This window comes from Pseudoxanthomonas daejeonensis (genome assembly GCF_010093205.1).
GTDB classification, from domain to species: Bacteria; Pseudomonadota; Gammaproteobacteria; order Xanthomonadales; family Xanthomonadaceae; genus Pseudoxanthomonas; species Pseudoxanthomonas daejeonensis.
The window spans coordinates 113,327-226,510 of sequence record NZ_PDWN01000003.1; the positions used below are offsets into that span (position 1 = coordinate 113,327).

The following is a 113,184-nucleotide window of genomic DNA, read 5'->3' on the forward strand; positions in this document are numbered from 1 at the left end:
CGAGACCTTCCGCCGCTGGGAAGTGGTGGCCGACGACGTGGTCATGGAATCCCCCGACCGGCAGATCCGCCTGATGGACGCGATCGACGAGGCCGACGGCGTCGAGGTCGGCGACTGGATCGAGGAGCCGATCGAGAACCCCGAGTTCGGGCGCATCTCGGCGCAGGCCGCCAAGCAGGTGATCGTGCAGCGCGTGCGCGAGGCCGAGCGCCAGCAGGTCGTCGATGCATGGAAGGATCGCGTCGGCGAACTGGTCACCGGCGTGGTCAAGCGCGCCGAGCGCGGCAACATCTTCGTGGACCTGGGCGGCAACGCCGAAGCCTTCATCCCGAAGGACAAGGGCATCCCGCGTGACGTCCTGCGCACCGGCGACCGCGTGCGCGGCTACCTGTTCGAGGTCCGCAGCGAACCCCGCGGCCCGCAGCTGTTCATCAGCCGCGGCGCGCCGGAATTCATGATCGAGCTGTTCAAGCTCGAAGTGCCGGAAGTGGGCCAGGGCCTGGTCGAGATCAAGGCCTGCGCCCGCGACCCGGGCGATCGCGCCAAGATCGCCGTCGTCGCCCACGACAACCGCACCGATCCGATCGGCGCGTGCATCGGCATGCGCGGTTCGCGCGTCCAGGCCGTATCCAACGAGCTCAACGGCGAGCGCGTGGACATCGTGCTGTGGAACGAGAACCCGGCCAACTTCGTCATCAATGCGATGGCGCCGGCCGAGGTCCAGTCGATCATCGTCGACGAAGAGAAGCATTCGATGGACCTGGCCGTCGCCGAGGACCGCCTGGCCCAGGCGATCGGCAAGGGCGGCCAGAACGTGCGCCTGGCCAGCCGCCTGACCGGCTGGCAGCTCAACGTCATGACCCAGGACCAGGTGGCGGCCAAGTCGGAGGCCGAACAGGCCATCGCCCGCCAGCTGTTCATGGACAAGCTGGAAGTGGACGAGGAGATCGCCGGCATCCTGGTGTCGGAAGGCTTCGGTACGGTCGAGGAGATCGCCTACGTCCCGGTCGGCGAGCTGCTGGCGGTGGAGGGCTTCGACGAGGACATCGTCGAGGAACTGCGCTCCCGCGCCCGCGACGCCCTGCTCAACGAGGCGCTGGCGGTGGAGGAGGAGCTGGACGAGCACCAGCCCGCCGACGACCTGCTGGCCCTGGAAGGCATGGACGAGGAAACCGCCTTCGCCCTGGCCGCCCACGGCGTGCGCACCAGCGAGGACCTGTCCGACCTGGCCGCCGACGAAGTGGTCGAGTTCGGCATCGAGGGCCTGGACGAAGTCCGCGCCGCGGCGCTGATCCTGGCCGCCCGCGCCGAGGAAATCGCCCGTCTGGAGCGTGGCGCGTGAGCGCCCAGGTCCGCCTGGAGCGTGGCGCGTGAGCGCCACAGGGGTCCGTACGGGGTACCGGCGATGAGCCGGCGATGAACACCGCCCTGCACCCGCCAGGGCTTAGAATCCGCGCTTCCCTTGCTCTTGGCGAGGGGGCGCCAAACAGAGCATAGGATCCGAATGTCGCAGCAAACCACCATTCGCAAGCTCGCCGAGCTGGTCAGCACCCCGGTCGAGAAGCTGCTCGAGCAGCTGGCCGAGGCTGGCATGCCCTTCAGCGACCCCGACCAGGTCGTGACCAGCGCCGAGAAACTCAAGCTGCTCGGCTTCCTCAAGCGCGCGCACGGCAAGAACGATGCGCCGGCCGAAGAAGTCGCCGCGCCGAAGAAGATCACCCTGGCACGACGCAAGGTCCAGGAGCTGACCGTCGGCGGTGGCCGCAGCAAGACCACCGTCAATGTCGAGGTCCGGCAGAAGCGCACTTACGTCAAGGGCGCCGAGAATCCGACCGATGGCGAACGCGCGCCGATCGTTCCGTTGAACGACGAGCATGCCGAGGTCCTGCGCAAGCTCGAGGAATCGCGCCAGCGCAACCTCGCCGAGCAGCAGCACCTGGCCGAAGTGGACCGGGTGCGCGCCGAGGAGCTTGATCGCAAGCGCCAGGTCGAGGATGCGCAGCGCCTCGCAGAGGAAACGCAGCGCAAGGCCGACGAGGAGCGGGAGAAGCCCGCCGCGACGCGTACCCCGATCGACGAGAGCGCGCCGCGCCCTCCACGCGCCGCCACCCCGGTCCATCGCCCGGCACCCGATCGCGGCGCCGACGATGGCCGCGGCCACAAGCACAAGACCCGCGGTTCGCACGTCATGGTCGCCGGCATCGAGGACGATTCGGCCGCCAGCCGCTTCGCCGGCCAGCTGCACCTGTCGGCCGCCGACCGCGCGCGCCGGACCAGCACGCGCCCGGGCAGCAAGCCCAAGCCGCGTCGCCAGGAAATGCGTGGCGGGTCGTCCTCCGGTGGTGCCGGTGGCTTCGAACGCCCGACCGCGCCGGTCGTGCGCGAAGTGGCGATCGGCGATGCGATCACCGTGGCCGACCTGGCGCAGAAGCTCGCGCTCAAGGGCGGCGACGTGGTCAAGGCGATGTTCAAGATGGGCGTGATGGCCACCATCACCCAGACCATCGACCACGACACCGCGGCGCTGATCGTCGAAGAGCTCGGCCACAAGGTGGTCCGTGCCGACAGCGACGATGCCGAGAGCGAACTGCTGGCCCACGTCGAGGAGACCCAGGGCGACCGGGCCTCGCGTCCGCCGGTGGTCACCATCATGGGCCACGTCGACCACGGCAAGACCTCGCTGCTGGACTACATCCGTCGCACCAAGGTCGCCACCGGCGAAGCGGGCGGCATCACCCAGCACATCGGTGCGTACCACGTCGAAACGCCCAAGGGTGTCATCAGCTTCCTCGATACCCCCGGCCATGCGGCCTTTACCTCGATGCGCGCGCGTGGCGCCAAGCTGACCGACATCGTGGTGCTGGTGGTGGCGGCCGACGACGGCGTCATGCCGCAGACCAAGGAAGCGATCCAGCACGCGAAGGCGGCCGGCGTGCCGCTGATCGTGGCGATCAACAAGATCGACAAGTCCGACGCCGACCCGATGCGGGTCAAGAACGAACTGCTCGCCGAGGAGATCGTGGCCGAGGACTTCGGTGGCGATACGCAGATGGTCGAGCTGTCGGCCAAGACTGGCGACGGCGTGGACGACCTGCTCGACGCGATTTCCCTGCAGGCCGAAGTGCTCGAACTGAAGGCCGTCCCCGATGGCCGCGCCAGCGGCGTGGTGATCGAGTCGGCGCTGGACAAGGGCCGCGGCCCGATCGCCACCGTGCTGGTCCAGCAGGGCCAGTTGCGCAAGGGCGACTACCTGGTCTGCGGCGTGCAGTACGGCCGCGTGCGCGCGCTGTTCGACGAGACCGGCGGCCAGCCGGAGTCGGCCGGCCCGTCGATCCCGGTGCAGGTGCTGGGGCTGTCGGGCGTGCCCGACGCGGGCGACGACTTCGTCGTGGTCAAGGACGAGCGGCTGGCCAAGGACGTGGCGCAGCAGCGTGACGCCAAGCGCCGCGAGTCGCGCCTGGTCCAGGCCGCGGGCAACCGCATGGAAGACATCCTGGCCCAGATGGGCAAGGGCGAGGGCCAGCAGGTCCTCAACCTGGTGGTGAAGGCCGACGTGCAGGGTTCGGTGGAAGCGCTGAAGCAGGCGCTGACCGCGCTGTCCAACGACCAGATCCGGATCAACGTGATCAGCTCGGGCGTGGGCGGCATCACCGAGTCCGACGCCAGCGTGGCGATGACGGCCAAGGCCACGATGATCGGCTTCAACGTCCGCGCCGATGCGTCGGCGCGCCGGGTCATCGAGTCCAACGGTGTCGACCTGCGCTACTTCTCGATCATCTACGACGTGATCGACCAGGTGAAGCAGGTCGCTTCGGGCCTGCTGGGCGTGGAGATCCGCGAGGAGATCATCGGTATCGCCCAGGTCCGCGACGTGTTCCGCAGCTCCAAGTTCGGCGCGGTCGCCGGCTGCATGGTCATCGAGGGCGTGGTCCGGCGGAACAAGCCGATCCGCGTGCTTCGCGACAGCGTGGTCGTCTTCGAGGGCGAGCTGGAATCGCTGCGCCGCTTCAAGGAAAACGTGGACGAAGTGCGCAACGGCACCGAGTGCGGCATCGGCGTGAAGGAGTACAACGACGTCAAGCCGGGCGACCAGATCGAGTGCTTCGAGCGCATCGAGGTCCAGCGCACGCTGTAACCGCGCACGCGCCGGGCGATGCGTCCGGCACAGGCGCGACGACGGGACGGCCCATGCGGCCGTCCCGCTGTTTCCGGCCCGCGTTCCGCCGGCCCGCATCGCGCGGCGGCGCGCTGCCGTTCCATCGGGCCCGGGGCCCGGCAAGGAGTCGAACATGCCCACCAAATCCTTCCACCGCACCGACCGTGTTTCCGCGCAGCTCCGCCGCGAGGTGGGGACCCTGGTCCACGAGGCCGTGCGCGAGTACGGCCTGCCGTCGGTCAGCGTTTCCGACGTCGAAGTCAGCCGCGACCTGGCCCACGCCAAGGTGTTCGTCACCGCGCTTCAGGCCGAACGCTCGGTCGAAGCGGTCAAGGCGCTGAAGGAGCTGTCGCGCGAGCTGCGGACCGAGCTGGCGCGGCGGGTCAAGATGCGCCACGTCCCCGAACTGCATTTCCACTACGACGATTCGGTCGACAAGGGCGAGCGGATCGAGATCCTGCTCAGGGACAACCCGCCCGCCGGTTCGGATCCCGAATAAGCCGGCCGGCCGCTATCGGGGCCCTGCCGCGCATGCCGGCGCCGCCTTTCGCCGGCCTTGCGCGCGGCTCCTGCCCGACACACGCCCTCCGCATCCCTTGATGACCTCTCCACGACGTTTCCGTCCGCTCGACGGCATCCTGCTGCTCGACAAGCCGGCGGGCATGAGCTCCAACGCCGCGCTGCAGGTGGCCCGCCGCCTGTTCCGCGCCGAGAAGGGCGGCCATACCGGCAGCCTGGATCCGCTCGCCACCGGCCTGCTGCCGCTGTGCTTCGGCGAGGCGACCAAGCTGGCCGGGCTGCTGCTGGGCTCGGACAAGGCCTACGAGGCCGGCATTGTGCTGGGCGCCACCACCGATACCGATGACGCCGACGGCCAGGTGCTGCTCCAGCGTCCGGTTCCGCCGCTGGACCGCGCGAAGCTGGAAGCGGCCCTGGCGCCACTGACCGGCATCCTCCAGCAGCGCGCTCCGGTCTACTCGGCGCTCAAGCAGGGAGGCGAACCGCTGTACGCACGCGCCCGCCGCGGCGAGTCGATCGAGGCACCGGTGCGCCAGGTGACCGTGCACGCCATCGAGTTGCTGGAGGCCGGCAGCGACCATCTGCGCCTTCACGTGACCTGCGGCAGCGGCACCTACATCCGCAGCCTGGCCCGCGACCTGGGCGAGGCGCTGGGCTGCGGCGCGCATATCGCCAGCCTGCGCCGGCTGTGGGTCGATCCGTTCAGGCAGCCGCACATGTACACCCTGGATGAACTGGCAGCGCTGGCTGGGACGGGAGGCGAGGCCGCGCTGGAGGCCTGCCTGCTGCCGCTGGCGGCCGGCCTGGCCGGCTTCCCCCGGGTCGAACTGGCGTCGGCCGAGGCCGCGCGCTTCGGCCAGGGCCAGAGGCTGCGCGGTCCTTGGGGCCCGGCCGATCCGGCGGGTGTCTTCACGCAGGACGGGGTTCCGCTCGGGCTGGCGCGGGTCGAGCCCGACGGTCGCCTGTCGCCCCAGCGCCTGTTCCGCAATCCGCCCGCGCCGGGCTGATCCAGGGGCCGCCTTGTCCGCAAAGGCTGCCGCAGGTACAATTTGCGCGCCTTTTTACGGCAAATTTTTCCGTCCCGTTCCTGCCCACCTGGCGGGAGGGCGGCCATCCGCAAGCGGCGGGTCAGGCGGTGCGCTCACGCGTTCCTGCAGGCCTCGCATCTCAAGAGAAAACACATGTCCATCGACACCCAGAAAGTCATCGCCGACAACGCGCGCGGCACCAACGACACCGGTTCGCCGGAAGTCCAGGTCGCCCTGCTGACCGCCCGCATCGAGCAGCTGACCGAGCACTTCAAGACCCACAAGAAGGACCACCACAGCCGCCGTGGCCTGCTGCAGCTGGTCAACCGCCGCCGCAGCCTGCTGGACTACCTGAAGCGCAAGGACAACGCGCGCTACAAGGGCCTGATCGAGAAGCTCGGCCTGCGTCGCTAAGCAAGACCCCGCCGCGGCGCAGAGATGCGCCGCGGTTTGCGTTTGGGGCCTCGCCGCCGGACGCGACTGATCCACTCCGAAATCCACGCCCGGGCCCGCAGCCCGGAGCAGCACCATCGCCAGAGGCCGGGATCTCCGGCCACCCGCATGCGGCAGGGGTCGCATACGGTCTATCCGAAGCAGCATCCTCCAAGGAATCAACGTGGCAAAAATCACCAAAACCTTCCAGTACGGCAAGCACCAGGTCACCCTGGAAACCGGCGAGATCGCCCGCCAGGCCGGCGGTGCCGTCATCGTCAAGTTCGATGACACCGTGCTGCTGGTTTCCGCCGTTGCAGCGAAGTCGGCCCGCGAAGGGCAGGACTTCTTCCCGCTGACGGTCGACTACCAGGAGAAGTTCTACGCCGGCGGCCGCATCCCGGGTGGCTTCTTCAAGCGCGAAGGTCGCGCGACCGAGAAGGAGACGCTGATCTCGCGCCTGATCGATCGCCCGCTGCGTCCGCTGTTCCCGGAAGAGTTCCGCAATGAAGTGCAGGTCATCGCCACGGTGATGTCGCTGAACCCGGAAATCGACGGTGACATCCCGGCGCTGATCGGTGCCTCCGCTGCCGTCGCCCTGACCGGCGCGCCGTTCAACGGCCCGATCGGTGCCGCCAAGGTCGGTTACATCAACGGCGAGTACGTGCTGAACCCGACCGTCAGCGAGCTGAAGACCTCCAAGCTCGAGCTCGTCGTCGCCGGCACCTCCAATGCCGTGCTGATGGTCGAGTCCGAAGCGGCCGAGCTGTCGGAAGAAGTGATGCTGGGCGCGGTCATGTTCGGCCATCGCGAGATGCAGAAGGTCATCGCCGTCATCAACGAGCTGGTTGCCGAAGCCGGCAAGCCGAAGTGGGACTGGCAGCCGCCGGCCAAGAACGAAGGCCTGATCGCCGCGCTTCGCCATGCCGTGGGCGACAGCCTGGCCGGCGCGTTCCAGGTGCGCGACAAGCTCGAGCGCCGCGACACGATCTCCAGCCTGAAGAAGGCCATCCTTGGCACGCTGGCGCCGCAGGCCGAGACCCATTCGTGGTCCGCCGGCGACCTGTCCAAGGAGTTCAGCGAGCAGGAATACCAGACCATGCGCAACTCGGTCCTCAAGACCAAGGTCCGCATCGACGGTCGCGCGCTGGACCAGGTCCGTCCGATCAATTCGCAGGTCAGCGTCCTGCCGCGCGTGCACGGCTCCTCGCTGTTCACCCGTGGCGAGACCCAGGCCATCGTCGCGGTCACCCTGGGCACCGCGCGTGATGGCCAGGTCATCGACGCAGTGTCGGGCGAGTACAAGGACCACTTCCTGTTCCATTACAACTTCCCCCCGTACTCGGTGGGCGAAGCCGGCCGCATGATGGGCCCGAAGCGTCGCGAAATCGGCCACGGCCGCCTCGCCAAGCGCGGCGTGCTCGCCGTGATGCCGACCATGGAAGCGTTCCCCTACACCATCCGCGTGGTCTCGGAGATCACCGAGTCCAACGGCTCCTCCTCGATGGCATCGGTCTGCGGCAGCTCGCTGGCGCTGATGGATGCCGGCGTGCCGATCAAGGCGCCGGTGGCGGGCATCGCGATGGGTCTGGTCAAGGAAGGCGACGACTTCGTCGTGCTGTCGGACATCCTCGGTGACGAAGACCACCTGGGCGACATGGACTTCAAGGTGGCCGGTACCGAGAACGGCGTGTCCGCGCTGCAGATGGACATCAAGATCGAAGGCATCACCGAAGAGATCATGAAGCAGGCGCTGTCGCAGGCGAAGGCCGGCCGCCTGCACATCCTGGGTGAAATGGCCCGCGCGATGACCTCGCCGCGCCAGGAGCTCAGCGAGTTCGCGCCGCGCCTGATCACCATCAAGATCCACCCCGACAAGATCCGCGAAGTGATCGGCAAGGGCGGTTCGGTGATCCAGGCGATCACCAAGGAAACCGGCACGCAGATCGACATCCAGGACGACGGCACCATCACCATCGCTTCGGTGAATGGCGCTGCTGGCCAGGCCGCCAAGGCCCGCATCGAGCAGATCACCTCGGACGTCGAGCCGGGACGGATCTACGAGGGCAAGGTCGCCAAGATCATGGACTTCGGCGCGTTCGTCACCATCCTGCCGGGCAAGGACGGCCTGGTCCACGTGTCGCAGATCTCCAACGATCGCGTGGAGAAGGTCGGCGATGCGTTGAAGGAAGGCGACCTGGTCAAGGTCAAGGTGCTGGAAGTCGACAAGCAGGGCCGCATCCGCCTGTCGATCAAGGCCGTCGAGGAAGGCGAGGGCGTGACGGAGTAATTCCGCCAGCCTTGCGAGACGAAAAGAGCGGGCTTCGGCCCGCTCTTTTTTTGTCCAGCCGAAGCGTCAGCGGCCGTCGATTCCGCGGGCGGCACCCTGTCGCCGGACCGACAGGTTCACCGGGCGCCCGTGATGGCCGCCGGGCTGCGACGTGACGGATCGCGGGAGCGCGCGGCAACGGATGCGCGCCGCGGGCCATTGCGGCCACCCGGTCCTTTCAGGACGTACCGTATGTGTCCCGCCATGCCGTGGGACGCTTGCGCCAGGCTCAGGCGGCCTTGAGCGTTTCCAGACCGCGCCGATCGAGGATGTCGACCCGGTAGGTACCCGGCAATGCGATCAGCCCGCGCGTGCGCAGTGCGGTCAGGCAGCGGCTGACCGTTTCCACGGTAAGGCCGAGATGGTCGGCGATGTCGGCGCGCGGCATTGGCAGTACCAGGGACGGCCCGGGCATGCCGGCGCGCGCCTGGCGGGCGGCGAGGGTCAGCAGGAAGTCGGCCATGCGCTCGGTAGGGTTCATCCGGGCCAGCGACATCATCCGTTCGTGCGCCGAATCCAGCTCGTCGCAGGCCCGCTCCAGCAGCTTCCCCCGCAGGTGCGGGAACTGCTCGCCCAGTCGCTGCATGGCGTCCAGGCCGAAGCGGCACAACTCGGTCTCGCCCAGCGCCTCGATATCGTTCTGGTGCGCCGCCGCCCCGCTGAGGCCGACGAAGTCGCCCGGGAGGGCGAAGCCGGCGACCTGGCGCCGGCCATCCGCGGACAGCCGCACCAGCCGCAGCGCGCCACGGGTGACGGTGAAGACATGCCGGCGCTGTTCGCCCTGGCGCGCGAGCACCGCCCCGGGAGCCAGGACCTGCAGGCTCGCCGCCGTATCCAGGGCATTTATCTCTTCGTGCGACAGCACGGCGCATACCGACAGGTGGCGGACCTGGCAGTGCAGGCACGGGCCGAGCGGGGCCGCGGCTTCCGGCGGGGGGGTCAGGCAGAGATTGTCGAACGGAGGCCAGGACATGCGTCACGCCGCGGGGTCGTTGCGCCAATGATACCGGTGTGACGGTCCATGCGCCGTCCAGTGCGATACCCCGCCAAGGTAGAATTGCGCTCCCAGCGCGTTCCGCAGGAGTTTTCAGCTTGATCAGGCCTCGCACACCGCCCGGCGTCATGGAACTGCTGCCGCGCGAGCAGATCGCGTTCCAGCGCATGCTCGACGTGATCCGCCGCAACTACGAGCGGTTCGGCTTCCTGCCGGTGGAAACACCGGTGTTCGAACTGTCCGACGTGCTGCTGACCAAGTCGGGCGGCGAGACCGAGCGCCAGGTGTATTTCGTCCAGTCCACCGGTGCGCTGGCCAATGCGGCGGCGGACGGTGAGAAGGGAGACGGCGGGTCGACCGCCACGCTGCCCGAACTGGCCCTGCGCTTCGACCTGACCGTGCCGCTGGCCCGTTACGTGGCAGAGCACGAACACGAACTGAGCTTTCCGTTCCGTCGCTACCAGATGCAGCGCGTGTACCGCGGCGAGCGCGCCCAGCGTGGCCGCTTCCGGGAGTTCTACCAGTGCGACATCGACGTGATCGGCAAGGATGCGCTGAATATCCGCTACGACGCCGAGGTGATGGCGGTGATCCACGCGGTGTTCTCCGAACTGGGGATCGGCGCGTTCAAGGTGCAGTTGAACAACCGCAAGCTGATGCGCGGTTTCTTCGAGGCGCAGGGCGTCACCGATCCGCAGAAGCAGGCGCTGGTCCTGCGCGAGGTCGACAAGATCGACAAGCGCGGCGCCGACTACGTGCGCGAGACGCTGGCGGGCCCGGACTTCGGCCTGCCCGTCGCTGCGGTCGAGCGGATCCTGGCGTTCGTCGAGGTACGCTCGGCTTCGCACGAGGACGCGCTGGACCAGATCGGACAGGTGCTGGCGCAGGCCGGCGACCAGGCCAGCGAAACGCTGCGCGCCGGTGCCGGCGAGCTGCGCGAGGTACTGGAGCTGGTGAAGGCGCTGGGCGTCCCCGAGTCGGCCTATTGCCTGAACTTCTCGATCGCGCGCGGCCTGGACTATTACACCGGCACGGTCTACGAGACCCAGCTGGTCGACCATCCGGGCATCGGCTCGATCTGCTCGGGCGGTCGCTACGAAGACCTGGCCAGCCACTACACCAAGTCGAAGCTGCCGGGCGTGGGCATCTCCATCGGCCTGACCCGGCTGTTCTGGCAGCTGCGCGAGGCCGGACTGGTCGAGGGCATCGCCGAGAGCAGCGTGCAGGCGATGGTCGCCCTGATGGACGAGGCGCAGCTGCCCGAAGCGCTGGACATCGCCCGCCACCTGCGCGCCGGCGGCATCAATACCGAAGTGCAGATGGAAGCACGCAAGGTCGGCAAGCAGTTCCAGTACGCCTCGCGCGCGGGCATCCGCTTCGTCGTGCTGGCCGGCGACGACGAACTGGCCCGCGGCGTGGTCGCGGTCAAGGACCTGGTCCGCGAGCAGCAGTTCGAAGTGGCGCGCTCCGAGTTGGCCGGCACGCTGCGGGTGGAACTCGAACAGACCCGCGCACTCGCCGGCCGCTGAGCCGCACGCAACGCATTACGGAACACGCACGATGCAGACGATCCGCCTCGACGGACAATCCCTGACCCGCGACCGTCTGGTCGCGGTGGCCCATGGCGCGCCAGTCGAACTGGCCCCCGGCGCGCTGGTCGCGGTGCAGCGCGCCGCCGATTTCCTCGCCGAACAGGTCCGGCGCGAGGAACCGATCTACGGCGTCTCCACCGGCTTCGGCAGCAACGCCGACAAGCTGCTCGGCGCGCATCCGCTGCGCGACGCGCTGCCAGGCGCCGCGCCGTCCGGTCGTTCGCTGCACGAGGAACTGCAACGCAACCTGATCGTGACCCATGCGGTGTGCGTGGGTGAACCCATGTCCGCCGACGTGGTGCGGGCGATGCTGTGCATCCGCATCAACACCCTGCTCAAGGGGCACTCCGGTATCCGCGTGCAGACGCTGCAGGCGCTCGCCGCGCTGCTCAACGCCGGGATCGTGCCGGTGGTGCCGCAGCTGGGTTCGGTCGGCGCCTCCGGCGACCTGGCGCCGCTGTCGCACCTGGCGATCGTGCTGCTGGGCGGTGGCGAAGCCTTCTTCGAAGGGCAGCGGATGCCGGGTGGCGAAGCATTGCAGCGGGCAGGCCTGGAGCCGGTGTCGCTTTCCTACAAGGAAGGCCTGGCGCTGAACAACGGCACTGCGCAGATGCTCGCGATGGGTGTGCTCGCACTGCACCGGCTGGAAATGATGCTGGACACGGCCGACCTCGCCGCGGCGATGACCCTGGACGCGTTTGCCGGCCGCCTGGGTGCGTTCGCGCCGGAAGTGCACGCGCTGCGCCCGCACCCGGGCCAGGTGCAGGTGGCTGGAAACCTGCGCCGGTTGCTGTCCGGTTCGACCCTGGCCGACATCGCCTACCACTTGGTGCCGAAGTTCCGCCCGTGGCTGCCGGCCAGCTGGGATACGCCCGAATCGCAGGCTTTACGCTTCGACATCGGCTGGGACTGGGTGCCGGCCGACCAGCGTCATGGACGCGAGAAGTTCTACCTGCGCTTCCTGCCGTTCCGTGGTGGCAAGAAGCACCAACCGCAGGACAGCTATTCGCTGCGCTGCATCCCGCAGGTGCACGGCGCGGTGCGCGACGCCGCCGCGCAGGCCGCGCGCGTGCTCGACATCGAGCTCAACGCGGTCACCGACAATCCGCTGGTGTTCCCGGAAAAGACGGACTCGACCCACGTCGAGGAACAGGTGATCTCCGCCGGCCACTTCCACGGCATGCCGCTGGCACTGGTGCTGAGCTACCTGAAGGCCGCGATCCCGACCCTGGCCTCGATCTCCGAGCGCCGCCTCAACAAGCTGGTCGATCCCGCCACCAATGATGGACTGCCCGCGTTCCTGATCGGCAACGAGGACGGCACCGAGTCGGGCCACATGATCGTGCAGTACACCGCCGCGGCGATCGTCAACGACCTGGCCAGCCGCGCGCATCCGGCCAGCGTGTTCTCGGTGCCGACCAGCGCCAATGCCGAGGATCACGTGTCGATGGGCGCCAACGAGGCGCGCCACGTGCTGTCGATGGTCGAGGACCTGGGCAAGGTGCTCGCGCTGGAGCTGTACACGGCCGCACAGGCGCTGGACCTGCGCCGCGACATGATCAACGCGGCACGCGAGCTGGCCCGTCGTGCCGATGCGGTCGCGCTGGCAGGCAAGGTGCAGGGCGGACCGGCGTCGGACGCGCCGGGGCGCGAAGGCTTCCTCGCCGAAGTCGAATCGCTGCGCGCGCAGCTGGCGCAGGCCGATGCGTTCCATCCGGGCACGGCCGTCGCCGCGGCGCATGCGCGCATCCGCGCGACGGTGCCGTTCCTCGCGCGTGATCGCGCGCTGGACGGTGAAGTCGCCGCGATGGTGGGCCTGGTCGCTTCCGGCGCTCTGCTTCCGGCCGCGGTCGCCGCCGGCTAGCTAGGATCCGGCGACCCGGACCTGGTCGCGACCGCCGGACTTGGCCGCATACAGGGCGTTGTCGACCACCTGCAGCGCCATGTCGGTCGCCGCGTCTTCGTGTTCGACCCCGGTATCGACCGCGTGCACGCCGATGCTGGCGGTCACCGTCACAGTCGGGCCGCGGGTGCGGATCGGTTCCTCGCGCAGGCGCGTGCACACTTCCTCGGCCAGCTCGCGCGCATGGAAGATGTCGATGCCGGGCAGGGCGGCGATGAATTCCTCGCCGCCGTAGCGCGCCACCAGCGCGCCGTGCGGCCGCAGGATGCTCTCGACGACGCGGGCGCAACGGCGCAGGCAATCGTCACCGACCAGGTGGCCGTGGCGGTCGTTGATCGCCTTGAAGTGGTCCAGGTCGACCATCAGCAGCGACAGCGGCTGGCCCTGGGTGCGCGCGGCCTCGAGCAGCGACTCGAAGCGTTCGCGGAACCAGCCGCGGTTGTACAGGCCGGTCAGCGCGTCGTGGCGGCTGGCCTCGCGCAGGCGCGAGTGCGCCGTCTCCAGTTGTTCCAGTGCGGTGCGCAGTTCGCTGGTGCGCTCCAGCACCTGCGATTCCAGCTGCAGCTTGGCCCGGCGAACGATCCGTTCGTTCTCGTTGCGCAGCGCTGCGTAGCGGTAGCTCAGCGCGATGGAAAGCAGCAGCATTTCCAGCGCCGAGCCGATCTGCACGCCGTACACGGTCAGGAACGACTTGGGCAGCAGGCCGAAAGCCAGCGCGGTGAACATGCCGGTACCGAGCAGGAACATGCTCCAGGCCGCCAGGAACAGCCGCGCCGAACGGTCGCCCCGACGCACCGACACGAAGGTCACGGTCAGGATCCAGGCGATGCTGAGGAATACCGATGCGGCGGCCACGGGCGTGGCGATGCGGTATGGCAGCCAGAACGAAGCCACGCCCAGCACGACGTAGAAGGCGATGCACGCCAGCGAGACGATGTTGCCCACCGGCCACATCGTGGGCAGGCGCAGGAATACGCGGGCGAACTGCTGCATGCCGATCTGCGCCAGGCAGATCGACAACGGCACCGACAGGTCGGCCAGCCACGGTGAATCGGGCCACAGGTATTCGAAGCCCAGGCCGTTGAGCGTCATCAGCACCAGGCCGAACGCGCTCAGGTGGAACAGGTACCAGAAGTAGCTCGAATCACGCAGTGCCAGCCACAGCACCAGGTTGTAGAAGAACAGCGCGATCAGGATGCCGTAATACAGGCCGATGCCGAACTGCGCGTCGCGGGAGATCTCGATGAAAGCCGCGGGGGTATGCAGGGTCAGCGGCACCTGCATCGAGCTCTGGCTCTGCACCCGCAGCAGCACGTCCACGCGATCGCCGGGCGGCAGGTCGAGCATGAAGTTCGGGTAGCGGTAGCTGACGCTGCGCACATCGAACGGCAGGTGGTCGCCGCCGGCGTGATGGACCACCCGCCCATCCGCGTAGCGCAGGTAGAGGTCCAGGCGGTCGCTGAGCGGATAGTCCTGCACCAGCAGCCACTGTGGCTGCGTCGCGTCGCGGTTCTCCAGCCCCACATGGAACCAGTAGGCGCCCTGCTGGAAGCCGAAGGCAGCGCCGCTGCCGGGGAGGGCGGCGAAGCCCCCGTTTTCCACGCTTGCCCATGCCTGGGCGGAGTCCATCTCGCCCGATTCGTCGTGCAGGTAGCGGGTGTGCGCTCCGAGGTCCAACTGCGGCTGGCTGGCGTCCAGGCGCAACGGCGCCTGCCCGTATGCCGGCAGGCCCTGGGCAAAGCATAGGGCCAGGCCCAGGAGCACCCGACCCCAGCATCTGGCGAATGTCCGCAACTCCATGCGTCCCCCGGGAAGGCCCGCCCCAGCCGCCGGTCTGGCGGTGAGGCAGTGTAACGGCGGCGGGCTTGACCGGGCACGGGGCAGGCTGGTCTAATGTATTAACGCATTAATACATTGATTCCCATGAAGCGGCGAACACAGGAACACGGTGACGACACCGAGGGAAGGCTCGGGGCCTTGGCGCGGGCGCTGGCCGGGCTGGACGACGCGGAGGCGGTCAGTGCTTTCCTGCAGGACCTGTGCACTCCGGCCGAGCTCGAAGCGATGACCGATCGCTGGCGGGTGGTGCCCCTCCTGCAGCAGGGCATGCCGTACCGCGAAATCCACGACCTGACCCAGGTCAGCGTCACCACCATCGGCCGGGTCGCGCGCACGCTGGAGCGCGGCGCCGGCGGCTATTCCCTGGCTTCGATGCCCCAAGCCCGCGCCGCCTGCGCGAAGGACACGCCATGACTCCCCCCCTGGCCACCGCTCCACGCGACCGGCTGCGCATCGCGATCCAGAAGAGCGGCCGCCTGGCCGAGCCGGCGCGTTCGCTGTTGGCAGCCTGCGGTCTTAGCTGGCGCGAGAGCCGCGACAAGCTGTTCTGCTACGGCGAGTCGCTGCCGGTGGACCTGCTCCTGGTGCGCGACGACGACATCCCCGGCCTGATCGCCGACGGCGTCTGCGACCTGGGCGTGGTCGGGCGCAACGAACTGGAGGAGCAGGCGGGCGAACGTGCCCGCAACGGCCTCGCGCCGGCCTACCGCGCATTGCGCGGGCTGGGTTTCGGCCAGTGCCGGTTGATGCTGGCGGTGCCGGAGGAATGGGAATGGACCGGTCCGGCCCAGCTGCAGGGCCTGCGCATCGCCACCAGCTATCCGGCGATCCTTGCCGGCTGGCTGGAACGGCAGGGCATCGACGCCCAGGTGGTGGAGCTGTCCGGTTCGGTCGAGATCGCGCCGCGGCTGGGAACGGCCGACCTGATCTGCGACCTGGTGTCCAGCGGCGGCACGCTCGCCGCCAACCACCTGAAGCCGGTCGAGAACCTGCTCGACAGCGAGGCGGTACTGGCCGGTCCGGCCTCGGGTTTCGACGATGCCCGCGTCGGCCTGGCGCAGATGCTGCTGCGCCGTGTCGACGGGGTGCTCCAGCTCAAGGACCGCAAGCTGCTGATGTTCAGCGCCGAACGCGATTCGCTGCCGGCGCTGGAGCGCCTGCTGCAGGACGCGGGGCCCCTGGTACAGCTGCCCGGCGGCAACGGCGTGCTGTCGTTGCAGACGATGTGCGAAGGCGCGGTCAGCTGGCAGCAGATGGAAGAACTCGAGCGCGCAGGCGCGCGTGGCCTGATGGTGCTGGCGGTGGAGAGGTCGCTGGCATGAGCGCCACCGCTTCCACGGATTCCATCGGGACCGGCAGCGCTCCTGCCTGGAATCGGCTGCAGTGGTCGACGCTGGACGCGTCGCAGCGCGATCGCGCGCTGACCCGTCCGGCGCAGGTCGTGGCCGAGGCCACGCGCGGTGCCGTATCCGAAGTGCTCGACGCCGTGCGCCAGCGTGGCGATGGGGCGCTGCGCGAATTCACCGCGCGCTTCGACAGGGTCGAACTGGATCGCTTCGAGGTTTCGGCCGGGGAGTTCGCTGCCGCCGAAGCGGTGGTGCCGGTGGAGCTGCGCCAGGCCATGCTCGACGCCAAGTCGCGGATCGAGGCCTTCCACCGCGCCGGCATGGCCTCGGCTTATGCGATCGAAACCGCGCCCGGCGTGGTCTGCGAACGCATGATCAGGCCGGTGCCACGGGTAGGTCTGTACGTGCCCGCCGGCAGCGCACCCTTGCCCTCGACGGCGCTGATGCTGTGCGTGCCGGCCGCATTGGCGGGTTGCCGGCAGGTGGTGCTGTGCACGCCGCCGCGGACGGACGGGACGGCCGATCCGGCGGTGCTGGTGGCGGCGAAACTGTGCGGCGTCGGTTCCGTGTTCAAGCTCGGCGGCGCCCAGGCGATCGCCGCGCTGGCCTTCGGTACCGAAAGCGTGCCAAGGGTCGACAAGATCTTCGGACCGGGCAACAGTTACGTGGACGAAGCCAAGCGCCAGGTCGCGCAGTCCGGCGCGGCGGCGATCGACATGCCAGCCGGCCCATCGGAAGTGCTGGTGATCGCCGATGCAGGCGCCGATGCGGGTTTCGTTGCCGCGGACCTGCTGTCGCAGGCCGAGCACGGGCCCGATTCGCAGGTGCTGCTGCTGTCCGACAGTGCCGCTTTCATCGACCAGGTGGAGGCCAGGCTGGTGGAGCAGCTGGCGGCGTTGCCGCGTGCGGCGATCGCGGCCAGGGCGTTGTCGGCTTCGCGCCTGGTGCTGGTGGATTCGCTGGAGGAAGCTTTCTCGATCAGCAACACCTACGCGCCCGAGCACCTGATCCTGGCCCTGCGCGAACCGCGCGCGTGGCTGGAGCGGGTCGAGGCCGCCGGTTCGGTGTTCCTGGGCGACTGGACCCCCGAGGCGCTGGGCGACTACTGCAGCGGTACCAACCACGTGCTGCCGACGAGCGGCGCGGCGCGTGCATGGAGCGGGGTCAGCGTGGCCAGCTTCCAGAATTTCGTCAGCGTGCAGGCGGCCACGCCCGAAGGAATCGCCGGGATCGGCAATTGCGCGGTCACGATGGCGCGCGCCGAGCAGCTCGATGCGCACGCCAATGCGGTCGTCCTGCGCCTGAAGGCGGTGGCCGCATGAGCGCCGATGACAACAGCTTGTTGCAGCTGGTCCGCGAGGACCTGCGTGGCTTCGGCGGCTACGCTTCGGCGCGCACGCACGACCTGCGCGGCGAGGTCTGGCTCAACGCCAACGAAAGCCCTTGGGCCAATCCCGCCGACGCGGGCGGCGGCAGCCGTCGCTATCCCGATCCGCAACCGCCGGCGCTGCGTGATGCGCTGGCTCGCCTTTACGCCTGCGATCCGTCACGGCTGCTGATCGGCCGTGGCAGCGACGAGGCGATCGACCTGCTCGTGCGCGTGCTGTGCGTGCCGGGTCGTGATGCGGTCGTGGTGACGCCGCCGGTGTTCGGCATGTATGCGGTGAGCGCACGCCTGCAGGGCGCGCCGCTGCTGGAAGTGCCGCTGGTCGAGGGCGAATCCGGCTTCGGCGTGGATCTGGAGGCGGTCGCGCGCGCGGCGGAGCAGGGCGCGGCAAAGCTGGTGTTCCTGTGCTCGCCTTCCAACCCGACCGGCGCCAGCGTGCCGCTCGACGGCATCGCCGCACTGGCTCGGCGCCTGCATGGCCGTGCGCTGGTGGTGGTGGACGAGGCCTACGGCGAGTTCTCCGACCAGCCTTCTGCGACGACGCTGATGGCCACGCATCCGAACGTGGCGGTGCTGCGCACCCTGTCCAAGGCGCACGCGCTGGCGGCCGCACGGATCGGCGTGCTGATCGCCCACCCAGCACTGGTCCGCGTCCTGCGCGCCTGCCAGGCGCCGTATCCGGTGCCGGCGCCGTGCGCCGAGCTCGCCGCAGCCGCCCTGTCGGAAGAAGCGCTGGCGCGCACCGCCGCGCGCGTGGATCAGGTCCGCAGCGAGCGCGTGCGCCTGCAACGCGCGCTGGCCACCCTGGCCGGCGTGGTCCGCGTGCATCCCTCTGACGGCAACTACCTGCTGGTCCGCTTCGCCGATGCCGATGCGGCCTTCGCCCGCCTGCTGGCGGCCGGCGTGGTCGTGCGCGACCAGCGCGCCGCGCCGCAACTGCCCGATGCGCTGCGCATCACCATCGGTACCCCCGAACAGAACGACCGCGTGCTGGCCGCGCTGGATGCCAAGGAAGCCGCTGCATGACCCCGATCCTGTTCATCGACCGTGACGGCACCCTGATCGAGGAACCGGCGGATTTCCAGATCGATGCCTACGAGAAGCTGCGCTTCGTGCAGGGAGTGATCCCCGCGCTGCTGAAGCTGCGCGACGCCGGCTGGCGGTTCGTGATGGTGTCCAACCAGGATGGCCTGGGCAGCGAGGGGTATCCGCAGTCCAGCTTCGACGGTCCGCACAACCTGATGATGCAGGTGTTCGAAAGCCAGGGCATCGTGTTCCGCGACGTGCTGATCGACGCCAGCTGGCCGCACGAGAACAAGCCCACCCGCAAGCCGGGCATCGGCCTGGTCCTGCCATACATCCAGGATCGCGGCATCGACTGGAAGCGTTCGGCCATGGTCGGCGACCGCCCCACCGACAACCAGTTCGCGGAAAACCTCGGCATCCGTGCCTTCCAGCTGCGGACCACGCAGTTCGGCGGTGAGTGGGACTGGGCCGGGATCGCGCACGAGCTGGCCGACGCGCCGCGCCGCGCGGTCGTGCAGCGGAATACGAAGGAGACCCGGATCCGGGTCGAGGTCGACCTGGACCGCGTCGCCGAACCGGAAATCCACACCGGGCTGCCGTTCTACGACCACATGCTCGAACAGATCGGCAAGCACGGAGGTTTCGAACTGAAGATCCGGGCCGAAGGCGACCTGCACATCGATGAGCACCACACCATCGAGGACACCGCCCTGGCCCTGGGCCAGGCGCTGCGCGAGGCGCTGGGCGACAAGCGCGGCATCGGCCGCTATGGCTTCACCCTGCCGATGGACGAGACCCATGCCAGCGCGGCACTGGATTTCAGCGGGCGGCCGTACCTGGTCTACGAAGGCCAGTTCAAGCGCGAGCGGGTGGGCGACATGCCGACCGAGCTGGTGCCGCACTTCTTCCGCTCGCTGTGCGATGCCTCGGGCATGAACCTGCACATCGCCGTGACCGGCGACAACGACCACCACAAGGTCGAAGCCAGCTTCAAGGCGCTGGCGCGCGCGCTGCGGCAAGCCATCCGCCGCGAGGGCGCCGAGCTGCCCTCGACCAAGGGAGCGCTGTGATGCGCGTGGCCCTGGTCGATGCCGGCGGTGCGAACCTGGGCTCGGTCCGTTATGCGTTGAACCGGCTGGGAATCGAACCCGAGGTCACCGTCGATGCCGAGGCGATCCGCGCCGCCGACCGGGTGGTGCTGCCCGGCGTGAGCACCGCGGCGCAGGTGATGGGGCGGTTGCATGCGCTGGACCTGGTGCAGGTGCTGCGCGGCCTGGAGGCACCGCTGCTGGGCGTATGCGTGGGCATGCAGCTGCTGTACGAGCGTTCGGAGGAAGGTGGGGTCGAGTGCCTGGGCCTGCTGCCGGGCGTGGTCCGCAAGCTGCCGCTGGCGCCGGGTATCCGGGTGCCGCACATGGGCTGGAACGGGCTGCGCACGATGCGCGGGTCGGCGCTGCTGGACGGCGTCGCCGAAGGCGCCAGCGCCTATTTCGTCCACAGTTATGCGGCACCGATCACAGCCGACACCGTGGCGGCCACCGATCATGGGAGCCTGTTCTCGTCAGTGGTCCAGCGCGGCCGCCTGTGCGGCGCGCAGTTCCACCCTGAACGCTCGGCCGCGACCGGCGCGCGCATCCTCCGCAACTTCGTCGAGATGGATTTCTGATGGGCGGATTCACGGTTTACCCCGCGCTGGACCTGCGCGGCGGCCGCGTGGTGCGGCTGGCGCAGGGCGACTACGCGCGCGAAACCACCTACGGCGACGACCCGCTGCCGCGCGCATCGGCATTCGTGTCCGCCGGCGCGCGCTGGATGCACCTGGTGGACCTGGATGCCGCCAAGGCCGGCGGCTACACGCTGCTGCCGCTGCTCGACGCGATCGCCCGCGAGACCGGCCTGCAGGTGCAGACCGGAGGCGGCGTGCGTTCGCGCGAAGACGTGGCGAAGATCCTCGACGCCGGCGCTGCGCGCGTCGTCGTGGGCTCACTGGCCGTGCGCGAGCCCGATACGGTCGCCGCGTGGCTGGCCGAGTTCGGAGGCGAGCGCATCACCGTCGCCCTGGATACCCGGCAGGATGCCGACGGAACCTGGACGTTGCCGGTGCATGGCTGGACCGAGACCGCCGGCGCCACGCTCGATGGACTGCTGCCGCATTACCTGCGTGCCGGCCTGCGCCACCTGCTGTGCACCGACATCGCCCGCGACGGCATGCTGTCCGGACCCAACCTGGACCTGTACCTGCACCTGCGCGCGCTGGCGCCCGGCGTGGCGGTGCAGGCCTCTGGGGGCGTGCGCGACGCGGCCGACGTGCGCAATGCGCGCCTGGCCGGCTGCGCGGGCGCCGTGCTCGGCCGGGCCCTGCTCGAGGGGCGGCTGGAACTGGGTGATGCCCTGGCCGAGGAGGCGGCGCCGTCATGCTGAGCCGTCGGATCATTCCCTGCCTGGACGTGCGCGACGGTCGCGTGGTCAAGGGCGTGCGCTTCCGCGACCACGTCGACATGGGCGACATCGTGGAACTGGCCCTGCGCTACCGCGACGAGGGCGCCGATGAACTGGTGTTCTACGACATCGGCGCCAGCCCGGAAGGGCGCTCGGTCGACCATGCCTGGGTCGAGCGGGTGGCACGGCTGATCGACATTCCGTTCTGTGTCGCCGGCGGCATCCGTGATGTCGAGACTGCGCGGCGGGTGCTGCACGCGGGCGCCGACAAGGTCTCGATCAACTCGCCGGCACTGGAGCGCCCGGCGCTGATCGCCGAACTGGCCGATGCCTTCGGCGTGCAGTGCGTGGTGGTGGGCATCGATTCGATCCGCGAGGCGGACGGCCAGTGGCGCGTGCGCACCAATACCGGCGATCCGGACCGCACTCGTGCGCTGCCGGTGCGCACCCTGGACTGGATCGTCGAGGCGCAGCACCTGGGCGCCGGCGAGATCGTGCTCAACTGCATGGACAGCGACGGCGTGCGCCGCGGCTACGACATCGCGCAGCTGCGCCAGGCACGCGACCTGTGCCACGTGCCGCTGGTGGCCTCGGGCGGGGCGGGCGAACCGGTCCATTTCGCCGAAGCGTTCGAACAGGCCGACGTCGATGGCGCGCTGGCGGCCAGCGTGTTCCACAGCGGCGCCATTCCCATCCCCGGACTCAAGCGATTCCTGCGCGAGCGGGACATCGAGGTGCGCAATGCCTGATCCCTCCATCGAACCTTCGCGCGTGCCGCGCAGTCCGAACCTGTTGCCCGAGGCGATGGACTGGGACAAGGGCGATGGCCTGCTGCCGGCCATCGTCCAGGATGCCGACAGCCTGCGCGTGCTGATGCTCGGCTACATGGACCGCAACGCGCTGCGCGCCACCCTGGTCAACCGCCTGGTCACCTTCTACAGCCGCAGCAGGCAACGCCTGTGGACCAAGGGCGAAACGTCGGGCCATGTACTGGAGCTCGTCGACGTGAGCGCCGATTGCGATTCGGACACGCTGCTGGTGCTGGCCCGGCCACGTGGCCCGACCTGCCACCTGCAACGGCAGAGCTGCTTCGAGAACGCGCCGGCGCTTGCCGCGCCCGCGGCGGATGCCATGGCGGCGCCTGATGTCGGCTTCCTCGGCGAACTCGACGCGCTGGTCGCCACGCGCGCGCGCGAACGGCCCGAAGGCAGCTACACCACGCGCCTGTTCGAGGCCGGCGTGCGCCGGATCGCGCAGAAGGTCGGCGAGGAAGGCGTGGAGACCGCGCTGGCCGGCGTGTCCCAGAACGACGAGCACCTGCTCGGCGAATCGGCGGACCTGATCTATCACCTGACCGTGCTCCTGCATTCGCGGGGCCTCTCGCTGGCCGATGCGGTCGAGGTGCTGGAGCAGCGCCACAAGACCTGAGGCATCCGGCGCGGACGTGCACAGGTGCGGTGGTCGCCAGCGGGGGCGGCTCCTACAATCCCGGGGTCTTCCCCGAGTGCGACCTTGCCGATGCGTTCCGTCTCCACCCTGTTGCTGGCCTGTGCGTTTGCCGCGCCGGTTGCCGCCGTGCCCGCCGCGATGGCGTCGACCGTATCGGGCCACGTCTATCTCGAGCGCGACGGGCGGGCCGGGCGTGGTCCCGGTGATCCGGGCGTGGCGGCCGTGGCGGTCTCCAATGGCAGCGACATCGTGCGCACCGATGCGCAGGGCCGCTACACGATCCCGTTCGAGCCCGGACAGGCGGTGTTCGTGGTCAAGCCGGCCGCGCATCGCTTCATCGCCGGTGCCGATGGATTGCCGGCGTTCTGGCGGCGCATCCCGGCGACGGTGCAGGCGAGCGAGCGGGCAGGCGTCGACTTCGGTTTGCTCGAAGGAGCACTGCCCGCCGCGCCGGCGAAGTCCATGGATGGGTTCCAGGTGCTGCTGTTCACCGATACCCAGGTCAAGGGCGCGCGCGACATCGACTATTACCGGCGCGACATCGTCGAGCCGATCATCGGCCGGCATGACGCAGCGCTGGGCATGACCCTGGGCGACCTGGTCGACGACGAGATCCAGCTCTATCCCGCGCTCAACGCGGTGACCGCACGGCTGGGCGTTCCCTGGTTCCACGTGCCGGGCAACCATGACGTCGATCCGGGCGCGACCGGCGACGCCGCGTCGCTCGCCAGCTGGAAAGCGGTCTACGGGCCGGACACCTACGCGGTGGAGGAGGGCAATGCGGCGTTCGTTTTCCTGGACAACGTGGTCGTGCAGCCGGGCACGGGCCCCGGCTACATCGGTGGCCTGAGGGAGGACCAGTTCCGCTTCATCGAGAACTACCTGGCGCAGCTGCCGCCCGGGCGACTGCTGGTGCTCGGCATGCATATCCCGGTGTTCGATACCGGTGGCCGCGAAACCTTCCGTGCCGCCGACCGCGCCCGCCTGTTCGCTCTGCTCAAGGACCATCCGCGCCTGCTGCTGCTGAGCGGGCATAGCCACCACCAGCAGCACTACTGGCACACGGCCCGGGACGGCTGGCAGGGCGCCGCGCCACTGCACGAGTACAACGTCGGCGCCGCGTGCGGTGCCTTCTGGTCCGGCGCGCCGGACGCGGCGGGGATTCCGGACGCGACCATGGCCGACGGCACGCCGAACGGGTATGGGCTGCTGTCGGTGCACGACGATGGCGGTTACGCGCTCGCCTTCCATCCGGCACGGATGCCTGCGGCTGCGCCGGCGTTCAACCAGTCGATGGCGCTGCATGCGCCGCGCGTGTTGCGACGGGGCGCCTATCCGGCCTGGGGCGTGTTCGCGAACGTGTTCATGGGCGACGCCGATACGCGGGTCGAGTACCGGATCGATGGCGGTCAATGGAAGCCGATGCGCCGGGTGGAACGCGCCGACCCGCGCCTGCTGGTCGAGAACGTGGCCGACGACCTGGCCACCCCCTTGCGCGGGTTCGATCGCTCGCCCGAGGCGGTGGACTCCACCCATCTGTGGCGGGGTGCGCTGGCGACCGACCTGGCGACGGGCGGGCATCGGGTCGAGGTACGTGCGTTCGATCGCTGGCAGGGCGAAGCGACGGCCACCACCAGCTACACCTTGCAGGACGCTGGCGCGGACTAGAACGCGGGCAATGCCGGATCGCATGAAGCCAACCCCCCGGTGGCTGGCTGGCGTGGATTGCGCGAAGTGGCGCGCGATCGGATACGGGTTGTTGCGTGGCGTGCAGTCCAGCCAGGCTCGCCGGCCCGGGTGAAAGCGCGGCGCGTTCTCAGGCTGCGCCGCGCGAGCGGGTGCTCAACCACGCGCCGGCCAGCAGCAGGACCAGGGCGAGCGCCTGTACCGGCTGCGCCTGCGCCTGTCCGGACAGCACCAGCAGCACGGTCGACAGCAGCGGTGCCAGGTACGACAGGCTGCCGAGCAGGGCGATGTCGCCGCGCTTGGTCCCGGTATCCCACAGCCAGAAAGCCGCGCCGGTGGGTCCTGCACCCATCGCCAGCAATGCCAGCCACTGCCCCGGCGTGGGCGCCACGCTGCGCTCGAACAGCAGGTGCACGCCTGCGCCCAGCAGGGCGACCAGCAGGCAGGCCACGGTGATCGCGGCACTGGGCACCTGCGCATGGCGCGGTTGAGCACCGAATAGCCGGCCCAGATCACCGCGGCCGTCAGGGCGGCCAGGTAGCCGGGCAGGTGGCTGGCGCTGACGTCCAGGCTGTTTCCACCGGTGACCAGCAGCACCGCGGCGGCCAGCCCCATGAGCGTGCCGACCCATTGCAGGGGGCGGATGCGCACGCCCGGCAGGAAACCGGCGAAGACCACGATCAGCAATGGCCACATGTAGTTGAGCAGGTTCGCTTCCACCGCCGGCGCACGCTTGAGCGCGATGAAGTACAACGCGTGGTAGCCGAACAGTGCGGTCGTCGACAGCGCCAGCGCCGAGGCCGGCTGGCGCAGCTCGGCCCAGCCTGCGCGACCGCGCGCACCAGCGCGCAGCAGGCCGAGCACGCCGGCGACGGCGAACGCGGTTGCCAGCACCTGGAACGGCGGCAGGCCGGCCGTGGCGACGGTGAGCAGGGCCAGCGAGGACCACAGCAGGATCGCCAGCAGGCCGGCCAGCGTGGCGTTGCGGGGAGCCTGCATCGTCTAGAGCGGCAGCTCGATGTCGAGGAAGCTGGCCACGCGTGCGTGCCCGTGCGCGGTGTCGCCATGGCGCGGCTGCGGATAGTCCTCGATACGGTCGACCAGCACCGTGTGCAGGCCGGCGCTGCGCGCGGCATCCAGTTCTTCGACCACGTCCGACAGGAACAGGATCTCGTGCGCGGGCTCGCCTATCGCGGCGGCGATGCGCACATAGCTTTCCGGTTCGCGCTTGCCGCCGATCTCGGTGTCGTACCAGCCCGAGAACAGCCCGGTGAGGTCGCCGGCGTCGCTGTGGCCGAAGAACAGCTTCTGCGCGGGGACCGAGCCGGACGAGTAGACGTAAAGCGGCAGGCCCAGCGCGTGCCAGCGCCGCAGCGTCGGGGCGGCGTCGGCATAGACCGGTGCGGTGAAGTCGGCATTGCGGTAACCGGCTTCCCATACCAGCCCCTGCAAGGCCTTGAGCGCGGTGTGCTTGCGGTCCTGGTCGATCCAGCCCTGCAGCGTCTCCACGATCATGTCGTCCTGGCACAGGCCGCCGGCCTCGGTGGCCACGGCGTCCAGCCAGCGTCGCACCTCCGGCTCGCGGCCATGTTCGGCGACGAAGGCGGGCAGGGCGCGGCGCGCGTAGGGGAACAGCACGTCGCGCACGAACGAGATGCTGCTGGTGGTGCCTTCGATGTCGGTGAGGATGGCGCGGGTCATGGTGGCCTGCCGGGACTGCAAAGAGAGCGCCCCTCCGGGGAGGGGTGACGGACGAGGGCTGCGGCTCAGTTCGTTGCGGGAGCGTAGCGCGGGAACTTCTGCGCGATGTCGGTGCCGGTGAAGTGGCCGACCCAGCCGTCCGGCTCGGTGAAGAAACGGATCGCCACGAAGCTCGGCGACTCGCCCATGTCGAACCAGTGCCTGGTGCCGTCCGGCACGGCGATCAGGTCGTCCTTCACGCACTCGATCTCGTAGACCCTGCCGTCCACGTGCAGGGTGAACAGGCCGGAGCCGGCGACGAAGAAGCGGACCTCGTCTTCCTTGTGGAAATGCTCGTCGAGGAACTTCTTGCGCATCTCGCCGCGGTTGGGGTTGTCCGGCGCGATGCTGACCACATCCACGGTCTTGAAGCCGCGCTCGGCCACCAGCCGGTCGATGTCGGCGCGATAGGCGTCGATGACCTGCTCGGGCGTGGCGCCCGGGGCGATCGCCTGGCTTGCCTGCCAGCGCTCGAAGGCCACGCCGATCTTCTCCAGCTCGGCGGTGATCGCCGCCCCGTCGTGGCTGTCGAACAGGGGCTGGCCGGGGTCGTTCTCGTCGAAGATGCGAAGTCGGCTCATGGGGTTTTCACCTGGTGTTCTCACCTGCGTGGGCGCGCGGGCGCCGCGTAGGCCGCCAAGGTTACCAGTCGCCAGTTGCGGGACTGATAACGGCGGTGGAACGCAGCGCCGCCGAGGGGCATGAGTTCAGCCGCGCGCGCCCAGCTTGCGCAGCTCCAGCTCGCATCCGAGCAGGAACTCGAAGGCCTCCAGGTGGCGTCGGGCCTCGGCCATCGAGCGGCCCCAGGCGTACAGGCCATGGCCATCGATCAGGTAGCCCCACAGCGGCTGCCGGTCGAGCAGGGCGTCGACCTGCGCGGCCAGTACGTCCATGTCCTGGGTGTTGGCGAACACCGGCACGTCGATCGCCATCTCGTGGGTGCTGTTGCCTTCGAACGCCTTCAGCAGCTCGTAGCCCTCCAGCCGCACGTGGCCCTGGCCGGCATACAGGCGCGAGGCGATGGTCTGCACCGGCGAATGGGTGTGCAGGACGCAGCCGATCTCCGGGAACCTCCGGTACAGCTGGGTGTGCAGCAGGGTTTCGGCCGACGGGCGCAGCGGGCGTCCGACGGCGCGGCCGTCGAAATCCACGACCATGATGTCGTCCTCGACCAGCCGTCCCTTGTCGCGGCCGGATACGGTGATCGCGGCATGCGCGCCGTCGAGCCGCTGCGAGAAGTTGCTGCTGGTAGCCGGCGTCCAGCCCAGCTGCGCCAGCTCGCGCACGTTGCTGATGATCGATTCGGCGCGCTTGCGCAGAAGCGCGGGATCGTAGGGCAGCTTCGGCTTGTTCATGCCGGCATTTTAGCGTGCGGGCGATGGCAGCCGGCGCGAAAAGCCGCGATAGGCGGCCCAGGCCAGCAGCGCGATCACCAATCCGCCGATCAGGGTCTTGCCCGGCGTGGAATAAACCAGCAAACCGCAGGCCACCAGCGCGCCCATGCCGAGCACGCGTTCGCGGCGGGTCGCCGGGCGTTCGGGCGTGCCCAGCAGCAGGCTCAGGCCGGCGGCGGCATAGGCCATCACCACCAGGATCACCACCATCTCGATCAGCGTCTCGAACTGGCCGGACACGGTCGGCGAGAGGGTCAGCACGGCCAGCAGGGTCATCATCGTGGCGATGATGAACAGGCCGGTCGCGGCCGAACCGTTGGCGCGCAGCCGGCCGAATATCGAAGGGAGGAAGCCGCGCTGCGCTGCGCGGGCGCCGGATTCACCGGTCACCAGCATCCAGCCGCCGAGCGTGCCGCTGGCCTTGAGCGCGGCCGCGGCGGCGATCACCGGCACCGCCCAGGGGCCGAACATCTGCCCGGCGACCAGGGCGAACGGTGCACTGGAGTCGGCCAGCGCGCTGACCGGCACGATGCCCATCATCAGTACCGAGGACACCAGGTACACGACGCCGGCGATGGCAATTCCGCCCAGCGTCGCGCGCGGCACGTTTTTGTCCGGGTCGTCGACCACGCCGGCCACCATCGCACCGGTTTCCAGGCCGACGAAGGCCCAGAAGATCGGAGCCAGCGAATGCATGACCACGTTCAGGTCGGACTGGCCGGAGACGTTCCAGGCGGCGCGATACAGGGTCGGGTCGAAATGCGCCCAGCCGGCGGTGAGGATCACCGCCACCGGCAGCAGGCCCAGCACCACGCACATCGACTGGAAGCGAGCGATCGGCCGCGGGCCGAGCAGGTTGAGCGCGAACATCAGCCAGATCAGCGCGATCTGCCCGCCCAGGCGCACGCCCGGGCTGTCCTCGATCGGCAGCAGGATCACCAGGTAGCCGAACGCGGCCACGGCGATGGCGTTGTTGCCGATCCACGACGAGACCCAGTACATGGTCGTGGCCAGGAAGCTGGCATCGCGACCCAGTGAGGGACGCACGTAGTCGTCCGGCGACTGCAGGTTCGGATGATGCTTGGCCAGGCGCGCGAAGGCGCTGCCGAGCATCATCGCCAGCACCGTGCACAGCAGCCAGGCCAGCGCGGTCACGCCGCCGGACTTGGCCAGGGTCGCGGGCAGCAGGAAGAAGCCCGAACCGATCATGTTGTTGGCGACCACGAAGGTCGCCAGGACCGGGCCGATCTTGCGTGCGGAGGTTGCGCTCATCTGCGCCTGCCCTTGGAAGTGGTGGACCTTGGCCTGGCAGCCCGGGTGTGGAAACGAAGCGGCCGGCGCTGGGGCCGGCCGCGTGGCGTGGCGTCGGCCTCAGCCGCCGTTGCGCAGTTTGCTGTGGCGGTAGCCGTAGGCGAAGTAGATGACCATGCCGATGGCGGTCCAACCCACCATCAGGTGCCAGTGGGCGCGGAACGGCTGCCAGAACAGGTACAGGCAGGCCGCCGCGCCGAGCGGGGCGATCAGCCAGTACAGCGGTACGCGGAACGGGCGCGGCAGGTCGGGACGGGTACGGCGAAGGATCACGATCCCGATGCACACGGTCGCGAAGGCCAGCAGGGTGCCCATCGATACCAGCTCACCGAGCAGGCCGATCGGCAGGAAGCCGGCCAACAGCGCGGCGAAGATGCCGACCAGGATCGTGCCCACGTACGGGGTCTGGAACTTCGGGTGGACCTTGGCCAGGAACTTCGGCAGCAGCCCGTCCTTGGACATCGAGTAGAAGATGCGCGGCTGAGCCATCAGCATCACCAGGATCACCGAAGACAGGCCGGCGATCGCGCCGATCTCGACGATGTGCTTGAGCCAGGCCAGCGACGGATAGGTTTCCAGCGCGGTGGCCACCGGCTTGGGCGTGCCCAGCTGCGTGTACGGCAGCAGCCCGGTCAGGACCAGGGCCATGATGATGTAGATGATCGTGCACACCACCAGCGAGCCGAGGATGCCGATCGGCATGTCGCGCTGCGGGTTCCTGGCCTCGCCGGCGGCGGTGGAGACCGCGTCGAAACCGATGTAGGCGAAGAACACCACCGAGGCGCCGCGGATGATGCCGTCGATGCCGTACTTGCCCGGGCCCTCGTTCTCCGGGATGAACGGCACCCAGTTGTCCGGGTTCACGTACTGCGCGGCGAAGGCCACGAACAGCACGATCACCGTGACCTTGATCGCCACGATGATCGAGTTGACGAAGGCCGACTGGGTGATGCCGACGTAGCACAGGCCGCTGACCGCGGCGATGATCGCCACCGCCGGCAGGTTGATCAGGCCGCCGGTGTAGACCAGCGCGCCGTCGACCACGTTCAGCGGCGCGGCCGCCAGCGAGGCCGGCAATCCTATGCCCAGCGTGGTCAGCAGGCTGTTCAGGTAGCCCGACCAGCCCACCGCCACGGTCGAGGCGGCGAACATGTATTCCAGCACCAGGTTCCAGCCGATGAACCAGGCGACGAATTCGCCCAGGGTCGCGTACGAGTAGGAATAGGCACTGCCGGAGACCGGCAGCATCGCCGCGAACTCGGCGTAGCACAGGCCGGCCAGCGCGCAGGCGATGCCGGCGATGATGAAACTCAGCACCACCGCAGGACCGGCATGCTCGGCCGCGGCATGGCCGCTGAGCACGAAGATGCCGGCACCGATGACCGCGCCGACGCCCAGCAGCACCAGCTGGCGGGCGGTCAGGGTGCGCTTGAGCGAGGCTTCGCCCTGCAGGCTGCCCTCGACCGGTTCGCCCGCATCGACGTGCCCGGCCGGTTCGACCGGCTTGACGATGAATAGACCCTTGGACATTGCGTGGTTTTCCCCGGAAAGCGGCCGTCCGATGTGCCTGTGGTGTGGTCGCCGCTGTCGCCCCCGGCGGACGGCCCAAGCGCCGTACCTTGCCAAACGCCCGGGGCGATCACAAGCTGTGCTGCGGCGGAAACGGCCGGGAACGGACTGCGGCAGCCCCGCGCAAGGAAGGTTTGATGCAGCACCGGGACATCCGCGGCGATCTGCGCGACTACGGGCATCGCTGGCCGGACGAGGCCGCGGTCGTGGATGGCTTCCTCGCGCTGCTGGAAGACCCGCAGGACCCCTTCGTCCGCGAGCGCCTGGCCGGCCACTTCACCGGATCGGCCTGGGTCGTCAGCCTGGACGGGCGCAGGACCCTGCTCACCCACCACCGCAAGCTGGACCGCTGGCTGCAGCCGGGCGGGCATGCCGATGGCGACGTGGACCTGGCCCGGGTGGCCCTGCGCGAGGCGGAGGAGGAGACCGGCGTGCCGGGCCTGCATCTGGACGACGGAGCCATCTTCGACCTGGACCGGCACTGGATCCCGGAACGCGGCGCGGTCCCCGGTCACTGGCACTACGACGTGCGCTACGTCGTCCGGGCCGGGCCCGACGAGCGCTTCGTGGTCAGCGAGGAGTCGCACGACCTGGCCTGGCGCGAGGTGGCGGCGCTGGGGAGCGATCCCGGCAGCGACGAGTCGATGCGGCGCATGGTCGCTAAATGGCTGTCCCGGTAGTGCCGCGCCGGCACGGTTGATCCAAGCGGGGCAGGCCCGGCTCTAGAGGGCGGCGGGGTAGCCCGGCGTTGGCGTGCTTGCGCTCAGTACAGCACGCGCGTTCGCAGCGTCCCGGGGATGGCGGACAGTTCTTCGCGCAACGCCGCGCCCTGGGCCTCGTCGGCGGCCACGTCGATTACCACGTAGCCGACCTTCGGGTTGGTGCGCAGGAACTGGCCGTCGATGTTGAGCGCGTGGCGACTGAAGATCTCGTTGATCTTCGACAGCACGCCCGGCACGTTGCGGTGGATGTGCAGGATGCGCAGGCTGTCCTCGTGCTCGGGCAGGGTGACTTCGGGGAAGTTCACCGCCGACAGGGTGCTGCCGTTGTCGCTGTAGCGGACCAGCTTGGCGGCGACTTCCACGCCGATGTTCTCCTGGGCCTCCAGTGTGCTGCCGCCGATGTGCGGGGTCAGGATCACGTTGTCCAGCCCGATCAGCGGCGAGACGAAGGCATCGGCATTGCCCTTGGGTTCGACCGGGAACACGTCGACCGCCGCGCCGCCGACATGCCCGGACGCCAGCGCCGCGGCCAGCGCGTCGATGTCGACCACGGTACCGCGCGAGGCATTGATGAGGTGTGCACCGCGCTTCATGGCCGCGATCTGGGCGGCGGCGAACATGTTCTTGGTCGCCGCGGTCTCCGGCACGTGCAGGGTGACCACGTCCGAACGCGACAGCAGGTCGTCCAGGCCGATCGCCGCGCGCGCATTGCCGAGCGAAAGCTTGGCCTCGATGTCGTGGAAGATCACCTGCATGCCCAGCGCCTCGGCCAGCACGCCGACCTGGGTGCCGATGTGGCCGTAACCGATGATCCCCAGGGTCTTGCCGCGCACTTCGTGGCTGCCGGCGGCCGACTTGGACCAGCCACCGCGGTGGCACTCGGCATTCTTCTGCGGGATGCCGCGCATCAGCAGGACCGCCTGCGCGACCACCAGCTCGGCCACGCTGCGGGTGTTGGAGTAGGGCGCGTTGAACACCGGGATGCCGGCCAGCTCGGCCGCGTCCAGGTCGACCTGGTTGGTGCCGATGCAGAAGCAGCCCACCGCGATCAGGCGCTTGGCTTCGGCCAGTACGTCGGCACTGAGGTGGCTACGCGAACGGATGCCGACGATGTGGGCTTCGGCGATCCGTGCCTTGAGCTCGTCCTCCGGCAGCGACTTTTCGTGGAACTCGATCTGGCTGTAACCGGCGGCGCGGAAGGTCTCCACTGCGCTCTGGCTGACGCCCTCCAGCAGCAATACGCGGATGTCCTGCTTGGGATAGGAGGTCTTCTTGGGCGACATGCGCGTCGGCTTCCGGCGATCGTGGCGGGAGCCGGGAACTATGCCAGATGCGGTGCCATTTTTCCGCAGTGCGTCATCGCGTTTTCGCTGGCCCTGCGGAACACCGTGTGCGGTGATCGACGTCAATCGCACGCCCGCGAAGGTTGCCCCTGAAACCGGGCCCGGAGCGGGCTCCCGGTTGGGCGTCCGTGCTGGACGCACTGCGCCGTCGCTGGCACGCTTGCGCGCTCCCGCACGCACGATCCAAGCCGCTTCCCATGACCGATTCCCGCCTGGCCGAACTGCAGCAGTCGCTGCCCGACCTGCGCCTGAAGACCGACGCCGCCGACCTCGAGCACTACGGCCGCGACTGGACCCGGCGCTGGACCCCGGCGCCGCTGGCGATCGCATTGCCGGCCACGGTCGAGGAAGTGCAGGCGGTGGTGCGCTGGGCCAACCGTCACCGGGTGGCGGTGGTGCCTTCGGGAGGCCGCACCGGCCTGTCCGGTGGCGCGGTCGCCGCGAACGGCGAACTGGTGCTCAGCCTCGAACGGATGAACAAGGTGCTCGGCTTCGACGCCGTCGACCGCACTCTCACCGTGCAGGCCGGCATGGTGCTCGAGGCGGTGCACAACGCCGCGCGCGAACACGGGCTGGTCTATCCGGTGGATTTCGGCGCGCGCGGCTCGTGCTCGATCGGCGGCAACATCGCCACCAATGCGGGCGGCATACGGGTGATCCGCTATGGCAACACGCGCGAGTGGATCGCCGGACTGACCGTGGTCACCGGCGAGGGCGAGGTGCTCGAGCTCAACCGCGCGCTGGTCAAGAATTCCAGCGGCTACGATTTCCGGCAGCTGCTGATCGGATCGGAAGGCACGCTGGGTATTGTCGTTGAGGCGATCCTGCGCCTGACCGACCCGCCGCCGCCGACCAACGTGATGCTGCTGGCGCTGCCCTCGTTCGAGGTGCTGATGCAGGTGTTCGCCGAGTTCCGTGGCCGCCTGCGCCTTGAAGCCTTTGAGTTCTTCACCGACCGCGCTTTGCGACACGTGCTCGCGCATGGCGCGCAGAAGCCGCTGGAGGAGGAGTATCCGTTCTACGTCGTGACCGAGTTCGCCAGCGACGACGAGGCGACCGAGGCCGCGGCGATGGCGGCGTTCGAGCATTGCATGGAGCGCGCCTGGGTCGCCGACGGCGTGATCAGCCAGAGCGATGCCCAGGCCCAGCAGCTGTGGCGGCTGCGCGAGGGCATCACCGAGGCGGTCGCGCGCTACAAGCCCTACAAGAACGATGTCTCGGTGCGCATCTCGGCGATGCCGGCGTTCCTCGCACAGACCCAGGCCCTGCTCGGCGAGGCCTACCCGCATTTCGACGTGGTCTGGTTCGGTCACATCGGCGATGGCAACCTGCACATCAACGTGCTCAAGCCCGAGGGGACCTCCGATGCCGATTTCCTGGAGCAGTGCGAGCAGGTGACCAAGCTGCTGGCGCAGGCGCTCAAGGCGCATGGCGGCAGCATCTCGGCCGAGCACGGGATCGGCCTGGTCAAGAAGCCCTACCTGGAAAGTACCCGCGGCACGGCCGAAATCGCGCTGATGCGCGGGGTCCGGCGCGTGTTCGATCCGAACGGGATCCTGAATCCCGGCAAGCTGTTCGACGCCTGATCCGCGATGGAGTGCCGGCGCGGAAGGCGCCGTCCGGGTTAATCTTCGGGCTTCGCCGCAGAGCGGCCTCCACGACCGATTCCCGATGAAATCCTTCGCCATTCCCGCTTCGCTGGTCCTGCTGTGCGCGCTCGCCCCGGTTGCCCTGGCGGGCAGCTTCGCCGGCACGTCGGCCGGCAGCTCGGCCGGTGCGTCTTCCGCCGGCAGCTCGGCATCCTCCAACAGCAGCTCCGGCGGCGACGACAAGCTGGTGCGCGAAGCGCGCGAGGACGCGGCCGGTTTCGTGGCCAGCGAAGGCCAGGTGCGCAGCGCACGCCTGGAAGCGGCGCTGCGGGTCATGCGCGAGCGCGATGCTTCCGCCCGCCAGGCCAGCGACCTGGAGCTGGCGCGCGCGATCCTCGCCCGCGAGTAATCCGCGGGGCGCACGGATCCGCGCGGCTGCTGCTGCCCCCATGAACCGCATCTTCCTCGCGTTCGCCGCCGCCCTCCTGTGGCTGGGGGGCGGCCATGCAACGGCGAACGCGCAGGCATTCACGATCGCCGACGAGATACCGCCGGCCGAGCGCGCGGCCACGCTGCAACTGCTCGGGCAGGGGCTGCGGATGTTGCCGCCTTCGTGGTCGATGGCGCTGGATCGGCCGATCGCCTTCACCTGGCGCGACGACCTGCCCGATGGCGTGCATGGTCGCGCCAGGCACTGGTCGATCGCGCTGGATCGTCGCCTCCTGGCCGCGTGGATGGCGCACAGGCCCGATACGGGCAACGACGATCCGGCCACGCGTGCCGCCCTGGCCGCACTGCTGCACGAACTGGCCCACCTGTACGACCGGACGCCCGCGGGTGGTCTTTCGCGCGATCCGCGCCTGCTCGACCTGGCCGGCTGGCAGGTCGCGGCGGTGATGCCGGGAAGGCGGGCGCGCAACGACTTCCGCGACCGAACACCTGATCCGTACGAAGCCACGTCGCCGAAGGAGTACGTGGCGGTCAATCTCGAGCACTACCTGCTCGATCCGGATTACGCATGCCGGCGGCCTGCGCTGGCCGCGCATTTCGACGCGCACTTCGGCACGCAACCGTCGTCGACGGCGTCGTGCGCCGATGGGCTGCTGTTCGTCGGCGACGACCTGCGCTCGGCTGATCCGCAACGCCTGCTCGATCCGGGGCGGATCTTCGAGGTCGACTACCTGCTGGCAGACGCCAACGAACGGCCGATGAGCCGCTGGGGCCACAGCATGCTGCGGCTGGTGGTCTGCGCGCCCGGCCGCCCCCGCGGACCGGACTGCCGCCTGGACCTGCAGCACCACCTGGTGCTCTCGTTCCGCGCGTTCGTCGGCGACGTGCAGATATCCAGCTGGCGCGGATTGACCGGTTCCTATCCCTCGCGGCTGTTCGCATTGCCGCTGGGCCAGGTCATCGACGAATACACGCGGGTGGAGCTGCGCGGATTGCGTTCGGTGCCGCTGGCGCTGTCGCGGCAGGAGATCGGTGCGCTCGCCGGGCGCGCCGCGCAGCTGCACTGGAATTACGACGGCCACTACTACTTCGTCAGCAACAACTGCGCGGTGGAAACCTGGAAGCTGCTGCACGACGCGCTGCCGCGCCTGGCGGCGCTGCCTCTGTCGAGCATCCGCCCAAACGGCCTGCTGGCGCGCCTGCGCGAAGCGGGCGTCACCGCCGAGGCAGGCATCCCGACCGACGCCGCCGGCCAGGTCCGCCTGGGTTACTACTTCGAACCCGCCAGTGCGCACTACCAGGCGATGTATGCGGTCGCGCGCGACGAGCTCGGCTTGCAGGCGGTCGACGCGGGCGACTGGTTGGCACTGCCGCCGCAGGCGCGCGCGCCGGCATTGCGCCGGGCGGGGCTGAAGAGCGCCGCGGCGCTGCTGGTGCTGGAATCGGCGGCCCTGCGCCAGCAGGAAGCGCTGGCGCGCGACGAGCTCAAGCGCCGCTGGCTGGGCGATGCGCGATCGGTGGATGCCGCAGGCGATATCGCCGCGCCATTGCGGGAGTTTCTGCGCCTGGGGAGTGCCTTCAGCAGGCCTGCGTCGTGGCTGCAGGGCGTGCCGGGCTACGGGTTGCCGCAAGCCGATGAGCGGGAAGTCCTGGGCGGACGCATCCGCGCCGATGCGGCCTCGCGCGTGGAGCAGGTCGAGGCGCTCGAGGCGGCCGTCCGGCAGCTGTTGCCGCCGGCGCAGCGTGAAGTGCTGGAGGACACGGGCGACAACGTGGTGCTGATCGGCGAGCGGTTGCGCGCGCTCGCCGCCGGATCGTAGGGCCGTCCCCACGCACTGCTTATCCGTTCCGGCCCGGGAGCGTGGCGGGCCCGCTCCCGGTAGCTCGCGTCAGTCCGCGCGGCCGCCGAATTCGCCGGTCGTGGTGTTGACCAGGATCCGCTCGCCGTTGGTGATGTACTCCGGGACCATGATCTCGATGCCGGTGCTGAGCTTGGCCGGCTTCGGGCGCTTGGTCGCGGTGCCGCCCTTGAGTTCCGGCGGGGTCTCGACCACTTCCAGGGTCACGTGCTGCGGCATCTGGATCGCCACCGGCTGCTCGTCGATGACCTGCACGTAGATCCCGGCCAGGCCGTCGGTGATGTAACCGGCAGCCTCGCCGATCACGTCCGGATCCAGGGTGTACGGGGTGTAGTCCTCGTCGTCCATGAACACGAACGCGTCGCCGTCCTTGTACGAGAACGTTGCCTGCCGGCGCAGCAGCTCGACTTCGACCAGGTTGTCGTCGGAATCGAAGCTGGCGTCGAGCTTGGCGCCGCCGGGCACGCTGTACATGATGAAGCGGAAGCGGACGTTGCCGCCGCGGCCCTGCGGCGAGCTGCGCTCGATGTCGCGGACCTGGTAGACGCCGTTGTTGTACTCGACGACGTTGCCCTTCTTGATCTCGTTGGCTTTCATGGATGGTTCTTCATTGGGATGCGGAGCCGCGCGTGCGCGGAGCGGGATGTTGCCGGCGGGCGGAACGCGCGCCTATTTCGGCGCGAGCCGGGTGGCGCCGTCCAGGCGGATGGTTTCGCCGTTGAGGTAGCGCGTGCGCAGGATGAAGGCGACGGTGTCGGCGAACTCCTCCGGCCGGCCCAGCCGCGAGGGGAACGGGATGGTCGCGGCCAGCGAGTCCTGCACGGCCTGGGGCATGCCGTCGACCATCGGCGTCCAGAACACGCCCGGGGCCACGGTCATCACCCGGATGCCGAAGCGCGCCAACTCGCGCGCCATCGGCAGGGTCATGCCGACCACGCCGCCCTTGGACGCCGAATAGGCGGCCTGGCCGATCTGGCCCTCATAGGCGGCCACCGACGCGGTGTTGACGATCACGCCGCGCTCGCCGTCCTCGCCTGGTTCGTTGTGCTGGATCAGCGCCGCGGCGGCCTTGGCCACGTTGAAGCTGCCGACCAGGTTGACCATGACCGTGCGCGCGAAGCCATCCAGCGGCAGAGGACCTTCCTTGCCGAGCACGCGGCCCGAGCCGAGGATGCCGGCGCAGTTCACCGCGGCGTTGAGGCCACCGAGGAAATCGCGCGCGGCATCGAGCGTGGCGGCCACGCCGGACTCGTCGGTGACGTCGGTGCGGAAATAGCGGGCGTTGCCGGGGCCGAGCGTGGCGACCGCGTCGGCGCCCTTGTCGTCGTTGACATCGAGCAGGGCGACCTTGCCGCCATCGGCGACCAGGCGCTGGGCCACGGCGAAACCGAGGCCGGATACGCCCCCGGTGATGACGGCACGGACGGTATCGGGCTGCATGCGCAGGTTCCGGGAAAAGGAGAGGCGCCTATTGTAGGGGAGCCGGCGGCCGCGTCCGCAGCGCACCGGACTGGCAGGTCAAGGGTCAGTCGCGCGCGACCGGGTCCGCGTCCCGCCAGGGAAGGACCTCGGCCACGCCGGCATCGTGCTGGGCCAGGACTTCCTCGAAGCCGAACCGGGGCCGCCAGCCAAGGGTCGAGATCGCATGGCCCGGATCGTAGACCCGGTCGATCGTGGCCGGCGGCGACCAGCCACGCCGTGCCAGCGCCGCGAGCAGGTCCGGCGCGCGCCGGGCGAGTACCGCCGGCGCATCGGCGAGCAGCGCGCCGGCGTCGCCGCGTCCGAACGGGGGCGCGCCGGAGACCACGAAGCAGGCGCTGGCCGGGCCCTGGTGGGCCAGCGCGGCCAGGTGCGCGGCGGCCACGTCGCGTGCGTCGATGCCGCGGTGCAGGCGGAACGCGGCCATGACCTGGACCGGCTCGGGGAAGCAGCGCGACATGCGCAGGACGCGCAGGACCGGGCCACCTTGCGCCGCTGCCTGAGCCAGCAGCCGTTCCGCTTCCAGCTTGGTGTGGTGGTAGACGGTCTGCGGCTGCGGTTCCAGCGTCTCGTCGACCCAGCCTGCGCGCCCCGGCGGCGTGGCGGCGCTGCCGTACAGCGCGGTGGTGCTGGTGAACACGATGCGACGCACTCCCGCGGCGGTCGCGGCATCGAGCAGGCGGCGCGTGCCCTCCACGTTGATGCGCCGGAAGGTCGCTTCGGATGCGTGCGGCACGTGCGGCGCGTGCAGCGCGGCGGTATGCACGATCGCGTCGGTGCCGGCGAGCGCACGGCCGAGCAGCGCCGGATCGGCGAAGTCGCCCACCAATCCGCTGGTCGACGACGGCGTGATGTCGATGCCGGCCACCTCGTGCCCGGCCGCGGCGAGCGCCACGTAGATCGCTCGGCCGACGCGTCCGGCGCTACCGGTGACCAGGACCTTCATCGCGCGGCGTCCTCGCCTGGAACCGCATGGCTGCGGGCGCAACGCACCACGGGCATGGCGCTACTCGGGGTCATAGTCCAGGTTCGAAGCCAGCCAACGCTCGGCCTGGGCCAGCTCCACGCCCTTGCGCCGTGCGTAGTCGGCCACCTGCTCCTTGCCCAGCCGGCCGACCACGAAGTACTGGCTCTGCGGATGGCTGAAGTAGTAGCCCGAGACGGCCGCGGTCGGCAGCATCGCGAAGCTTTCGGTCAGGGTCATGCCTGTCTTGGCCGTGGCACCGAGCAATCCGAAGAGGGTCGCCTTCTCGCTGTGTTCCGGGCACGCCGGGTAGCCGGGCGCCGGGCGGATGCCGCGGTACTTCTCGGAGATCAGCGCTTCGTTGTCGAGCGCCTCGTCCGTCGCGTAGCCCCAGAATTCCTGCCGCACGCGCTGGTGCAGGCGCTCGGCCAGCGCCTCGGCCAGCCGGTCCGCCAGGGCCTTGAGCAGGATCGCGTTGTAGTCGTCGTGGTCGGCTTCGAAGCGGGCCACGTGCGGCTCGATGCCGATGCCGGCGGTGACCGCGAAGGCGCCGATCCAGTCCTGCACGCCGCTGTCCCGCGGCGCGATGAAGTCCGCCAGGCAGAAGTCCGGCCGCTCGACCGGCTTGTCGACCTGCTGGCGCAGGAAGTGCAGGGTGGTCTCGCCGCCGTCGTGGCGCACGACGACATCGTCGCCCACGCCCTGGGCCGGCCACAGGCCGAACACGGCCCGGGCGGTCAGCCACTTTTCGGTGACGATCCTGTCCAGCATCGCCAGGGCGTCGCGGTACAGCTCGCTGGCCTGCTTGCCGACCACTTCGTCCTCGAGGATCGCCGGGTACTTGCCGGCCAGTTCCCAGGCCTGGAAGAACGGCGTCCAGTCGATGACCGGCAACAGGTCCTGCAAAGGCCAGTCCTCGAAGGCATGCACGCCGGTCCGGTTGGGTGCCGGCGGCACGTAGGCGTCCCAGCCGCCGTCGAAACGCTGGCCGCGCGCCTTCTGCAGCGATACCAGACGCTTGGCGTCGCCGCGATTGCGGTGGCGGGTACGGATCTCGGCGTAGTCGGCATCGTTGGCGGCGACAAATTTCGTGCGCAGCTCGGTGCTGATCAGCGACTGGGCCACGCCGACCGCGCGCGAGGCATCCTTCACCCAGACCGTGGGGGCCTTGTAGTGCGGGTCGATCTTCAGCGCGGTGTGCGCGCGCGACGTCGTCGCGCCGCCGATCATCAGCGGCGTGGTGAAGCCCTGCCGCTGCAGCTCGCGGGCGACGTGGCTCATCTCCTCCAGCGACGGCGTGATCAACCCGGAAAGGCCGATGATGTCGGCGTTCTCGGCCTGCGCGACCTCCAGGATCTTCTGCGCGGGCACCATCACGCCCAGGTCGACGACCTCGAAGTTGTTGCAGGCCAGGACAACGCCGACGATGTTCTTGCCGATGTCGTGCACGTCGCCCTTGACCGTGGCCATCACGATCTTGCCGTTGGACTTGCCGGCGTCGCCGGTGCGCAGCTTCTCCGCCTCGATCCAGGGCAGCAGGTAGGCCACCGCCTTCTTCATGACCCGGGCCGACTTGACCACCTGCGGCAGGAACATCTTGCCGGCGCCGAACAGGTCGCCGACCACGTTCATGCCATCCATCAGCGGGCCTTCGATCACGTCCAGCGGCCGGCTCGACTGCTGCCGCGCCTCCTCGGTGTCTTCCTCGACGAAGGCGTCGATGCCGTTGACCAGCGCGTGCGCCAGCCGCTCGCGCACCGGCTTCTGCCGCCAGACCAGGTCCTCGACCTTCTTCTCGCCCTTCTTGCCCTTGTACTGCTCGGCGATCTCCAGCAGCCGTTCGGTGCCATCGCTGCGGCGGTTGAGGACGACGTCCTCGACCCGCTCGCGCAGCTCCGGATCCAGGTCGTCGTACACCGGCAGCGCGCCCGCGTTGACGATGCCCATGTCCATGCCGGCGGCGATGGCGTGGTACAGGAACACCGAATGGATCGCCGCGCGCACCGGTTCGTTGCCGCGGAACGAGAAGCTCACGTTCGACACGCCGCCGGACACGTGGCAGTGCGGCAGGGTCTGCCGGATGATCCGGGTGGCCTCGATGAAGTCCACCGCGTAGTTGTCGTGTTCCTCGATGCCGGTGGCGATCGCGAAGATGTTCGGGTCGAAGATGATGTCTTCCGGCGGGAATCCGACCTCGTCGACCAGGATCCGGTAGGCGCGGGTGCAGATCTCGACCTTGCGTGCGCAGGTGTCGGCCTGGCCCTGTTCGTCGAAGGCCATGACCACGGCGGCCGCGCCGTAGCGCAGCACCTTGCGCGCATGTTCGACGAACTGTTCCTCGCCTTCCTTGAGCGAGATCGAGTTGACCACGCCCTTGCCCTGCAGGCATTTGAGCCCCGCCTCGATCACCTCCCACTTGGAGGAGTCGACCATCACCGGGATGCGGGCGATGTCCGGCTCGGAGGCGATCAGGTTGAGGAAGCGGACCATCGCCTTCTCGGAGTCGATCAGCCCCTCGTCCATGTTCACGTCGAGGATCTGCGCACCGCTGTCGACCTGCTGGCGGGCCACTTCCACCGCTTCGGCGTAGCGATCTTCCTTGACCAGTTTGCGGAACTGCGCGCTGCCGGTGACGTTGGTCCGCTCGCCGACGTTGACGAACAGCAACTCCGGGGTGATGACCAGCGGTTCCAGGCCGGAAAGGCGGGTATGTCGGGGGGAGGGCATGGACATCGGTGGGCTTCGGGTTTCGGTTCGGGCGTGTGGGATCAGGCCGCCAGCGCGCTGGCGCCGGCCGGGCGGCGCGGCGCCAGGCCGCGCACGGCCTCGGCGATCGCGCGGATGTGCTCGGGCGAGGTGCCGCAGCAGCCGCCGACGAGGTTGAGCAGGCCGGCCTGGGCGAATTCGCGCAGGACCTCCGCCATCTCTTCCGGTGTTTCGTCGTAGCCACCGAACGCGTTGGGCAGGCCGGCGTTGGGGTGGGCACTGACGTAGTACGGCGACACGTCGGACAGCGATTCCACGTGCGGTCGCAGGTCCTTGGCGCCGAGCGCGCAGTTCAGGCCGATCGACAGCGGTCGCGCATGGGCCAGCGAGGCATGGAAGGCTTCGGCGGTCTGTCCGGACAGGGTGCGCCCGGACGCATCGGTGATGGTGCCGGAGATCATCACCGGCAGCCGCGCGCCGCGCGCGTCGAACACTTCCTCGATCGCGTACAGCGCGGCCTTGGCGTTGAGCGTGTCGAAGATGGTCTCGACCATGATCGTGTCGCTGCCGCCGTCGATCAGGCCTTCGACGGCCTCGCGGTAGGTCGCGCGGAGCTCGTCGAAACTGGTGTTGCGGAAGCCCGGATCGTTCACGTCCGGGCTGATCGAGGCCGTGCGGCTGGTCGGGCCGAGCACGCCGATGACGAACCGGGGTTGCTGCGGGGTGGCTGCTTCGATCGCATCGCACTGTTCGCGCGCGACCTGCGCGCCGGCCTTGTTGAGCTCGTACACCAGGTGCTCGAGGTGGTAGTCGGCCTGGCTGACCGAGGTGGCGTTGAAGGTGTTGGTTTCGAGCAGGTCGGCACCGGCGTCCAGGTAGGCGCGATGGATGCCGGCGATGATTTCCGGCCGGCTCAGCAGGAGCAGGTCATTGTTGCCCTTGAGATCGTGGCCGCAATGCGGGCCATGGCCCTCGTGGTCGGGATGCTGCGCGTGGTCGTAGCCCTCGGCGAAGCGCGCGCCGCGGTAATCGGCCTCCTGCAGGTCGTGGCGCTGGATCATCGTGCCCATCGCGCCATCGATGACCAGGATCCGCTCGCGCAGGGCCTGCTCGAGCAGGGCAACGCGGTGGGGGTGCAGCCAGGGCAGGGGTCGGCTCATGTCGTACTCAGGGCTTCTGCGCGATCAGCGAGATCACTTCGAAATGGGGGGGGCGGCGCTCGCGGGTCACCGTCTCCAGGCTGGTCACTTCCAGCCCGGCCTTCTCGGCGAACTTGCGCAGTTCCTTGGCGGCGAAGCCGAGATTGACGTGGCCGTAGGTGTCCACGACGGCCTTGTGTTCGTGGCGTGCCAGGCTGCTCAGCAGCAGGCGCCCACCCTTGCGCAGCACGCGTGCGCCCTCGGCCACGGCTTGGGCCGGTTTGGCCGAGTAGGTGAGCGCGTGCATCAGCACCACCAGGTCGAAGCTGCCTTCCTTGAACGGAAGCGCGTGCATGTCGGCCTCGCGCACCTCCACGTTCTCCAGCCGGCGCAGGCGTTCGCTGGCCGCGGCGACCACCCGCGCGCTGGTGTCGATGCACACGTAGCGGTTCGAGTGCGGCGCCAGCAGTTCGGCGAGCACACCATCGCCGGAGGCGATGTCGAGCACGTCGCCGGTTTCAAGCAAGGGCAGGGCGCTGCGCGCCAGGGCCTCCCAGGTGCGTCCGGGCGAGTAGTGGCGTTCCATGTCGCCGGCCACGCTGTCGGCCCAGTTCTGGTCGGCGGCGCGGGCGGCAAGCACGGAGGGCAGGCGCTCGGCGTCCTGGCGCAGCAAGGGATCGTCGCTGCCGGTGCTCAGGGCCTGCCACAGGGCGCGCTGCGCCGGGTCCAGCGCGGCTTCGTCATAGCGGTAATAGGCCGAGACACCGGAGCGGCGGTCGCGGACCAGGCCGGCTTCCTTGAGCTTGGCCAGGTGGGTGGAGACACGCGGTTGCGCCAGCCGCGTGATCGAGGACAATTCGGCCACGGTCAGCTCTTCAAGCTCCAGCAGCGCCAGCAGGCGCACGCGGGTGGCGTCGGCGAAGACCTTCAACCGGGTCGACCAGTCCTCCAGATCCATAAATATCTTCCTATCGCGATATAGAGATATTGTGGCGGCGCGGGGCTGGACCGGTCAAGCTGCATACGCCTGCGAATGGCAATGTGGTTGCAACAGTTACAATTGGCCATTGCCCATGACCGGAGGGGTCAGCCGTGGATTTCAGCTTCACCGAAGAACAACTGATGCTGCAGGACGTCGCGCGCCGCATCGCGCAGGACGTGATCGCGCCGAGCGCCGAACACTTCGACCGCAATGGCGAGTTCCCGCTGGACAACATCCGCCTGCTTGGCGAGAACGGGCTGATGGGCATCGAGACGCCGGCCGAGTACGGCGGCGCGGGCATGGACCCGGTCAGCTACGTGCTGGCGATGATCGAGATCGCCGCCGGCGACGCCGCCCACTCCACGATCATGTCGGTCAACAATTCGCTGTTCAGCGCGGGCATCCTCAAGCATGGCAGCGAGGAGCAGAAGCAGGCGTACGTGCGCGCGATTGCCGAGGGCCGCGAGATCGGCGCCTTCGCCCTGACCGAGCCGCAGTCCGGTTCCGATGCGACCGCCATGCGCTGCCGCGCGGTGAAGCAGGCCGACGGCACTTTCGTCGTCAATGGCAAGAAGAGCTGGATCACCTCCGGCCCCGTTGCCCGCTACATCGTGCTGTTCGCGGTGACCGAACCGGACAAGGGCGCGCGTGGCATCAGCGCCTTCGTCGTCGATACGACGCGTCCGGGTTTCCACCGCGGCAAGACCGAGCCGAAGCTGGGCATCCGCGCCTCGGCTACCTGCGAGATCGAGTTCCAGGATTACGTGGCGCAGGCCCAAGACCTGCTGGGCAAGGAAGGCGAAGGCTTCAAGATCGCGATGGGCGTGCTGGATTCCGGGCGCATCGGCATCGCTTCGCAGGCCATCGGCATCGCGCGTGCGGCCTACGAGAAGACCCTGGAATACGTGAAGGAGCGCAAGGCGTTCGGCGCGGCGATCGGCACCTTCCAGATGACCCAGGCCAAGATCGCCGACATGAAGTGCAAGCTCGACGCTTCGCTGCTGCTCACCCTGCGCGCGGCGTGGCTGAAGGGCCAGGGCAAGCCGTTCTCGGCCGAGGCGGCCATCGCCAAGCTCACCGCGTCGGAAGCGGCGATGTGGATCACCCACCAGGCCGTGCAGATCCACGGCGGCATGGGCTACTCCAAGGAGATGCCGCTGGAGCGTTACTTCCGCGACGCCAAGATCACCGAGATCTACGAAGGCACCTCGGAAATCCAGCGCCTGGTCATCGCCCGCAGCGAGACCGGCCTGCGCTGAGGCGCGGCGAATGGATGGGATTGGAAACGGGGCCGAAAGGCCCCGTTTCTTTTTATGCGCTTGCTGCTGGTTGGCGAGGGCGCAAGCGGAGCCGCAACCGCAACCGCAACCGCAACCGCAACCGCAGAATGCCCTGCAGGTGGAGTGATCGGCTCCGGTCTGAGCCGTGGCAGGCCAGGGGTATCGCGGTCGGCACGACGGCACGTCCTTGTGCCGACGTGCCGACGCGGACATCCATGTCCGCTGCCGCGATACCCCTGGCCCGCCACGGCTTCGGGATGCTTTGACGACATGGCTTCGTTCGGCGACCGGGACCCGTCTGGTTTGCGGTAGAGGTTTCCCGTGCAGCCGTGCGATCGAAGCCACGACCCCACCGTCGCCGGAGGACGTCGGGCCATGCGGGTATGGCGCAAGTGGCACATGGATGTGCCACGGCCGCGAGTGCGGACAGGGATGTCCGCCCGAGCGGTAAGCCATACCCGCATGGCCCGGCGGCCCCCGCCGAAGCCGAGGCTCCTGCTCCGACCGCGTCAGAAGGGCGTCGTGGAATGGATGCTTTCGACTGACTGTCCGGGTACGTGGCGCTTTTGTCCGGACGCGCAATCGCTTCAAATGGACCGATGGCAGTTGCCGAACGAGGACACGGGTGGCGGAAGGGACGGCAAGGTCGCAGAGAGCGCGCAAGGCGCCGAGCCGCGCGTGGCCGTGGCTGCGCTGGACCACGATCGCCGTGTTGTTGGCCGTGCTCGTGCTCGACCTGACCTTCCCGCCGCCGCTGCCCCAGGCGGACGAGGGCGTGGCCGGCGTGGTCACGGCCGCCGATGGCACCCCATTGCGTGCGTTTGCCGACAGTGAGGGCGTATGGCGCTATCCCGCCACGCCCGGGACCGTTTCGCCGCTCTACGTGCAGGCACTGCTGGGCTACGAGGACCGCTGGTTCGAATACCACCCTGGAATCAATCCACCCGCGCTGGTGCGTGCGGCCGGCCAGTGGCTGCGCAGTGGCGGCATCGTTTCCGGCGGTTCAACGCTGACCATGCAGGTCGCGCGCATCCTCGAAGGCCATCCGACCCGCAGCGCCACGGGCAAGCTCCGGCAGATGGCGCGCGCGCTGCAACTGGAGGCGCGGCTCTCCAAGCCGCAGATCCTGCAGCTGTACCTGGAACGCGCACCGTTCGGCGGCACCATCGAAGGGGTCGAGGCCGCCAGCTGGGCCTACCTGGGCAAGCCGGCCGCGCGCCTGTCGCATGCCGAGGCGGCTTTGCTCGCAGTGCTGCCGCAGGCACCCAGCCGGCTGCGTCCGGACCGGAATCCGGAGGCCGCGCGCGCGGCGCGCGACAAGGTGCTGGAGCGGATGCAGGCACTCGGCGTGTGGACACCGGAGGAAGTCGACGACGCACGCATCGAGCCGGTGGTCGCACGGTCGCTACAGGTGCCGGTGCATGCCGCCTTGCTGGCGCAGCGATTGCGCCAGGCCGCGCCGGCGCAGGCACGCATCGCCACCACGATCGACGCCGACCTGCAGCGCGCGCTGGAGGAGCGGGTGTCGGCCTATTTCGCCACGTTGCCGCCACGGACCTCGGCGGCGCTGCTGGTGGTGGACAACACGGACATGCAGGCGCGCGCGTATATCGGTTCGGTGGTGTTCGGCGATCGCGAACGCCTCGGCCATGTGGACATGGTCCGTGCGTGGCGCTCGCCGGGCTCCACGCTCAAGCCGTTCCTGTACGGCATGGCCCTGGACGATGGACTGATCCACTCGGAAAGCCTGCTGGTGGACGCACCGCAGGATTTCGGCGGCTACCGGCCGGGAAATTTCGGCGAGGCCTTCAATGGCCCGGTCGGCGCGGCGTCCGCGTTGCGACTCTCGTTGAACGTGCCCGCGGTGGACCTGCTCGACCGGATCGGCGCGGCGCGCTTCGCCGCGCGGCTGGACCATGCCGGCATCGCGCTGCGGTTTCCGCGCGGGGCGCGCCCGAACCTGGCGCTGATCCTCGGCGGCACCGGCGTGCGCCTGGAGGACCTGGTCGGTGCGTTCGCCGCGTTCCAGCGCGAGGGCGTCGCCGCGCAGGTGCGCTACACGGCGCAGCAGCCACTGGTCGAGCGCCGCCTGCTGTCGCCCGGTGCGGCCTGGATCGTGCGCGACATCCTCCAGTCCAGCCCGCGGCCGGGCCAGGGCAACGTGGCCTTCGATACCGGGTCGCGGCCACCGGTGGCCTGGAAGACCGGCACCAGCTACGGCTTCCGCGACGCCTGGGCGGTCGGCGGTACGCGTCGTTACACGGTCGGTGTCTGGGTCGGCCGACCCGATGGCACGCCCTTGCCGGGGCAGTACGGTGCGCTCACCGCGCTTCCGCTGCTGCTGGAGACGGTGGACAGCCTGCCGCGCCTGCCCGGCGATGCCGATGCCGTGCCGCGACCATCGTCGGTGGATGCGGTCGAAGTGTGCTGGCCCTTGGGTCGTGCCAGCGCGGACACCCCCGCGTCGCTGTGCCAGCGACGCCTGCAGGCCTGGCGGCTGGAGGGAGTGGTGCCACCCACCTTTCCCGAGCGCGATGCGCGCCTGTGGAATGCGGGGCGCGAGCGCTTCCAGGTCGACGCGACCACCGGCCTGCGCGTGTCGGCCGAATGCACCCGGCCGCATCCGGTCGAAACACGCGAGCTCGCGCGCTGGCCGGCGCTGCTGTCGCCGTGGCTGCCCGCCGAGGTGCGCAACGCCGCGCGCCTGCCGCCTTTGGCGCGCGACTGCGTCGATGACGGACGCGGCACCGCGGAGACGCTGCGCATCGAGGGCATCGTCGACCGGGCTACGCTGGCGCAACCCCCCGGTGCGTCGCGCGGATTGCGCCTGCGGGTCCGCGCGCTGGGTACGTCCATGCCGGTGCAGTGGCTGCTCGATGGCCGCGCGATCGCAAGGACCGAAGGTGCGCGCGGATTCGAGCATGACTACGCCCTGGCCGGCCGCGGCGAGCATGTGCTGACCGCACTGGCCGACAGTGGCGCCTGGGCGCAGGTGAGGTTCCGGGTGGCGGACATGGACGGAGGCGCACGGCCGGTCGTGCAGGGCACGGCCATCGCAAGCCCCTGACGGTCTATCCTCAGGCCGCAAGCCAGGCCTGTGCCCGGCGCCGGCTATGCTGGCGCTCCCCGCGACCCACCGAGCCCCACCGCGATGAACCCACGCCCGGCCATCGCCGAGGACCTGGCCGCCGCCATCGGCCACACGCCCCTGCTGCGCCTGCGCCAGGCCTCGGAACTGACCGGCTGCGAAATCCTGGCCAAGGTCGAATCGCTCAATCCCGGTGGCTCGATCAAGGACCGCACCGCGCTGGGCCTGCTGCTGGACGCCGAGCGCCGCGGCCTGCTGCGCAGCGGCGGGACGATCGTGGAAGGCACCGCGGGCAACACCGGCATCGGCCTGGCCCTGCTCGGCGCCAGCCGCGGCTACCGCACCATCATCACCATGCCGCAGACCCAGAGCCGCGAGAAGATCGACGCGTTGCGCGTCACCGGGGCGCAGGTGCGGCTGGTGCCGGCCGTGCCCTATGCCAATCCCGACCATTACGCGCACCAGGCGCGGCGGCTGGCCGAGGCGATGAACGGGGCCGATCCGGGCAGCGCCTGGTTCGCCGACCAGTTCGACAACACCGCCAACCGCGATTTCCACCAGGCCACCACCGGCGTGGAGATCTGGGAGCAGGCCGGCGGGCGCATCGACGGCTTCGTCTGCGCCACCGGTACCGGCGGCACCCTGGCCGGCGTTGGCCACGCACTCAAGTCGCGCAATCCAGGCGTGGTGGTCGCGCTCGCCGATCCGGCCGGCTCGGCGCTGGCCAGCTACATCAACACCGGCGAGTTGAAGAGCGAAGGCGGCTCGATCAGCGAAGGCATCGGCTCCAGTCGCATCACCGCCAATTTCGACGGCGCGCCGATCGACCTGGCCTGGTCGATCCCCGATACCGAATCGGTGCCGTGGGTCCATGCGCTGATCCACGAGGAAGGCATCAACGCCGGCGGCTCGAGCGGCGTCAACGTGGCCGGCGCGGTGCGGCTGGCGCGGCAGCTGGGCCCCGGCCACACCGTCGTCACCGTGCTGGCCGATGCGGCCACCCGCTACCAGGCCAAGCTGTTCAATCCGGCGTTCCTGCGCGACAAGGCACTGCCGGTGCCGGCATGGCTGGAGCGCGCGTTCCCGGAATAGGGTGCGCGCGCCGGTTCGGTGGAGGCCGGTTCAGTCGAGACGTGCTCAATTGAGATGCGCGATCACATGGTCGGCCGAGGACACCTTGAACTCGCCCGGCGCCTCGACGAACAGCTGGCGCACGATGCCGTCCTCGGCGTACAGGGCGAAGCGCCGCGCGCGGATGCCCATGCCGTAGCCGCTGGCATCCATTTCCAGGCCCAGGGCCCTGGTCAGGTCGGCGTTGCCGTCGGAGACCAGCTGAAGGCCGTCCGGTGCTTCCAGCGACTTGCCCCAGGCCTGCATCACGAACGGGTCGTTGACCGCCATGCAGATCACCTCGATGCCGCGGCTGCGGAAGTCCTCGAAGCGGGCGATGAAGCCGGGCAGGTGCTTCTCCGAACAGGTCGGGGTGAACGCACCCGGCACGGCGAACAGCACGACCTTGCGGCCTTCGAACAGGGTGGGCGTGTCCACGCTTTCCACGCCTTCGCGGATGCGCTTGAGCACGACTTCGGGGACGCGGTCGCCGGTCTGGATGGTCATCGGAGGGCTCCTGTGGGGAAGGGGGGCGGGCGTCGCCTGGTGGCTGAACACAGTCTAGCCGGCTGGCGGTCGCCGCCGCGTGGCGACGCTTGAAACATGCCGGCCGATTCCCATTTTCCGGGCATCGCCGCGCATCCCGCAGCGGCCCTTCGAGCAAGGAGACCTCCATGGCCATCGTCCGCTACAACACCGTTCCCGGCCGCCACCTGCAGGATGAGTTCCGCCAGGTGTTCGAGCGCTTCCTCGGCGACGCCGGCGCCGATCCGTCCGACGTGGTGACCAGCCAGTGGGCGCCCTCGGTGGACATCCGCGAGGAGGCCGACCGGTTCGTCATCTTCGCCGACATCCCGGGCGTGGATCCCAAGGAGATCGAGGTGCAGATGGACAAGGGCGTCCTGACCCTCAAGGGCGAACGCGCCGGCGAGGAAGGGGAAACCCAGGGCTATTCGCGCCGCGAGCGCGCCTGGGGCGCGTTCCACCGCCGCTTCGCCCTGCCCGACAGTGCCGATGCCGACAACATCACCGCCAGCGGCCGCAACGGCGTGCTGCGCATCGACATCCCCAAGCGCCCGCGGGCTACGCCGCGCCGCATCGAAGTGCAGTGATGCCACGCCCGGCGCTGCGAGCGCAGCGCCGGGACCCGTCGCCGGTTCGCGCCGGTGCCGGGCGAACGCCTAGAATCAGGCCCGTGGCGCCCGCGCTGCGGGCCTTTATGTTTCCGGTGCCGGGCGGCAGACGCCCGGCGCCCAGCCAGTCGTGGTGAATGATGGAATTCAAGGACTATTACGCGATCCTCGGGGTCGAACCGAGCGCCGGCGAAGCCGAGATCAAGTCGGCCTACCGCCGCCTGGCGCGCAAGTACCACCCGGACGTGAGCAAGGAATCCGACGCCGAGGACAAGTTCAAGGCGATCGGCGAAGCCTATGAGGCCCTGCGCGATCCGCAGAAGCGCGCCGCCTACGACCAGTTGCGCGCGCGCGGCTACCGGCCGGGGCAGGAGTTCCATCCGCCGCCGGGCGGTTTCGAAGGTGGCGGCTTCGATTACGACGAGATCTTCGGCGACATGGGTGGCCGCGGTGGCGGTGGTGGCGGCTTCAGCGATTTCTTCGAAAGCGTGTTCGCACGCCAGCGCGGTGCCGGTCCGCGCGCCGGCGGGCCGCAGCCGCGCGGCGACACCCGGGCCAAGCTCGCGGTGCCGCTGGAGGCGGTCTACCGCGGCGACAGCGTGCGGATCACCCTCAACGGCCGGCAGCTGGAAGTGAAGGTCCCCAAGGGCATCCGCGCCGGCCAGGCGATCCGCCTCTCCGGCCAGGGCAACGGCGGCGGCAACCTCTTGCTGGAGATCGAGTACCAGGCCCACCCGCAGTTCGAAGTGGACGGGCGCAACATCCTGCACACGCTGCCCGTGCCGGCCTGGCACGCGGCGCTGGGAACGACGGTGAGCGTGCCGACCCTGGGCGGGCCGGTGGAGCTGAAGATTCCGGCCGGCTCCGATGCCGGTCGCAAGCTGCGCCTGCGTGGACGCGGCCTGCCGGGCGACACGCCGGGCGACCAGATCGTGGAGCTTGAGGTGCAGGCGCCGGCGCCGGGCAACGAGGCGCAGCGCCAGGCCTATCGCGACCTGGGCGCCGCATTCGGCGACGGCGAGTAAGCCGGCCTCAGGCCTCGGGTACGAGCCCGGCTTCGTCGCCGAGCAGGCGGCCGATCACGTCCGACAGGTCGCTTTCCGAGAACGGCTTGGTCAGGTAGGCGCGCGCGCCCTGGCGCATGCCCCACATGCGGTCGGTGTCCTGGTCCTTGGTGGTCACCAGCACCACCGGGATGTCGCGCGTGGTGCTTTCGCGACTCAGGGTGCGGGTGGCCTGGAACCCGTTGAGGTTGGGCATCACCACGTCCATCAGGATCAGGTCGGGCAATTGCGCCTTGGCCACCTCCACGCCCGCAGCGCCGTCTTCGGCGGTGAGCGTTTCGTGGCCGAGCTTCTCGACGATGCGCTGGATTCCCATGAGCTGGGATGGCGAATCGTCCACGATCAGGATGCGTGCCATGGTGCGTCCCCCGGTATTTCCCCTGCGCCGGAGTGTAGACGTTGCGTGAAGCCGCCGGAAGCCTCCCGCGGCCCCGGCGCCGCCACGAAGATTGACCATGCGCACATTGCGGCCCCGGAATGGGTCCCTAGCAGTCGCCCGACAGGCCCGTGGCGTAGCGCAGGCCGCGCAGCAGGTGCGCGCGGAATACCGGGTCGGCATACAGTGCTGGATCGTGGCCGAGGCCGGTGTACCACGCACGCCCCCCGGCGGCACGGTGGCACCACGCGATCGGATGATCCGCGCCCATGGTCCCGCCGGCATAGGTCGATTCGTCCACGGTGGCGATCACGTCCACGCCCGCGCGTGGATTGCGTCGGTAGTTGTAGATCTCGTCGCTGACGCGCCAGCGTTGCAGGCCATCGGGCCCGCGACCGGATTCGAAGCGCACCTCGGTTGCCTGCAGGCCGGGTGGGTGGCCCTTGAACCAGGCGCCGACCAGGTCGCCGTACCACGGCCACTGCTTGCCGGTATCGGCGGCGGAATGCACGCCCATGAACGCGCCGCCGGCGGCGACATAGCGCTCGAATGCTGCGCGTTGCACAGGATCGAGCACCTCGCCGGTGGTGTTGGCGAACAGCACCGCACGGAAGCCCGGCAGGCGGGCATCGTCGAACATCGCCGGATCCTCGCTGTGGACGATGTCGAACCCGGCCTGGTCGGCGAGGTCGCGCAGCGTGGCGACCGCCTGCGGAATCGAGTCATGGCGCCAGCCAGCGGTACGGGTGAACACCAGGAGTGCGGGGCGCGCGCTGGAGACCTCCGCGGGCGAGCCCGCTGCCACGCCTGTGACCGGCGGCGCGCCGGCAACGACGAGGTGCGGGAAAGCGCATGCCGAAGCAAGCAGGAGGGCGGCCATTCGCGGGCCATGCATGCGCATGGGGGGATCGATCATGCCTGCAAGGGTAAACGCCGCCACCGCCGGGCACCCGCTGCGACGCAGCGACCCGCCTCGCTGCGCTGCAGCTTCGCCGGGCAGCGGCGCGTGCCTAGAATCGGGGGATTCCATCAGGGGGAAGCAGCGCATGGGTCCGATCGCGAGAATGGGGCGGGTGCTGTGCCTGCTGGGCGTGATGCTGGCTCTGGCGGCGCAGGCCGAAGACGGTGCCGGCGCGCAGGCGCGGGCCTGGACGTTCGCATCGACGCCTTCGTGGCAGGACGAATTCGACGGCGACGGCCAGCCCGATCCGGCGAAGTGGGGCTACGACCTCGGCGGCAAGGGCTGGGGCAACAACGAACTTCAGTACTACACCGACAAGCCGGCCAATGCGTTCGTCGCCGATGGCCTGCTGACCATCGTCGCGCGCAGGCAGAGGGCGGGAAAGAACCCGTATACCTCGGCGCGGCTGGTCTCGCGCGGCAAGGGCGACTTCCAGTACGGACGCATCGAGTTCCGCGCGCGGCTGCCGGTCGGCCGCGGCACCTGGGCCGCGCTGTGGATGCTGCCGACCGAGAACCGCCATGGCGGATGGCCGCGCTCGGGCGAGATAGACATCATGGAGCACGTGGGCTACGACCCCGGCCAGGTCCACGTCACCGTGCATACGCAGGCCTACAACCACAAGATCAAGACCCAGCGCGGCAAGCAGGCGCATGTCGACAGCCACAGCAGCGAATTCCATCGCTACCGGGTGGACTGGACCCCGGACTGGATCCGCGGCTACATCGACGACGCGCCGGTGTTCGAGTTCGCCAACGAAGGCACCGGCCCGGATTCCTGGCCGTTCGACCAGCCCTTCCACCTGCTGATGAACCTGGCCGTCGGCGGCGACTGGGGCGGTGCGCAGGGCGTCGACGAGTCCGCGTTCCCGGCATGGATGGAGGTCGACTACGTGCGGGTGTATCCGCTGCTTCAGGACTGAATCCGCTGTCAGCGGGAGCGGTCTACGCAGGCAGGCGGACCACCGTGCGGCCCAGCGAGCCGCCGGCAAGCATGGTGTCGAACACGGCCGGCAGGTCTTGCAGCGTCGCCTCGCGGGTGCAGATGGCGTCGAGTTGCACCGGCTTCCATTCGTCCGCCAGCAGCGCCCAGATGTCGTCGCGGATGTCGCGCGCCGTGCCGGCCGATCCGATTCCGAGCAGGGAAACGCCGCGCAGGATGAAGGGCATCACCGTCAGCGCCTCCAGCGAAGGCGTGGCCGCAAGCCCCGCGGCGGCGACGTTGCCGTAGGCGGCGGTCTGCGCCAGCAGGCTGACCAGCATCGGCCCACCCACGTTGTCCAGGCCGCCGCCGAAGCGGATCGATTCCAGGGGCCGTTTCGCATCCAGCGCGTCGCGGCCGAGCACTTCGCTTGCGCCGAGCGACTTCAGGTAACCGGCCTGGTCGGCCTTGCCGCTGATCGCATGCACCTGGTAGCCGGCGCGGCTGAAGATCGCCACCGCCAGGGAGCCCACGCCGCCGGTGGCGCCGGTGACGGCCAGCGGGCCCAGCTCCGGGCGCTGGCGGTTCTCGCGCATGCGGTACAGCGCCAGCGCGGCGGTGAAGCCGGCGGTGCCCAGGATCATGGCCTGGCGCAGGTCCAGTCCGCGGGGCAGGGCGACGACCCATTCGGCCGGCAGGCGCGCATAGGCCGCGTAGCCGCCATCGCGGGTTTCGCTCAGGCCGCAGCCGGTGACCAGGACCGGATCGCCTTCGCGGAACTTCGGATCGGTGGAGGCGACCACGTGGCCGGCGACATCGATGCCGCCGACCAGCGGAAAGCGGCGCAGGATTTTGCCCTGGCCGGTGCCGGCCAGCGCGTCCTTGAAGTTGACCGAGGACCATTCGGCCTTGACCACCACTTCGCCGGGCGACAGCTCGTCCAGCGACAACGCTTCGATACCGCTGCGGTAGCCGGCGTCATCGTTGCGGATGCGGAAAGCGGGGAAGGAGGCGGGGATGGTCATGCGTGGAACTCCGTCGTCCCGGGGAACGCCGGGACCCAGTGCCTAGATTCTTGCCGCCTCGCCCGCGGAAATCAAAGCGGGCAGAGGAGGTCCGGATAAAGGTCGCGCCGCGCCGGGATTGCAGGGGGGCGCTGGCGGCGTCTGGCGCGTCGCCACGCGCCTGCGGCCTCATCGCATCGCGTCGCGTCGCTTCTCGTCGATCCGCGCCGGGATTGCAGGGGGGCGCGGGCGGCGTCTGGCGCGTCGCCACGCGCCTGCGGCCTCATCGCATCGCGTCGCGTCGCTTCTCGTCGATCCACTTTGACGCCTGCGCCGGCTCATACCCCCGCATCCACGCCAGCATCGCCTCGAGGTCGTTGCCGTACCACAGGTCCGCGCGCTGGTCGGGATGCAGGAAGCGCTCGTCGACCATCCTGTCGATCATGCCGATCAGCGGGGCGTAGAAGCCTTCGACGTCGAGGAAGGCGCAGGGCTTGCTGCCGATGCCCAGCTGGCGCCAGGTCAGCATCTCGAAGATCTCTTCCATCGTGCCGAAGCCGCCGGGCAGGGCGACGAAGGCGTCGGACAGGTCGAACATGCGCGACTTGCGTTCGTGCATGGAGCCGACGATCTCAAGTTCGGTCAGGCCGCGGTGCGCCACTTCCCAGTCGGCCAGCTGCTTGGGAATCACGCCGGTGACCTGGCCGCCCGCCGCCAGCACCGCATTGGCGACCGTGCCCATCAGGCCGACGTTGCCGCCGCCATAGACCAGGCGCAGGCCCTCCCGGGCGATGCGGTCGCCCAGGGCGATCGCGCGCTCGGTGTAGGCCGGTTTGCTGCCGGAGTTGGAGCCGCAGTAGACGCAGATCGATTTCATGCCGATGTCCTTCGTTGCCCGATCAGTTCTTCGACTTGCGCTGGCGCACCACGATGGCGACGCCCAATACGATGAAGGCCACGCCGACGCCACCGAAGGCAAGCCGCTGGCTGGCGACCGCGCCGGCGATGAACATCACGCCGGCGGCGATGTAGAGGCCGGCGGTCACGCGATGCGGCAGTCCGTTCGAAGCCATGGTCACCCTCTGTGATCGGTTGCTGTGCTTGTGGAACGACAAAGCCGGGCATCACCCGGCTTCGTTGTGCCGTAGCCCCCGAGTCGGGGGCGGTCCGCGCCAAAGGCGCGCGACGGCGGGGATGGCGGCTTCCACGAGGCGCCGATCTCCGACGGCTCCTGGCCATAGCCCCCGAGTCGGGGGCGGTTCGCGCCAGCGGCGCGAAATGGCGGGGATGGCAGTTCCATGGAGGACATTCGATCTTGAATGTCCTCCATCCATAAAGCCAACTCAGTTGGCTTTATGGATCGCGCGCTTGTCCACCGCCATGGCCGCGTCGTGGATCGCTTCGGACAGGGACGGGTGGGCGTGGCAGATGCGCGCCAGGTCGTCGGCAGAACCATTGAACTCCATGGTCAGCACGCCTTCGTGGACCAGTTCGGACACGTTCGGGCCGATCAGGTGCAGGCCGAGCACGCGGTCGGTCTCGGCATGCGCGATCACCTTGGCAAAGCCGACTGGCTCGGCCATGGCCACGGCGCGGCCGACGGCGGCGAACGGGAAGCTGCCGGTCTTGTACGGCACGCCCTCGGCCTTGAGCTGCTGCTCGGTCTTGCCGACCCAGGCGATCTCCGGGGCGGTGTAGATCACGTAGGGGATGGTGTCGAGGTTGACGTGGCCGGGCAGGCCGGCGATCAGTTCGGCGACGGCGATGCCTTCCTCGAAGCCCTTGTGCGCCAGCATCGGCCCGCGCACGCAGTCGCCGACCGCCCAGATGCCATCGACGCCGGTGTGGCAGTGCTCGTCGACCACGACCTGGCCGCGCTCGTTGACCTGCACGCCGGTACCTTCGGCCAGCAGGCCCTTGGTCGCGGCGCGGCGGCCGACGGCCACCAGCAGCTTGTCCACCACCAGCGACTGCTCGCCGGATGCGTCGGCGTAGGCGATCGCCACTTCCTTCTTCTTGCCCTTGCCGGCGCCCTTGGACGGCACGACCTCGGCCTTGGATACCTTCGCGCCCAGCTTGATGTCCAGGCCTTCCTTCTTCATCTCGCGGGCGGCCAGCTTGGCCACTTCGGCGTCGGCGGCGGGCAGGAAGTCGGGCAGGGCTTCGAGCACGGTGACCTCGGCGCCGAGGCGACGCCACACGCTGCCCAGCTCCAGGCCGATGACGCCGGCGCCGATCACGGCCAGGCGCTTGGGCACTTCGGTGAAGTCCAGCGCGCCGACGTTGTCGACGATGTTCTCGCCGTCGAACTTGGCGAACGGCAGCTCGATCGAGTCCGAACCGGCGGCGATGATGACGTTGGTGGCCTTCAGCTCGACTTCGGCGCCGTCATGTTGCTTGACCTTGACCACGTTGCCCGGCTGCAGCGTGCCGAAGCCGTAGTACGCGGTGACCTTGTTGGCCTTGAACAGCATTGCGATGCCGCCGGTGAACTGCTTCACGATGGCGTCCTTGCGGGCGACCATCTTCGGCACGTCCATTTGCGCATCCTTGAAGCTGATGCCGTGCTGGCCGAACTGGTGCTGCATGTTCCAGTACTGGTGCGTGGAATCCAGCAGCGCCTTGGACGGGATGCAGCCCACGCGCAGGCAGGTGCCACCGAGCGCCGGCTTGCCGTCCTTGCCCAGCGCCGCGTCGATGCAGGCCGTCTTCAGGCCCAGCTGCGCGGCACGGATCGCGGCGTGGTAGCCGGCCGGGCCGGCACCGATGACGACGACGTCGAATTGTTCAGCCATTTCCAGTTCCTTTGCCGTTCGCTCCCCGTCGCGGGAAGCAGCCCCGTCGGGGGCATGGAGAGTGCGGCAGGGCGGTGGAGCCGGAATGGAGCGCGTGTTCCGCCAGCCCTGGCGAAAGACCCTCCTCCGCGTGGGAGGAGGGCGGTCGTGCTTAAAGCCCGAACAGGATCCGGTTCGGGTTCTCGAGCTGGTTCTTGATGTCGACCAGGAACTGCACCGCATCCTTGCCGTCGATGATGCGGTGGTCGTAGGACAGCGCGATGTACATCATCGGCGCGATCACGACCTGGCCGTTCTCGGCGATCGGGCGCTCCTTGATGGTGTGCATGCCCAGGATCGCGCTCTGCGGCGGATTGACGATCGGCGTGGACATCAGCGAACCGAAGGTGCCGCCATTGGTGATGGTGAAGGTGCCGCCCTGCAGGTCGTCCAGGCCGAGCTTGCCGTCGCGTGCCTTCTTGGCGTAATCGGCGATGCCCTGCTCGATGTCGGCGAAGCCCATGCGTTCCACGTTACGCAGCACCGGCGTCACCAGGCCCTTCTCGGTCGACACGGCGATCGAGATGTCGGCGTAGCCGTGATAGATGATGTCGCTGCCGTCGACCGAGGCGTTGATGACCGGGAAGCGCTGCAGCGCGTTGGCCGCAGCCTTCACGAAGAAGCTCATGAAGCCCAGCTTGATGCCGTGGGCCTTCTGGAAGTCCTCGCCCAGCTCCTTGCGCGCGGCCGACACCTTGGCCAGGTTGACCTCGTTGAACGAGGTCAGCATCGCGATCGAGTTCTTCGACTGCATCAGGCGTTCGGCGATACGGGTGCGGATGCGGGTCATCGGCACGCGCTCTTCCGGGCGTGCGCCGCCGGCCTTGCCGGCGCCGCCGCTCTTGGCGTAGTTGACCAGGTCTTCCTTGGTCACCGCGCCGCGACGACCGGTGCCGTCGACCTGCGACGGATCGATGCCTTCCTTGGCGGCGGTGAAGCGCGCGCCCGGCGGCAGTTCGCTGCCCGAAGCCGGAGCCGGCTTGGTCGAGGCGGGAGCGGCGGCTTCGGCCTTGGCGGCGGCGGCCTTGGGCTGCACTTCCTCGGCGCCCGCGGCCGGCTTGGCGGCGGCCGGGGCGGCAGCGGCTGCGCCACTGGCAACAGATGCGCCTTCCTCGATGATCGCCAGCAGCTGCTGGCTGGTCACCGTGTCGCCTTCCTTGAACTTGATTTCCTTCAGCACGCCGTCGACCGGCGAGGGGACCTCAAGCACGACCTTGTCGGTCTCCAGGTCCACCAGGTTCTCGTCGCGCTTCACCGCGTCGCCGGCCTTCTTGTGCCAGCTGGCGATGGTGGCGTCGGAGACGGATTCGGGAAGGACCGGAACTTTGACTTCGGTGGCCATGGGGCGTCCTTGATTCGTTATGCGTAGGGCAAACAGGGCGAAGGTTTATTCGGCGACGATCTGGTTGCCGGGCGGATTGACCAGCGCGTCGGCAACCAGCTTCAGCTGCTCTTCGACGTGGTCGGCGAAATGGCCGACGGCCGGCGAGGGCGAGCGGGTGCGGCCGGCGTAGCTCAGGGCCTGGCCCTTGGCCAGGCAAGCCTGCAGGTGGTGCTTGATCTGGTACCAGGCACCCTGGTTCTGCGGCTCTTCCTGGCACCAGACCACCTCGGTGGCCTTGGCGTAGGTCTGCAGCACGGTGCCCAGCGCCTCGCGCGGGAACGGGTACAGCTGCTCGATGCGGACGATGGCGACATTGTCCTGGCCGCGCTTCTGCTGGTCCTCGAGCAGGTCGTAATAGACCTTGCCCGAGCAGGCGACTACGCGCTTGACCTTCTTCGGGTCGGCGCTGGTGTCCGGGATCAGGTGCTGGAACTCGCCGTTGGCCAGCTCGTCCAGGCTCGACACGGCCAGCTTGTGGCGCAGCAAAGACTTGGGCGACATCACGATCAGCGGCTTGCGGGTGCTCATCTTCAGCTGGCGGCGCAGCATGTGGAAGCACTGCGCCGGCGTGGTCGGCACGCAGACCAGCATGTTCTCCAGCGCGCACAGCTGCAGGAAGCGCTCCAGACGCGCGGAGCTGTGCTCCGGGCCCTGGCCCTCGTAGCCGTGCGGCAGCAGCAGGGTCAGGCCGGAAATGCGGCCCCACTTGGCCTCGCCCGACGCGATGAACTGGTCGATCACGACCTGGGCGCCATTGGCGAAGTCGCCGAACTGGCCTTCCCAGATGTCCAGCGTGTTCGGGTCGGTGGTGGAGAAGCCGTACTCGAATGCCATCACCGCCTCTTCGCTGAGCAGCGAGTCGATGATCGTGGCCTGTTCCGGGCTTTCCACCAGCTGGCGCAGCGGCAGATAGTAGCTGTCGGTCTTCTGGTCGTGCAGCACCGCATGGCGGTGGAAGAACGTGCCGCGGCCGGCGTCCTGGCCGACCAGGCGCAGGCCGTAACCCTCGGACAGCAGGGTGGCGTAGGCGAGGTTCTCGGCGAAGCCCCAGTCGCCGCCGATCTCGCCGGCGGTCATCTTCAGGCGGTCGTCGTAGATCTTGGCCACGCGCGGATGCAGCGACACGCCCTGCGGGATCGTGTTGATGATCTTGGCCAGCTGGACCAGCGTGCCCTTCTTGACCCTGGTGTCGACCGTATCGGACAGCGTGCCCGACAGGTACTTGGACCAGTCGATGGTCAGCTCGTAGTCTTCCGGCTTGGAACCGGCCAGCTCGGTGGTGTACTCACCGGCGTCGAGCTTGTCGCGGTACGCGTCGACCAGCGCCTTGCCGGCGTCGGCGGCGATCACGCCGGCCTTTTCCAGCCTGGCGGCGTAGAGCTCGCGCGTGGTCGGGTGCTTGCGGATGGTCTGGTACATCACCGGCTGCGTCGCCGCCGGCTCGTCGGCCTCGTTGTGGCCGTGGCGGCGGTAGCAGACCAGGTCGATGACCACGTCCTTGCGGAACTGCTGGCGGAACTCGTAGGCCAGCTTGGCCACGAACACCACCGCTTCGGGATCGTCGCCATTCACGTGGAAGACCGGTGCGCCGACCATCTTGGCCACGTCGGTGCAGTACATCGTGGAGCGGGCATCTTCCTTGTTGCTGGTGGTGAAGCCGACCTGGTTGTTGACCACCACGTGCACGGTGCCGCCGACGGCGAAGCCGCGCGCCTGCGACATCTGGAACAGCTCCATGACCACGCCCTGCCCGGCGAACGCGGCGTCGCCGTGGATCACGACCGGCAGCACGCGGCGGCGCTCGTCGTCGCCGCGGCGCTCCTGCCGCGAACGCACCGAGCCGACGACCACCGGGTCGACGATCTCCAGGTGCGAAGGATTGAAGGCCAGGGCCAGGTGCACCGGCGCGCCCGGGGTGGCGAGGTCGGCCGAGAAGCCCATGTGGTACTTCACGTCGCCGGCGTGGGCCAGCGCGTCGTGCTCGAACTTGCCCTCGAACTCGTCGAACAGCTTGCGCGGGTTCTTGCCCAGGGTGTTGACCAGGACGTTGAGGCGGCCGCGGTGGGCCATGCCGATCACGATGTCCTTGACCTTGTCCACGCCGGACTGGCGGATCACCGTGTCCAGCAGCGGGATCAGCGAATCGCCGCCTTCCAGCGAGAAGCGCTTCTGGCCGACGTACTTGGTGTGCAGGTAGCGCTCCAGGCCCTCGGCGGCGGTCAGCCGCTCCAGCACGCGCTGGCGGGTCTCGGCGCTGAGGTTGTAGTCGCCACCGGCCAGCTCCAGGCGCTGGTACAGCCACTGGCGCTGCTCGACCTCCGGGATGTGCATGAACTCGGCGCCGATCGGGCCGGTGTAGGTCGCCTTGAGCCGGGCGAGCAGGTCGCGCAGCTTCATCCGCGGCTGGCCGGCCAGGCCGCCGGTGCTGAACTCGCTGTCCAGGTCGCGCTCGGACAGGTCATGGAAGCCCAGGCCCAGGTCCGGCGGGTTCATCGGCGGGGTCAGGGCGAGCGGGTCGACCTGGGCGCCGAGGTGGCCGCGCGAGCGGTAGGCGGTGATCAGGCGGCCGACGTTGCGCTCGCGCTCGTCGCCGGCGGACGGGGCGGTCGCATGGCCGTTGTTGGCGGCCTGGCGGGCGGCCTGCGCGACGTGGGCGATGACGGCCGAGTGCGGGATATCACCGGCCTCGCGGCCCTTGAACCCGTCGAAGTAGCTTTTCCACTTCGGATCGACACTTTCGGGGGAGACCAGGTACTGCTCGTACAGGTCCTCGATGAAGGCGGCATTGCTGCCGAGTAGCGAAGACTGTGCAAACTGCTTGAGTAGGTTGTCCACGATGGTCGCGTCTGGAGGGGGGACGGGCCGGTATTGGCCCCAGGCCCGCCGGAGCGGGCGTGACAGCCGCAAAAGTATAACCCCCATCGCCCGTTCAGGGACCTAGACGAATGGCCGATCCACGCCCGTCGAGGCACGCGTGGTGCGCCTGTTCACACTCCGTGTGCACCGATTCGCCGCGGGTTCGCGATTCGCCCTGCGCTGTCCCGCGCCCGGTCCACGGAATACACCGTTGCGTGGCATCCATGCAGGGGCCTGCCCGGGTCGGCTCGCCGCCTGCGTACGCGTTCGCCACCTGCCGCAGCGACAGCACGGGCCGTGCTAGAGCGTGCGGTACTCGGTGCAGGGCCGCGAACGCTCCCAGATGCGATCGAAGTCCAGCTGCAGGCGCCGGGCGAGCGGTGCGTCGTCCACGCCGCCTTCGCCGTCGAAGCGGTGGCCCAGCGGGCGGAAGCAGGCGCCACCGGTATCGTTGAAGGCGTAGGCCGAGGGATAGCGGGCGTCGACCGGGTCGCGGACCTCGCGGAAGGCGAACACGCTGGGCAGGCGCTGGGCCAGCGGCAGCAACGGCGCGCCATTGCGCTGCGGCGTGGCCGCATCCTGCAGCAGCACCCGGACCCGGCGTTCCCCGCCGCTTACCGCGAAGCGGCGCAGGGCTTCAAGCACGTCCATGCGATCGAGCAGCCCCGGATCCATGGCCCGGCTGTAGACGCCCAGGTCGCGTCGTGCGTGGCCGGCCAGGGCGACCAGCACCGCGGCGGCGCCCATGGCGTCCTCGATCGGGCTTGAGCCGGGCAGGCGGCGGCGCATTTCGCGATGGTCGATGCCGGCCTCCACGAAGGAGGGGCCGGAGGGAACGAAGCCGGCGCGGGCGTAGAACGGCAGCGCGTGGAGCTGGGCGTGCATGGAGACCTCCGGCCACTGGCGGCGCCGGGCTTCGGCGACCAGCGCCGCCAGCATCGCCTCGCCGATGCCCTTGCCGCGGTGCGCATCCAGCACGGCCATGCGCCCGATCCGCCGGTCGGGCGTCAGTCGGGCCGTGCCCAGCGCCTGGCCGTCGGCGTCCACGGCCAGGACGTGGAAGCACAGCGGGTCCAGCGCGTCGCGTTCCAGTTCGACGGGAACCTGTTGCCCCTGCACGAAGACCACCTCGCGCACCGCGTGCACCCGCGCGTGGTCGCGTGCGTAGTCGACGGTGGCGATGGTGAAACCAGCGGTCATGCGTCGTAGTCCGCGTCCGGGTCTTCGACCAGCAGGGCGTAGTGGCCGGCCTGGTACAGGGCGTGGGCGGCCTCGCGACCGTCCGGCGAGAGCTGCGACCAGAGCGCGCCGTCGAGCGCCTGGGCGTCGGCCAGCAGGCGCGCGTCGGCGACCGGCAATGGCAGCGCCCGCCCGCTGCAGAACAGGCTGGCGTCGTCGCGGGTGCGCCGCCAGGCCATCCGCGACCACGGATGGCGCTGCAGCACCGCCCCGCGGGTCAGGTCCCACTCCAGCTCGATCCGGGGACGCTCGTCGCCGCGCGGCATGACCTCGCCGGCGGCGCGGTAGGTGGTGATGAAGCGGCCGAACCAGTCGCCGAGGCGGTCCGGGTCGTTCATCCGGATCGCGTTGAGCGCTTCGACCACCCGGTTCATCGCGTCCACGTCGATCTCGTTGGGATCGGCCGGCACGAGCAGGTCCTCGTCGTGGTAACGGACGGACTCGTCGGCGCCGAGCAGCACTTCATCCAGCCAGTCGCCCATCAGTTCGGACGCGGCCGGTGCGCGCATGCCGATCGAACAGGTCAGGCACGCATCCTCGGCGACGCCGTGGTGCGGTACCAAAGGCGGCAGGTAGAGCATGTCGCCCGGGCCCAGCACCCAGTCGTGGGTCGGATCGAACTTCCGCAGCAGCTTGATCGGCACCTCGTCCTGGAAGTCCAGGTCCGGCGCGGCTTGGCCCATCGCCACGCTCGCGTCGATCTGCCAGCGGCGATGGCCCTGTGCCTGCAGCAGGAACACGTCGTAGTGGTCGACATGGGCGCCGACCGAGCCGCCGGTGGCGGCGAAGCTGACCATGACGTCGTCGATGCGCCAGCGTGGCAGGAAACGGAATTGCGCCAGGAGGGCGGCGACATCGGCATCCCACTTGTCGACGTCCTGGACCAGCAGGGTCCAGTCGTGGTCGGGCAGGCCGGGGAAATCCTCCTCGGCGAACGGGCCATGGCGCACATTCCAGGCACCGCTGGCACGGTCGTGCGAGATCAGCCGTGCCAGCACGCCCTCTTCGCAGGCCAGGCCGGCCAGGTCCTCGGGCTGCAGCGGGGCCTGCAGCCCGGGGAAGGCATTGCGGATCAGCAGGGGGCGCTTGTGCCAGTAGTCGCGCAGGAACGCGGCCGGATCCATGCCCAGCGGCGGCAGCCGCGCGGCATCGATCTCGAATGGCGGCTCGATGGAGGTCTTCTTGGTGCGGGGAGTCATGTGGCGATCTCGTCGTAGCCGCGGCCGAGGAACTGGAGCAGGCACCAGCCGTGCCCGAACGGGTCGGCCAGCTGCACGATGCGGCCCCAGGCGGCTTCGCGCACTTCGCCTTCGGTGCGGGCGCCGGCGGCAGTCGCGCGGGCCAGGGCGGCGTCCAGGTCCTCGACCACGAGGTCCAGGTGGATCGGCGACCAGTGGCGCCGATAATTGCGCGACGAACCGGCGGCGCCTTCGCTGCCGGCCTCCTTGCGCAGCAGGTAGAACGGCACCGGTGCACCGGTCATTTCGAGGCCGCCATCGCCGAAGCGCCGCGCGGCCGCCAGGCCGAACGCGTCGCGATAGAACGCCTCGGCGCGGGCCAGGTCGTCGACGTCGATGTTGATCAGCAGCTGCATGTCGGATCGCGTCGGCGGCGGCGGGGATCAGCGTTGTGGCGGGGTGGTGGCTTCGTCGGCCAGGCGCTTGTCGAGGCGCTCGCGCGCCTTGCCGGCATAGGCACGGCACGCGCCTTCCTGGGCCAGCGGCTGGCGGGCGCCCGGACCCAGTCGCGACCACAGGTCGCTGGCGGACGGATGCGGCGTGACCAGGATGTCGCAGGGCAGGACGGCGACCGCGTCGAGCGTGCGGCGCAGGCTTGCCACGTAGTCCGGATGGTCGCTGAAACGCCATTCGTCGTCGGAGATCGCGGTGAGGCTGTCCACGTAGGCGATGTCGGCGCAGGCGCCGTTCTCGCAGGAGCGCCAGGTCCAGCTGGTGCCGCCGGGCGAGTGCCCGGGTGTGGCATGCGCGGTCAGGCGCCAGCCGCCCAGCGACAGCTCCTCGCCATCGCCGATGCGGCGCACGCCTGCGACGGGCGCCATGGCGTCGAGCATTGCGAACTGCGGGTCTTCGCGGCCGCTGCGGCCGCTCTCGAGCACCACGGCGGCCGGCTCGCGCGCGACCACGGTCGCGCCGCTGGCCTTCTGCAAGGCGGCAATGCCGCCGGCATGGTCGAAATGCTCGTGCGAACCCACGATGTAGCGCACGTCCTCGACCCGGAAGCCCGCGGCGCGGATGTTCGCCTCGATCAGTGCGGCACCCTTGGCGGTGCCGCCATCGAGCAGCACGTGACCCTGCGGGGAGGTCACCAGCAGCGCGGTGATGCCGCAGGTGCCGACGAACCAGGTGTCGCCGTGCAGGTGGTAGGGCGGGGACGGATCGTCCCAGCCGGCGTCGGCGGCGCAGGCCGGCGCAGGCGCGGGGCTGGCTGCGCTCGTGGCACCGGCACGCACGGCGAAGGGCGCGAGCAGCGCGACGGCCGCGATGGCGAGCGTCCGCACCTTCACAGCGCGCGCGCCAGGCGTTCGGCCAGGCCGGTGTAGGCAGCGGGCGTCAGCGCCTGCAGGCGCGCACGTGCATCTTCCGGCAGGTCCAGCGAGGCGACGAAGCCGCGCATCGCCTCCGCGTCGATGCCCTGGCCGCGGGTCAGCGCCTTGAGCTGTTCGTACGGGTTGGGCAGGCCGTGCCGGCGCATCACCGTCTGCACCGCCTCGGCCAGTACTTCCCAGGCCGCGTCGAGGTCGGCTTCCAGGCGTTCGGGATTGACCGTCAGCTTGCCCAGGCCCTTGCCCAGCGAGTCCAGGGCGACCTGGGTGTGGCCGAACGCGGTGCCCAGCGCACGCAGCACGGTGGAGTCGGTCAGGTCGCGCTGCCAGCGGCTGATCGGCAGCTTGGCCGAGAAATGCTCGAACAGCGCGTTGGCGATGCCGAAGTTGCCCTCGGCGTTCTCGAAGTCGATCGGGTTGACCTTGTGCGGCATGGTCGAGGAGCCGATCTCGCCTTCCTTGAGCTTCTGCCTGAAGTAGCCCAGCGAGATGTAGCCCCACACGTCGCGCGCCAGGTCGACCAGCACGGTGTTGGCGCGGCGCACCGCATCGCCCAGTTCGGCGATGTTGTCGTGCGGCTCGATCTGGGTGGTGTAGGCGTTGAAGGGCAGGCCCAGGCCCTCGACGAAGCGCTGCGCGAACAGCGGCCAGTCGATTTCCGGATAGGCGATGGCATGGGCGTTGTAGTTGCCGACCGCGCCGTTGATCTTGCCGGTCAGCTCGACCGCGGCGATCTGCCTGCGCTGGCGTTCCAGGCGGGCCACGACATTGGCCACTTCCTTGCCGAGGGTGGTTGGCGAGGCGGTCTGGCCGTGGGTGCGCGAGAGCATCGGCTGGGCGGCCTGGGCCGCGGCCAGCGCGCGCAGCTGGGCGATGACGCCGTCCAGCGCCGGCAGCAGCACCGTGTCGCGCGCCTCGCGCAGCATCAGTGCGTAGCTGAGGTTGTTGATGTCCTCGCTGGTGCAGGCGAAGTGGACGAATTCCAGCGCGGGCCCCAGCTCTTCGGCAAGCTCGCCGGCGTCGTCCTTCAGCCGCTCCTTGATCAGGTACTCCACCGCCTTGACGTCGTGGTTGGTGGTGCGCTCGATCTCCTTGACCCGCGCCGCGTCGTTGACCGAGAGGTCGTCGGCCAGCGCGCGCAGGCGTTGCTGCGCAGCGGCGGAAAATTCGGCCAGCTCGGCGATGCCCGGCTCGGCGGCGAGCGCCAGCAGCCATTCGACCTCGACCTTGACCCGGGCGCGGATGAGGCCGTACTCGGAGAAGATCGGGCGCAGGGCGTCGACCTTGGACGCGTAGCGGCCGTCGAGCGGGGACAGGGCAAGCAGGGCGGAATCCGACATGGGGGCGGGATGCGGCGGAAGGGAGCGTTCAAGTTTAACGCGCCGGGCCGGATCGGGGCCTGGCGTATGCTGGCTGCCCCGCCAGCCGCCGGTGTCACCGGCCGCCCGCCGTGGTCCATCCCCGCTGGAGACGGTCATGAGCAAGACCCCTGCAAGGCCCCGTGCGAAGGCGTCCCCGCGCGCCAGCCGGTCCACCGCCGCATCGGCGCCCGGCAGTCCCCGCACCCGCATCGAACACGACAGCATGGGCGAGCTGCAGGTGCCCGCCGACGCCCTGTGGGGCGCGCAGACCCAGCGCGCGGTGCAGAACTTCCCGATTTCGGGCAGGCCGATGCCGCGCGGCTTCATCCGCGCGCTGGGCCTGGTCAAGGCCGCGGCCGCCGAGGTCAACGCCGGGCTGGGCCTCTTACCGAAGAACGTGGCCACCGCCACCCGCGCCGCGGCGCTCGAGGTGGCTGCGGGCGCGCATGACGCCCACTTCCCGGTGGACATCTACCAGACCGGTTCGGGCACCTCGTCGAACATGAATGCCAACGAGGTGATCGCCGCGCTGGCCAATGCGTCGGGCAAGGCTGGCAAGGGCCAGGTCCATCCCAACGACCACGTCAACCTGGGCCAGAGTTCCAATGACGTCATTCCGACCGCGATCCGCGTGTCGGCGCAGCTGGCCGTGGTCGAGGACCTGCTGCCGGCGCTCCGGCACCTGCGCAAGACCATCGAGAAGCGCGGCCGCGAGCTGCGCCGGGTGGTCAAGACCGGTCGCACCCACCTGATGGATGCGATGCCGCTGACCTTCGAACAGGAGTTCGGCGCGTGGGCGTCGCAGCTCCGCTCGGCCGAGGAGCGCATCGGCGACAGCCTCAAGCGCCTGCGCCGCCTGCCGCTGGGCGGCACCGCGATCGGCAGCGGCATCAATGCCGATCCGCGCTTCGGCGCGCGCGCGGCACGGGCGCTTTCGGTCCTGTCGGGCACCCGCTTCGAGAGCGCATCCGACAAGTTCGAGGGCCTGGCCGCGCAGGACGACGCGGTCGAGCTGTCCGGCCAGCTCAATGCGCTGGCGGTGGCCCTGATCAAGATCGCCAATGATCTGCGCTGGATGAATGCCGGACCGCTGGCCGGGTTGGGCGAAATCGAGCTGCCGGCGTTGCAGCCCGGCAGTTCGATCATGCCGGGCAAGGTCAATCCGGTGATCCCGGAAGCCACGGTCATGGTCGCCGCGCAGGTGATCGGCCACCACACCGCGATCACCATCGCCGGCCAGACCGGCAACTTCCAGCTCAACGTGACCTTGCCGTTGATCGCAGCCAACCTGCTCGATTCCATCGGCCTGCTGGCGAACGTGTCCACGCTGCTGGCCGACTCGGCCATCGCCGGGCTGAAGGTGCGGCCGGAGCGCATCCGCGAAGCGCTGGCGCGCAATCCGATCCTGGTGACCGCGCTGAATCCGGTGATCGGCTATGAGAAGGGCGCGGCGATCGCCAAGCAGGCCTACAAGCAAGGAAGGCCGGTGCTGGAGGTGGCGATCGAAGTCACCGGGTTGCCGGCGAAGACGCTGGCGGCGCTGCTCGACCCGGCGGTGCTGGCCAAGGGCGGCATCCATGGCAAGCCGGGCGGTGGTGGCGGCTGAAGCCCGGCGGCGGCGCGGCCGCCTGCAGCGATGAGCAGGCGGCGCGCGTTCCGGTCAGTTCCCGGGTCGCGCCGCGGCAGCGTCGGCCTCGGCGGCTGCGTCCATGTTGTGCTTAGCGTCCGGAGCCACCTCGGTCAGGTCGTCTGATCCGCCGCCGACGTTGACGTTGAAGTTGCCGTCCTCGCCGCATTCGTCGATGTCGCCCTGGTCCATCGTCGCGTAGGGCTGGAAGGCGGGCAGGGCGGCGGCCAGCGCCTGCTGCGAGGCGAGCAGCGGCGCCAGGCGTTCGCAGATCTTCTGCGCCTCGACCTCGATCTGCTTGCCGCGCGCTTCCATTTCCTGGCCAAACTTCTCGCTGTCGCCCTGGAAGACGCTCTTCAGCGCGCCGGTGGCCGCCTCGATCCCCAGGTCCGCGCCCTGCATGCCGACCGCGATGCCGGCCTGGGCGACCGACACCAGGTTGGCGCGATGGGCCAGCAGCAGCTTGCGCTGCGCGTCGTCGACCGGGACCGGCTTGCCATCGACCAGGAAGTCGCCCTGCGGGCTGATCTCGGCCTTGGGCTTGTCGGACTGTTCGCCGACGCGGATGTTCTCGGTCGCCAGCTTGCGGCTGGCCTGCGCCATCGCTTCCTGGATCTTCCGGCCCAGGGCCGTGTTCGCCGTCGCGGCGGAAGCCGCGCTGCCGCCATCGGCGGGCGTGGGTGCCGGTTCGTCCCTGCCGCAGGCAGCGAGCGGCAGCATGGCCACGAGGGCAAGAGCGTGGAAATGTCGCATGGTCTGTTCCTCTCCTCTAGTTCAGTGCGAATTCGCGGCGGATCTCGTCTTCGCAGTCCTGGACATCGTCGGCCTGGAGCGTGGCGTACGGCCGGAACTGCGGCAGGCTGGCGGCCAGCTGCTGCTGGCTGTCCAGCAAAGCGGGGAGGCTGCGGCAGATCTGCACGACACCGGGTTCGATCGAAGCCTTGATCGTCTTCTCAAGGTTGCGTTCGAGGCTGCCGGTCATGGCGCTGAGCATCAGGCTGAACAGGCCGCGGTCGACCGCCTCCAGGGCCATCTGCGCGCTGCGTTCGCCGATGTCGATGCCGGCCATCGCGATGTCGATGACCTGGCCGCGATATTCCAGCAGCTCCCTGCGCTGTCGTTCGTTGACGGCGACCGCCTTGCCATCGAGCAGGAAGTCGCCAAGCGGGGTGATTTCCGCCTTGGGCAAGGTCGCGTCGTCCTTGCGCTTGCGCTCGCCGGACTTGCCGAAATTCAGGTTGTCCCGTCCCACTTCCAGGTTGCCCTGCTGCAGTTCTGCGCGGGCAGTAGCCAGTTCCCGGCGGACTTCCTTGCGCGCCTCGGCCATCTCGGCGCTGATTTCTTCCTGGATGCTGCGTTCCTGCGGCGGCGCTGCGTGGGCGGCCACCGGGAACAGGCCTGCCAGCAGCAGCGGCAGCAGCGATCGACGGATATGCGTGCGTTCCATGGCGTTCTCCCGGGGGGTTCAGTCGCGGCGCGGCAGGTCGATCTGACCGGTCACGCCACTGTGGTCGACATCGCCGCTGCCGATCGAGCCGACCGACAGGGCGCCCGCGCCGCGCACTTCCAGGTTGCCCGAGCCGATCGACTCGGCCCGCACGCGGCCGCTGACATTGCGCAGTTCCGCATCGCCGGAGCCGATCGAGCCGATCTTCACGTCGCCACGCGCGCCGTCCAGCTTGAAGTCGCCAGAGCCAATACTGCCGACTTCGGCTGCTCCACCCACGTTGCGCGCCTTTACATCGCCCGAACCGATCGAAAGCACCTTGAGCGAACCGCCGCCGTCGAGTTCGACGTCGCCGGAACCGACCTTGGCGGTCACCAGGCCACGGATGCCGCGCAGCTTGGCATCGCCCGAGCCCACGTCCGCGCTGGCCGCCGCGCCGCCGTCCAGCGATGCGTCGCCCGAGCCGACATCGAGCTGGACCAGCACGCTGTCGGGCACCGTGCCGGCGATGTCCAGCCAGGCGTAGTTGTCGCCGAACAGGCTCGACAGGCCTGCCTCCTTCTCGCGGCGCACCTTCACCACCAGCGTGTCGCCCTTCTTTTCCTGGGTGACGGTCAGGTCGTCCAGCCATTGCGGCTTGCTGGCGCAGGCGCGGCCCTTCAGTTCGTGGCTGCCGCCGGGCGCGGCGCGCAGCACCAGGTTGTGCTGGTTGACCTCGAAGCGCACCGTTTTGACGCCAGCCAGGTCCAGGGTGAGCTGGCGCGCGGCCGAATGGGTGCAGTGGTCGTCGGCCAGCGCCGCCGTGGGGGCGATCAGGAGCAGGCCGAACAGTCCGAGCAGGGTGGGGCGCATGGTGTGTCTCCGGATACGTGTCGGGTCAGGCTTCGTCGCGCCAGCGGCGCAGGCGGATCGCGGCGGCGATGAAGGCCACGCCGATCACCGCGCCGATCCACAGGTCCGCCGTCGCGAAGGCATGCCAGCTGCGGGTCAGGTCGATCGCACCGGACAGGTCGTCGGGCGTGTTGATGTGCACCGACGGATCCACCACGCCGCCGATCGCCGGGTACCAGCCACCGGGCACCACGCTCAGCAGGCCGCGGTAGACCACCGTGTACCAGACCTTGTCGTGGGCGATGTCCACGCCCGGCAGGATCGTCATCATGCTGATCACCACGCAGACCAGCACCGGCACCAGCACCGCCCACAGGAACGGCTTGGAGCGCGCCCAGGCCGAGCAGAACATCAGCCAGCCCACGGTCGGCAGCGCCCACACCATGTACACCGGCAGCGAAGCCAGCACGCCGCCGATGATGCGCAGCGGATGCGACTGGGTGAACACGGCATGGGCGGCGGGCAGTCCGTTGACGGTGATGGTCAGCGCGGAGATCACCCACAGGGCCACGCCGATCAGCAGGCCCACGCCGATCGCCCACAGCGGCGCCAGCACCAGCGCCCAGGCGGCCTTGGACAGGACCATCTGCGAATCGGAGACCGGCAGCGACTTCCAGAACAGGACGCTGCGGTCGCGACGGTCGTCGTACAGCGAGCCGAGCGCGTAGAAGAAGACCACGAAGGCCAGCACGACGCAGGCCAGCAGCACGCCGCCGAGCAGCATGCCATCGCCCATCGCGCCCAGGGCGTCGGCGATCTGGTGCGCGTCGGTGCCGTCGTCGAACACGAAGCCGCTGCTGCCCATGCTGCGGCGCGCGGCAATGCTGCCGATTACCGCCAGGATCAGGTTCAGGCCGACGATAATCGCGCCGGTGATCAGCGGCGCCCAGAAGAAGCCGCCGCGGTTCTCCCAGTACTCGCGCTTGAGCAGCCACTTGAACTTGGCCGTGTCGTGCGGCGGGGTGTGGGTGGGGCTGGGGTTCAGTGCGTTCATGCGTAGGTCCCCTTCATGATGGCGACGAACAGGTCGGCCAGACCGGGCTTGCGGGTTTCGCCGAGTGTGGCGAGCTGGGTCTGCGGCACGCCGTCATAGAGCAGTACGGTCTTGCCGAACGGCAGGCCGCGCTCGTCGATCGGCTTGAGCGCGCGCGCCGCTTCGACCCGGTCGGCGCCGACCAGCACTTCGGTGTAACGCTCGGCCACGTCGTCCATGGGCGAGGACAGCACCATCCGGCCGTCGCGGATGAACAGCACGTCGGTGAGGATGTGCTCGATCTCCTCGACCTGGTGGGTAGTGACCAGGATGGTTTTTTCCTCGTCGAAGTAATCCTCCAGCAGGCGCTGGTAGAACTGCTTGCGGTAGAGGATGTCCAGGCCCAGGGTCGGTTCGTCCAGCACCAGCAGGCGCGCATCGATGGCCATCACCAGGGCCAGGTGCAGCTGCACGATCATGCCCTTGGACATCTCGCGCACGCGCAGCTTCGGGTGCAGCTGGGTGTTGGCCAGGAAACGCTCGCACTTGGCCCGGTCGAAGCGCGGGTGCACGCCGGCGACGAAGTCGATCGCCTCGCTTACACGCATCCAGCGCGGCAGCACCGCCACGTCGGCGATGAAGCAGACATCGTTCATGAGCTCGTCGCGCTGGGTGCGCGGATCCTTGCCCAGCACCGTCAGCTGGCCCTCGAACGGGGTCAGGCCCAGGATCGCCTTGAGCGCGGTGGTCTTGCCGGCGCCGTTGGGGCCGATCAGGCCGACGATCCGGCCGGCGCCGATATCGAAATCGGCACCGGAGACGGCGACCTTGTTCTTGTAGGCCTTGCGCAGGCCACGGGCGGTGACGACCGCGCCGGTGCCTCGGGTTTCGGGAGCGACAGCGTTCATCAGTGGTTCCCCAGAGGATTGAGCAGGTCTTGCACGGACAGGCCCAGGCGCTGGATGCGCTCGGCGACGGCCGGCCATTCGTCCTTCAGGAAGCGCTCGCGCTCGTTGCTGCGCAGCTGCTTGGAGGCTTCCTCGGTCACGAACATGCCCAGGCCGCGCCGCTTCTCCACCAGGCCCTCGTCGGCCAGCTCCTGGTAGGCGCGGGAGACGGTGATCGGGTTGAGCTGGTACTCGGCGGCCACCTGGCGGACCGAAGGCAGGGCCTCGCCGGGTTTCAGGATTCCGTCCAGCATCATGGCGATCACGCGGTCCTTCAGCTGGCGGTAGATGGGAGCGCCGTCGCTCCACTGGATGTCACTCATGGTCAACCCCGTGAGCGCAGCGACTGCGCAAAGGAGAAATAGGGCATGGTCGAAGAGGCGCGGAGCCTGCGCGCCGGCCGCTCCGCGGCCGCGTCCAGGTCCGCGTCGCCGCGTGTCGCGGCGGCCTCGGCGAGTCCATAATCACCACGGCGTCCATCGTGGTCGGGCAGCCACCGGGTCGTTCCCACGACCACCATGGCCAGGCCCAGGGCCATGAACCAGGAGCGGTGGGCTGACAGGATGCGTTTCATGCGGGTGTCCTGCGTTGGATGACTGGTGTTGTATTCAACTATAACACCTAAACACGTCATGTCAACCATCACCTGCCCAACTGATGGCCTATATAGGTGCCGTTCTTCGTCAGGAGCTCCCCATGTCGTTGAAGTCAATGATTTTCAAGGCTTTGTTGCTGGTCGTGGCCGTGCCTGCGGTCGCTGCTGCACCGGCATTGCTGGATGTGGAATACCGCCCGCTGGCGTCCAAGACGGCGGTCAACCTGAACGCCCAGCAGGGCGGCAAGGTCCTGCTGGTGGTCAATACCGCCAGCAAGTGCGGCTATACGCCGCAGTTCGAAGGCCTGGAAGCGCTGCAGAAGCGCTACGGGGCAGAAGGGTTTTCCGTGCTCGGTTTCCCGTCCAACGATTTCCGCGGCCAGGACCCGGGATCGGAAAAGGAGATCCAGGAGTTCTGCACGCTCACCTACGGGGTGAAGTTCCCGATGTACGAGAAGGTGCACGTCACCGGTCCGGAAACCACCGCGCTGTACCGTCGCCTGCATGACGCCACCGGCGTGTCGCCCGGCTGGAACTTCCACAAGTACCTGGTCTCGCGCGACGGACGGGTCGTCGGCAACTGGCCGAGCAAGGTCACGCCGGAGGATCCGGGGCTTGTCGCGGCGATCGAGCGCGAGCTGAAGGCGCCTGCGCCGAAACGTTGAGGGCGGGCGCTGTACTACTTCGCGCATGCGACAATGGCGCCGCGCCGGCCTCGCCGGTGGACCGAACAACCCCTCAGGGAATCAACGAATGAACAACCGCATGCGCGGCGCCCTGGCGTCGCTGGTGATGGGAGCAAGCATGATGGCGGGAACTGCCGTGGCACAGGACAAGACGACGCTGGCGACCGAGAAGGACAAGGTGAGCTACGCGATCGGCCTGGACGTGGCGCGTTCGTTCCAGCCGATCGCACAGGACATCGATTTCGCCGCCATGCAGCGCGGGATCGACAACGCGCTGGCCGGCGGCAAGCCGCTGTTGTCCGAGGAGCAGGCGCAGGCGACCCACATGGGCTTGCAGGCCGCGGTGGCCGCGCGCTCCGGGCAGCGCGTCCCGGGCATGCCGCCGGGTAGCGAGCCGCCGGTGCCGTCGAAGGAGCAGGTCGGCCTGCTGGTCGGTGGAAGCATGGTGGGTCCGTCGCTGCAGCCGCTCAAGGACGAAGTCGACACGGCGGTGCTGATGCAGGCCGTGCGTACCAGCCTGGGCAAGACCGGCACGCCGCTGATGAACGAGCAGGACGCGATGGCGACCATGCAGGCGTTCATGACCCGCAAGCAGAAGGGTGCGGGGGACAAGAACCGCGCCGATGGCGCCGCGTTCCTGGCCAAGAACCGCTCCGCCAAGGGCGTGCTCAGCACGCCGTCGGGCCTGCAGTACATGATCCTGCGCGAGGGCAGCGGCCAGCGTCCGCTGGCCAGCGACACGGTGCGGGTCAATTACGAGGGCAAGCTGCTCGACGGCACGGTGTTCGACAGCTCCTACGCGCGCGGCGAGCCGGTCGAATTCCCGCTCAATCGCGTCATCGCCGGCTGGACCGAGGGCGTGTCGCTGATGCCGGTGGGCGCGAAGTACCGCTTCTGGATCCCGTCGGACCTGGCCTACGGTCCGGAGGGCGCGGCGGGCGGCAAGATCGGCCCGAACGCGACCCTGACCTTCGACGTGGAGCTGCTGGGCATCGCCCAGTAAGCCTCCCGGCAGGCACACGCCGCAATGCGCGTCGCGATCTTCGGCACCGGCTATGTCGGCCTGGTCACCGGGGCCTGCCTGGCCGCGGTGGGCCACGACGTGGTCTGCGTCGACGTTGACGCGGCCAAGATCGAGGGCCTGAAGAAGGGCGTGGTCCCGATCTACGAGCCGGGCCTGGAGTCGATGGTCCGCGCCAGCCAGGCGGCTGGCCGGCTGCACTTCAGCACCGATGCGGCCGTCGCCGTCGCGCACGGCGAAATCCTGTTCATTGCCGTGGGCACGCCGCCCGGCGAGGACGGCAGCGCCGACCTGAAGTACGTGCTGGCCGTGGCGCACACCATCGGCCGGCACATCGAGCGACCGGTGGTGGTGGTGGACAAGTCGACCGTGCCCGTGGGCACGGCCGATCGGGTCCGCGATGCCATCGCCGCCGAGATGGCCGCGCGCGGCGCCGACGTGGCGTTCGACGTGGTCTCCAATCCGGAGTTCCTGAAGGAGGGAGCTGCGGTGGCCGACTGCATGCGTCCTGACCGGATCATCATCGGCGCCGACAACCCGGCCGCGGTGGCGCGGATGCGTCGCCTGTATGCGCCCTTCAACCGCAACCACGACCGTTTCGTGGTGATGGACGTCCGTTCGGCCGAACTGACCAAGTACGCGGCCAACGCCATGCTCGCGACCAAGATCAGTTTCATGAACGAGATGGCCAACATCGCCGAGCGGGTAGGGGCGGACGTGGAGGCGGTGCGCAAGGGGATTGGTTCCGATCCGCGGATCGGGTGGCACTTCATCTATCCCGGTGCCGGGTATGGCGGCTCGTGCTTCCCCAAGGACGTGCAGGCACTGGCGCGCACCGCCGAGCAGCACGGCTACTCACCTCAATTGCTCGAGGCTGTGGAGTCGGTGAACGAGCGGCAGAAAGGCCGGCTGTTCGAACTGGTCCAGCACCACTACGACCGGGGGGAAGACGAAGGCGTGCGCGGCAAGGTGTTCGCGGTGTGGGGCCTGGCATTCAAGCCCAACACCGACGACATGCGCGAGGCCTCCAGCCGGCGGCTGCTGGCGCAGCTGTGGGAAGCCGGCGCGACGGTCCGTGCCTACGACCCCGAGGCGATGGACGAGGCGCGGCGCATTTTCGGCGAGCAGGAGGGCCTGGTCCTGTGCGATTCGGCGCACGCGGCGCTGGACGGCGCCGATGCGCTGGTGGTGGTGACCGAATGGAAGGAATTCCGCAGCCCGGATTTCGCGCGGCTGCACGCGGCACTGGGTGACGCGGTGGTGTTCGACGGCCGCAACCTGTACGAACCCGAAGAGATCGAGGCCGCCGGCCTGGCCTACTACGGCATCGGCCGCGGTCGCTCGGTGCGCACGCCATGAGCCCGGCACAGATCCCCATGCCCGGCTTCGGCGGCGACGGTCCGCTCGAGAGCGGACTGGACCAGCGCCTGGTGGAGCTGGAAACGCGGCTCGCATTCCAGGAGCACGCGTTGAACGAACTGAGCGAGGCCCTGGCCGATGCGCGCCGTGAAAGCGCGCGCAGCGAGGCCCTGCTGCAGGCGGTCCTGGCCGACCTGCGCGGCCTGCGCGGTTCGCTGTATTCCGATCCGGCCAGCGAACCGCCGCCGCCGCACTACTGATCTACTTTCCTATTTCCCGGCCCGATCCGCGGCCATTGCGACCGTCCCACGCCACGAAGATGACCGATACCCTCCGCGACCAGCTGCTCACCCTGGGCTTCAAGGCACCGGCGCCGCCCGAGCGAAAATCCCGGGAAGGCAACGACCACAGGGGCTCCGGCAAGCCCGTGCACGGCAAGCCCGCGCATGGCCGGCCCGCACACGACCGGCGTGGCCCGCAGGGCAGAGGGCAGCCGCAACCCGCCGGGCGCCCCGGTGGCGCAGGCGAGCGCACGCCTCGCGGACCGCGCGGCCCCGGCCCGTCGCAGCCCAGGTCCGGCGAGATGGACCTGGGCAAGGCCTACGCATTGCGCGCCCAGCACGAGAAGAACCAGCGCATCGAGGAGGAGCGGCAGAAGCAGGAAGAAGCGCGCCAGCGCCGTGAAGCACGGGCCAGGCTCGAGCAGCTCCTACAGGGCAAGGGCCTGAACGATGAGGCCGCCGAGATCGCCCGTCACTTCGAGTACGGCGGCAAGATCAAGCGGATATACGTCACCGCACCGCAGCTCACTGCGCTCAATGCCGGCGAGCTGGGCGTGGTCCAGGTCAATGGCCGCTACCTGCTGGTCGACGCTTCCGTCGTGGCCGAGGCCGAAACGGTGTTCCCGCAGGCCGTGGCCTTGCGGGTCGACCCGGATGCGCCTGCCGGCGACGATCCCTATGCCGATCCGCGCTACCAGGTGCCTGACGACCTGGTCTGGTGAGCGACTCCTGAGCCTGCACCCTAGCCGGATGCGACGTGTATCCGACGGCATGGTTGCGCGCGTTACCACGTCGCATCGCTTGCCCGCGGACCGTCCCGCCCGCTAGCCTGCCGGGCCTATGGATAACCCCCTGCGCGTTCTCATCCACGGCGCCTCCGGGCGCATGGGCCAGGCCCTGCTGCGCCTGGCCGGCGAAGCCCCGGGCCGCTGGCAGGTGGTCGCGGCGGTGACCCGCCGCCCGCCGGCGCAACGCGGGGTCGACGGGGGGCCTTTCTTCGGGTCTGCCGAACTGCCGGGCGCGCCCGCATTCGACGTGGCGATCGACTTCAGCCTGCCGGAGGGGCTGGGCCCGGTGCTGGAGCTGTGCGTGGCACGCCGCTGTCCGCTGGTCTCGGGCACGACCGGGCTCGAGGACGGGCAACGGCAGGCGATCAAGGCTGCCGCGACCCAGGTCCCGCTGTTGTGGGCGTCCAATTTCAGCATCGGCGTCGCCGTCCTCGACGAACTGGTCGAGCGCGCCGCGCGCGCGTTGCCGGGCTGGGACTGCGACATCGTCGAGTCGCACCATGTGCACAAGAAGGACGCGCCATCCGGGACCGCGCTCACCCTGGGCGATTCCGCGGGGCGTGGCGGCGCAGAGCCGCGCTACGCCAGCCTGCGGGCCGGCGACATCGTCGGCGAGCACCTGGTCCAGTTTGCCGGGCAGGGCGAGCGGGTCGAGCTGGTGCACCGGGCGACGAGCCGCGACATCTTCGCGCACGGCGCGTTGCAGGCCGCCAGCGGGCTGCATGGGCGGGACGCGGGGCTCTACTCGATGCGCGGGCTGCTCTTCGGCGACAGCTGAATGCGCGGCCCCGGCGGACCCGCGGCAGTGCCCGCGGCGTTCCCTTTTTCGACCTTCGCCGGTACAATTCCCGCTCGCCTGTTACCCCAAACCACGGACCGGAGAGAAACCGAGTCCGCGGTTTTCTGCAGCCCGGCTCCGACGCGCCGGGTAGCGACAGGGCTCCCCCACACCAAGGCGAACGACGTGACCCAACCCGCAATCCTCGTCCTCGAAGACGGCACCGTGTTCGAGGGTGAATCCGTAGGCGCCAGCGGCCTGTCGGTGGGCGAGGTGGTGTTCAACACCGCCATGACCGGTTACCAGGAGATCGTCACCGATCCCTCCTACGCCCGCCAGCTGGTCACGCTCACCTATCCCCATATCGGCAACACCGGCTGCACCAGCCAGGACGACGAGGCCGCCAAGGTCTGGTCGGCCGGCCTGATCGTGCGCGACGTACCGCGCCGCCCGAGCAGCTGGCGCAGCGAGGTGTCGCTGCAGGATTGGCTGATCACGCGAGGCGTGGTCGCCATTGCCGGCATCGATACCCGCAAGCTGACCCGCATCCTCCGCGAGCGCGGCGCCCAGAACGGCGCGCTGATGGCCGGCGAGGGCCTGGACGTTGCGCAGGCGCTGGAAGCGGCGCGCAAGTTCCCCGGCCTGAAGGGCATGGACCTGGCCAAGGTGGTCAGCACCGCCGAGCGCTACTCGTGGACCGAGGGCCAGCTCGACCTGGACCGCAACGCGTTCGTCCGTGCCGAGCCGAAGTTCAAAGTCGTCGCCTACGACTTCGGCGTGAAGACCAACATCCTGCGCATGCTCGCCGAGCGCGGCTGCGAAGTGACCGTCGTCCCGGCACAAACCCCCGCCGCCGACGTGCTGGCGATGTCGCCGCACGGCGTGTTCATGTCCAACGGCCCCGGCGACCCGGCACCGTGCGACTACGCGATCGAGGCCATCAAGGCGTTCGTGGCGAAGAAGGTGCCGCTGTTCGGCATCTGCCTGGGCCACCAGCTGCTGGCGCTGGCCGCCGGCGCGCAGACCGTGAAGATGGGCCATGGCCACCATGGCGCCAACCATCCGGTGATCGACATCGACAGCGGCCGGGTGATGATCACCTCGCAGAACCACGGTTTCGCCGTCGACGAGACGACGTTGCCGGGCAACGTGCGCGTGACCCACCGATCCCTGTTCGATGGAACCAACCAGGGCATCGAGCTGACCGACGCGCCGGCGTTCTCGTTCCAGGGACATCCGGAAGCTTCGCCCGGGCCACATGACGTGGCACCGCTGTTCGACCGTTTCGTGGCGTCGATGGCCGGTTGATCCCCGCCAGGCGCCGTCCGATGGAATCCATGCACAACAGGAGTAAGGGAATGCGACTGCTGAAAGGGATGCTGCTGGTGACGATGCTGGTGCTCGGCTTCAACGCCGGCGCGCGCGAAGTTCCGATCCAGGATTTCTTCAAGGATGCGGAGTTCACCGCGCTGAGCCTGTCGCCCGATGGCAAGCACATGGCCGTGACGGTGCCGCAGGAAGACCGGACCGTGCTTGCGGTTCTGCGCGTCGCCGACAAGGGCGTGGTCGGCAAGTGGGACTTCGGTCCGGACCGGCATTTCCGCCAGGTCTACTGGGTCAACAATGATCGCCTGCTGTTCACCGTCACCTTCAAGACCGGGCGCTTCGATTTCGAGACGTCGAAAGGCGACATGTATGCGTCGAACATCGATGGCACCCAGCGCATCGACATTCCCAACGGTGCCTACTACAACATCGTCAGCCTGACGCCCGAAGATCCGCGCACGATCTTGGTCGAGCGCTCTGTCGAAACGTCGTATCTGTCCAAGCTCGATATCTATAACGGGCGACTGGTCACCGTGGCGACTGCGCCAGTGGAGCAGGGTAGTTTCCTGGTCGACCACGAGCGCAACCCGCGCTATGTCTGGGGCGCGATGAACGATGGCACCAACGTCACCTACCGCCGCGATGGCGACAAGTGGACTCAGGTGCATCGTAGCGAGCGCAACGGCGCCACTTACCGCCCGATCGGCTTCGCGGGTGACAACCGCCACGTCTACATGGCCAAGGGCGTGGACGGGAAGCCGGAGTCGATCGTCCTGCTGGACAGCGAGACCCGCGAGGAAGAGCAGCTGTCCAGCAACGGGACGGTCAGTCCTTCCGCCTTGCTCTGGAGCAGCGACCGCAAGACGTTGCTGGGCGTCCAGTACGAGGATGGCATCCCTTACTGGGACTGGATCGCCCGCGACCATCCGGAAACCCTGGCCTATGCTGGCCTGGTCAAGGCCTTCCCGGGGAAGGCGATCAGCTTCCTTCGCCCCTCCGATGATGGCCGTTTCCTGGCCATGCGCGTGTATTCGGACCAGCAGCCGCCGGAAGCCTTCCTGTTCGATCGGCAGGCGGGCAAAGCCAGCTTCCTGACCGGCAGCATGGAATGGATCAAGCCTGCGGAGATGTCGCAGATGAAGCCGATCAGCTTCAAGGCCCGCGACGGGCTGGAGCTGCATGGTTTCGTGACGATTCCGGCGGGTAGCAATGGCAAGAACCTCCCGCTGATCATCAACCCGCATGGCGGCCCGCACGGTCCGCGCGACGAGTGGGGATTCAATCCGGAAGTGCAGCTGCTGGCCAATCGCGGCTACGCGGTGCTGCAGGTCAACTATCGCGGCTCCGGCGGTTACGGCAACGCGTTCGAAGGCCTGGGCTACCGCAAGTGGGGCACGGTGATGCAGGACGACCTGACCGACGCGGTGAAATGGGCCGTGGCCCAGGGCATCGCCGATCCAAAGCGGGTCTGCATCTATGGCGCGTCCTACGGCGGCTACGCGGCACTGATGAGCGCCGTGCGCGAGCCCGATCTGTACCAGTGCACGGTGGGTTACGTCGGTGTCTACGACCTGGATGCCCAGCGCAGTTCGGACATCGGCGACCACGAAGCCGGCCGCAACTACCTCAAGGATGTCTATCCGCCGACCAAAGCCGAGCGCGTGGCGCAATCGCCCGCGTACGGGGTGGACAGGCTGAAGGCCCCGGTGATGCTGGTCCATGGCGCCAAGGACCAGCGCGTGCCGATCAAGAACATGAATTTCCTGATCGACCAGATGGGCAAGGTCGGCAAGCAGCCCGAGGTCGTGGTGGTCGAGTCCAAGGAGGGCCACGGCTTCCGTGACGTGCAGAACAACGTGAACCTCTATACGAAGATGCTGGCCTTCTTCGACAAGCACATCGGCCCCGGTGCGACCAGCGCCCCGGCCGGAAGCCCCTGAGTCCCCCACAGGGAACAAGCAGAGAACGAAATGCCAAAGCGCAGCGATATCCAGACCATCCTCATCATCGGCGCCGGCCCGATCGTCATCGGCCAGGCCTGCGAGTTCGACTACTCGGGCGCGCAGGCGTGCAAGGCGCTGCGCGAGGAGGGTTACCGCGTGGTCCTGGTCAACAGCAATCCGGCCACGATCATGACCGACCCGGATACCGCCGACGCGGTGTACATCGAGCCGATCAACTGGCAGACGGTCGAGAAGATCATCGCCAAGGAAAAGCCCGATGCGCTGCTGCCGACGATGGGCGGGCAGACCGCGCTGAACTGCGCGCTGGACCTGGCCGAGCACGGCGTGCTGGAGAAGTACGGCGTCGAGCTGATCGGCGCCAAGCGCGACGCGATCCGCATGGCCGAGGACCGCGAGCTGTTCCGCGTGGCAATGGGCGAGATCGGTCTGGAGTGCCCCAAGGCCGAAGTCGCGCGCACGCTCGAGGAAGCGCTGGATATCCAGACCCGCGTCGGCTACCCGACGATCATCCGCCCCAGCTTCACCCTGGGCGGCAGCGGCGGCGGTATCGCCTACAACCGCGAGGAACTGATCGACATCGTCAACCGCGGCCTGGAGCTTTCGCCGACCACCGAGGTGCTGGTGGAAGAATCGGTGCTGGGCTGGAAGGAGTTCGAGATGGAAGTGGTCCGCGACACCGCGGACAACTGCATCATCGTCTGCTCGATCGAGAACCTCGATCCGATGGGCGTGCACACCGGCGACTCGATCACCGTGGCCCCGGCGCAGACCCTGACCGACAAGGAGTACCAGCGCCTGCGCGATGCCTCCATCGCGGTGCTGCGCAAGATCGGCGTGGACACCGGCGGTTCCAACGTGCAGTTCGGCATCAACGCGCAGACTGGCCGCGTGGTGGTGATCGAGATGAATCCGCGCGTGTCGCGGTCCTCCGCGCTGGCGTCGAAGGCGACCGGGTTCCCGATCGCCAAGGTCGCCGCCAAGCTGGCGGTGGGCTACACCCTTGACGAGCTCAAGAACGAAATCACCGGCGGCCTGACCCCGGCTTCGTTCGAGCCGGCGATCGATTACGTCGTCACCAAGATCCCGCGCTTCGCGTTCGAGAAGTTCCCGCAGGCCGATGCGCGCCTGACCACCCAGATGAAATCGGTGGGCGAGGTGATGGCGATGGGCCGCACCTTCCAGGAATCGATGCAGAAGGCCCTGCGCGGGCTGGAAACCGGCAAGGTCGGTTTCGACCCCACCGGCCTGGACCTGGCCGACGAGGACGACCTGATCAAGCTGCGCCGCGAGATGAAGGCGCCGGGTCCGGAGCGCCTGTTCTACGTGGCCGACGCCTTCCGCGCTGGCATGAGCGTAGAGGACATCCACGCGCTGTCGTTCATCGACCCGTGGTTCCTCGACCAGATCGAGGAGATCATCGGCGAGGAAAAGAAGCTCGCCGCCGAGGGCTTGGACTCGCTCGACGCCGCGCGCCTGCGCAAGCTCAAGCGCGCCGGCTTCTCCGATGCGCGCCTGGCCCAGCTGGCAGGCACCAACGAAGCCGCGATCCGCGCCCTGCGCCGCGCGCACAAGGTGCGCCCCGTGTACAAGCGCGTGGACTCGTGTGCCGCCGAATTCTCCACCAGCACTGCCTACCTGTATTCGACCTACGAGGACGAGTGCGAGGCGCAGCCGACTGATCGCGACAAGATCATGATCCTGGGCGGCGGTCCGAACCGCATCGGCCAGGGCATCGAGTTCGACTACTGTTGCGTGCACGCCGCGCTGGCGCTGCGCGAGGATGGTTACGAGACCATCATGGTCAACTGCAACCCGGAGACCGTGTCCACCGACTACGACACCTCCGACCGCCTGTACTTCGAGCCGCTCACGCTCGAGGACGTGCTGGAGATCGTCGAGCTCGAGCAGCCCAAGGGCGTGATCGTGCAGTACGGCGGGCAGACGCCGCTGAAGCTGGCGCGTGCGCTCGAAGCCAACGGCGTGCCGGTGATCGGCACCTCGCCCGATTCGATCGACCTGGCCGAGGACCGCGAGCGCTTCCAGCAGCTGGTCGACAAGCTCGGCCTGAAGCAGCCGCCGAACCGCATCGCCCGCAATCCGGACGAGGCGCTGGTCCTGGCCCGGGAGATCGGCTATCCGCTGGTGGTGCGCCCGAGCTACGTGCTCGGCGGCCGCGCGATGGAAATCGTGTATGGCGAGTCGGACCTGGCCCGCTACGTGCGCGACGCGGTCAAGGTGTCCAACGATTCGCCGGTGCTGCTGGATCGCTTCCTGGACAACGCGGTCGAGGTCGACGTCGACCTGATCGCCGACTCCACCGGCGCGACGTTCATCGGCGGCGTGATGGAGCACATCGAGGAAGCCGGCGTGCATTCGGGCGACTCCTCGTGCTCGCTGCCGCCGTATTCGCTGTCGGCCGCGACCCAGGACGAGCTGCGCCGCCAGGTCATCGAACTGGCCCGGGCGCTGAAAGTCGTGGGCCTGATGAACACCCAGTTCGCGATCCAGTCCAATGACGACGGCGACGACACCGTCTACCTGCTGGAAGTGAACCCGCGCGCCTCGCGCACCGTGCCGTTCGTGTCCAAGGCCACCGGCGTGTCGCTGGCCAAGATCGCCGCGCGCTGCATGGCCGGCACTTCGCTGACCGAACAGGGCGCGACCAAGGAAGTGGTGCCGGATTACTACTCGGTGAAGGAAGCGATCTTCCCGTTCGCCAAGTTCCAGGGCGTGGATCCGATCCTCGGCCCCGAGATGCGCTCCACCGGCGAGGTGATGGGCGTGGGCCGCAGCTTCGGCGCGGCGATGGCGCGTGCGCAGGAGGCCGGTGGGATCAAGGCGCCCACGCCGGGCAAGGCCTTCGTGTCGGTGCGCGATCCGGACAAGAAGCGCGTCCTGCCGGTCGCGCAGGCGCTGATCGAGCGCGGCTTCAGCATCGTGGCCACCCGTGGCACCGCGGCCTGGCTGCAGGAGCATGGCGTGGAGTGCGGCGTGGTGAACAAGGTCGCCGAGGGGCGTCCGCACATCGTCGATTCGATCAAGAACGGCGAGATCGCCTACATCGTCAACACCACCGAGGGCCGCGCGGCGATCGCCGACTCGTTCTCGATCCGGCGCGAGGCGTTGCAGCAGCGCGTGACCTATTCGACCACCATTGCCGGGGCCAAGGCCCTGGTGCATTCGCTTGAATTCCGCGGCACCGGGCCGGTCTGGTCGCTGCAGGAGCTGCACAAGGAGCTGCAGGCATGAGGGCGCCGATGACGCTGCAGGGCGCCGTGCGCCTGCGCGAGGAACTGGACCACCTGAAGTCGGTGAAGCGGCCGGAAGTGATCGCCGCGATCGCCGAGGCCCGCGCCCATGGCGACCTCAAGGAGAACGCCGAGTACCACGCCGCGCGCGAGCAGCAGGGCTTCATCGAGGGCCGGATCAAGCAGCTCGAGGGCGAGCTCTCGCACGCCGACCTGATCGACGTGGCCAAGCTCAACGCCGGCAGCAAGGTGGTGTTCGGCGCGACCGTGACCCTGGCCGACGTCGAGACTGACGAGGAAGTCCGCTACCAGATCGTTGGCGACCTGGAAGCGGACATCAAGCAGGGCCAGATCGCGATCTCCTCGCCGGTGGCGCGTGCGCTGATCGGCAAGGAAGAGGGCGACGAAGTCGTGATCGACGCGCCCGGTGGCAAGCGCGAGTACGAAATCGCCGGCGTCGCCTACCTCGGCTGATGGCGACCATCACCCTGCTGCTGCCGGAGCGGACGCGTTTGCCGGGTCCGTTGCCGGCGGCGATCGGCCGGGTGCTGGGACGTGCCGACCGCCGGGACGGTGAAGCCGGCGCGCGTGCGCAGCTGCGCCGCCATTTCCGCCTGTTGCCCGACCACTGGCCGGTCGCCGCGCTGACCCGGCTGGTGGATGCCGGCGACAACGCGGCCGGTGCCGGCGGCAATGCGGCGGACGTGTGGCTGCGCGCCGACCCGGCGCATATCGCACCCGACATCAACGGCGCGCGCCTGCTCGGATGGGGCGAGGGGCTGGGCATCGAGGCGCAGGACGCGCGCGCTTTCCTGCCCGCGCTGCGGCCCCTGTTCGGCGACGCCGGCTTCCAGCTCGATGCGCCGCATCCCGCGCGCTGGTACCTGCGCCTGCCAGAGGGCACGCGCCTGCCGGCGCTGCCGGGTCCCGACGAAGCGTTGGGCGAAGACCTGTTCGCCACGTTGCCGCAGGGCGACGATGCCGCTGCGCGCCGCTGGCGCGCCCTGATCACCGAAGTGCAGGTCGTGCTGCACCAGCATCCGCACAACCGCGAACGCGCCGCGCAGGGCAAGCCCGCGATCAATGCGCTGTGGTTCTGGGGTGCGGGCAGGCTGCCCACGGCAGTGGAGTCGCGTTACCTGCACGTGCGCAGCCCGGACACGCTCCTGCAGGCGCTCGCGCGCATGGCCGGTGCGGCGATCAGTGCACCGGATGGCGCCGAGGGTGCACCGGCCGGCGACAGCCTGGTCGACATGCGGCGGATGCGCAGCCTGGACCTGCTGGGCACGCAGGTGTTGCCGCCGCTGCTGGAGTCGATGGCGCGGCGCGAGTTCGACGCGCTGGAGCTGGATTTCGAGGACGGCACCCGGTTGGGCCTGCACCATGGCCAGCGGCGCTGGCAGTTCTGGCGCACTCCGATGCCCGCGCTGGCGCCCTGATGGCTGCGCCGCGGATCGTCCGTCGCGCCGAGGTGGACATCGGTGGCCCGTGGCCGGATTCGATCCCGCCGCTGCTGCGTCGCCTGTACGCCGCCCGCGGCGCCGGCAGCCCCGACCTGGCGCGTCCACGCTTGTCCGGCCTCCTGCCCCCCGATGCGATGGAGGGAATGGACCTCGCCACTTCACTGCTGCAGGCGGCGATGGCGGAGGACCGCCACATCGTGGTGGTCGGCGATTTCGACTGCGATGGCGCCACCGCCTGCGCCACCGGCGTGCGCGGACTGCGCCTGCTCGGCGCACGGCGGGTGTCGTACGCGGTGCCCAACCGCATGGTCCACGGCTACGGCCTGTCGCCGGCGCTGGTGGAAGAGCTTGCCGCCCTGCAGCCCGACCTGCTGCTGACCGTCGACCATGGCATTGCCTGCCACGCCGGCATCGAGGCAGCGCGTGCCCATGGCTGGCAGGTCGTGGTCACCGACCACCACCTGCCCGGGCCGCGCTTGCCGGCTGCCGATGCGATCGTCAATCCGAACCTGCCCGGCGATGCGTTCCCGAGCAAGGCGCTGGCCGGCGTGGGCGTGGTGTTCTACCTGCTGCTCGCACTACGGCGAAAGCTGCGCGACGCCGGTGCGTTCGAAGGTGGCGAGGCGCCCGACCTGGGCGCGCTGCTGGACCTGGTAGCGGTCGGCACCGTCGCCGACCTGGTGCCGCTGGATGCGAACAATCGCACGCTGGTGGCAGCAGGCCTGCGCCGCCTGCGCTCGGGCCAGGGCTGCGCAGGCTTGAATGCGCTGATCGCAGCATGCGGTCGCGAACAGGCGCGGCTGACCGCCAGCGACATCGGTTTCGCGATCGGGCCGCGACTCAACGCCGCCGGGCGGCTCGAGGACATGGCGCTGGGCATCGAATGCCTGCTGACCGACGATGCGCAACGCGCGGGCGAGCTGGCCACACTGCTCAACGGCATCAATGCCGAGCGCCGTGCCGTGCAGCAGGACATGACCGACGATGCCGAAGCCGCATTGTCGCGGGCGATGCTGGCGGAAACGGACGTGCCGCTGGCGCCGTGCCTGTTCGACGCGGAGTGGCACCCCGGGGTGATCGGGCTGGTCGCCTCGAAGATGAAGGAACGGCTGCACCGTCCGGTGCTCGCCTTCGCCCCGTCCGAGCCCGGCAGCGACCTGCTGCGCGGTTCGGCGCGGTCGATTCCCGGCTTCCATATCCGCGATGCGCTGGCGGCGGTGGATGCGGCGAACCCCGATCTGGTCCAGCGCTTCGGTGGCCATGCGATGGCCGCGGGCCTGACCCTGGCGCTGGCCAACCTGCCCGCGTTCGAACAGGCCTGGCAGGCACATGCCGCGCAGGTGCTCGACGACGGCCTGCTGCAGGCCGAAATGCTCAGCGATGGCGAGCTGCGCCCGCAGGAGTTCGACCGCTTCCATGCCGAGGCACTGCGCGACGGCGGGCCGTGGGGGCAGGGATTCCCCGAGCCGCTGTTCGACGGGCTGTTCGAGGTGCTGGACTGGCGCGTGGTTGGCGAGCGCCACCTCAAGCTGACGCTGCGGCATCCCGACAGGCGCGAGCCGCTGGCGGCGATCCACTTCGGTGGCTGGCAGGGGCAGCCACCTTCGACCCATGCGCACCTCGCGTACCGCCTGGCGCCGGACGACTACCGCGGCGGGCAGGCGGTCCAGCTCGTCGTGGAGCATCGCGCCCAGGCCTGACGGGGCGCTGCCCGTCCCGCGTCACGCAGCTTCCGGATGATCCTCGTGCCGTGGCACCCGGGTGCGCGGCGCGGCGCGCTTCAATCCGAACAGCGGTCGCAACCAGCCGATCCTGCGGACGATTCCGTAGGCCACGAAGCACAGCGCGAAGGTGGCGAGCACCAGCAGCGGTCCTTCCAGCAGTACCGGCAGGTCCAGCGGGCGCAGGTACACGGCGAGCAGCACGATCACCGTCTGGTGGAGGATGTAGACCGGGAACACCGCTTCGGCCAGCCAGCGCCGCGCCGGGCTGTCGGCGGGTGCATGCCGCCGGGCGAAGCCGAGGATCGCCACGATCGCGCCCCACTGCTGCACCGACCACAGCAGGCGCTGCAGCTGGCGCAGGTATTCCGGCGGTTCCGTTCCGTCGCTGTAGTGGCCGAAGTACCAGGCGATGAAGGCCCAGCTGGCGAGCGTCGCCGCGAGTGCGGCCCAGCGGGCGCGCTCGATCCGTTCCCACAGCGGGCCGGGCCGGGCGATGGCGAAGCCGAGCAGGAACAGCGGCAGGTACTGGGCGTGGTTGTACCAGTCGTCGACCAGGGCATGGGTCGATTCGAAGCGGGCAACGAGCAGGAAGCGCGCCGCGGCCAGCCAGGCCAGCGGCCACAGCAGTCCGGCCGGATGCGACAGCAGGGCGCGCAGGCGCTCGGCCACGGTCCCGGTCGCGCCGGGCGCGAAGCGCAGCAGCACCCACAGGACCACCGTGTAGCACCACAGGTAGGCGACGAACCATAGGTGGTTCCAGGTCGGCAGGTCCAGGCAGTCGCCGTCGCGGCAGAACGTACCGTCGCCGGCCAGGTAGCGCGCCCAGAATGCCAGGTAGCCGTCGTGATAGCCGCCGGGAAGCTTCTCGACCACCTCGAAGTAGGACTGCGGCGGCACGATCACCAGCATGCCGAACACCAGCGGCAGCAGCAGGCGCCACGAGCGCGGGCCGACGAAGCGGGCGCCGTCGCGCCGGCAACGGTCCCAGAGGAACGCGGTCGCCGCGCCGGAGACCAGGAACAGCAGCGACAGCCGCCAGGGCGAGGACAGCAGCATCAGCGGCTCCAGCGCGTGGCTGGCGTGCGGGCTGTTCACATGCCAGTCCCAGGTCACGTAATACATGCCGACGTGATAGAGGACGAGCACGCCGAAGGCGCAGATGCGGATCCAGTCGAGGTCGTAGCGGCGTTCCATGGGCGGCGTTCGGCGGGGCGGGGCGCCCAAGGTGCATCCGTCAGGCACGCCGCGTGCTGGAGAGGTGACCGGTGGCGGGGCGGGAGGGACGAATCGTGGACCGCAGTGACGGGCCGGCTGGGGCGATGGCGGCGCGCTCCGTAGAATGCGCGGCATGTCCGTGACCCGTCCCACGCCGTACGAACGCTACCTGCCCTGGCGCCGCTGGATGGAGGTCGGGTACTGGGTCGGCATGACCGTCGTGAATGCGGTCGGCAACAGCTACACGGTGATCGTCGACATCCGCAAGAACGGACTGGGATACGCGGCGTGGGAGCCGGTGGTCTGGGAGTGGTCGAGCGGACTGATGTGGCTGGCGCTGGTGTGGCCGATCGTCTGGTTCAGCCGCCGCTTCCCGATCCACTGGGACAACTGGTGGCGGCAGCTGCCCTGGCATTTCCTGGCCAGCGTGGTGGTATCGCTCGTCCACGTGCTGGGGATGGTCGGCCTGCGTACGCTGGCCTATGCAAGCCAGGGCCAGGTCTACGAGTTCGGCGACTGGCCGCGCGAGCTGTTCTACGAGTACGTCAAGGATGTGCGCAGCTACATCGGCATCGTGGTGCTGGTCAGCTTCTACCGGCTGCTGCTGCGGCGCCTGCAGGGCGAGGCCAGCCTGCTCTCCGAACCGGACGAGGGACCGCCGGTGGAGCCGGTCGAGCGCCCCGAGCGCTTCCTGGTGCGCAAGCTGGGCCGCGAGTTCCTGGTCGCCGCCGGCGACATCGAATGGCTGCAGGCGTCCGGCAACTACGTGAACCTGCGCGTGCGCGGCCACGACTACCCGCTGCGGACCACGATCGCCGGGATCGAGGCCCGCCTGGATCCGCGCGTGTTCGCCCGCGTCCACCGCAGCTACATCGTCAACCTCGGCCAGGTCGCCTCGATCGAGCCGCTGGATGCGGGCGAGGCGCGCCTGCACCTGCGCGACGGCACCGTGCTGCCCTGCAGCCGCCGCCATCGGCAGGAACTACGCGAGCGCATCGACAGCGGCGCCAGCTGATCCTTCGCCGCGACCGGCCTTCCGGGCGGATCCTTCCGGCGGCCGGGGCGTCCCGTGGAGCAGGGCTTGCCCGGCTGCTGCCTCCAAAGCCCTGCGATGAAGGCAGCCGGCGAGGTCCGGCTCTACGCGACACGGAACGCCCCGTGTCGCCCGTACGACCGGCCGGGACGCTGGTTTGGCCTAAAATGGGCGGGTTATCCGCCCGCCATGAGCCAGCCGTGACCGCTTCCCGCCCCGCCAGCGCTTCTTCCGCCCCGGTATCGATCCGCCAGGATGACCTGATCCAGTCCGTCGCCGACGCGCTGCAGTACATCAGCTACTACCACCCGGTCGATTACATCCGGAACCTCGCTGCCGCCTACGAGCGCGAGGAATCGCCGGCGGCCAAGGACGCGATGGCGCAGATCCTGATCAACTCGCGCATGTGCGCCGAAGGCCACCGCCCGATCTGCCAGGACACCGGCATCGTCACCGTGTTCCTCGAGATCGGCATGAACGTGCGCTGGGACGACGCGACCATGGGCGTGGAGGACATGGTCAACGAGGGCGTGCGCCGCGCCTACAACCACCCGGACAACAAGCTGCGCGCCAGCGTGCTGGCCGACCCGGCCGGCAAGCGGCAGAACACCAGGGACAACACCCCCTCGGTGGTCAACGTGAAGGTCGTTCCGGGCAACACCGTGGACGTGATCGTCGCGGCCAAGGGTGGCGGCTCGGAGGCGAAGTCCAAGTTCGCCATGCTCAATCCATCGGATTCGATCGTCGACTGGGTGCTGAAGACCGTGCCGACCATGGGCGCGGGCTGGTGCCCGCCGGGCATGCTCGGCATCGGCATCGGTGGCACCGCCGAGAAGGCGATGCTGCTGGCCAAGGAGGCGCTGATGGAACCGATCGACATCACCGACCTCAAGGCCCGCGGTGCGTCCAGCCGCGCCGAGGAACTGCGCCTGGAGCTGTACGAGAAGGTCAACGCGCTGGGCATCGGCGCGCAGGGCCTGGGCGGCCTGACTACGGTGCTCGACATCAAGGTCAAGGATTACCCGACCCACGCCGCGAACCTGCCAGTGGCACTCATCCCGAACTGCGCGGCGACCCGCCATGCGCACTTCACCCTCGACGGCAGCGGCCCGGTTGCACTCGACCCGCCTTCGCTGGAGGACTGGCCGACGCTGACCTACAACCCGGCCAACGCACGCCGCGTCGACCTGGACACGATCACCCGCGAGCAGGTGGCGACCTTCAAGCCGGGCGAGGTGCTGCTGCTCAACGGCAAGCTGCTGACCGGCCGCGACGCTGCGCACAAGCGCATGATCGACATGCTCAACCGGGGCGAGAAGCTGCCCGTCGATTTCACCAACCGATTCATCTATTACGTCGGCCCGGTCGATCCGGTACGCGACGAAGTGGTGGGTCCGGCCGGTCCGACCACGGCCACGCGCATGGACAAGTTCACCCGGCAGATGCTCGAGCAGACCGGCCTGCTGGGCATGGTCGGCAAGTCCGAGCGCGGCGACGCGGCGATCGATGCGATCCGCGACAACAAGGCCGTGTACCTGATGGCCGTCGGCGGCTCGGCCTACCTGGTGTCCAAGGCGATCAAGGCCAGCAAGGTGCTCGCCTTCGAGGACCTGGGCATGGAGGCGATCTACGAATTCGAGGTCAAGGACATGCCGGTGACGGTGGCGGTCGATTCGGCCGGCGAATCGGTGCACAAGACCGGGCCGAAGGAATGGCAGGCGCGGATCGCCGGGATCCCCGTCGTGGTCGAAGCCTGAGCCATCGCAAAACGCCGAAGCCGGCCTCGCGCCGGCTTCTTTCTTCCCGCACCAGACACAGGAGTCCGCATCGATGTCCGTCGTCCTCTACGGTTCGCCCAGCACCGCCTCGCTCGTCGTCCACTGGCTGCTGATCGAACTTGGCATCGAGCACGAACTGCACCAGCTGGATTTCGACCGGCGCGAACAGAAGTCGCCGGAGTACCTGGCGATCAATCCCGCCGGCCGCGTGCCGACGCTGCTGGTCGACGGGCAGGTGCTGACCGAATCGGCCGCCATCGCCATGCAGCTGGCCGACCTGCATCCGCAGGCCGGGCTGGCGCCGGCACCGGGCACCGCCGCGCGCGGCGCCTACTACCGCTGGATGTGCTTCTGCGTGTACACGCTGATGCCGGCGTACCGCGGCTGGTTCTACGCCGACGAGCCGGCCGGGGAGGCCAATGCCGCGCTGGTCAGGGAGCGTGCGCGGATCCAGCTGGAAGCGGCCTGGCAGCAGGTGGCCGACCACCTGGAGCAGGGCGGCCCCTACATGCTCGGCGCGCAGCCCTCGGCGGTGGACTTCGTCCTGACCATGCTGATGCGCTGGTCGCGCAACATGCCGCGCCCGACCGACGACTGGCCGGTGCTGCGCGATTTCGCGCGGCGCATGAAGGACCGTCCGTCCTTCGCCGAGGTCTACCGGCGCGAGGGGATCAGCGACTGGACCTGAGTCCGGATCAGGGCAGCAGCTCCAGTACCGTTTCCGGCGGACGGCAGAGCCGTACGCCACGGCCGCTGATCACCACCGGCCGGTTGATCAGCTGCGGATGGGCGAGCATGGCGTCGAGCAGCGCATCGTCACTGGCGGCACCCAGTCCCAGCTCCGCGAAAACTGCTTCCTTGTCGCGGACCAGTCCGCGCAGCCCGAGCCCGCTGTCGGCGGCAACCTGGAGCAGCGTCGCGCGATCGGGAGGCGAGGCCAGGTAGTCGACGACGCGCGGTTCGATCCCGTGCTCGCGCAGCAACTGCAAGGCGGCGCGCGAATTGGAGCAGCGCGGGTTGTGCCAGATGGTGACCTCCGTGCCCGCCATCAGAACCACTCCAGCAAAGCGAAGCCCACGCCGACGTAGGTCGCCTTGTGGTTGTAGTCGATCATGCTTTCGCCGTAGCCGTCGAACACCTGCACGTGGCCGCGCAGCAGGTTGGTGATCGGGAAACCCCAGTCGAATTGCAGCGAACCGTGCGAGCGGTCGCCGCCGCGCAGCGAGTGGCGCGCCGTCAGGGACAGCTCGTGGCCGTTGCGGTTGTACACCAGCATCGCGTCGCCGCGGCCGATGAAATCCTCGATGTCGGCGTTGTTGTCGTCGGCGGCATCCTCCTCGATGCGGTACCAGGGACGCACGACGAAGGCCCAGTTCTCGCGGTCCAGGCCGACGTTGAGGATCACCCGGTTCCAGCTGCGCGAGAGCGGGTCGCTGCGGCCGTTGGACTGGTGGTTGAAGCTGATTCCGGTCATGCGCCCGTTCCAGCCCAGCAAGCTGTAGTTGTTGCGGAACAGCAGCATCACTTCGGGTTCGTAGTTGGTCTCGCGGAAAGGCCGGGAGATCTCCGAGTTGAAGACCTGCCAGCGCGAGCTCTGGGTGTAGCCCGCCCAGACGTCGCCGTTGTCGCCGAACAGGTTCTCCGCGAGCTTGGTCTTGAAGCTGATCTGGAACTTGGCCTCGATGCTGTCCAGTTCTTCCGGCGTGGTCACCGTGTTGTTGGGATTGGGCGAGGACGGCATCTCGTTGACGTTGCTGGTCCAGAACGCGGGAAGCACGTAGACCGGCTTGTAGGCGCGGAACTGGAAGATGCCCAGCTTGGAGTCCTTGGCCAGTTCCCAGCGACTGTCGAGCAACGAGCCGCGGCCGGCGTTGGCGATCGCATCCTGTGCGTCCGTGTTGGGCGGCAGGTCGCTCCTGCGGAACAGCTCGCCGGTCCGCTGCATGGCGCGATCCGTCGCGCTTGCCTCGGCAGGCAGGGCAGCCGCGCGTTGCTCGGCCTTTTCCTGCTTGACCTGTTGCTCGGCCTGGCGGGCGACGTGGTCGGCCTGCGCGGTGGGTTGTGCCGAATGGCCATAGAACGCGTCGTAGCAGGCCAGCCGCACCGCGTCGGAGGCGATGGCCAGGCAGGCCTCGGCGGTGGCGGGCCGGGCGGTGGATTCCTGCGCGGCCAGCGGGCCGGCGGCGAAGCTGGCCACCAGGGCGCAGACCAGGCGATGCGGGGCGGGGGGATGCTTCAAGGGAGAACTCCCAGGGCGGAGGACCGCCCGAGACAAAGGGGGTGCTTCAAAAGAACCAGGCGAGGATGAACAGGCCAACCATGGCGAAGGCCAGTGCGAGCTTGAGCACGGTACCCAGCAGCAGGCCCAGCCACGTGGCCAGGCCGACATGGGTGGCCCGGCGCAAGGCGCGGGTATGCCAGAGCTCGCCGAGCAGGGCGCCGAGGAACGGCCCGGCAAGCAGCCCGAGTGGGCCGAAGAAAATCCCGGCGAAGGTGCCAAGTGCCGCTCCCCAGACCGCAAGCGGCCCGGCACCGACGCGTTTGGCACCCGCGGCGGTGGCGACGAAATCGGCCACGACCGACAGCAGCGTCAGCAATCCCAGCAGGACCAGGGGCACGGCGCCGATCCGCTGGAAATCCCCGGCCCACGCCGCCACCAGCATGCCGACGAAGACCAGTGGCAGGCCGGGCAGGGCGGGCAGGATCACCCCGGCCAGGCCAACCAGGACCAGCACCGCGGCGAGGGCATACCAGAAGAGCGTGGGATCCATGCGGAGCGGGTCCTATCCGTTCGGCGGCCAAGTCCTTGCCATGATTGCATTTCCCCTGAACGAGGGGTAACTTTTGGGCCGCTGCGCTTGACAAGGTCACCGTGAACCGTGGCCGGAAAACGGTAAGTCCTGATGTGATGGTGATGGACCGCTACATCGTTACTTCGCGCGTACTCCTTGCAACCAGCCGCCGTGGCAACGGCGTAACCACCACCCAGCAAAGTTCGAGGAGTCAGCAGTAATGGCAGATCGCGAAGTCGGCACCGTGAAGTGGTTCAACGATGCCAAGGGATTCGGATTCATCAGCCGCGAGAATGGCGAGGACGTATTCGTGCATTTCCGCGCCATCCAGATGCAGGGTTTCAAGAGCCTCAAGGAAGGCCAGAAGGTCAGCTTCACCGTCGTGCAGGGCCAGAAGGGCCTGCAGGCGGACGCTGTCCAGGCCGCCTGAAACCCGCTGCCCGCCGTACCGGGAACGGCCCGCTTGCGCGGGCCGTTCTTTTTTTCCGGTTCCAGCTGGAGCGGGCGTGGGGCTTCAGCGCAGCACGACCTTGCCGTTGACCACGCGCACGTAGGTGTTCTCGCGGATCCCGCCGAGGTCGCGCTGGTTGATGACCACGGTGCGGCCGTCGTCCAGGCGCACGTGGATGTTGTAGGTATCGGAAGTGACGTTCTTCTGGATGGCATTGCCGGCCATCGCGCCAGCGGCCGCGCCGGCGACGGCCGACACGTTCTGGTTGCCCTTGCTGCCGCCGGTCTTGTCCGAGATCTCATGGCCGGCGACCGCGCCGACGATGCCGCCCAGGATCGCGCCAGTCGCCGAAGGCGCGCTGCGGCCGGAGGCCACCGCTTCGATCCGGGTCACCAGGCCGCAGTCGACGCAACGGGCAGGCTGCGACGGGTACGAGGACGAAGAAGGATAGGACGACCCGTAATTGGGCGAGGTGGTGGAGCAGCCGGCGAGGGCAAGCATGCCGACCGCGGCCAGTCCGAGCATTCGATAGGAGCCGGGGTGCTTCTGCATCATCGTGAGTCCTCAGGTGACGGGTGACGAACCTTGGGTGGATCCATGCGCGTGGCGTCGCGCTGGAGGCATCGTCCGTGCAGCCGCGTGAATGCAGCGCCAAGCAACGGCACGGTCGCGTGATCGGAACGGGCTGGCCTCAGCGAACGTTCAGCGGAAATCGCGGTGGCAGGCCTTGCAGTCCTCGCCGATCTGCTGGGCCAGGGTGGCCAGCTGGGTGCAGTCCGCCGGCGGCGCGGCCAGCGCCCCGTCGAGCGTCGCGCGCAGCCCGCTGGCTGCGGTATCGAAGCGGGCGTCGTCCCTCAATCCCGGGAATGCGGGTTCGATGTCGTTGGACAGGGCGCGCAGCGACTGCAGGCGCGGAAGGGTGTCGCTGGGGGTGCAGCGGTTGGCCTTGGCGGACCGCCCCAGTTCGCGCGACTGCTGGGCCATCACCTGCATCAGGGCGTCGGGAAACGGATCGGTACGCGCCTGCAGGGCGCGCAGGGCCATCACCGTGCAGATCGCACCGATGACAAGTCCCAGCAGGAACAGGAACAGGTAGCGTCCGGCGTAGCGGGTCTTGCGGGGTTCCTGGCTGGACATGCGGGCTCCATTGGCGATGAGGGCCGGATGATAGGGCGACCATGGCCGCAGGTGCACCCCCGGTAGAATGCACGCGATGGATGATTCACTGCTGGAACGATTCGCCGGCATCGACCGTTTGTACGGTCGCGGTGCCGTGGACTGGCTTTCGACCCGCCGCGTGGCGGTGGTCGGACTGGGCGGCGTGGGCTCGTGGGTCGCCGAGGCGCTGGCACGTTCGGCCGTGGGCACGCTCCAGCTCATCGACGCCGACGACCTGTGCGTGTCCAACACCAACCGCCAGCTGCCGGCGATCACCGGGCAGTACGGACGCAACAAGGCCGAGGCGATGGCCGAGCGTTGCCGGGCGATCAACCCGGCGATCGACGCGCGGCCGGTGCAGGCGTTCCTTGCGTCGGCAAACCTGGAAGAGCTGCTGGGTCAGGACATCGACCTGGTGGTCGATGCCTGCGACAGCCTGCGGATCAAAGTCGAGGCCATCGCCTGGTGCCGGTGGCGCAAGTTGCCGCTGCTCACCGTCGGTTCCGCCGGCGGTCGCACCGACCCGACCCTGGTGCGCGTGCGCGACCTGTCCCGCACCGAGCAGGACGCGATGCTGGCGCTGGTGCGCAAGCGGCTGCGCGGCGACTTCAAGTTCCCGAAGAATCCCGACCGCTTCTTCGGCGTGCCGGCGGTGTATTCGCTGGAGAACGTGAAGTATCCCCATGCCGACGGCAGCGTCTGTGGCGTGCGTCCCCAGTTGGGTGCCGATGCGGCGCTCAAGCTGGACTGCGGAGCGGGCCTGGGCGCCGCCACCCATGTGACCGGTACGTTTGCCTTTGCCGCGGCGGGCAAGGCACTGGAGATGCTGCTGAAGCAGCGCGGTCCCGCATAGGACGGGGCGAGCCCGGCTCTACAGGGCGGACGCGGGCGGCAGCGCGAACAGTCGCGCCGCGTTGGCGCTGGTGATCGCGGCGATCTCGGCCGGGTCCTGGTCACGCAGCAGCGCCACGGTCTCCAGCACCCGGTGCAGCCGCGCCGGCTCGTTGCGCTGGCCGCGGATGCCCGCATCGGGCTGGTCCGGGGCATCGGTCTCCAGCAGCAGGAATTCCAGCGGCATCTCCGCGGCCAGGCGGCGCAGGCGCTGCGCGCGATCGTAGGTAAGCGGCCCGCCGAGCCCGACCAGGAAGCCCAGCTGCCACAGCTGCCGCGCCTGCTCCGGACTGCCGGAAAAACTGTGGACCACGCCACGCAATTTCGTGCCTGCCGCCGCCGTGGCGCCGATCCGGCGGATCGCGGCGATCACCGCGTCCACGGCGCGGCGTGCATGCACGATCAACGGCAATCCGGTGTCCCGTGCAAGCCGCAGCTGCCCGTCGAAGTAGTCCGCCTGCACTTGCGGGTCCAACCCCTCGACGAAGAAATCGAGCCCGCATTCGCCGATGGCCAGCGGACGCTCGCGTTCGATCCAGCCGCGCAGTTCATCCAGGTGCTCGGGCCGGTGCTCGGCAAGGAAGGTCGGATGCAACCCGTACGCCGGGTACAGGCCTGGCGCGCTGGCGCAGACCTCTCGCAGTTTCGGCCAGCTGGCAGCGGTCACCGCCGGTACGACCTGGCGATGCACGCCGATGGCGCGGGCGCGTTCGATCACCTGCTCGCGATCGGCGTCGAATTCCGCGGCATCGAGGTGGCAGTGGCTGTCGACGAGATCCATGGCGCCGGTGTCGCGCGCCGGTCAGCGCCGGCTGTTGTCCGGCAGCGCTGGTGGATCCTTGCGCCGCTTCCAGTTGGCCAGCAGCAGGGTGCCGAGCCCGAAGACCAGTTCGTCCACGAAGGGGATCGGATCGGGCAGGAGCAGGTTGACCACGAGCGCGGCGGCGGTGACCTTGAACAGCGTCGGAAAGCGCAGTCCTCGCGCCCATTCCATGAAAGACAGCAACAGTGGGCCGGGCATGGCAGCAACTCGCTCTGGCATGTCGCGAAAGCTAACATGGCCGCTACGGACCCGCCGACGCCCGCTGTCGCTCAGGCTCCGGGTCCTGTTCAGCTTCGCCGTGATGGAATCGCATCGATTGCAGCGGGATCGTCCCGCGAGGAGCCCAGGCCATGAAACAAGCTACTACCGTACTGATCGCTGCCGGTGCCCTCCTGGTCGGGGGCATTGCCACAGCGGCATTCATGAACAATCGCGGCTCGCAGGCCGAGCCCGTGGCCGTCACCACGTCCACCGATCCGGCGCTGGCTGCCGATGATGCGCCGCTGGGCGCCGAGGACGAACTGCAGACCAGCGCGCTGCAGTACGCCGATATCGTCAGGGTCGATCCGGTGACCCAGAAGGAGAAGGTGTACGCCACCGTGATCGGCACCGAGCCGGTGCGCGAGACCACCCAGACCTCTGTTCCGAAGGAAGTATGCGAGGACGTGGTGGTGGAGGAGCGCCTGCCCGAGAAGGACGGCAACGTCGGCGGCACCGTGGCCGGCGCCGTGATCGGCGGCCTGCTCGGCAACCAGGTCGGCGGCGGCAGCGGCAAGAAGGCGGCCACCGCGGCCGGTGCGATCGCCGGCGGCGTGATCGGCAACCAGGCCGACAAGCGCCATGTCGGCGGCAAGGTCGTGACCCGCACCGAGCGCCAGTGCCACACCGAGAACGCGGTCGCAGAGTCGAGCAAGGTGACCGGCTACAACGTGACCTACCGCAATGCCGACGGCACCACCGGCACCATGCGCATGGCCAGCAAGCCCGGTACGCGCGTGGCGATGGGCAACAGCGACCAGGTCATCGGCTACGACGTGACCTACCGCTACAACGACCAGGAAGGCACCCTGCGGATGGACCAGAAGCCGGATACCGACCGCCTGCCGGTCGTCGACGGCAAGATCGTGACCTCCACCGCGGTGGTCGAAGTGCCGGAAGGCGCGACGCGCCAGTAACCGCGGCCCGACGCGGAACCAGGAGAAGGCCGGCCCCGTGCCGGCCTTCTTTTTGCCGCTTTATTGCGCCGCGCATCGCCCTCGGGTGGGCTGGGCCGATACAATCGCAACCATCCCAACACCGGTTCCCGCCATGGCCCTGTCCGCCTACGACCTGTTCGACGTGCGTTCCCTGCTCAGCGACGAGGAGCGCGCCGTGCAGGAGGCGGTAGCCCGCTTCACCGACGAACGTGTGCTGCCGATCATCGGCGACTGCTTCGACCAGGCGCGTTTCCCGAAGGAGCTGGTGCCCGAGATCGCCTCGCTGGGCCTGCTCGGTTCCTCCCTGCCGGAGGAATACGGCTGCGCCGGCCTCAACGCGGTCAGCTACGGCCTGATCTGCCAGGAGCTCGAGCGCGGCGACAGCGGCATCCGCAGCTTCGTCAGCGTGCAGTCCTCGCTGTGCATGTATCCGATCTACGCCTACGGCAGCGAAGAACAGCGCCGCCGCTGGCTGCCGGACATGGCCGCGGGCAAGGTGATCGGCTGCTTCGGGCTGACCGAGCCGCACGGCGGCTCGGATCCGGCCAACATGAAGACCCATGCGCGCAAGGACGGTGGCGACTGGGTGATCAACGGCTCCAAGATGTGGATCACCAACGGCAACGTGGCCGACATCGCCATCGTCTGGGCGCAGACCGACGACGGCATCCAGGGCTTCGTGCTGGAGAAGGGCACGCCCGGCTTCACCGCCCAGGAAATCAAGCACAAGATGAGCCTGCGCGCGTCGGTGACGTCGTCGCTGTTCTTCGACGACGTGCGCGTGCCCGATTCCAGCCGCCTGCCCAACGTCAAGGGCCTCAAGGGGCCGCTGGGCTGCCTGACCCAGGCCCGCTACGGCATCACCTGGGGTCCGGTCGGCGCGGCGATCGCGTGCCTGGACGAGGCGCTGAACTACTCGAAGGAACGCATCCTGTTCGGCCGCCCGGTGGCCGCGACGCAGAGCGCCCAGCTCAAGCTGGCCGACATGGCGCGCCGCATCACCCTGGCGCAGCTGCTGGTCCTGCAGCTGGGCCGCCTGAAGGATGCCGGCCAGATGCAGCCGCAGCAGGTCTCGCTGGCCAAGTGGAACAACTGCCGCATGGCGATCGACATCGCCCGCGAGTGCCGCGACCTGCTGGGCGGCGCCGGCATCACCACCGAGCATTCCGCGATCCGGCACGCGCTGAACCTGGAATCGGTGATCACCTACGAGGGCACCGAGACCGTGCACCAGCTGGTGATCGGCCGCGAACTCACCGGCATCAGCGCGTTCTGACCGGCCTGCGCCTCCCGTCCTGCGGGAGGTTTGCGTCGAGGCGTGGCAGGTGCGGGATTTCCGCACCAGCTTCGTCTTCTCCAGTACTGCCCTGATCGGGAGAGCCGCCGCGATGGACCTGGCCGGATTGCAACTGGAAACCCCGCGCCTGCTGCTGCGTCCAACGCAGGCGCAGGATTTCGAGGCGTGGGCCGCATTCAAGGCCGACGAGGAAGCCAACCGCCACATCGGCGGCACCGAGCCGCGCGCGATGGCCTGGCGCAGCTTCGCCGCGATGGTCGGCGTCTGGCACCTGAAGGGTTTCGCGATGTTCTCGGTGATCGAGAAGGACAGCGGCCGATGGGTCGGCCGGGTCGGGCCGTGGCACCCGGAAGGCTGGCCGGGCACGGAGGTCGGCTGGAGCATCGCCCGCGACCGCTGGGGGCGCGGCTATGCGCCCGAGGCTGCGGCCGCCTGCACCGACTGGGCGTTCGACACGCTGGGCTGGAGCGAGGTGATCCACACCATCGCCCCTGGCAATGCCAATTCCAAGATGGTCGCGGCCAAGCTCGGCTCGCGTTTCCTTGAAATGGGCCGGCTGCCGGAACCGCATCAGGACAAGCCGGTGGAAATCTGGGGCCAGACCCGCGAGCAATGGCGCGCACGCAAGGAGCCCGGCGCATGATCACCGTGTACGGCATGGCCATGTCGGGCAACTGCTACAAGCTGCGGCTGCTGCTGGAACAGCTGGGCCGGGATTACCGCTGGGTCGAGGTGGACAGCGCCCGCGGCGAGACCCGCACCGCGGAATTCCTGGCCAAGAACCCCAATGGCAAGGTGCCTCTGGTCGAGCTGGAAGACGGCCGCGTGCTGGTCGAATCCAACGCGATCCTGTGCTGGCTGGCCGAGGGCACGGGGTACCTGCCATCCGACGCCTGGCAGAAGGCGCAGGCGCTGTCGTGGATGTTCTTCGAGCAGTACAGCCACGAGCCCTACATCGCCGTGGCCCGTTTCATCCGCGGCTGGACACCGGCCGATTCGCCGCGCCGCGCCGACCTGCCGCGCCTGCGCGAGCGCGGCCATCAGGCGCTGGCGGTGATGGAGCGGCACCTCGGGGAGTCCGGATGGTTCAGCGGCCCTGCGTACGGCATCGCCGACGTGGCCCTGTTCGCGTATACCCATTGCGCCGCCGATGGTGGCTTCGACCTCGCCGCCTATCCGCATATCGATGCCTGGCTCGCGCGCGTGCGCGGCACGCCGGGTTTCGTGCCGATGCCCGACCTCGACGACGAGGCGAAGGCACGACTGGCACTCGTAGATTGAACTCGAAGAACACGACGACCGAATGAACGACTCCACCATCCCCGCCAAGACCATTCCTGCCTGGAAGCGTGGCATCAACCGCGCCGATATCTGCGACCGCAACTTCACCGAAGCGGTGCGCGCCTGGCGTGGCACGCCGGCACCACGGCCGCGCGACGGGGATCCGGTGCTGCCGGGCAGCGCGCTCGACGCGCGCGGCTTCCGCGAGCTGTTCGAGTCGCAGCTCATCAGCCGCCACCTGGACCTGATGGCGCGCGTGCTGCGCGTGCAGAACAAGGTCTTCTACACGATCGGAAGCAGTGGCCACGAAGGCAACGCGATGGTGGCGCGCCTGACGCGGCACACCGATCCGGCATTCCTGCATTACCGCAGCGGCGGCTTCATGGCCGAGCGCTTCCGCAAGCTGCCCGGCATGGACCCGATCATGGACTCGGCGCTGAGCTTCGCCGCCAGCGCCGAAGACCCGGCCTCGGGTGGTCGCCACAAGGTCTGGGGCAGCAAGCCGCTGTGGGTGCTGCCGCAGACGTCCACGATCGCCTCGCATTTGCCGAAGGCTCTGGGCACTGCTGTCGCCATCGAGCAGGCGCGGCGCATCGGCCACGCTTTGCCGGTCCCGGCCGACAGCATTGCGATCTGCTCCTTCGGCGATGCCTCCAGCAACCACGCCACCGCGCAGACCGCGTTCAACGCCGCGGCCTGGACCGCCTACCAGGGCCTGCCCGCACCGGTGCTGTTCGTCTGCGAGGACAACGGCATCGGCATCTCGGTGAAGACGCCGGACGGCTGGATCGGCCGCAACTTCCGCAATCGCGCCGACCTGGACTACTTCCAGGCCGACGGCCTCGATGCCGCGGCCGGCTACGGCCAGGTGCAGGCGGCGGTCGAGCACTGCCGGCGCACGCGGCGCCCGACCTTCCTGCACCTGCGCACGACCCGGATCATGGGCCACGCCGGCACCGACTTCGAGATCGAGTGGCGCAGCATCGAGGAACTGTGCGCGGTGGAGGCGACCGATCCCCTGCTGCGCAGCGCGGCCATCGCACTCGAATCCGGCCTGATGGGCGTCGACGAGCTGCTCGAGCTGTACGAGTCCACCCGCAAGCGCTGCTTCGCCGCGGCCGAGGATGCCGACCGCCGTCCCAGGCTGGCTTCGCTGGCCGAGGTGATCGCGCCGCTGGCGCCATTCACGCCGGCCGCAGTGGCGAAGGAGGCCGCGCGCGCCGCGCCGCAGGAGGCGCGCATCGCCGCGTTCGGTGGCGAGGACAAGCTGCCCGAGAAGCAGGCGCCGCGCCACCTGGCGATCCAGATCAACCAGGCCCTGCATGAGCTGATGGCCAAGTACCCGGAGACGCTGCTGTTCGGCGAGGACGTGGCCCAGAAGGGTGGCGTCTACACCGTCACCAGGGGCCTGCAGAAGGCGTTCAAGGGCGCGCGCGTGTTCAACACGCTGCTGGACGAGACCATGATCCTCGGCCTGGCCCAGGGTTACGCCAACATGGGCATGCTGCCCCTGCCGGAGATCCAGTACCTGGCTTACTTCCACAACGCCTGCGACCAGCTCCGCGGCGAGGCGGCCAGCCTGCAGTTCTTCAGCAACGACCAGTACCGCAACCCGATGCTGGTGCGCATCGCCGGGCTCGGCTACCAGCGCGGTTTCGGCGGCCACTTCCACAACGACAACTCGATCACCGCGTTGCGCGACATCCCCGGCATCGTCGTCGGCTGCCCGTCGCGCGGTGACGATGCGGCGATGATGCTGCGCACGCTGGCCGCGCTGGCGAAGGTCGACGGGCGCGTGGCGGTGTTCCTGGAGCCGATCGCGCTTTACATGGCCAAGGACCTGCACGAGGCCGGCGACGGCCAGTGGCTGTTCCCGTACCCGGAGCAGGGCCAGGCGATGGTGCTGGGCGAGGGCCGGGTATACGCGGAGGAAGCCGACGACCTGGTGGTGTTCACCTACGGCAACGGCGTGCCGATGAGCCTGCGCGCCGCGCGCAGGATCGAAGCCGCCCACGGCTGGAAAGTGCGCGTGGTCGACCTGCGCTGGCTGGTGCCGCTCAACGACGCGTTCATCGCCGAACAGGCGCGCGACGCGAAGCGGATCCTGATTGTGGACGAGGGCCGGCGCAGCGCCGGCGTGGGCGAGGGTGTGATCACCGCGATCATCGAGGGGGGGTATGGCGCACGGCCGTTCCGCCGCGTGGTGGGTGCCGACACCTACACGCCGCTGGCAGGCGCGGCCTTCCTGGTGATCCCCGGCGACGATGACATCGTCGCGGCGGCAGCAGAGCTGGCCGGCTGACGGAAGGCCGCGGACGCAGGCGGGTTTTCCCGCTTGCGTGCGGCAGGATCGTGAGGCGCCAGCAGGGGCGATCCCCGCCCCGGCTCGCGTCGGTGCCTGGGCGCCTCTTCACCTGGCGAACGCACCGGGCTGCCTAGCATCGTGGCCTGTCCCCCGCAGGAGCATGGCCATGGACAAGCGCAAGGTCGCGGTCCTCATCGGCAGCCTTCGTGAAGGCTCCTTCAACCGGTTGCTGGCGCGCGCGCTGGAGCGGCTGGGCGAGGACCGGCTGGTGTTCGACCTGGTCGAGATCGGCAGCCTTCCGTTCTACAACCAGGATTTCGACGGCGACTACCCCGAGGCCGGCACGGCGCTCAAGTCGCAGCTGCGCGCCGCCGACGCGGTGCTGTTCGTGACCCCCGAATACAACCGCTCGGTACCCGGCGTGCTGAAGAACGCCATCGACCTGGCCTCGCGTCCCTACGGCGACAGCGCGTTCGCGGGTCTGCCGGCCGCGGTGATCGGGGCCTCGGTGGGGACGATCGGCACGGCGATGGCGCAGCAGCACCTGCGCAACATCCTTTCCTACCTGGACATGGCGGTGATGCCGCAGCCGGAGGCGTACATCCACTTCAAGGACGGGCTGGTCGACGAGGAAGGCAAGGTCACCCGGCAGGACACGCGCGAGTTCCTCGAAGACTTCGTCGACCGTTTCGTCGAGTGGATCGACCGCCAGCGCGGCTGAGCTCCGGCGCGTCAGCCCGGCCGCAGTTGCTGCAGGCCGCTGCGCAGCCGCTGCAGCGGCGAGGGGTCCACCGGGCCCGCATCGGTCAGGACGGCGGCCAGCACGCGCTTGAACGGCGGCAGCGCGGCACTGGCGCGTAGTGCGGCGCCACGCACCCAGCGCGCCGGGGCGCGTTCGTCGGTGTAGAGGCCGACGATCGCGCGGGTGGCCTGGAACAGGGGCCAGCTGCCACGGCGGTGGCGGCGTTCATAGCGGGCCAGCAGGAACGGATCGCCCGGGTCGCGGCCTTGCCGCAGGGCAGTGGCCGCAAGGTCGGACAGGCGCTCCACGCTGGCCAGCCCCAGGTTGAAGCCATGCGCCGTGACCGGATGCATGCCCACGGCCGCATCCCCGGCCAGCGCCAGGCGCGGCCCGGTGAAACGGCGTGCCCAGGTCGCCACCAGCGGATAGACATGGCGGCTGCCGACCAGCTCCATGCGCCCCAGGCGCCCGCCGTATCGCTTCTCCAGTTCGCGGGCGAAGGCGTCGTCATCCAGCGCCGCCAGCACGCGCGCCTGTTCGCCCGGCAGGGTCACCACGGCACCGGCCAGATGCTCTTCCAGGGGCAACAGGGCCAGGGTCTGCCCGAGTCCGAACCATTCCCAGGCTGCGTGCGCGTGCGGCAGCTCATGCCGCACGCGGCAGACCAGCATGCTCTTGCCGAAGTCGTGCAGGTCGGCGTCGACGCCCAGGGCGCGCCGGGTTTCGGAAAAGCGGCTGTCGGCGGCGACCAGGAGGCGTGCCTCGAGGCGAGGGCCGTCGCGCAGCTGCAGCCAGGCGGCGTCTGCGCCGGCGTGCACGGCCTGGATCGTGGCCGAGGGGTACAGGTCGATCCCCGGCGTCTCCTGCGCGGCAAGCCAGGCCGCGCGGCGGATCAGGTGGTTGGCGACCAGGCTGCCCAGATGCCCGCCGGCGTCCGGGGCGACACGCGGGGTGATGCGCAGTTCCTGTGGCAGGTCGCGGTCCATCACCCGCGCCGCGTGCATGGGATGGATTTCGCCGTCGGGGATGTGGGGCCACACCCCAAGCTCGCGCAGCAGGCGGATCGACGCATGGGTGAGGGCGATCTCGCGGCCGTCGAAGGCCGGGTCGGCGAGCGCTTCCTGCGGCTGGCGCTCGACCAGTGCCACCTTCAACCCCTGCATGGCCAGGGCACGGGCCAGGCACAGGCCGACCGGCCCGGCGCCGACGATGGCGATGTCGTGCTGCATGTGCGCTCTCCGTTTGCGTCCCGCGCAGTCTAGGCAGGCGGCGGCGCGGCGCCCTGATCGAGGTCAAGGCATGCAGCGGGGATCGCGGGGCGGGGCTGCGGAGGGCGCCGCGGTGCCGGCTATACTGCACGGTCCAAACGCTTTTGACAGACAGCGGCGCCTTTACAGATCAATGATTTGGGCCGCATTTCTGGCAAACAACATCAATCCGGTGGCGCACTGCGCCGCGAGACCCCCGGGAAACTGTCCGCCGCATGCGCCTGTCCACGATCAAGCTGTCCGGCTTCAAGTCCTTCGTCGACCCGACCACGCTGCACCTGCCGACCAACATGACCGGCGTGGTCGGTCCCAACGGCTGCGGCAAGTCCAACATCATCGACGCCGTGCGCTGGGTGATGGGCGAGAGCTCGGCCAGCCGCCTGCGCGGCGACTCGCTGACCGACGTGATCTTCTCCGGCAGCGCCGCGCGCAAGCCGGTCAGCCAGGCGACGGTCGAACTGATCTTCGACAACTCCGACCACACCATCGCCGGCGAGTACGCCGCGTTCAACGAGATCTCGGTCAAGCGCACGGTCAGTCGTGACGGCCAGAGCCAGTACTACCTCAACGGCACCAAGTGCCGCCGCCGCGATATCACCGACCTGTTCCTGGGCACCGGCCTGGGGCCGCGCAGCTATTCGATCATCGAGCAGGGGATGATCAGCCAGATCATCGAGGCCCGGCCCGAGGACCTGCGCGTGTACCTGGAAGAGGCCGCCGGCATCTCCAAGTACAAGGAGCGGCGCAAGGAGACCGAAACCCGCATCCGCCACACGCGCGAGAACCTGGACCGGCTCAACGACCTGCGCGAGGAAGTCGACAAGCAGCTCGACCACCTGCGTCGCCAGGCCCGCCAGGCCGAGCAGTACCAGGCGCTGCAGGCCGAACGCAAGGTCAAGGACGCCGAGTGGAAGGCGCTGCAGTTCCGCGCGCTGGACGTGCAACTGCAGGGGCTGCGGGAGCGGCTGGGGCAGGAGGAGACCAAGCTCGAACAGATCATCGCCGGCCAGCGCGAGGCCGAGCGCGAGATCGAGACCGGCCGGGTGCGCCGCGAGGAAGCGGCCGAGACGCTCAACAAGGCCCAGGCCGAGGTCTACCAGGTCGGCGGCGTGCTGGCCCGGATCGAACAGCAGATCCAGCACCAGCGCGAAATGGCGACGCGCCTGAACCAGGCCCGCGACGAAGCGGCCTCCGCGCTGGGCGAGCTCGACCAGCACATCGGCGACGACCGGCAGAAGCTCGAAGTGCTGCGCGCGTCGGTCGAGGAAGCCGAACCGCGCCTGGAGCAGTTGCGCGAGGACGACGTGTTCCGCCAGGAGGCCCTGCGCGAGGCCGAGGCGCAGCTGGCCGACTGGCAACTGCGCTGGGAAACGCATGGCCGCCAGTCGGCCGAGGCATCGCGCTCGGGCGAAGTCGAGCGCACCCGCGTGGACTACCTGGACCGGCAGGCCCTGGAAGCTGACCGGCGCCGCGAAGCGCTGGCAGGCGAACGCGCCGGGCTGGACCTGGAATCGCTGGCGCAGGTGTTCGAAGAAGCGCAGATCCAGCACGAGACCCAGAAGACCGCGCTGGACGGGCTCAACGAACAGCTTGAAGCGCGCAAGCAGGGCGTATCCGGACTGCAGGAACAGCAGCGCACCGCGCAGGCCGAGCTGGCCGACGTACGCAAGCAGGCCCAGGCCGCGCGCGGCCGCCTGTCTTCGCTGGAGACCCTGCAGCAGGCCGCGCTCGGCCAGGAGCAGGGCGCGGCCGTGGCGTGGCTCAAGGCGCGCGGGCTGGATTCGTCCGCGCGCGTGGGCGAGCGCCTCACCGTCGAGGACGGTTGGGAAAACGCCGTGGAAGGCGCGCTGGGCCAGCTGATCGAAGGCGTGCTGGTCGACGCACCCGAGCAGCTGGTCGAGGCGCTGGCCGACCTGGGCGACGGGCGCATCGCGCTGGTCGCCGAAGCGGCGGGGACCGCGACCTTCGCGCCGACCTCGCTGGCGGCGAAGGTGCAGGGCCCGCTGGCCGTGCGCCGCCTGCTGGCGCGGCTGCATGCCGCCGACGACCTGGCCCACGCGCGCCGGCTGCTGCCGACGCTGGGCGAGGGCGATTCGATCATCACCCGTGCCGGCGAACGCCTGGGCGAGGGCTGGCTGCGGGTATCGCGCTCGGGCGCCGCCAAGCAGGGAGCACTGCTGCGCGAACGCGAGATCCAGTCGCTGCGCGTGGCCATCGAGGAACTGCAGCAGCGCGAAGCCGCGCTGGAAGAGCGCCTGGTCCACCTGCGCGACCAGTTGCTGGCCGCCGAACAGCAGCGCGAGGACGCGCAGCGCCAGCTGTACATGGCGCACCGCAGCGTCTCCGAACTGGCTGGTCAGCTGCAGAGCCAGCAGGGCCGGATGGACACCGCCCGGCAGCGCATCGAGCGCATCGAAAACGAACTGGCGCAGCTGGTCCAGACCCTGGACAGCAGCCGCGAGCAGGCCCGCGAGGCCCGCGCCCGGCTGGAAGATGCGGTCACGTCGATGGGCGACCTGGAAACCGCGCGCCAGGCCCTGGAGGCCGAACGCCGCCAGCGCACCGAGGCCCGCGACCTGGCGCGCGATGCCGCGCGCAGCAGCCGCGACGCCACCCACGCGCTCGCCCTGGGCCTGGAATCGCAGCGCACCCAGATCGCCTCGCTGACCCAGGCCCTGCAGCGCATGGAGGCACAGCGCGGCCAGCTCGATTCACGCCTGGGCGAACTGGCGGCCCAGCTCAGCACCGGCGACTCGCCGATCCAGACCCTGGAGGGCGAGCACCAGGCCGCGCTGTCCGAGCGCGTGCGCGTGGAGCGTGCGCTCGGCGAGGCGCGTGCGGTCCTGGAAGGCATCGACCACGAACTGCGCGGCTTCGAACAGTCCCGGCAGCAGCGCGACGAACAGTCGCTGGCCCAGCGCGAGCGGATTTCGCAGCGCCGGCTGGACCAGCAGGCGCTGGCGCTGAAGGCCGAGCAACTGGTCCAGGCGGTCACCGCCGATGGCCTGGTGCTGGAGGACGTGGTCAACACCCTGCCCGAAGTGGCCGACGTGGCCCAGTGGGAGCAGGCGGTGGGCCAGATCGACGGGCGCATGCGCAGGCTCGAGCCGGTCAACCTGGCGGCGATCCACGAATGCGGCGAAGCCGAGCAGCGCAAGACCTACCTGGATTCGCAGAACACCGACCTGACCACCGCGCTCGAGACCCTCGAAGAGGCGATCCGCAAGATCGACCGCGAGACCCGTGGCCGCTTCAAGGACACCTTCGACCGGGTCAATTCCGGCATCCAGCAGCTGTATCCGCGCCTGTTCGGCGGCGGCCACGCCTACCTGGAACTCACCGGCGAGGACCTGCTCGACACCGGCGTGGCGATCATGGCGCGGCCGCCGGGCAAGCGCGTCTCCAACATCTCCCTGCTGTCAGGTGGCGAGAAGGCGATGACCGCGGTGGCGCTGGTGTTCGCCATCTTCCAGCTGAACCCGGCGCCGTTCTGCCTGCTCGACGAGGTGGACGCGCCGCTGGACGAGGCCAACGTCAGCCGCTTCACCGGCATGGTCAAGGAGATGAGCGAGAAGGTGCAGTTCCTGTTCGTCAGCCACAACAAGGCGACGATGGAGGCTGCCCACCAGCTCTCCGGCGTGACCATGCGCGAGCCCGGCGTGTCGCGGCTGGTCAGCGTGGATCTGGAGGAGGCCGCGCGCCTTGCAGGCGCTGCCTGAGACGATCGCGGCGCCTCGGGGTTTTTTCCGGGGTGCCGCTCGTGACATCCTTGCACCCTTCTGACCCCCGGCGGAGACGCGTTCCATGTCCGACAAAGACCTGCTGCGCATCGGCATCCTGATCGCCGGCCTCCTGCTGCTGGTGGCGATCTGGTTCTTCGGAAGGCCGCGCAAGGAGGAGCAGGGACGGCGTCGCGAATCGCGCGAATCGCGCGGGTCCCCGGTGATGACGTCCGAGTACGGCCGCGCCCGGCGCGAACCGTCGCTGGAAGGCGAAGGCCTTGCGGACGGTGGCGGAGATGGCGATTACAGCAGCGAGGCCGTGAGCCAGCCCGAACTCGGACTGGGCGCCGAACCGGCGCCGGACAGCAACCTGGGCCGCCGCGAGACCCAGGATTTCGACAAGATCGTCTCGCTGTACGTGGCGGCCCGGGCCGGTACCGTGCTGCGCGGCGAGGACATCGTGGTGGCGGCCGAGAAGACCGGCATGGTCTTCGGCCACATGAGCGTGTTCCACCGCCTGCTGGAAGGGCATCCCGAACGCGGCCCGGTCTTCAGCATGGCCAGCATCATCAAGCCCGGCAGTTTCGACATGGCCACGATCCGTGAGCTGGAGACGCCGGCGATCGCTTTCTTCCTGACCCTGCCGGCGCCGGTGCCTGCGCTGGACGCGTGGGAGAAGATGCTGCCGACCGTGCAGCGCATGGCCGAACTGCTGGAAGGCGTGGTCCTGGACGACAGCCGCAACGCGCTCGGTCGCCAGCGCATCGCCCATATCCGCGACGAACTGCGCGCCTACGACCGCCAGCACGAAGCGCCGCCGCTGACCAAGGCGCCGCGCTGGTAAGCGCACGTTGGGAGGCGGAAGACGGCCTGTGTCGATACGCGGCATCAGCCATGTGACCTTCGTGGTCGCCGACCTGGAACGGACCGCTCGCCTGTTCGGCGAGGGGCTCGGCGCACGCGAGGTGTACGACAGCGCCGGTCGCGAGCACTCGATTTCCCGCGAGAAGTTCTTCGTCCTCGGTGACCTCTGGCTGGTGGCCATGCAGGGCGCGCCGCTGGCCGATCGCAGCTACCGACACGTGGCCTTCGCGGTGGACGCGGCGGAGCTGCCGGGGTATCGGCAGCGACTGCAGGCCCTGGGCGTGGAGGTGCTGCCGGGACGCGGGCGGATCGAGGGCGAGGGCGAGTCCCTCTATTTCCACGACGACGACAACCACCTGTTCGAGTTGCATGCCGGCACGCTCGATCAGCGGCTGGCGGCCTACGCGGTGATGGACGCGGCCTCCGCGCAGTTCAAGCCGGACTGAACCGCCTGCGTCGCTGGCCTGTCGCTCAGGTCGCTGCCGCCACCTGGGCGAACACTTCGCGAAAGCGCGCCATCTCCGCTTCCGTCCCGACCGTGATCCGCACGTGCTGCGGCATCGACGGCCAGCTGCGGCCGATGAAGACCTTGTGCTGCGCCATCTTCGCGGCGAACGCGCGGCCGTCTCCCTTCACGTCGACCATGAAGCAGTTGGCCTGGCTGGGCAGGCAGCCATGGCCGCGCGCGGCCAGCCAGGCGACGGTCTCCCCGCGCAGGCGGGTGTTCTCGGCCTTGCGCGTGGCCAGGTGCTGCGGGTTGCGCAGGCTGGCGATGCCGGCCGCCACGCTGGGCACCGGCAGGCTGTTGACCCCGAACAGCACCAGCCGCTGCAGCAGGTCCGGGCGCGCCATCGCCAGGCCCAGGCGCATGCCGGCCATGCCGTAGATCTTGGAGAAGGTGCGCAGCACGACGACGTCGGCGCCGGCACGGACCAGGTCCAGGGTGTCGGGTTCGTCGCTGTAGTGGATGTAGGCCTCGTCGACCAGCAGCACGGCGTCGGCCGGCTTGTGCGCCAGCAGCCAGTCGATGTCCGCGCGCGGAGTGACCGAGCCGGTGGGGTTGTTCGGATTGCAGATGTAGATCAGGCCGGCAGTGGACGCCTTCGCGGCAGCGGCCATCGCCTGCACGTCGTGGGCGCCGTCGGCTTTCAAGGGCACGCGCACGACCTTGGCGCCGTGGGCGTCGGCCATCTGCGCCAGCGATTCGAAGGTCGGATCGGCGATCACCAGGGCCGACCGCGGCGAGGTGAACGCAAGCGCCGCCGAATCCAGTGCCACGCCGGAGCCGCAGTAGCCGGCGACCTGGTCTTCGCGCAGCCCGTTCTGCCCTGCGAATACCTGCACCAGTTCGCGCTGTGGCCCGAACAGGTAGCGGTTTGCCTGGGCCAGGCCATCCTTCGCCGCCTGCTGTGCTTCGGCGAAGGGCCCGTGCGGGTTCTCGTTGAAATTGAGCAGCACCGCGTCCGGATCGTCCATCCCCGGAATCGATGGGGGCAGCTGCGCCCGAGCCATGCCCCCGGACCCGATCAGGGGCGCCAGCCCGGCGGTGGCCAGGCTGCAGGCGGACAGGCCGAGGAAGTGGCGACGGCTGAGCGGATGGGCCATGTGCGCGCGCTGGCTGGAGGGCTGCAGGCACGCTACGTCAGCGCGAAGAGGGCGACAAGCACCCCGGGTAGAATCGGCGCATGAACAGCCCCGACACCGCCGCGCGCGTCGCCGAACTGCGCCGCCTGATCGAAGACGCCAACCACCGCTACCACGAGCTCGATGCGCCGGACATCACCGATGCGCAGTACGACGCCCTGGTCCGTGAACTGGAGGCACTTGAGGCCAAGCACCCGGAACTGGCCGCCGCCGACTCGCCGACCCGGCGCGTCGGCGCGACGCCGGCCGGGCGCTTCCCGCAAGTGACCCATGCCGTGCCGATGCTGTCGCTGGGCAATGCATTCGAGGACGGCGAGGTCGCCGACTTCGTCCGTCGCATCCGCGAGCGGCTGGACCGGCAGGACCTGGTGTTTTCCGCCGAACCCAAGCTCGACGGACTGGCGATCAGCCTGCGCTACGAGGACGGCGTCTTCGTGCAGGGCGCCACCCGCGGCGACGGCGCCACCGGCGAGGACGTGACCGCAAACCTGCGCACGATCGCGGTGATCCCGCAGCGGCTGCAGGGCAGCGGCTGGCCGAAGGTGCTGGAGGTGCGCGGCGAGGTCTACATGGGCCGCGCCGACTTCGAGCGCTACAACGAACATGCGCGGCTGCATGGCGGCAAGGTGCTGGCGAACCCGCGCAATGGCGCGGCCGGTTCGCTGCGCCAGATCGATCCGAAACTCACCGCGCAGCGGCCACTGAGTTTCTACGCCTACGGCGTCGGCCTGGTCGAGGGCGGCGCGCTGCCGGACAGCCATTCGGCGACCCTGGCGCGGCTGCGCGAATGGGGCTTCCCGGTCAGCGACCTGGCCAAGGTCGTGCACGACGTCGATGGCCTGCTCGGCTACTACCGCGGCATCGGCGAGGCCCGCGACGGGCTGGCGTTCGACATCGACGGCGTGGTCTACAAGCTGGACGACTACGCCGGTCAGCGCGAGATGGGCTTCGTCTCGCGCGCGCCGCGCTGGGCCATCGCGCACAAGTTCCCGGCGCAGGAGCAGACCACGGTGGTCGAGTCGATCGAGGTCAACGTCGGCCGCACCGGCGCGGTCACGCC

Annotated in this window: 102 protein-coding genes and 1 pseudogene (2 of these 103 only partly in view); 56 read left to right on the forward strand and 47 right to left on the reverse strand. The window is 69.1% G+C overall.

Annotation, left to right across the window (positions count from 1 at the left end; genetic code table 11):
* The 6 genes from nusA to pnp all read left to right on the forward strand — a co-directional run.
* A protein-coding gene (nusA, locus tag CSC65_RS03730) for a transcription termination factor NusA (protein ID WP_162408642.1) crosses the window boundary here: on the forward strand, positions 1-1,342 show its 3' portion. 170 nt of this gene lie to the left of the window's left edge; 1,342 of the gene's 1,512 nt are visible here — the last part of the coding sequence; the start codon falls outside the window, past its left edge; its stop codon occupies positions 1,340-1,342.
* A gap of 162 nt (positions 1,343-1,504) precedes the next feature.
* Positions 1,505-4,135, forward strand: coding sequence for a translation initiation factor IF-2 (gene infB, locus CSC65_RS03735; RefSeq protein WP_162408643.1), 2,631 nt, complete (start codon positions 1,505-1,507; stop codon positions 4,133-4,135).
* Between the two features lie 154 nt (positions 4,136-4,289).
* Positions 4,290-4,655, forward strand: a complete 366-nt coding sequence (rbfA, locus tag CSC65_RS03740; protein WP_162408644.1) for a 30S ribosome-binding factor RbfA — start codon at positions 4,290-4,292, stop codon at positions 4,653-4,655.
* 100 nt (positions 4,656-4,755) lie between these two features.
* Positions 4,756-5,682, forward strand: a complete 927-nt coding sequence (gene truB, locus CSC65_RS03745) for a tRNA pseudouridine(55) synthase TruB (protein WP_162408645.1) — start codon at positions 4,756-4,758, stop codon at positions 5,680-5,682.
* A 174-nt stretch (positions 5,683-5,856) separates the two neighbouring features.
* A complete protein-coding gene (gene rpsO / locus CSC65_RS03750) occupies positions 5,857-6,117 on the forward strand; it encodes a 30S ribosomal protein S15 (protein ID WP_162408646.1) in 261 nt (86 codons plus the stop codon).
* Between the two features lie 202 nt (positions 6,118-6,319).
* Positions 6,320-8,425, forward strand: coding sequence for a polyribonucleotide nucleotidyltransferase (pnp, locus tag CSC65_RS03755; RefSeq protein WP_162408647.1), 2,106 nt, complete (start codon positions 6,320-6,322; stop codon positions 8,423-8,425).
* Positions 8,426-8,693: 268 nt separating this feature from the next.
* On the opposite strand, the gene CSC65_RS03760 is transcribed toward pnp, so the two are convergent.
* A complete protein-coding gene (locus CSC65_RS03760) occupies positions 8,694-9,437 on the reverse strand; it encodes a Crp/Fnr family transcriptional regulator (protein WP_162408648.1) in 744 nt (247 codons plus the stop codon).
* 119 nt (positions 9,438-9,556) lie between these two features.
* Here CSC65_RS03760 and hisS point away from each other — a divergent pair, with 119 nt between their 5' ends.
* Together hisS and CSC65_RS03770 are read left to right on the forward strand one after the other, a co-directional pair.
* Positions 9,557-10,987: a histidine--tRNA ligase gene (gene hisS / locus CSC65_RS03765; RefSeq protein ID WP_162408649.1), complete on the forward strand. Its 1,431-nt coding sequence runs from the start codon at positions 9,557-9,559 to the stop codon at positions 10,985-10,987.
* A 31-nt stretch (positions 10,988-11,018) separates the two neighbouring features.
* On the forward strand, positions 11,019-12,914 hold the full coding sequence (locus CSC65_RS03770; protein WP_162408650.1) for an HAL/PAL/TAL family ammonia-lyase: 1,896 nt from the start codon (positions 11,019-11,021) through the stop codon (positions 12,912-12,914).
* Here CSC65_RS03770 and CSC65_RS03775 read toward each other — a convergent pair whose 3' ends face one another.
* On the reverse strand, positions 12,915-14,717 hold the full coding sequence (locus CSC65_RS03775) for a sensor domain-containing diguanylate cyclase (protein ID WP_162408651.1): 1,803 nt from the start codon (positions 14,715-14,717) through the stop codon (positions 12,915-12,917).
* A 159-nt stretch (positions 14,718-14,876) separates the two neighbouring features.
* On the opposite strand from CSC65_RS03775, the gene CSC65_RS03780 reads away from it, so the two are divergent.
* The 10 genes from CSC65_RS03780 (at position 14,877) to CSC65_RS03825 (ending at position 24,107) form a co-directional block, all read left to right on the forward strand.
* The gene (locus CSC65_RS03780) at positions 14,877-15,206 is read left to right on the forward strand and encodes a YerC/YecD family TrpR-related protein (RefSeq protein ID WP_162408652.1); all 330 of its coding nucleotides are present in this window, start codon (positions 14,877-14,879) and stop codon (positions 15,204-15,206) included.
* Positions 15,203-16,114: an ATP phosphoribosyltransferase gene (hisG, locus tag CSC65_RS03785; protein WP_162408653.1), complete on the forward strand. Its 912-nt coding sequence runs from the start codon at positions 15,203-15,205 to the stop codon at positions 16,112-16,114. Before CSC65_RS03780 ends, hisG begins: the two co-directional genes overlap by 4 nt.
* Entirely contained in the window at positions 16,111-17,460 is a 1,350-nt protein-coding gene (hisD, locus tag CSC65_RS03790; RefSeq protein ID WP_162408654.1) for a histidinol dehydrogenase, read from the forward strand. The genes hisG and hisD overlap by 4 nt, the downstream gene beginning before the upstream one ends.
* Positions 17,457-18,551 (forward strand): histidinol-phosphate transaminase, encoded by a 1,095-nt coding sequence (gene hisC / locus CSC65_RS03795; protein WP_162408655.1) that lies wholly within the window; start codon positions 17,457-17,459, stop codon positions 18,549-18,551. Before hisD ends, hisC begins: the two co-directional genes overlap by 4 nt.
* A complete protein-coding gene (hisB, locus tag CSC65_RS03800; protein ID WP_162408656.1) occupies positions 18,548-19,621 on the forward strand; it encodes a bifunctional histidinol-phosphatase/imidazoleglycerol-phosphate dehydratase HisB in 1,074 nt (357 codons plus the stop codon). The genes hisC and hisB overlap by 4 nt, the downstream gene beginning before the upstream one ends.
* Positions 19,618-20,217, forward strand: coding sequence for an imidazole glycerol phosphate synthase subunit HisH (gene hisH / locus CSC65_RS03805; RefSeq protein ID WP_162408657.1), 600 nt, complete (start codon positions 19,618-19,620; stop codon positions 20,215-20,217). Before hisB ends, hisH begins: the two co-directional genes overlap by 4 nt.
* A complete protein-coding gene (gene hisA / locus CSC65_RS03810; protein ID WP_162408658.1) occupies positions 20,217-20,972 on the forward strand; it encodes a 1-(5-phosphoribosyl)-5-[(5-phosphoribosylamino)methylideneamino]imidazole-4-carboxamide isomerase in 756 nt (251 codons plus the stop codon). The genes hisH and hisA overlap by 1 nt, the downstream gene beginning before the upstream one ends.
* The gene (hisF, locus tag CSC65_RS03815; RefSeq protein ID WP_162408659.1) at positions 20,966-21,739 is read left to right on the forward strand and encodes an imidazole glycerol phosphate synthase subunit HisF; all 774 of its coding nucleotides are present in this window, start codon (positions 20,966-20,968) and stop codon (positions 21,737-21,739) included. Before hisA ends, hisF begins: the two co-directional genes overlap by 7 nt.
* Positions 21,740-21,794: 55 nt before the next feature.
* Positions 21,795-22,418, forward strand: coding sequence for a bifunctional phosphoribosyl-AMP cyclohydrolase/phosphoribosyl-ATP diphosphatase HisIE (gene hisIE, locus CSC65_RS03820; RefSeq protein WP_202922831.1), 624 nt, complete (start codon positions 21,795-21,797; stop codon positions 22,416-22,418).
* Positions 22,419-22,508: 90 nt separating this feature from the next.
* Positions 22,509-24,107 carry a calcineurin-like phosphoesterase C-terminal domain-containing protein gene (locus CSC65_RS03825; protein WP_162408661.1) on the forward strand — a complete coding sequence of 533 codons (1,599 nt, stop codon included), beginning with the start codon at positions 22,509-22,511 and terminating at the stop codon, positions 24,105-24,107.
* Between the two features lie 148 nt (positions 24,108-24,255).
* On the opposite strand, the gene CSC65_RS16115 is transcribed toward CSC65_RS03825, so the two are convergent.
* From CSC65_RS16115 to CSC65_RS03855, 7 genes and pseudogenes are all read right to left on the reverse strand, one after another.
* Positions 24,256-24,597 carry an EamA family transporter gene (locus CSC65_RS16115; RefSeq protein WP_202922823.1) on the reverse strand — a complete coding sequence of 114 codons (342 nt, stop codon included), beginning with the start codon at positions 24,595-24,597 and terminating at the stop codon, positions 24,256-24,258.
* 125 nt (positions 24,598-24,722) lie between these two features.
* A pseudogene (locus CSC65_RS16345) lies at positions 24,723-25,124 on the reverse strand (EamA family transporter); the annotation flags it as partial.
* A 3-nt stretch (positions 25,125-25,127) separates the two neighbouring features.
* On the reverse strand, positions 25,128-25,826 hold the full coding sequence (mtnC, locus tag CSC65_RS03835) for an acireductone synthase (RefSeq protein ID WP_162408662.1): 699 nt from the start codon (positions 25,824-25,826) through the stop codon (positions 25,128-25,130).
* A 65-nt stretch (positions 25,827-25,891) separates the two neighbouring features.
* A complete protein-coding gene (locus CSC65_RS03840; RefSeq protein WP_162408663.1) occupies positions 25,892-26,446 on the reverse strand; it encodes a 1,2-dihydroxy-3-keto-5-methylthiopentene dioxygenase in 555 nt (184 codons plus the stop codon).
* Between the two features lie 126 nt (positions 26,447-26,572).
* Positions 26,573-27,220, reverse strand: coding sequence for a methylthioribulose 1-phosphate dehydratase (locus CSC65_RS03845; RefSeq protein ID WP_162408664.1), 648 nt, complete (start codon positions 27,218-27,220; stop codon positions 26,573-26,575).
* Between the two features lie 9 nt (positions 27,221-27,229).
* On the reverse strand, positions 27,230-28,531 hold the full coding sequence (locus CSC65_RS03850; protein WP_162408665.1) for an amino acid permease: 1,302 nt from the start codon (positions 28,529-28,531) through the stop codon (positions 27,230-27,232).
* Positions 28,532-28,630: 99 nt separating this feature from the next.
* Positions 28,631-30,100, reverse strand: coding sequence for an amino acid permease (locus CSC65_RS03855; RefSeq protein WP_162408666.1), 1,470 nt, complete (start codon positions 30,098-30,100; stop codon positions 28,631-28,633).
* Between the two features lie 176 nt (positions 30,101-30,276).
* Here CSC65_RS03855 and CSC65_RS03860 point away from each other — a divergent pair, with 176 nt between their 5' ends.
* The gene (locus CSC65_RS03860; protein WP_162408667.1) at positions 30,277-30,819 is read left to right on the forward strand and encodes an NUDIX hydrolase; all 543 of its coding nucleotides are present in this window, start codon (positions 30,277-30,279) and stop codon (positions 30,817-30,819) included.
* An 83-nt stretch (positions 30,820-30,902) separates the two neighbouring features.
* On the opposite strand, the gene serA is transcribed toward CSC65_RS03860, so the two are convergent.
* A complete protein-coding gene (gene serA, locus CSC65_RS03865) occupies positions 30,903-32,144 on the reverse strand; it encodes a phosphoglycerate dehydrogenase (RefSeq protein WP_162408668.1) in 1,242 nt (413 codons plus the stop codon).
* 257 nt (positions 32,145-32,401) lie between these two features.
* Between serA and CSC65_RS03870 the strand changes: the two genes are divergently transcribed.
* The 3 genes from CSC65_RS03870 to CSC65_RS03880 all read left to right on the forward strand — a co-directional run bounded on the left by CSC65_RS03870 (position 32,402) and on the right by CSC65_RS03880 (position 36,063).
* Entirely contained in the window at positions 32,402-33,790 is a 1,389-nt protein-coding gene (locus CSC65_RS03870; RefSeq protein ID WP_162408669.1) for an FAD-binding oxidoreductase, read from the forward strand.
* An 85-nt stretch (positions 33,791-33,875) separates the two neighbouring features.
* Complete coding sequence (locus CSC65_RS03875; protein WP_162408670.1) at positions 33,876-34,202, forward strand: DUF2388 domain-containing protein; 327 nt, start codon at positions 33,876-33,878, stop codon at positions 34,200-34,202.
* 40 nt (positions 34,203-34,242) lie between these two features.
* A complete protein-coding gene (locus CSC65_RS03880) occupies positions 34,243-36,063 on the forward strand; it encodes a DUF7844 domain-containing protein (protein ID WP_162408671.1) in 1,821 nt (606 codons plus the stop codon).
* Between the two features lie 69 nt (positions 36,064-36,132).
* Here the strand turns inward: CSC65_RS03880 and yeiP are convergent, their stop codons facing one another.
* From yeiP to CSC65_RS03910, 6 genes are all read right to left on the reverse strand, one after another.
* On the reverse strand, positions 36,133-36,699 hold the full coding sequence (yeiP, locus tag CSC65_RS03885; protein ID WP_162408672.1) for an elongation factor P-like protein YeiP: 567 nt from the start codon (positions 36,697-36,699) through the stop codon (positions 36,133-36,135).
* 72 nt (positions 36,700-36,771) lie between these two features.
* Positions 36,772-37,542 carry an SDR family oxidoreductase gene (locus CSC65_RS03890; protein ID WP_162408673.1) on the reverse strand — a complete coding sequence of 257 codons (771 nt, stop codon included), beginning with the start codon at positions 37,540-37,542 and terminating at the stop codon, positions 36,772-36,774.
* Between the two features lie 85 nt (positions 37,543-37,627).
* A complete protein-coding gene (locus CSC65_RS03895) occupies positions 37,628-38,527 on the reverse strand; it encodes an NAD-dependent epimerase/dehydratase family protein (RefSeq protein ID WP_162408674.1) in 900 nt (299 codons plus the stop codon).
* A gap of 60 nt (positions 38,528-38,587) precedes the next feature.
* Entirely contained in the window at positions 38,588-41,272 is a 2,685-nt protein-coding gene (metH, locus tag CSC65_RS03900) for a methionine synthase (RefSeq protein ID WP_162408675.1), read from the reverse strand.
* A 41-nt stretch (positions 41,273-41,313) separates the two neighbouring features.
* Positions 41,314-42,411, reverse strand: a complete 1,098-nt coding sequence (locus CSC65_RS03905) for a homocysteine S-methyltransferase family protein (RefSeq protein WP_162408676.1) — start codon at positions 42,409-42,411, stop codon at positions 41,314-41,316.
* Between the two features lie 7 nt (positions 42,412-42,418).
* Entirely contained in the window at positions 42,419-43,348 is a 930-nt protein-coding gene (locus CSC65_RS03910) for an ArsR/SmtB family transcription factor (RefSeq protein ID WP_162408677.1), read from the reverse strand.
* A gap of 134 nt (positions 43,349-43,482) precedes the next feature.
* Between CSC65_RS03910 and CSC65_RS03915 the strand changes: the two genes are divergently transcribed.
* From CSC65_RS03915 to CSC65_RS03925, 3 genes are all read left to right on the forward strand, one after another.
* Positions 43,483-44,631, forward strand: a complete 1,149-nt coding sequence (locus CSC65_RS03915) for an acyl-CoA dehydrogenase family protein (RefSeq protein ID WP_162408678.1) — start codon at positions 43,483-43,485, stop codon at positions 44,629-44,631.
* Positions 44,632-45,277: 646 nt separating this feature from the next.
* On the forward strand, positions 45,278-47,719 hold the full coding sequence (pbpC, locus tag CSC65_RS03920; RefSeq protein WP_162408679.1) for a penicillin-binding protein 1C: 2,442 nt from the start codon (positions 45,278-45,280) through the stop codon (positions 47,717-47,719).
* A gap of 84 nt (positions 47,720-47,803) precedes the next feature.
* Positions 47,804-48,832 (forward strand): cysteine synthase A, encoded by a 1,029-nt coding sequence (locus CSC65_RS03925; RefSeq protein ID WP_162408680.1) that lies wholly within the window; start codon positions 47,804-47,806, stop codon positions 48,830-48,832.
* A 45-nt stretch (positions 48,833-48,877) separates the two neighbouring features.
* Here CSC65_RS03925 and CSC65_RS03930 read toward each other — a convergent pair whose 3' ends face one another.
* Positions 48,878-49,357 carry a peroxiredoxin gene (locus tag CSC65_RS03930; RefSeq protein WP_162408681.1) on the reverse strand — a complete coding sequence of 160 codons (480 nt, stop codon included), beginning with the start codon at positions 49,355-49,357 and terminating at the stop codon, positions 48,878-48,880.
* Positions 49,358-49,524: 167 nt separating this feature from the next.
* On the opposite strand from CSC65_RS03930, the gene CSC65_RS03935 reads away from it, so the two are divergent.
* Entirely contained in the window at positions 49,525-49,962 is a 438-nt protein-coding gene (locus CSC65_RS03935) for an Hsp20/alpha crystallin family protein (RefSeq protein ID WP_162408682.1), read from the forward strand.
* Between the two features lie 161 nt (positions 49,963-50,123).
* Complete coding sequence (locus CSC65_RS03940) at positions 50,124-51,008, forward strand: DnaJ C-terminal domain-containing protein (RefSeq protein WP_162408967.1); 885 nt, start codon at positions 50,124-50,126, stop codon at positions 51,006-51,008.
* Positions 51,009-51,015: 7 nt separating this feature from the next.
* Here CSC65_RS03940 and pilH read toward each other — a convergent pair whose 3' ends face one another.
* Both pilH and CSC65_RS03950 read right to left on the reverse strand, forming a co-directional pair.
* Entirely contained in the window at positions 51,016-51,405 is a 390-nt protein-coding gene (pilH, locus tag CSC65_RS03945) for a twitching motility response regulator PilH (protein WP_162408683.1), read from the reverse strand.
* A gap of 127 nt (positions 51,406-51,532) precedes the next feature.
* Complete coding sequence (locus CSC65_RS03950) at positions 51,533-52,303, reverse strand: ThuA domain-containing protein (RefSeq protein ID WP_162408684.1); 771 nt, start codon at positions 52,301-52,303, stop codon at positions 51,533-51,535.
* A 166-nt stretch (positions 52,304-52,469) separates the two neighbouring features.
* Here CSC65_RS03950 and CSC65_RS03955 point away from each other — a divergent pair, with 166 nt between their 5' ends.
* Entirely contained in the window at positions 52,470-53,306 is an 837-nt protein-coding gene (locus CSC65_RS03955) for a glycoside hydrolase family 16 protein (protein WP_162408685.1), read from the forward strand.
* Between the two features lie 22 nt (positions 53,307-53,328).
* Here the strand turns inward: CSC65_RS03955 and CSC65_RS03960 are convergent, their stop codons facing one another.
* The 11 genes from CSC65_RS03960 to purB form a co-directional block, all read right to left on the reverse strand.
* Positions 53,329-54,330 carry a YhdH/YhfP family quinone oxidoreductase gene (locus tag CSC65_RS03960; protein ID WP_162408686.1) on the reverse strand — a complete coding sequence of 334 codons (1,002 nt, stop codon included), beginning with the start codon at positions 54,328-54,330 and terminating at the stop codon, positions 53,329-53,331.
* 262 nt (positions 54,331-54,592) lie between these two features.
* Positions 54,593-55,186 (reverse strand): LOG family protein, encoded by a 594-nt coding sequence (locus CSC65_RS03965; protein ID WP_162408687.1) that lies wholly within the window; start codon positions 55,184-55,186, stop codon positions 54,593-54,595.
* A 22-nt stretch (positions 55,187-55,208) separates the two neighbouring features.
* Complete coding sequence (locus CSC65_RS03970) at positions 55,209-55,382, reverse strand: MFS transporter (protein WP_162408688.1); 174 nt, start codon at positions 55,380-55,382, stop codon at positions 55,209-55,211.
* Between the two features lie 270 nt (positions 55,383-55,652).
* Positions 55,653-57,104 carry a dihydrolipoyl dehydrogenase gene (gene lpdA / locus CSC65_RS03975; RefSeq protein WP_162408689.1) on the reverse strand — a complete coding sequence of 484 codons (1,452 nt, stop codon included), beginning with the start codon at positions 57,102-57,104 and terminating at the stop codon, positions 55,653-55,655.
* Between the two features lie 151 nt (positions 57,105-57,255).
* Positions 57,256-58,485 (reverse strand): dihydrolipoyllysine-residue succinyltransferase, encoded by a 1,230-nt coding sequence (gene sucB, locus CSC65_RS03980; protein WP_162408690.1) that lies wholly within the window; start codon positions 58,483-58,485, stop codon positions 57,256-57,258.
* Positions 58,486-58,530: 45 nt separating this feature from the next.
* On the reverse strand, positions 58,531-61,362 hold the full coding sequence (locus CSC65_RS03985) for a 2-oxoglutarate dehydrogenase E1 component (RefSeq protein WP_162408691.1): 2,832 nt from the start codon (positions 61,360-61,362) through the stop codon (positions 58,531-58,533).
* Between the two features lie 321 nt (positions 61,363-61,683).
* A complete protein-coding gene (locus CSC65_RS03990; RefSeq protein ID WP_162408692.1) occupies positions 61,684-62,583 on the reverse strand; it encodes a GNAT family N-acetyltransferase in 900 nt (299 codons plus the stop codon).
* Positions 62,580-63,821: a ribosomal protein uL16 3-hydroxylase gene (locus tag CSC65_RS03995; RefSeq protein ID WP_238390265.1), complete on the reverse strand. Its 1,242-nt coding sequence runs from the start codon at positions 63,819-63,821 to the stop codon at positions 62,580-62,582. The genes CSC65_RS03990 and CSC65_RS03995 overlap by 4 nt, the downstream gene beginning before the upstream one ends.
* The gene (locus tag CSC65_RS04000) at positions 63,818-64,216 is read right to left on the reverse strand and encodes a VOC family protein (protein ID WP_162408693.1); all 399 of its coding nucleotides are present in this window, start codon (positions 64,214-64,216) and stop codon (positions 63,818-63,820) included. Before CSC65_RS04000 ends, CSC65_RS03995 begins: the two co-directional genes overlap by 4 nt.
* 27 nt (positions 64,217-64,243) lie before the next feature.
* Complete coding sequence (bla, locus tag CSC65_RS04005; RefSeq protein ID WP_238390266.1) at positions 64,244-65,146, reverse strand: subclass B3 metallo-beta-lactamase; 903 nt, start codon at positions 65,144-65,146, stop codon at positions 64,244-64,246.
* Positions 65,143-66,525 (reverse strand): adenylosuccinate lyase, encoded by a 1,383-nt coding sequence (gene purB, locus CSC65_RS04010; RefSeq protein ID WP_162408694.1) that lies wholly within the window; start codon positions 66,523-66,525, stop codon positions 65,143-65,145. The genes bla and purB overlap by 4 nt, the downstream gene beginning before the upstream one ends.
* Before the next feature lie 244 nt (positions 66,526-66,769).
* Between purB and CSC65_RS04015 the strand changes: the two genes are divergently transcribed.
* Complete coding sequence (locus CSC65_RS04015; protein WP_238390279.1) at positions 66,770-68,152, forward strand: class II fumarate hydratase; 1,383 nt, start codon at positions 66,770-66,772, stop codon at positions 68,150-68,152.
* A gap of 54 nt (positions 68,153-68,206) precedes the next feature.
* On the opposite strand, the gene CSC65_RS04020 is transcribed toward CSC65_RS04015, so the two are convergent.
* The 7 genes from CSC65_RS04020 to CSC65_RS04050 are packed head-to-tail and all read right to left on the reverse strand — an operon-like array spanning position 68,207 to position 73,005.
* Complete coding sequence (locus CSC65_RS04020; protein ID WP_202922825.1) at positions 68,207-68,926, reverse strand: YggN family protein; 720 nt, start codon at positions 68,924-68,926, stop codon at positions 68,207-68,209.
* Positions 68,927-68,942: 16 nt separating this feature from the next.
* Positions 68,943-69,620: a hypothetical protein gene (locus tag CSC65_RS04025; RefSeq protein WP_162408696.1), complete on the reverse strand. Its 678-nt coding sequence runs from the start codon at positions 69,618-69,620 to the stop codon at positions 68,943-68,945.
* An 18-nt stretch (positions 69,621-69,638) separates the two neighbouring features.
* Positions 69,639-70,472, reverse strand: coding sequence for a DUF4097 family beta strand repeat-containing protein (locus tag CSC65_RS04030; RefSeq protein ID WP_162408697.1), 834 nt, complete (start codon positions 70,470-70,472; stop codon positions 69,639-69,641).
* Between the two features lie 25 nt (positions 70,473-70,497).
* The gene (locus tag CSC65_RS04035) at positions 70,498-71,505 is read right to left on the reverse strand and encodes an ABC transporter permease (RefSeq protein WP_162408698.1); all 1,008 of its coding nucleotides are present in this window, start codon (positions 71,503-71,505) and stop codon (positions 70,498-70,500) included.
* Positions 71,502-72,392 carry an ABC transporter ATP-binding protein gene (locus CSC65_RS04040; RefSeq protein WP_162408699.1) on the reverse strand — a complete coding sequence of 297 codons (891 nt, stop codon included), beginning with the start codon at positions 72,390-72,392 and terminating at the stop codon, positions 71,502-71,504. Before CSC65_RS04040 ends, CSC65_RS04035 begins: the two co-directional genes overlap by 4 nt.
* A complete protein-coding gene (locus CSC65_RS04045; RefSeq protein WP_162408700.1) occupies positions 72,392-72,754 on the reverse strand; it encodes a GntR family transcriptional regulator in 363 nt (120 codons plus the stop codon). The genes CSC65_RS04040 and CSC65_RS04045 overlap by 1 nt, the downstream gene beginning before the upstream one ends.
* 2 nt (positions 72,755-72,756) lie before the next feature.
* Complete coding sequence (locus CSC65_RS04050; protein ID WP_162408701.1) at positions 72,757-73,005, reverse strand: hypothetical protein; 249 nt, start codon at positions 73,003-73,005, stop codon at positions 72,757-72,759.
* Between the two features lie 122 nt (positions 73,006-73,127).
* Between CSC65_RS04050 and CSC65_RS04055 the strand changes: the two genes are divergently transcribed.
* The 12 genes from CSC65_RS04055 (at position 73,128) to recJ (ending at position 87,640) form a co-directional block, all read left to right on the forward strand.
* Positions 73,128-73,691: a glutathione peroxidase gene (locus tag CSC65_RS04055; protein ID WP_425501305.1), complete on the forward strand. Its 564-nt coding sequence runs from the start codon at positions 73,128-73,130 to the stop codon at positions 73,689-73,691.
* Positions 73,692-73,779: 88 nt separating this feature from the next.
* Positions 73,780-74,715: an FKBP-type peptidyl-prolyl cis-trans isomerase gene (locus tag CSC65_RS04060; RefSeq protein ID WP_162408702.1), complete on the forward strand. Its 936-nt coding sequence runs from the start codon at positions 73,780-73,782 to the stop codon at positions 74,713-74,715.
* A gap of 24 nt (positions 74,716-74,739) precedes the next feature.
* Positions 74,740-76,092, forward strand: coding sequence for a UDP-glucose dehydrogenase family protein (locus CSC65_RS04065; protein ID WP_162408703.1), 1,353 nt, complete (start codon positions 74,740-74,742; stop codon positions 76,090-76,092).
* A 17-nt stretch (positions 76,093-76,109) separates the two neighbouring features.
* On the forward strand, positions 76,110-76,352 hold the full coding sequence (locus CSC65_RS04070; protein ID WP_162408975.1) for a SlyX family protein: 243 nt from the start codon (positions 76,110-76,112) through the stop codon (positions 76,350-76,352).
* A gap of 59 nt (positions 76,353-76,411) precedes the next feature.
* Entirely contained in the window at positions 76,412-77,095 is a 684-nt protein-coding gene (locus tag CSC65_RS04075) for a DUF2058 domain-containing protein (protein ID WP_162408704.1), read from the forward strand.
* 118 nt (positions 77,096-77,213) lie between these two features.
* A complete protein-coding gene (gene dapB / locus CSC65_RS04080; protein WP_162408705.1) occupies positions 77,214-77,939 on the forward strand; it encodes a 4-hydroxy-tetrahydrodipicolinate reductase in 726 nt (241 codons plus the stop codon).
* A gap of 186 nt (positions 77,940-78,125) precedes the next feature.
* Positions 78,126-79,247 (forward strand): glutamine-hydrolyzing carbamoyl-phosphate synthase small subunit, encoded by a 1,122-nt coding sequence (gene carA, locus CSC65_RS04085; RefSeq protein ID WP_162408706.1) that lies wholly within the window; start codon positions 78,126-78,128, stop codon positions 79,245-79,247.
* Between the two features lie 50 nt (positions 79,248-79,297).
* Positions 79,298-81,205 carry a S9 family peptidase gene (locus CSC65_RS04090; RefSeq protein ID WP_162408707.1) on the forward strand — a complete coding sequence of 636 codons (1,908 nt, stop codon included), beginning with the start codon at positions 79,298-79,300 and terminating at the stop codon, positions 81,203-81,205.
* A 30-nt stretch (positions 81,206-81,235) separates the two neighbouring features.
* A complete protein-coding gene (carB, locus tag CSC65_RS04095; protein WP_162408708.1) occupies positions 81,236-84,478 on the forward strand; it encodes a carbamoyl-phosphate synthase large subunit in 3,243 nt (1,080 codons plus the stop codon).
* Entirely contained in the window at positions 84,475-84,951 is a 477-nt protein-coding gene (gene greA / locus CSC65_RS04100; RefSeq protein ID WP_162408709.1) for a transcription elongation factor GreA, read from the forward strand. The genes carB and greA overlap by 4 nt, the downstream gene beginning before the upstream one ends.
* A complete protein-coding gene (locus tag CSC65_RS04105; RefSeq protein WP_162408710.1) occupies positions 84,951-85,916 on the forward strand; it encodes a phosphoglycerate mutase in 966 nt (321 codons plus the stop codon). Before greA ends, CSC65_RS04105 begins: the two co-directional genes overlap by 1 nt.
* Positions 85,916-87,640, forward strand: coding sequence for a single-stranded-DNA-specific exonuclease RecJ (gene recJ / locus CSC65_RS04110; RefSeq protein ID WP_162408711.1), 1,725 nt, complete (start codon positions 85,916-85,918; stop codon positions 87,638-87,640). The genes CSC65_RS04105 and recJ overlap by 1 nt, the downstream gene beginning before the upstream one ends.
* Positions 87,641-87,661: 21 nt before the next feature.
* On the opposite strand, the gene CSC65_RS04115 is transcribed toward recJ, so the two are convergent.
* Positions 87,662-88,858: an acyltransferase gene (locus CSC65_RS04115; RefSeq protein ID WP_162408712.1), complete on the reverse strand. Its 1,197-nt coding sequence runs from the start codon at positions 88,856-88,858 to the stop codon at positions 87,662-87,664.
* Between the two features lie 154 nt (positions 88,859-89,012).
* Between CSC65_RS04115 and CSC65_RS04120 the strand changes: the two genes are divergently transcribed.
* From CSC65_RS04120 to CSC65_RS04130, 3 genes are all read left to right on the forward strand, one after another.
* Positions 89,013-89,894: a LytTR family DNA-binding domain-containing protein gene (locus CSC65_RS04120; RefSeq protein ID WP_162408713.1), complete on the forward strand. Its 882-nt coding sequence runs from the start codon at positions 89,013-89,015 to the stop codon at positions 89,892-89,894.
* Positions 89,895-90,112: 218 nt separating this feature from the next.
* The gene (locus CSC65_RS04125; protein ID WP_162408714.1) at positions 90,113-91,669 is read left to right on the forward strand and encodes a fumarate hydratase; all 1,557 of its coding nucleotides are present in this window, start codon (positions 90,113-90,115) and stop codon (positions 91,667-91,669) included.
* A 73-nt stretch (positions 91,670-91,742) separates the two neighbouring features.
* Positions 91,743-92,378, forward strand: a complete 636-nt coding sequence (locus tag CSC65_RS04130; protein ID WP_162408715.1) for a glutathione S-transferase family protein — start codon at positions 91,743-91,745, stop codon at positions 92,376-92,378.
* A gap of 7 nt (positions 92,379-92,385) precedes the next feature.
* On the opposite strand, the gene arsC is transcribed toward CSC65_RS04130, so the two are convergent.
* From arsC to CSC65_RS04145, 3 genes are all read right to left on the reverse strand, one after another.
* Positions 92,386-92,739, reverse strand: coding sequence for an arsenate reductase (glutaredoxin) (arsC, locus tag CSC65_RS04135; protein ID WP_162408716.1), 354 nt, complete (start codon positions 92,737-92,739; stop codon positions 92,386-92,388).
* Complete coding sequence (locus CSC65_RS04140) at positions 92,739-93,890, reverse strand: phospholipase A (RefSeq protein WP_238390280.1); 1,152 nt, start codon at positions 93,888-93,890, stop codon at positions 92,739-92,741. Before CSC65_RS04140 ends, arsC begins: the two co-directional genes overlap by 1 nt.
* A gap of 85 nt (positions 93,891-93,975) precedes the next feature.
* Positions 93,976-94,461 (reverse strand): DUF456 domain-containing protein, encoded by a 486-nt coding sequence (locus CSC65_RS04145; RefSeq protein ID WP_162408718.1) that lies wholly within the window; start codon positions 94,459-94,461, stop codon positions 93,976-93,978.
* 241 nt (positions 94,462-94,702) lie between these two features.
* Between CSC65_RS04145 and CSC65_RS04150 the strand changes: the two genes are divergently transcribed.
* Entirely contained in the window at positions 94,703-94,912 is a 210-nt protein-coding gene (locus tag CSC65_RS04150) for a cold-shock protein (RefSeq protein WP_162377451.1), read from the forward strand.
* Between the two features lie 84 nt (positions 94,913-94,996).
* Here the strand turns inward: CSC65_RS04150 and CSC65_RS04155 are convergent, their stop codons facing one another.
* Both CSC65_RS04155 and CSC65_RS04160 read right to left on the reverse strand, forming a co-directional pair.
* The gene (locus tag CSC65_RS04155) at positions 94,997-95,485 is read right to left on the reverse strand and encodes a glycine zipper 2TM domain-containing protein (protein ID WP_238390268.1); all 489 of its coding nucleotides are present in this window, start codon (positions 95,483-95,485) and stop codon (positions 94,997-94,999) included.
* Positions 95,486-95,635: 150 nt separating this feature from the next.
* On the reverse strand, positions 95,636-96,070 hold the full coding sequence (locus CSC65_RS04160; protein WP_162408719.1) for a cytochrome c: 435 nt from the start codon (positions 96,068-96,070) through the stop codon (positions 95,636-95,638).
* A gap of 76 nt (positions 96,071-96,146) precedes the next feature.
* Between CSC65_RS04160 and CSC65_RS04165 the strand changes: the two genes are divergently transcribed.
* Positions 96,147-96,944, forward strand: coding sequence for a tRNA threonylcarbamoyladenosine dehydratase (locus tag CSC65_RS04165; RefSeq protein WP_162408720.1), 798 nt, complete (start codon positions 96,147-96,149; stop codon positions 96,942-96,944).
* Positions 96,945-96,962: 18 nt separating this feature from the next.
* Here the strand turns inward: CSC65_RS04165 and CSC65_RS04170 are convergent, their stop codons facing one another.
* Positions 96,963-97,763, reverse strand: coding sequence for a TatD family hydrolase (locus CSC65_RS04170; protein ID WP_162408721.1), 801 nt, complete (start codon positions 97,761-97,763; stop codon positions 96,963-96,965).
* Positions 97,764-97,784: 21 nt separating this feature from the next.
* Positions 97,785-98,003 carry a DUF6116 family protein gene (locus CSC65_RS04175; RefSeq protein ID WP_162408722.1) on the reverse strand — a complete coding sequence of 73 codons (219 nt, stop codon included), beginning with the start codon at positions 98,001-98,003 and terminating at the stop codon, positions 97,785-97,787.
* A gap of 152 nt (positions 98,004-98,155) precedes the next feature.
* On the opposite strand from CSC65_RS04175, the gene CSC65_RS04180 reads away from it, so the two are divergent.
* The 6 genes from CSC65_RS04180 (at position 98,156) to CSC65_RS04205 (ending at position 104,605) form a co-directional block, all read left to right on the forward strand.
* Positions 98,156-98,980 carry a glycine zipper 2TM domain-containing protein gene (locus CSC65_RS04180; RefSeq protein WP_162408723.1) on the forward strand — a complete coding sequence of 275 codons (825 nt, stop codon included), beginning with the start codon at positions 98,156-98,158 and terminating at the stop codon, positions 98,978-98,980.
* Between the two features lie 133 nt (positions 98,981-99,113).
* Complete coding sequence (locus tag CSC65_RS04185) at positions 99,114-100,277, forward strand: acyl-CoA dehydrogenase family protein (protein ID WP_162408724.1); 1,164 nt, start codon at positions 99,114-99,116, stop codon at positions 100,275-100,277.
* A 112-nt stretch (positions 100,278-100,389) separates the two neighbouring features.
* Entirely contained in the window at positions 100,390-100,941 is a 552-nt protein-coding gene (locus CSC65_RS04190) for a GNAT family N-acetyltransferase (protein ID WP_162408979.1), read from the forward strand.
* The gene (locus CSC65_RS04195; RefSeq protein WP_425501306.1) at positions 100,911-101,579 is read left to right on the forward strand and encodes a glutathione S-transferase family protein; all 669 of its coding nucleotides are present in this window, start codon (positions 100,911-100,913) and stop codon (positions 101,577-101,579) included. The genes CSC65_RS04190 and CSC65_RS04195 overlap by 31 nt, the downstream gene beginning before the upstream one ends.
* 22 nt (positions 101,580-101,601) lie before the next feature.
* On the forward strand, positions 101,602-103,881 hold the full coding sequence (locus CSC65_RS04200) for a thiamine pyrophosphate-dependent enzyme (RefSeq protein ID WP_162408726.1): 2,280 nt from the start codon (positions 101,602-101,604) through the stop codon (positions 103,879-103,881).
* A 169-nt stretch (positions 103,882-104,050) separates the two neighbouring features.
* Positions 104,051-104,605 carry an NADPH-dependent FMN reductase gene (locus tag CSC65_RS04205; protein WP_162408727.1) on the forward strand — a complete coding sequence of 185 codons (555 nt, stop codon included), beginning with the start codon at positions 104,051-104,053 and terminating at the stop codon, positions 104,603-104,605.
* A gap of 11 nt (positions 104,606-104,616) precedes the next feature.
* Here the strand turns inward: CSC65_RS04205 and ubiM are convergent, their stop codons facing one another.
* Positions 104,617-105,855: a 5-demethoxyubiquinol-8 5-hydroxylase UbiM gene (gene ubiM, locus CSC65_RS04210; RefSeq protein ID WP_162408728.1), complete on the reverse strand. Its 1,239-nt coding sequence runs from the start codon at positions 105,853-105,855 to the stop codon at positions 104,617-104,619.
* 254 nt (positions 105,856-106,109) lie between these two features.
* On the opposite strand from ubiM, the gene smc reads away from it, so the two are divergent.
* The 3 genes from smc (at position 106,110) to fosX (ending at position 110,926) form a co-directional block, all read left to right on the forward strand.
* The gene (gene smc, locus CSC65_RS04215) at positions 106,110-109,613 is read left to right on the forward strand and encodes a chromosome segregation protein SMC (RefSeq protein ID WP_162408730.1); all 3,504 of its coding nucleotides are present in this window, start codon (positions 106,110-106,112) and stop codon (positions 109,611-109,613) included.
* Positions 109,614-109,698: 85 nt separating this feature from the next.
* Positions 109,699-110,460, forward strand: a complete 762-nt coding sequence (gene zipA, locus CSC65_RS04220) for a cell division protein ZipA (protein ID WP_162408732.1) — start codon at positions 109,699-109,701, stop codon at positions 110,458-110,460.
* Between the two features lie 28 nt (positions 110,461-110,488).
* On the forward strand, positions 110,489-110,926 hold the full coding sequence (gene fosX, locus CSC65_RS04225; RefSeq protein ID WP_274379383.1) for a FosX/FosE/FosI family fosfomycin resistance hydrolase: 438 nt from the start codon (positions 110,489-110,491) through the stop codon (positions 110,924-110,926).
* 25 nt (positions 110,927-110,951) lie between these two features.
* On the opposite strand, the gene CSC65_RS04230 is transcribed toward fosX, so the two are convergent.
* Complete coding sequence (locus CSC65_RS04230) at positions 110,952-112,085, reverse strand: pyridoxal phosphate-dependent aminotransferase (RefSeq protein WP_162408734.1); 1,134 nt, start codon at positions 112,083-112,085, stop codon at positions 110,952-110,954.
* An 80-nt stretch (positions 112,086-112,165) separates the two neighbouring features.
* Between CSC65_RS04230 and ligA the strand changes: the two genes are divergently transcribed.
* Positions 112,166-113,184: the 5' portion of an NAD-dependent DNA ligase LigA gene (ligA, locus tag CSC65_RS04235; RefSeq protein WP_162408736.1), read on the forward strand. The gene runs 1,342 nt beyond the window's last position; only the first 1,019 of its 2,361 coding nucleotides appear in the window; the start codon lies at positions 112,166-112,168; its stop codon lies off the right edge, out of view.

Bases quoted from the DNA above. Each gene is read 5' to 3' on its own strand.
- infB (WP_162408643.1), top strand. From the start codon at position 1,505: ATGTCGCAGCAAACCACCATTCGCAAGCTCGCCGAGCTGGTCAGCACC.
- rbfA (WP_162408644.1), top strand. From the start codon at position 4,290: ATGCCCACCAAATCCTTCCACCGCACCGACCGTGTTTCCGCGCAGCTC.
- truB (WP_162408645.1), top strand. From the start codon at position 4,756: ATGACCTCTCCACGACGTTTCCGTCCGCTCGACGGCATCCTGCTGCTC.
- rpsO (WP_162408646.1), top strand. From the start codon at position 5,857: ATGTCCATCGACACCCAGAAAGTCATCGCCGACAACGCGCGCGGCACC.
- CSC65_RS03760 (WP_162408648.1), bottom strand. From the start codon at position 9,437: ATGTCCTGGCCTCCGTTCGACAATCTCTGCCTGACCCCCCCGCCGGAA.
- CSC65_RS03770 (WP_162408650.1), top strand. From the start codon at position 11,019: ATGCAGACGATCCGCCTCGACGGACAATCCCTGACCCGCGACCGTCTG.
- CSC65_RS03780 (WP_162408652.1), top strand. From the start codon at position 14,877: ATGAAGCGGCGAACACAGGAACACGGTGACGACACCGAGGGAAGGCTC.
- hisG (WP_162408653.1), top strand. From the start codon at position 15,203: ATGACTCCCCCCCTGGCCACCGCTCCACGCGACCGGCTGCGCATCGCG.
- hisD (WP_162408654.1), top strand. From the start codon at position 16,111: ATGAGCGCCACCGCTTCCACGGATTCCATCGGGACCGGCAGCGCTCCT.
- hisC (WP_162408655.1), top strand. From the start codon at position 17,457: ATGAGCGCCGATGACAACAGCTTGTTGCAGCTGGTCCGCGAGGACCTG.
- hisB (WP_162408656.1), top strand. From the start codon at position 18,548: ATGACCCCGATCCTGTTCATCGACCGTGACGGCACCCTGATCGAGGAA.
- hisA (WP_162408658.1), top strand. From the start codon at position 20,217: ATGGGCGGATTCACGGTTTACCCCGCGCTGGACCTGCGCGGCGGCCGC.
- hisF (WP_162408659.1), top strand. From the start codon at position 20,966: ATGCTGAGCCGTCGGATCATTCCCTGCCTGGACGTGCGCGACGGTCGC.
- hisIE (WP_202922831.1), top strand. From the start codon at position 21,795: ATGGACTGGGACAAGGGCGATGGCCTGCTGCCGGCCATCGTCCAGGAT.
- CSC65_RS03825 (WP_162408661.1), top strand. From the start codon at position 22,509: ATGCGTTCCGTCTCCACCCTGTTGCTGGCCTGTGCGTTTGCCGCGCCG.
- mtnC (WP_162408662.1), bottom strand. From the start codon at position 25,826: ATGACCCGCGCCATCCTCACCGACATCGAAGGCACCACCAGCAGCATC.
- CSC65_RS03840 (WP_162408663.1), bottom strand. From the start codon at position 26,446: ATGAGCCGACTTCGCATCTTCGACGAGAACGACCCCGGCCAGCCCCTG.
- CSC65_RS03845 (WP_162408664.1), bottom strand. From the start codon at position 27,220: ATGAACAAGCCGAAGCTGCCCTACGATCCCGCGCTTCTGCGCAAGCGC.
- CSC65_RS03850 (WP_162408665.1), bottom strand. From the start codon at position 28,531: ATGAGCGCAACCTCCGCACGCAAGATCGGCCCGGTCCTGGCGACCTTC.
- CSC65_RS03855 (WP_162408666.1), bottom strand. From the start codon at position 30,100: ATGTCCAAGGGTCTATTCATCGTCAAGCCGGTCGAACCGGCCGGGCAC.
- CSC65_RS03860 (WP_162408667.1), top strand. From the start codon at position 30,277: ATGCAGCACCGGGACATCCGCGGCGATCTGCGCGACTACGGGCATCGC.
- serA (WP_162408668.1), bottom strand. From the start codon at position 32,144: ATGTCGCCCAAGAAGACCTCCTATCCCAAGCAGGACATCCGCGTATTG.
- CSC65_RS03870 (WP_162408669.1), top strand. From the start codon at position 32,402: ATGACCGATTCCCGCCTGGCCGAACTGCAGCAGTCGCTGCCCGACCTG.
- CSC65_RS03875 (WP_162408670.1), top strand. From the start codon at position 33,876: ATGAAATCCTTCGCCATTCCCGCTTCGCTGGTCCTGCTGTGCGCGCTC.
- CSC65_RS03880 (WP_162408671.1), top strand. From the start codon at position 34,243: ATGAACCGCATCTTCCTCGCGTTCGCCGCCGCCCTCCTGTGGCTGGGG.
- yeiP (WP_162408672.1), bottom strand. From the start codon at position 36,699: ATGAAAGCCAACGAGATCAAGAAGGGCAACGTCGTCGAGTACAACAAC.
- CSC65_RS03890 (WP_162408673.1), bottom strand. From the start codon at position 37,542: ATGCAGCCCGATACCGTCCGTGCCGTCATCACCGGGGGCGTATCCGGC.
- CSC65_RS03895 (WP_162408674.1), bottom strand. From the start codon at position 38,527: ATGAAGGTCCTGGTCACCGGTAGCGCCGGACGCGTCGGCCGAGCGATC.
- metH (WP_162408675.1), bottom strand. From the start codon at position 41,272: ATGCCCTCCCCCCGACATACCCGCCTTTCCGGCCTGGAACCGCTGGTC.
- CSC65_RS03905 (WP_162408676.1), bottom strand. From the start codon at position 42,411: ATGAGCCGACCCCTGCCCTGGCTGCACCCCCACCGCGTTGCCCTGCTC.
- CSC65_RS03910 (WP_162408677.1), bottom strand. From the start codon at position 43,348: ATGGATCTGGAGGACTGGTCGACCCGGTTGAAGGTCTTCGCCGACGCC.
- CSC65_RS03925 (WP_162408680.1), top strand. From the start codon at position 47,804: ATGAACCCACGCCCGGCCATCGCCGAGGACCTGGCCGCCGCCATCGGC.
- CSC65_RS03930 (WP_162408681.1), bottom strand. From the start codon at position 49,357: ATGACCATCCAGACCGGCGACCGCGTCCCCGAAGTCGTGCTCAAGCGC.
- CSC65_RS03935 (WP_162408682.1), top strand. From the start codon at position 49,525: ATGGCCATCGTCCGCTACAACACCGTTCCCGGCCGCCACCTGCAGGAT.
- CSC65_RS03940 (WP_162408967.1), top strand. From the start codon at position 50,124: ATGGAATTCAAGGACTATTACGCGATCCTCGGGGTCGAACCGAGCGCC.
- pilH (WP_162408683.1), bottom strand. From the start codon at position 51,405: ATGGCACGCATCCTGATCGTGGACGATTCGCCATCCCAGCTCATGGGA.
- CSC65_RS03950 (WP_162408684.1), bottom strand. From the start codon at position 52,303: ATGGCCGCCCTCCTGCTTGCTTCGGCATGCGCTTTCCCGCACCTCGTC.
- CSC65_RS03955 (WP_162408685.1), top strand. From the start codon at position 52,470: ATGGGTCCGATCGCGAGAATGGGGCGGGTGCTGTGCCTGCTGGGCGTG.
- CSC65_RS03960 (WP_162408686.1), bottom strand. From the start codon at position 54,330: ATGACCATCCCCGCCTCCTTCCCCGCTTTCCGCATCCGCAACGATGAC.
- CSC65_RS03965 (WP_162408687.1), bottom strand. From the start codon at position 55,186: ATGAAATCGATCTGCGTCTACTGCGGCTCCAACTCCGGCAGCAAACCG.
- CSC65_RS03970 (WP_162408688.1), bottom strand. From the start codon at position 55,382: ATGGCTTCGAACGGACTGCCGCATCGCGTGACCGCCGGCCTCTACATC.
- lpdA (WP_162408689.1), bottom strand. From the start codon at position 57,104: ATGGCTGAACAATTCGACGTCGTCGTCATCGGTGCCGGCCCGGCCGGC.
- sucB (WP_162408690.1), bottom strand. From the start codon at position 58,485: ATGGCCACCGAAGTCAAAGTTCCGGTCCTTCCCGAATCCGTCTCCGAC.
- CSC65_RS03990 (WP_162408692.1), bottom strand. From the start codon at position 62,583: ATGACCGCTGGTTTCACCATCGCCACCGTCGACTACGCACGCGACCAC.
- CSC65_RS03995 (WP_238390265.1), bottom strand. From the start codon at position 63,821: ATGACTCCCCGCACCAAGAAGACCTCCATCGAGCCGCCATTCGAGATC.
- CSC65_RS04000 (WP_162408693.1), bottom strand. From the start codon at position 64,216: ATGCAGCTGCTGATCAACATCGACGTCGACGACCTGGCCCGCGCCGAG.
- purB (WP_162408694.1), bottom strand. From the start codon at position 66,525: ATGTCGGATTCCGCCCTGCTTGCCCTGTCCCCGCTCGACGGCCGCTAC.
- CSC65_RS04015 (WP_238390279.1), top strand. From the start codon at position 66,770: ATGGGCGAGCTGCAGGTGCCCGCCGACGCCCTGTGGGGCGCGCAGACC.
- CSC65_RS04020 (WP_202922825.1), bottom strand. From the start codon at position 68,926: ATGCGACATTTCCACGCTCTTGCCCTCGTGGCCATGCTGCCGCTCGCT.
- CSC65_RS04025 (WP_162408696.1), bottom strand. From the start codon at position 69,620: ATGGAACGCACGCATATCCGTCGATCGCTGCTGCCGCTGCTGCTGGCA.
- CSC65_RS04030 (WP_162408697.1), bottom strand. From the start codon at position 70,472: ATGCGCCCCACCCTGCTCGGACTGTTCGGCCTGCTCCTGATCGCCCCC.
- CSC65_RS04035 (WP_162408698.1), bottom strand. From the start codon at position 71,505: ATGAACGCACTGAACCCCAGCCCCACCCACACCCCGCCGCACGACACG.
- CSC65_RS04040 (WP_162408699.1), bottom strand. From the start codon at position 72,392: ATGAACGCTGTCGCTCCCGAAACCCGAGGCACCGGCGCGGTCGTCACC.
- CSC65_RS04045 (WP_162408700.1), bottom strand. From the start codon at position 72,754: ATGAGTGACATCCAGTGGAGCGACGGCGCTCCCATCTACCGCCAGCTG.
- CSC65_RS04050 (WP_162408701.1), bottom strand. From the start codon at position 73,005: ATGAAACGCATCCTGTCAGCCCACCGCTCCTGGTTCATGGCCCTGGGC.
- CSC65_RS04055 (WP_425501305.1), top strand. From the start codon at position 73,128: ATGTCGTTGAAGTCAATGATTTTCAAGGCTTTGTTGCTGGTCGTGGCC.
- CSC65_RS04060 (WP_162408702.1), top strand. From the start codon at position 73,780: ATGAACAACCGCATGCGCGGCGCCCTGGCGTCGCTGGTGATGGGAGCA.
- CSC65_RS04065 (WP_162408703.1), top strand. From the start codon at position 74,740: ATGCGCGTCGCGATCTTCGGCACCGGCTATGTCGGCCTGGTCACCGGG.
- CSC65_RS04070 (WP_162408975.1), top strand. From the start codon at position 76,110: ATGCCCGGCTTCGGCGGCGACGGTCCGCTCGAGAGCGGACTGGACCAG.
- CSC65_RS04075 (WP_162408704.1), top strand. From the start codon at position 76,412: ATGACCGATACCCTCCGCGACCAGCTGCTCACCCTGGGCTTCAAGGCA.
- dapB (WP_162408705.1), top strand. From the start codon at position 77,214: ATGGATAACCCCCTGCGCGTTCTCATCCACGGCGCCTCCGGGCGCATG.
- CSC65_RS04090 (WP_162408707.1), top strand. From the start codon at position 79,298: ATGCGACTGCTGAAAGGGATGCTGCTGGTGACGATGCTGGTGCTCGGC.
- carB (WP_162408708.1), top strand. From the start codon at position 81,236: ATGCCAAAGCGCAGCGATATCCAGACCATCCTCATCATCGGCGCCGGC.
- greA (WP_162408709.1), top strand. From the start codon at position 84,475: ATGAGGGCGCCGATGACGCTGCAGGGCGCCGTGCGCCTGCGCGAGGAA.
- CSC65_RS04105 (WP_162408710.1), top strand. From the start codon at position 84,951: ATGGCGACCATCACCCTGCTGCTGCCGGAGCGGACGCGTTTGCCGGGT.
- recJ (WP_162408711.1), top strand. From the start codon at position 85,916: ATGGCTGCGCCGCGGATCGTCCGTCGCGCCGAGGTGGACATCGGTGGC.
- CSC65_RS04115 (WP_162408712.1), bottom strand. From the start codon at position 88,858: ATGGAACGCCGCTACGACCTCGACTGGATCCGCATCTGCGCCTTCGGC.
- CSC65_RS04120 (WP_162408713.1), top strand. From the start codon at position 89,013: ATGTCCGTGACCCGTCCCACGCCGTACGAACGCTACCTGCCCTGGCGC.
- CSC65_RS04130 (WP_162408715.1), top strand. From the start codon at position 91,743: ATGTCCGTCGTCCTCTACGGTTCGCCCAGCACCGCCTCGCTCGTCGTC.
- arsC (WP_162408716.1), bottom strand. From the start codon at position 92,739: ATGGCGGGCACGGAGGTCACCATCTGGCACAACCCGCGCTGCTCCAAT.
- CSC65_RS04145 (WP_162408718.1), bottom strand. From the start codon at position 94,461: ATGGATCCCACGCTCTTCTGGTATGCCCTCGCCGCGGTGCTGGTCCTG.
- CSC65_RS04150 (WP_162377451.1), top strand. From the start codon at position 94,703: ATGGCAGATCGCGAAGTCGGCACCGTGAAGTGGTTCAACGATGCCAAG.
- CSC65_RS04155 (WP_238390268.1), bottom strand. From the start codon at position 95,485: ATGCAGAAGCACCCCGGCTCCTATCGAATGCTCGGACTGGCCGCGGTC.
- CSC65_RS04160 (WP_162408719.1), bottom strand. From the start codon at position 96,070: ATGTCCAGCCAGGAACCCCGCAAGACCCGCTACGCCGGACGCTACCTG.
- CSC65_RS04165 (WP_162408720.1), top strand. From the start codon at position 96,147: ATGGATGATTCACTGCTGGAACGATTCGCCGGCATCGACCGTTTGTAC.
- CSC65_RS04170 (WP_162408721.1), bottom strand. From the start codon at position 97,763: ATGGATCTCGTCGACAGCCACTGCCACCTCGATGCCGCGGAATTCGAC.
- CSC65_RS04175 (WP_162408722.1), bottom strand. From the start codon at position 98,003: ATGCCCGGCCCACTGTTGCTGTCTTTCATGGAATGGGCGCGAGGACTG.
- CSC65_RS04180 (WP_162408723.1), top strand. From the start codon at position 98,156: ATGAAACAAGCTACTACCGTACTGATCGCTGCCGGTGCCCTCCTGGTC.
- CSC65_RS04185 (WP_162408724.1), top strand. From the start codon at position 99,114: ATGGCCCTGTCCGCCTACGACCTGTTCGACGTGCGTTCCCTGCTCAGC.
- CSC65_RS04190 (WP_162408979.1), top strand. From the start codon at position 100,390: ATGGACCTGGCCGGATTGCAACTGGAAACCCCGCGCCTGCTGCTGCGT.
- CSC65_RS04195 (WP_425501306.1), top strand. From the start codon at position 100,911: ATGGCGCGCACGCAAGGAGCCCGGCGCATGATCACCGTGTACGGCATG.
- CSC65_RS04200 (WP_162408726.1), top strand. From the start codon at position 101,602: ATGAACGACTCCACCATCCCCGCCAAGACCATTCCTGCCTGGAAGCGT.
- CSC65_RS04205 (WP_162408727.1), top strand. From the start codon at position 104,051: ATGGACAAGCGCAAGGTCGCGGTCCTCATCGGCAGCCTTCGTGAAGGC.
- ubiM (WP_162408728.1), bottom strand. From the start codon at position 105,855: ATGCAGCACGACATCGCCATCGTCGGCGCCGGGCCGGTCGGCCTGTGC.
- smc (WP_162408730.1), top strand. From the start codon at position 106,110: ATGCGCCTGTCCACGATCAAGCTGTCCGGCTTCAAGTCCTTCGTCGAC.
- zipA (WP_162408732.1), top strand. From the start codon at position 109,699: ATGTCCGACAAAGACCTGCTGCGCATCGGCATCCTGATCGCCGGCCTC.
- CSC65_RS04230 (WP_162408734.1), bottom strand. From the start codon at position 112,085: ATGGCCCATCCGCTCAGCCGTCGCCACTTCCTCGGCCTGTCCGCCTGC.